Here is a 106,742-nt window from a genome sequence, read left to right as displayed (position 1 = left end):
CGGAACAGGTCGTAGACCCGGTCCCACGGCCCGTACCGCTCGGGCACATCCCGCCACGGCGTTCCAGCCCGCGTCCGCCACCGTATGCCGTCTATAAGCTGCCGCCTGGTCCAAACCGGCGGCCTCCCGGCCTTCTTGCCCATCGGCAGCAGCGGCTCCAGCCGCGACCGCTGTGCATCTGTCAGATCTCCACGCGCCACAACGCATGATCATCACCGATCAAGATCCACTTTCGCAACAGACCCTAGTTCGTCCCGAACACCCTCGAAGTCGACGGCTTCGCTGACCAGGAGTCCGTCCGATGTTGCCACACCGTCCTGCGACGTACGGTCGGTCTGTCCGCCGATGGCGGCGAAGTAGGCGCGCCGGGCGGCGAGGAAGTCGCGGTAAGCCTCTGCCGCCCGCCCCGTGAGTACGTCCTCCAGGTCCTGGTCCGTGTCGGTGGACATCTCGGCGGAGCCGTCGGGATGCAGGAGGATCCTGCGCAGCGAGGTGTCGCCCGGCCGGGCCAAAAGGTCCTGCTGAGCTTGTACGAGCAACGGCGAGAGCCGAACCTCGGCGCTGCCGACGGTCTGGATCCGCACGTTAAGGATCTTTTGCGGGCTGCGTGCGGTGACCGGCCGCCAGCGTGCGTCGAGGGGGGTGACCTGTTCCGGGTCCTCGGCGGCAGCCATGGCGTCGAGCTGCAGGGACCTCAGTGCCTGGGCAACTCCGGAGAATCGCCCCACACTGCGCTCCGGGGGCTCCTCAATCTCGCCTCCGGGGACGACGTAGAAGTGCTCGCTCTCACCACCGGGCAGGTCGTGCGCTCCGGGGAGGACGTCGAGCGGCTCGTCGTCCTTGTCTAGCGGAACGACCCTAACGTAGTGCCACCCTTCTTCCCAGTCGACCTTGTTGAGGCGGACAAGGGTGGCCTTGTACTCGGCTTTCGGACGCGTGCCCTTGCCGATGTGCCCGATCCGACCGATCGGGCCGCCGCTCTCCGAGACAATCTCCACACGGAATCTCGTCAGCCCCTCCACCTTGCGGGGCTCGGGCTGTACCGCGAAGGGCACAGCGAGGTCGCGTACGCCTTTCTCCCCGGCGAGCAAGTAGGGCTGGCCCACGATGGCGGAGAGGGCTGGGTGAACATGAGCGCTCTCCGCGCTGTCGCCGACGATGGGCAGGCCCAGTTCGCGCACCTCGATGGAGACGGCCGCGCGCTTCTTCTCGTCGATGCGCCAGTTACCGAAGGAAAGGGACCAGTTCTCCCGGTCGACCACGATCCGGCGGGTCCATACCTGCGGGTCCTCCAGGCCGCAGCGGGAGGCGAAGCCGGCGAGACGGGAGGCGAAGTCGCTGTCGCTCAGCCCCAGCTCGAGGACGCGCTGCCGCTCCGAGTGCGGTGAGGCGGTCAGCTTCTCCACCAGACGGTGGTTCTTCCCGACACGCTCGGAGACCAGCTCGAGGTCGGTGAACAGGTCGAAGTCCGGTACGAGCCCAAAGTGGTACGCCGCCGCCCCGGCGACCTGCTCGCGGTAGTCATTGGCCCGGAGAGTGAGGAGGTAGTGGGCGACTGCGCGGTCGCCGCCCCGGGCCCCCGGGAGGCTGCGGAGGGTGGCAAGCAGCGCGTCGATTCCGGGGCGCAGCCGCTCGGGCACCTGGTCGAGGAGGTGCTCCGCGAGGTGGGCATAGGCGTCGCCGAGCGGTACTTCTTCGAAGGTCGCGATACCGAACGAGTCCTCGGCGCTCACCTTCGTACCGGGCGGAACGAAGGCAAGGAGCGGTCCGGGCAGGATGCCCTCGCCCTCCGTTCTGTTGCGGAGTTCGACCAGCTTGGTACTGGAGACGCCGACGTCGTGGAATGGCCGGTCGGGAGCGAGCTCGGCCTCGGGAAGGAGCAGGCAGACGGTGGCGTCGGGGCCGACCGCTCCCCGCAGTCGGCGCACCAGTGCCGCCGCCAGTTCGGCTTCCACCTCGGTGATCCGCATGCAGTGCCCGGTGCTTCGCGTAGCGACGAGTGCGGCGAGCCGGGGCGCGAGGACGCTTTCGATGGCGTCGCGCAGGTCTTTGGCGGTGGGCTCGGTCATTCCCGTGGTGCCGCTGCTCATCGGGGGGCGGCTCCTGTCCGTGCCGCGGTGCCGATGGTGTACCGGGGGGTGATGGTCTGTGTCAGGTAGGCGTCAGACATGTCCTGGTAGTAGCCGATCTCCCTCAGCCGGTTGAGGAATGCTGTGGAGTTGGCGCGCAGCGCCGCCTGGTCGTCGAGGTGGGCTCCAGTGAATCCGTCGCTCTCGGGAAGCCGGTCGATGTGGAGCCCGTAGCGGTCGCGCAGCAGGGCCAGGAACTCGTCCACACGCATCGGAGCGGTGGCGAGGTTCCCCGACCCGCTCCTCCCCACCGACGGCTTCCTGCTGCTGGCCACCCGACAGCGCCGGGACTCCGGACGCCTCACCGACCCGCTCGGCTCACTGATCGCGTCCGCCCGCACCGCCGGCTTCCGCTACCTCCAGCACATCGTGATCGTCTACGGCCACCCGGTTGGCGACCGCCTCGTACCCGCCCTTCCCCCGGACGCGCCCCGCGGCGTCGCGCACTGCGACCTGATCGCCCTGTCCGCGATCACCCACGCGTAGGCCAAGGCAGAGGAGAACCGTCGTGCCCTCCCCCCTCTCGGTGTGGAACACCGCCCCCACCTCCGCTCCCGCCCAGCGCGCTGACCGCTACGTGCCTGGCTCCGCCGCCCACCCCGCCAAGATGCTCCCGCAGATCGCCGCCCACGCCATCACCGCCTACTCCCGCCCCGGGGACCTGGTCCTGGACCCCATGTGCGGCATCGGCACCACCCTCGTCGAGGCCATCCGCCTTGGCCGTCACGCCCTCGGTACCGAGTACGAGGCGCGCTGGGCCGACGTGGCCCGCGACAACGTCATCCACACCCTGCAGGCAACCGGACGCGGCAGCGGACACGTCGCGTGCGGCGACGCCCGCCGACTCACCGAGCTCATCGACGAACGCCACCACGGCAAGATCGCCCTCGTCGTCACCTCACCGCCGTACGGCAACTCGGTGCACGGACAGGTCCGCTCCACTCGCGAGACCGGCGAGCGCGGCGTGCTCAAGAAGGACTACCGCTACAGCCACGACCCCTCCAACCTGGCCCACGTCTCCACCGACCGGCTCCTGGACGCCTTCACCGAGATCCTCACCCAGTGCCGACGCGTCCTGCGCCCCGGCGGCACCGTGGTCGTCACCACCCGCCCCTGGCGCGAGCGCGGCGAACTCGTCGACCTGCCCTCCGCGGTCCTCGCCGCCGGCCAGGTGGCCGGACTCATCGCCGCCGAACGCTGCGTCGCCCTCCTCGCGGGCATCCGCGACAGTCAGCTCATCGCCCGCCCGTCGTTCTTCCAGATGAAGAACGTCCGCGACGCCCGCCGCCAGGGCATCCCCCTCGCGGTAGTCCAGCACGAGGACGTACTCGTCTTCACCCGACCCGGACAGCACACCGGTACGAGAGACGCGAGATGGACGACGGGCGAGCCGAGGTGCACGGCCAGGGCCGCCTGCAGGCCGGCAACCCCGGCTGCCGTCCACTCCCGCACCTGTGCCCGAAGGGGCCGCTGTGGCGGTCACTGACCTACCGATCGGCAGCCTGTTCTCCGGAGTCGGCGGCCTGGACCTGGGCGTCCAGGCCGCACTCGGCGGCCACATCGCCTGGCACGCCGAGACCGACCCACACGCCGCCCAAGTCCTCGCCCGCCACTGGCAGGTGCCCAACCTGGGCGATGTACAGGCCATCGACTGGCACCAGACCGAGCCCGTGTGCGTCCTCACCGCCGGCTTCCCCTGCCAGGACCTCTCGGTCGCCGGACCCCGCACCGGACTGGCCACCGGCACCCGATCCGGCCTGTGGCGCCATGTCGTCGACGCCATCGAAGCCCTCAACCCCTGCCTGGTGGTGATCGAGAATGTCCGCGTCCTGCTCTCCACCCGAGCCGGAACCCACGCCCTTCGCCACCTGGAACCCTGCCCGCGGTGTCTGGGAGACCTATCCGATCAACCCTGCATGCGGGCACTGGGCGTGCTACTCGCGGACCTGGCCGACCTCGGGTACGACGCGAGCTGGACATGCGTACGCGCCTGTGACGTCGGCGCCCCGCACCGTCGCGAGCGCGTCTTCCTCACCGCCTGGCCCACAACACCACGGCTGCGAGCTGCTGTTGAAGACGCCGACGTCGAATCTGGGCCGCAACGGCGGCTCTCAGCATCCCGACAAACGGAAGGCCGGAGGTCACGGCCCCACCCTGGCCGACGAGGTAGAGCACCTGTTGCCCACCCCGAAAGCCAGCGACGGTGCCAAGGGCTCACCGAACCAGCGACACGGCGACGGCAGCCTCACCCTTGCCTCCACAGCGGCAGCGCTCACCGCTCCGAACGTCACGATCACGGAGACCGAGCGCCTGTTGCCCACCCCGACCTCATCCGACGGAGTCGGCGGTGCGGGCACGACCCCGAAACGCCAGGGCGGCATGAACCTGCGAACAGCCGTCACTCACCTTCCCACTGGTGGGGCGCCTACCGGCCCGCCATCCACAGATGGGAGCGCGTGACCGGAAGGGCCGCACCCTGTCCCACTCAGCCCGGCACGCGGCGCCTGTCTGCCGCATTCGTCGAGTGGATGATGGGCCTCACCGGTCACGTCACCGGCACCCCGGAACTCTCCCGCGCTGCCCAGCTCCGTCTCCTCGGTAACAGCGTCGTCCCCCAGCAAGCTGACCACGCCCTCAATACCCTGCTGGCCAGGGCCGGCGATTGCGCTCCCGGCCGCCAGGAGATCGCGCGGGACCGCTGCCCGGGGGCCAGCCCATGAGTCCGCGTCACCACTGCGAGGAAGCAGCCGCTGGCTTTCAGGTCGTCCTCCCCGTGCAGGGCCCCGAGCTGACCCCGTCGGCTGCCGCATTGCTTCTTCGCATGGTGAGGCGTCATCTCGCACGAACTGGCTCTCTTCCAAGAGCTGAGCTATCCCTGGACGACCACATCGGCCACCAACAGGAAGAACACCACGGTGACGCCCCACGATGACCTCCCCTCCTGGCTGCTTGCCTGGAACCAGACCCCGCCCGTTCCACCTGCAGCCGTGGGCCGCGGCCTGAGATTCGCCTTCTACGGGCGGGTGTCCACCGAAGACCAGCAGGACCCCGAGGCGTCGCGTCTGTGGCAGCTCGGCCGGGCCCGCACCCTCATCGAGCCGATCGGGGGCATCATCACCGCCGAATACTTCGACATCGGCGAGACCCGCGCCCTGCCCTGGAAACGGCGGCCGGGGGCCTCGGCGCTCCTGGCCGCGCTGGCCGACCCTCAGCGCGGCTTCGACGCCGTCGTGATCGGTGAACCGCAACGTGCCTTCTGCGGAACGCAGTTCGGCAACACGTTCCCGCTCTTCACTCACTACGGCGTCCCGCTGTCGGTGCCGGAAGTCGGTGGAGCCATCGACCCGGACAACGAAGCACACGACCTGATCATGTCCGTCTTCGGCGGCATGTCGAAGGGCGAGCGCAACCGCATCAAGATCCGTGTGCATTCCGCCATGGCTTCGCAGACCCTCATCGAGGGCCGCTACCTCGGCGGACGCCCTCCTTACGGCTACCGGCTCGTTGACCTGGGCCCGCACCCCAACCCCGGCAAGGCCGCCACCGGCAGGCGTCTGCACGGCCTGGAACCCGACCCTGTGGCCGCTCCCGTCGTCGTACGGATCTTCACCGAGTACCTGCGCGGGCTCGGGATCTTCGCCATCGCCGAAGGCCTGACCCGCGACCAGATCCCCAGCCCCTCCGCACACGACCCAGCCCGCAACTCGCACCGCGACACACGGGCCTGGTCCAAGAGCGCCGTCCGCGCGATCCTCACCAACCCCCGCTACACCGGTCGACAGGTCTGGAACCGACAGCACAAACACGAAAGCCTGCTGGACATCGAGGACGTCACCCTCGGCTACACCACCACACTGCGCTGGAACAGCAAAGACAAATGGCTCGTCTCCCAGCGCATCGCGCACACCCCCCTCATCGACGACGAGACCTTCGCCCAGGCCCAGGACATCCTCGCCTCCCGCACCCGCACCGGACCCGCCCACGGAGTCAAACGAACCCAGAACCTCTACGTCCTGCGGGGTGCACTCACCCACGCCGTGTGCGGGCGCAAAATGCAAGGGCACTGGGCGCACGACGAGGCGTACTACCGATGCCGCTTCCCTGAGGAGTACGCCCTCGCCAACCACATCCAGCACCCCCGCAACGTCTACCTGCGGGAGACGTGGATCCTCCCACCGCTCGACGACTGGCTGAGCAAAGTGTTCCTGCCGCACCGCCTCGACGACACCATCGATCTGATGGCCGGTGCCGCGCCCCTCGCCAGCGATGAAAAAAGTACCGCTGAAGCCGCCCGGACAGTGATCGCCGACTGCGACGCCAAGCTCGCTACCCACCGCGCAGCGCTCGAAGCCGGCGCCGACCCCGCCCTCGTCACCCAATGGATCGCCGAGACACAGGCCCGCAAAGCCCGCGCCGTAGCCGAACTGCGCACCGCGACCCATGGCCCCGGCTCACGGATGCCCCGTGACGAGATCGCCCGGCTCGTACGCTCCATCAGCGACCTGGCCGCCGTCGTACGCCAAGCCGAAGCCGCGGACAAGGCGGAGATCTACCGGCAGCTCGGGCTCGCCCTCAACTACGACTCCGGGAAACAGAAAGTGCTGGTCGAGATGAATCTCAACCAGCACTCTGGGGCAACCCGTGGGCTACCAGTCGGTGTCCGAGGGGGGACTTGAACCCCCACGCCCGATAAAGGGCACTAGCACCTCAAGCTAGCGCGTCTGCCATTCCGCCACCCGGACTAGGTGGTCGGCCCCGGTTTCCCGCGGCGACATGGACAACAATACCAGGGCTTCGAGGTGCCTCTCACCTGTATATCCGGTGGTCAGTGGGGTGCCGCTCACTCGTTCGCGACGATCTCGACGACCACTCGGCGCCCAGCTCACGGTCTGTTGCGGCACGCATACGCACAGTGCAGGACATACCTTCGCGTGCGTGAGTGATCGCCGTTATCGACCGCCCCGCGCGCTCTCGCTGCTGCGCGAGCATCTGCGGGACACCTTCTGGTTCGCGCCCACCGCCGGGCTGCTGTGCGCCTTCGCACTGTGGTGGGGGGCCTCCGCGCTGGATGCGGAGATCATCGCGTATCTGCAGCGGGAGCAGGCATACAAAGCGATCAGCGATCTCATCGCGATCGCCAACGACACCAAGACCATCGTGACGACGGTCAGCGCCGCGATGATGACCTTCATCGGTGTCGTCTTCAGCATCTCGCTGGTCGCCGTGCAGATGGCGAGTGGCCAGCTCACCCCGCGGGTGGTGCGGATCTTCGTCAGGAGCCGGATCAGCAAGCTGACGCTGACGGTGTTCCTGGCGACCTTTCTCTTCTCGCTGCTGGTGCTGACCTCGTACGAGAGCGAGACCGATCCCAAGCAGGTCACCTCGGTGCCGCTGGTGCAGAGTCTGCTGACCATGGTGTTGGTCGGGCTGAGTCTGCTGCTGTTCATCGTCTACGTGAGCGCCATGCTGCGGCTGATGCAGGTCGGGCCGGTCGTCGACCACATCGCCCGGGAGTCCTTCCAGATGCTGGGCAGGCAGCCGGCAGGTGGCCAGGAGCCGGCGCCGCTCCCTGCCGAGACGGCGTGGGTCGCGCATCACGGGCGGGCCGGTGTGCTGCTGGATGTGAATGTCGCGCGGTTGGTACGGGCGGCCAGGCGGCACGGTGTCGTGCTGCGGCTGATTCCGCGGATCGGGGACTACGTGGTGCCCGGGACGCCGGTGCTGGCTGTGCACGGGGAGGGTCGGCCGTCGCGGCGGGCCTTGAGGTACACGGTGTCCGTGGGGGTGGAACGCTCCTTTCACCAGGATCTCGGGTTCGGGCTGCGGCAGCTGTCGGACATCGCGCTGCGCGCGCTGTCGCCCGCCGTGAACGATCCGACGACCGCCGTTCAGTGTCTGGACCGGATCGTGCAGTTTCTGGCGGCGGTGGTGAGGATGCCGCTCGGGGTGGTGCAGCACCGGGACCGGCAGGGCGAGGTGCGTCTGGTGCAGGACGTACCCGGGTGGACCGATCTGGTGGATCTGGGGCTGACGGAGGTGCGGCTGTACGCGCCGGGGCAACCGCAGGTGACCCGGCGGCTGGTGGCCGGGATCGACGATCTCCTGCTGCTCGCGCCGGAGGAGCGGAGAGAGCCGCTGCTCAGGCACCGCACACTCCTGGCTCAGGCCGTGGAGCGCACGGTGCCTGAGGCGGCCGAGCGCGCGTTCGCGCTGGAGCCCGACCGCCAGGGCATCGGCTAGGCGGTCACGCCATCAGGTGGTAGTCGGGGAAGTTGCCCGGCAGACGCTCACCCGCCGGGCCGTCGGTCACGGCCCGGATCAGGAGCGCGCCGCCGACGAAGGCGCCCCGCCAGGACGCCCCGAAGCCGCCGAACAGCTCGTCGCGGTCACCGCGTGAGCGCGGCTTTCCGTGGCCGACCTTGAACGCGCGGATCTGCGGGGCCAGTCGCTCGTACGTCGCCGGGTCGTCGGTCGACAGCGTCGCGACCAGCGCGCCGTTGGAGGCGTTCATCGCGGCGAGCAGCTCCGCCTCCGTGTCGACCAGGACGATCGTGTCGACCGGGCCGAACGGTTCCGCGTGGTGCAGTGGCGAGGACGGCGGCGGGCCCAGGAGCGTGACCGGCGGGAGGTAGGCGGATGTGTCCTGGCCGGGCAGGAAACGGCCTTCCGCCAGGGTGCCCCGGTGGAGCGGGACGGCCCCGCGGTCGATCGCCTCGGCGACCTGGTCACCCAGTTCCTTGGCCTTCGCCGCGTTGATCAGGGGGCCGAAGTCCAGGGTGGGCAGCGAGTCGTCCGGGTGCTCGACCGCCAGCGGATGGCCCGTACGGATGGAGCGTACGGCGGGCAGGTAGGCAGCCAGGAAGTCGGCGAACAGCTCGCGCTGGACCACGAAGCGCGGATACGCCGTGCACCGCTGTTTGCCGTAGTCGAAGAGCTTGGGGATCATCGCGGTGAGTGCGTCCCAGTCGCTGTGGTTCCAGATGCCCCAGGTGTTCAGGCCCTCCTGTTCCAGGATGTGGCGCTTGCCGAGGTCGGCCACGGCGGTGGCGATACGGGCTCCGGTGTCGCGGCCGCCGACGAAGGAGACGCAGCCGATCTCCGGGGAGCGGACCAGGGCCTCGGAGAGCTCCCCGCCGCTGCCGCTGACCAGGGTGATCGGGATGCCTTCACGGGCGGCGAGAGCGGAGGCCAGGGTGAGGCAGGCGACACCGCCGTCGGTCGGGGTCTTCGCGATCACCGCGTTCCCGGCCAGGGCCTGCGCGAGCATCGCGTGGACCAGGACGGACATCGGGTAGTTCCAGCTGGCGATGTTGGAGACCGGGCCGGGCAGAGGCGTACGGCCTTCGAGCATGGACTCGGCACCGTCGACGTACCAGCGGACTCCGTCGATCGCACGGTCGACGTCGGCCTGGGCGAGCCGCCACGGCTTGCCGATCTCCCAGACCAGGAGCAGGGCGAGCAGTTCGCGGTGTTCGGTGAGGGAGTCGAGGGCGGCGGCGACGCGGGCCCTGCGCTCGCTCAGAGGAACGTGGCGCCAGGCCCGGTGCTGGTCGAGCGAGGCGCGTACCGCCTGCCGTGCGGTTGCCGCGTCCAGGCGCGGCGGTCCCGCGATGGGGCTGCCGTCGACCGGGCTGGTGGCGGGCAGGGCGCGGCCGTCGGCCTGCCACTGGGCGGCCCAGAGGTTCAGTACGCGGTCGTCACGGAAGGACTCGGGGGCGACGGCCTGGCAGCGCTGCCAGGCGTCGGCCCATGCGGTGCCGGGCTTGAGGGTGAGGGTGGGTGCCATGAGAAGGTCTCCGCTCTCGGTGCACAGTCGGGGCGGGAGGTGCAATGGCTCATGTCTCGTACTGGACGGTAGTGAGCGTGGGCCGGCATGGCAGCGCACGCGGTGTCAATTGTGGGTGACGTCACGTGATGTCGCGTGACGTCGCGAGCCGGTCGTGGACGAGCCTCGCAGCCTCGGTGGGCGTCGAGCCGACCCGTACGCCTGCCGCTTCGAGGGCCAGTTTCTTGGCCTGTGCGGTGCCGGAGCCCGAGACGATGGCGCCGGTATGGCCCATCGTCTTGCCCTCCGGGGCGGTGAAGCCCGCGATGCAGCCGACGACGGGCTTGGTGATGTGGTCGGCGATGTACGCAGCGGCGCGCTTCTCGGCGTCACCTCCGATCTCCCCGCTGAGCACCGTGAGCTCGGTGTCCGGGTCCTGCTCGAAGGCGACGAGGCAGTCGATGTGGCTGGTGCCGATGACGGGGTCGCCTCCGATGCCGACCGCGGACGAGAAGCCTGTCTCTCGCAGCTCGTACATGAGTTGATACGTGAGCGTGCCGGACTTGGAGACGAGTCCGATGCGGCCGGACTTGGCGGCGATGTCGGCGGGGATGATGCCGGCGTTGGAGTGGCCCGGGCTGATCAGGCCGGGAGGCCGGGGCAGTTGGGGCCGGACCAGGGGTGGGCTCGGTCGTCGAGGATGGCGCGTCCGCGGGCGGCGTTGTTGCCGTCGAGCCGTAGACGAGGGGCATGGTCAGCCGGAGCGCCATTGGCGGACACCGGCTTCGCCAGCCTGGAACGCCTGCCCGTCGATGGTGAGCCGGGCCCCCCGAACGGTGCGGGTGAACAGCCGCACACCGAGGTCCCCCTCCAGAGCTGTGATGCGCTTGGAGACGGCCTGCTGGGTGATCGACAGGTCGGTGGCGGCTTGCTGGAGCTGACCCGCATCCGCAACGGCTACGAAGGTGCGTACGGTATCGAGATTCACGCCGACCAACTCCAACCGGGACTTGTCCGGGCGATCACCAGGCACACTGGCGGACATGCCTGTCTCGCTGCATCACATCGTCATCGACGCCCACGACCTGCCCGCCCTGGCCCGGTTCTGGGCCGAGGTGTTGGGCTGGCGGATCCTGTCCGAGCGGGAGCGGGAGGTCGTGATCGGGCCGGACGAGACCGCGCCGGTGGGCATCTGCTTCATGCCGGTGACGGACCGTAAGATCGTCAAGAACCGCCTGCACCTCGATCTGACGTGCGCCGCGGAGGTCCGGGAGGCCGAGATCGAGCGCATCCTCGCACTCGGCGCCCATCGGGCGGACGTCGGGCAGAGCGGCAACGAGTCGTGGACCGTGCTGGCCGATCCGGAGGGGAACGAGTTCTGCGTGGTCCGCCCGAAGGAGACCCTCATCGGCTAGGACTTGTCCAGGCAATCAAGTTCGGAGCCAGATGACTACGGATGCTGCTGTCGCGGTGCCGAGGAAGACGTAGCCGCGTTTGTCGTATCGGGTAGGTAGCCACGGCCCGGTGCTGCTTGAGCCGTTGATCGCCCGTTCGACGGTGTTGCGTTTCTTGTAGCGCTCTTCGTCAAAGCCGGGTGGCCGTCCGCCGCGTGAGTCCTTGCGCAGGCGGGCGGCCCGACTGTCGGTCTTCTCTGGGATCGTGTGCCGAATGCCCCGTTGTCGCAGGTAGTTACGACAGGGCCTGTTGCTGTATGCCTTGTCGGCCGCGAGGCTCACAGGCTTCCGGTCGACGGGAGCAGCCGACGGGCGCACGCGTGCGCACGGCGTGCAGGTACGTCCACCTCACGCCGCACGTCTCGTCAGAACCGGAACACGCCGAGATCTCGCACCGTGTCGGCCAGAGCGCGGATGAGGTCATTCTCGGCTTCGGTCCGCCAGACCAGGGCGAAGTTCATGGTGGCCATGTCGGGGACGGGAAGCCATCGGATGTTCGACATGCCCCAGTGCCTGGTGACATGGCCGGGGAAGGTGTGGATGATCTCGCCCATGCCGACGTGACTGATCAGCTCATCGGCGGTGTCCGAGGTCGCGGACATGATGCGCTCGATCGTACGGCCTCGTGGGGTGTGGAAGGGCAGGTAGCTGTCCTCCCAGTAGTCCGGCAGGCCGAGGGCAGTGCCGTGCGGGAAGTCAGCGAGCAGCTCCAGTGGCACGGAGTCCCGTCCCGCGAGCCGGTGGTCGGCGGCCACGGCAAGGATCCGGGAGTCGGTGCACAGGGTCGGCCCGACGGTGAAGTCCGGCTCTTCCACCGGCAGCCAGGCGACCAGGACGTCCATGGCACCGCTGCGGAGCTGGCCGAACACATCGGTGAAGGTTGCCTGACGGATCTGGAGTCCCCAGCGCGGGTACCGCGCGCGGAACGCCTTCCAGTAGGGGTGCAGATCGGCGACGTTGAAGGGCATCAGGCTGACGCGGAGCTGTGCGGTGATGCCGCGGGCCGCCAGCTGGGCCCGCTCCAGGGATTCGTGCAGGCCCGCGTAGACCGGTTGCAGGTCGTCGCGGAACTGTCGGCCGACCTCGGTCAGGCGCACACTGCGGCTGGTGCGGGTGAAGAGCTCGGCACCGATGCGCCGCTCCTGTTTCTTGATGGCCTGGCTGACGCGTGCCTGGGAGACGTGCAGCCGCTGTGCGGTCCGGCCGAAATGCAGCTCCTCGGCCAGTACCAGGAAGATCTCGATGTCCCGCAGCTCCACCGGCCCCCCGGCCCTTCGTCGATAACCCTGCGGTTATCGAACCCCGCACAAGTGTTCCTTGATCATACGCGCGAACCGCAAGATTGTTTGAGGCATGCAGTCACGCGTGCAAAACCCCCCACTCGTACGGTCGGAGGGGATGAGGTGCCCCGCCAACGCCTTCGTCCTGTTATCGGCGTGTCTCGCTTTCAGCCACGTCAACGCTGTGGTCGGTGAGCACACCCGAACGTCCTGGAACTGCCCATGAGCGACGCCATCGACCTGACCGTGATGTACGCGATGCATGATGCCCTGCGCCGGGAACTGGCCCATCTGGACCGGGTCACCACCGCCGCGGACCGTGACCCGCGGCAGGTGCTGGCCACCGCTGCCGGATGGACGCTGTTCAAGAAGGCTCTCCATGCCCACCACACGGCCGAGGACGACGCACTGTGGCCGTCGCTGCGGCAGAATCTGGCCGGCCGGCCGAAGGACCTGGCGCTGCTGGAGGTGATGGAGGCCGAACATGCCGCCATCACCCCGGTGATCCAGGCCATCGACGGCGCGCTGACCGACCCCGGTGCCGGCTCGCTGCGGTTGGGCCAGCTTGCCGACGCGCTGACCCGCGGCCTGGCCGGCCACCTCACGCACGAGGAGGAAGCGGCGCTCCCGCTGATCCAACGGGTGCTGACAGCCGAGCAGTGGGGCCACTTCAGCCGGGTCCATGCCCAGCACATCGACCAGGACGCACCGCTGCTGCTGCCGTGGCTGCTGGACGGCGCCGATGAACCGACAGCGGAGAGGCTCCTCGCCCGACTGCCCGCATCCGCGTACGCCGCCTGCACCGCCCGGTGGATCCCGGCGTACGCCGTTCTCGACCGCTGGAGTCCGGGCACTACGGCCTGACGCAGCCTCATTGGCCGCCGCCCTGGCGGTCTATCGGCCGACGCGAGCACGCCCTCCTGGCATCCCGAAGTACGACCGACCCGACTACGAAAGCCATCACCTTGTCCGAATCTGTACATGTCATTCCGCTCCAGCGCGTCTCGGTCGCCGAGGCCGCAGCGTGGCATCAGGTCGTCGCGACCTCGATGGCCCACGACCTGCCCGGAGTACCGACCCCCGACCCCGGACAGATCCACGCCCAGCTCACCCAGCCCGCTCTGGGCAGCCGCCGGCTGACCTGGCTGGCCATCGGGGCGGACGGCGTTCCCGTCGGAGTCGCCGGCCTGCGGGTGTTCACCTCCCCGGGCCAGGAGCACCTGTCCGAACTGGAACTGCACGTCGACCCCGCACACCGGCGTCTGGGAACCGGCTCCCTCCTGCTGTCGGCGGTCGTGGCGGCCTGCCTCACCGAGAACCGGCGTAGCCTCATCGCGGCAGCCGCGGCCGACAGCCCGGGCGAAGCCTTCAGTGAACGGTGTGGCTTCCGCCGGGCACTCACCCTGGATCACCTCATACTGCGCCTCGACGAGCTGCCCGAGGCCGACCTGCCGCAGATCGCCGATACCGCGTCCCCCGGCTACCGGCTGGCCCGCTGGACCGGCACGGTTCCCGACGAGCTCGCCGACGCCTTCGCCGCAGCCAAGAACGCGATGAACGACATGCCCGTCGGCGACCTCGACTACGGCAGCGTGGCGTGGGACGCCGACCGCGTCCGCGCCATGGCCAAGGTGATCGCCGACCGCGGCGACACACTGCTGACCATCGCGGCAGTCCACGACGACGGCACGATGGCCGGCTACACCGAGATCCTGCTCCCCCAGGGCTCCGGGCCGCGTGCCCAGCAGTACGACACGGCTGTCGTGCCCGCGCACCGCGGCCACGGCCTTGGGCTGTGGGTCAAGGCCGCCATGGTGCGGCGTCTGCGCGCCGAGCATCCCGGCGTCGTCGAGATCGAGACGGACAACGCCGACGACAACGTCCACATGCTGGCCGTCAACCACCGACTGGGATTCCGCTCCTACCGGCGCACCCGCGAGTTCCAGCTCGACGTGCCCGCGACCTGACCTCACCCACGGGCCCCTTACCTTCCCTTCCCTTCCCTCCCGTCCCGTCCCGGCCCGTCCCCGAACGCCACCGAGGAGCACCCCGTATGCGCGTCATCACCCCGTCGAACGACAACGTCACCGTCTCCCCGAACGCCACCATGACCGGCCTGGCGGCCCCCAGCCGCGGCAGCACCGAACTCAGCACCTGGACGGTCGGCATGGACGCCGGGGCAACCGGCCCCGAGCACTCCGTCACTCGTGAACAGGTCTGGACGGTCACCGCGGGCGCCCTGGAAGTGACCTGCGACGGCCACACCCAAAAGGTCCTGGCCGGCCAGACCTTCATCCTGCCCGCCGGACTCCTGCGCCGGATCCACGCCCCGGAGCGGGCCGAGGCCCACGTCGCGATGCACTGCGACGCCCTCGCCTCCGTACCCGGAACCGAAGGCACCCGCGAACTGCCCTGGGCCCGCTGATCACCACAGGCCGACACGAACCCGCCCCAAGGGGCCCGAGGCAGGACCCGGAAGACCCGGATCCTGCCGCACCATCGCCGGCCGAGGCCGGCATCCACAGGAATGAGAAACACGACATGCGTGTGCTGTTGATGGCGTACGGATCGCGCGGCGACATCGCGCCGCTGGCGGGACTGGCGGCGCAGTTGCGGAAACTCGGCGCGGAGGTACGCGTGTGCGCACCGCCGGACGAGGAGTTCGCCGAACTGCTGGCCGGTGTCGGCGCGGAACTGGTGCCCTTCGGGCGGGACGTGCGCGCGCTGCGGACGGGAGCGCCCCCGTCGGACGCGGCCGCGTTCGCGGCCGAGCTGGTCGCCGCGCACTTCGACACGGTCGGCAAGGCGGCCGAGGACTGTGACGTGCTGGTGGCGAGCGGTCTGATGCCGGCCGGCGCCCGCTCGGTGGCCGAGAAGCTGGGCATCCGCTACGTGTACGCGGGCTTCCACCCGTTCGAGATGCCCTCCGCGCACTACCGACCGTCGCCGCGGCCCGGCCCGTCGGCTCCGCCCGACATGACCGACAACCAGGCCCTGTGGGACCTGGACGTCCAGAAGGTCAACGCCCTTTACCTCCAGCCCCTCAACGCCCACCGCGCGGCGATCGGCCTTGCACCGGTGGACAACGTCCGCGACCACGTCTTCACCGAACGGCCGTGGCTGGCGGTGGACCCGGTCCTGGGCCCGTGGCAGCAACTGACGAACCTCGACCTCGTGCAGACCGGCGCGTGGATCCTGCCCGACGAACGCCCCCTGCCCGCCGATCTGGAGACGTTCCTGGACGCCGGCACCCCACCGGTGTACGTCGGCTTCGGCAGCATGCCCATGAGCACAGCCACCGACATCGCCCGGACAACCGTCGAGGCGGCCCGCGCGCAGGGCCGCCGCGTGCTCGTCTCCCGCGGCTGGGCAGACCTGGGCCTGGTGGACGAGTCGGACGACTGCTTCGCCGTCGGCGACGTCAACCACCAGTCCCTGTTCCGCCGGGTCGCGGCCGTCGTACACCACGGCGGCGCAGGCACCACGACCACCGCCGCCCGAGCCGGTGCACCCCAGGTGGTGGTGCCCCAGTTCGTGGACCAGCCGCACTGGGCCGCCCGCGTGGCCGACCTGGGCATCGGCGCGGCACACGACGGCCCGACCCCGACCTTCGAGTCCCTGTCAGCCGCACTGAGGACGGCCCTGACCCCCGAGACGGAAGCACGGGCGAAGGCCGTCGCCGGCACGATCCGCACCGACGGGACGGCGGTGGCCGCGAAGCTGCTCCTCGACACGGGGCACGCCGCGCCGGTGAGCCGCGAACAGATCTCCATGATCGCCCATGCCGACCACCCGATAAAATCTCCGCTCGACGACGACTCGGTCAGCCGGCTGCTCGAACGCGGCCTCCCGCGAGGCGACGAGCGAGTGCTCGACCTCGGATGCGGCACAGCGGAGTGGCTTCTGCGCGCCCTGGCGACACGCCCGCACCTGCACGCCGAGGGTGTCGACGTCTCCGAAGTCGCCCTGACGCAGGCCCGCCAGGCAGCGAGCAAACTCGGAGTCGACGAGCGCCTGGTCCTCCACCAGCAGGAGGCCGCGGACTTCGGCTCTCCACAGCCGTTCGACCTGGTGATCAGCGTCGGCGCCACGCATGCCTTCGGCGGTCTTCTCCCCACCCTCGCGGCGGCCCGCAAGCACCTGGCTCCCGGAGGCCGCGTTCTGATCGGCGAGTCGTTCTGGGACCGCGCCCCTTCGCCGGCGGCCGTCGAGATGTTCGGTGACCTCGCCGACCTGGCGACCACGGTGGACCGCGTCGTCGCCGACGGATGGACCCCTGTCCACGGCCATGTCAGCACCCGCAGTGAGCTGGACGCCTACGAGTGGGCTTGCTGGGGCTCGCTGGCCTCATGGGCTCTGGACCACCCTGCCGATCCGGCTGGCGCACAGGTACTGGAGACGGCCACCGCCCAGCGTTCGCAGTGGCTGCGCGGGTACCGGGACAGCTTCGGCTTTCTCTGCCTGGTCCTGCGTCAAACATCGGATTGATCACGTAGGGCCGCCGGCAAGCCCATTCGTCGAGCAGGGTGCGGTTGAGCAGAAGCCGTTGTCGGTCAGGACCCGTTCGACGGTGATGCCGTGGGGGTCGGTCGGGGAAGCCAGGCGGTTCAGGCCGTGGCGGACCGGAACCCGGAGCACGGTCGAGGCCGGCATGCCCAGGATCGACCCGATACGGGCCGGGTCGGGCTTTCGGTGGGTCGGCATCCGGTGGACCCATGTGTAGGCAGTAGTGCGGATGATCTTCCGCTGGACAATGTGAATCTTGGGACATCAAACGAATGTCCACCCATGCCCGCCAGGCGCAGCGGTTGACCGCACTTGGCCGAGTGACGCGTTCCACGCACGAAGACGTCCCCCGCAGCGGGGACGGTGTGCCGCGGACGTGGGCCCGTTCCTCGGCCCTGAGTCGGCTCGCCCGCGCCAGGGCCCGCCATGGCCGACGCCGAACCGCGGCGGCCGGAAAGTGAGTACACAGATGCAACCGACGTTCGTACTGGTGCACGGAGCCTTCGCGAACTCCTTCTCCTTCGCGCCCCTCCAGGCCGAACTCGGCCTCCTCGGGCACCGTTCGGTCGCCGTCGACCTGCCAGGCCACGGGTTCCAGGCGACCTTCACCCGTGCCTATCAGTCACCGCAGGACCCCGAGGGGCTCGCCACCGCGCCCGGCTCGATCAAGGGCGTCACACTCGCCGACAACGTCGCGCACCTCATCGGGATCCTCGAACGGGCCAAGCGGAACGGCCCCGTGATCCTCGTCGCCCACAGCCGGGGCGGTGTCACGGTCACGGCCACGGCCAACGCACGCCCGGATCTGATCGACCGCATCGTCTACGTCTCGGCCTGGTGCCCGGTCCACCTCGACATCAACGACTACTACACCGAGCCGGAGATGGCCACGGTCGACCCCGCCGCCTTCGCTTCGGCGCTGGCCGGGAACCCTGCCGACCTCGGCCTGCTCCGCGTCAACTTCCGCACCGCGAACCCGGACTCGCTCGCGGCGTTCAAGGCGGCCTTCTTCGCCGACGGCACCGACGAGCAGTTCCACACCTTCCTGAACACCTTCCAGCCCGACGAGAACCTGGACGTCGGCGGCTCCGCCGACCGGGCTCAGGCCGCGACCTGGGGCCGCATCCCCAAGACCTACATCCGCCTGGCCGACGACACGAGCCTGCCTCTCGCCATACAGGACCGCCTGATCCGCGAGGGCAACGAGCTGACGCCTGACAACCCGTACGACGTCCGCACACTGGAGGGCAGCCACCTGAAGTGGCTGGTCGACCCCGCGCCGGCGGCCCGCGTCCTGGGCGAACTCGCCACGCTCCCGGCTCCGTCCGCTCAAGCGTGATCGGAATGGCGTGAGCTGTTCGGTGGTGGTGGGACGAGGAACGAGAGTGCTCATGTGGGCGCACCCACGACCGCCCGGGCACTGAGATCGGACGCCGCTACCGGGTGACAGCCTTCGCCGAGGCCGTCACCCGGGCTCCGCGCCGGTCCACAGGTGGTCGGAGCCCGCTCGGGCAGCAGCGCACTGTGACCAGATCCGGGGACTGGGACGTCTCGGTCGACTCCACCATCGTGCGGGCCCATCAGCATGCGGGGCCGGCGGCACGGAAGATCGTGCCGAATCCCCGGCCGATCAGCCGGGACGTGGTCTGAGCCGCGGGCAGGGACAAGGCTTTACGGCGAGGGGGGCCGCCACGACCGGTAACGGTCGTGACGGCCCCCGCTGTTGTGCCCGGTTGTGCCGACGGCTACGACAGGTCGCCGTTGTAGTCGGGCAGCTTGAACGTCTTCTCGGCGTGGCCGCCCACGAGATCGGTCGTGTTGTTGCCGATGTTGGCGATGATCGTGTAGCCCTTTGCCTCGATCGCGGCCCGCTTGCCCGTCTTGTACGCGCTGACCTCGTCGAAGAGGTCAGGCAGATCCCGTACGTACAGGCCGTCGACCGGGTACCCGACCTTCTTCAGGTTGTACTCGGTGAGCGAGTGGATGATGCCGGGGCGGGCGGTGACGAAGAAGATGTCCACACCGCGGGACTTCGCGTAACGCGCCAGTTCGAGGACCGGCTTGACCGCAGGTGTCGGGTACTCCCAGAAGGGGTGGAAGTCGGTCTCGAGCGACGTGTTGTCGATGTCGAGGACGATCGCCTGCTTCGCACCGGAGGTGTTCGTGGTGCGCTGCTCGATGTAGGGGCGAGCAACGGCGACGACGGCGGCGACATCACGCTGCCAGGTCCCGTAGTCGACGTCGGCGAGCAGCGTACTGGCGTGGCCGGACTGCTGCGGCGCGGCGGCGGTGGCGGCCGGGGTCGCCGGGCGGTCCGACCCGGTCGAGTCCGCGGCCGCTGCGACCGGGACGGCCATGGTGAACGCCAGCGCGGCGGCGGCCACCGACCGGATTCTCCACTTGCCTGCATGCATGGGGGGTCTCCTGCGTCTCGGAACAGCTCAGGGGAAGCCCTCCGTCCCGTACGAACGGAGGGCATTTGGCATGTTCGCGTCCCATGATGGACGGAACCTTACGTTCCCTCTACTGGCCGGTAGCAGGATTCCCGCGCCGACGCGGGATCGGCGCCGCGCGGACCGGAAGCGGTACCGCGCGGACCCAATGCGGTTCGGCGTGGACCCGAATCGGTGCCGTACGAACCCGATGTGGTGCCGTACGAACCCGATGTGGTGCCGTACGAACCCGATGTGGTGCCGTACGAACCCTCAGCAGCCCTTCTCGCGCAGCGAGTGGAGGTGCTCACTCGACTTACGGGCGAACGCGAAGGACTCGACCGGGTTGTCGTGTTCGGTCTGCCAGTGGTGGTCGCGGTAGCCGCCGTGGGTCTTGTTCACCGCGGAGATGAAGCGCTTGTAGTCGATGTCTCCGTCCCCGACGTCCACCATGCGGTAGCCGTCGCGGGCGGACTCGTCGTGCGTGCCGTCCTTGACGTGGAAAAGCGGGTAGCGGTGGGGCTGCTTGAGGACATAGCGCAGAGGGTCGAAGGGGGCGGGGGTGCCGTCCACGCGCTTGCCGAAGCGGAACTGACCCACGAACGCCCAGTAGATGTCCATTTCGAGGTAGACCAGATCGGGGTCGGTCTCGGCGAGCAGCACGTCGTAGAGGCGGACGTTCGGCTGGTCGGTGGCGAAGGAGAACTCCTCGGCGTGGTTGTGCTGGTAGAACTTCAGACCGCGCTTCCTGGCAGCGGCTCCATAGGTGTTGAACTCCTCGGCGGCCCGCTTCCAGGCATCGACGGTGGAGCCGTAGCGGAAGGGGCCCGATGCGGTGCCGATGTGCGGCAGGCCGAGCGCCTGGGCGTCGTCGAGGACCTTGTCGAGGTTCTGGGCGAAGGTGTAGGCGTTCGGGTCGCTGGAGTAGTAGCCGACGTGACTGCCGATGCCGCGCAGCCCGTGGTCGCGGGCGAGCTGCTTCAGCTGGGCGAGAGTGATGGGGCCGGTGCCCTGGCTGTAGCCGGCGTACTCGATCTCGTCGTAGCCGTAGCGCTCCAGCTCGGCGAAGACCTTCGCGAAGCCGAGGCTGGAAACCTTGTCGCGCAGGGAGTAGAGCTGGGTGCCGAGGCGGCCGGGGGGCAGGACGGGGCGGCCCCTGCCGGGGGCGGCGGCACTCGTCACGGCTGCCGAGGCCGGGCCCGCAGCGGCGCCGACGATGGCGGCGGCGGTCGCGCCGGCAGCGACGCCGAGCATGCCGCGTCTGCTGAGCTTGTGGGCGAGTTCGGGGTCGTTGGCCTTGCTTGTGCGGCTCATGGGATCTCCCGGGATCGGATTGTCAGTGGTGTCTGCTTGAGTGGAGTCCAGCGAGTTGAAGCAGCAGGGACTTCACATCGGTGGCCGCGACGCGGCCGCAGACAGCGCGGGGGGTGGAGCAGAGGATGAGCGGACCTTCGTCGTCGCTCGTGGGCAGGCGGCCGTGGCTGCCGCGAATAGGTGCGGGGTCCAGGGGTACGACCGCGAGGCGGTAGCGCATGCCGAGTTTCTTGCGGGCGATCGCCTTGGCCGCCTTGAGGCGTACGTACGGGTCGAGAGGGTCCATGAAGAGCTCGACCGGGTCGTAGCCGGGTTTGCGGTGGATCTCGACGAGCTGGGCGAAGTCGGGGGCCCGGTCGTCGTCGAGCCAGTAGTAGTAGGTGAACCAGGCGTCGGCCTCCGCGATGGCGACGAGTTCGCCGGAACGCGGGTGGTCGAGGCCGTGGATCTTCTTGCCCTCGTCGTCGAGGAGTTGCTCGATGCCGGGCAGGTCGGTGAGTGCCGCGCGGGTGGCGTCGATGTCTTCGGGGCGGCGGATGTAGACGTGGGCGAGCTGGTGGTCGGCGACGGCGAAGGCGCGGGAGGCCATCGGGTCGAGGTACTCCATGCCGTCCTGGGTGTGGACTTCGAGAAGGCCGGCGCGGCGCAGGGCGCGGTTGATGTCGACGGGGCGGCTGACGCGGGTGATGCCGTACTCGGACAGGGCGACGACCGTGCGGCCTTCCTGTCTGGCGTCGCCCAGCAGCGGGGCGACGACGGCGTCGAGGTCGGCGGCTGCCTGGTACGAGCGGGGGTCGTCGGGGCCGTAGCGCTGCAGGTCGTAGTCGAGATGCGGGAGGTAGCACAGGGTCAGGTCGGGGTGTCGGGTGCGCATGATGTGGCGGGTCGCGTCGACGATCCACTGGCTGGAGACGATGTCGGCGCCCGGGCCCCAGAAGTGGAACAGGGGGAAGGTGCCGAACTTCTCGGTGAGTTCGTCGTGCAGGTCGGGGGGCCGGGTGTAGCAGTCGGGTTCCTTGCGGCCGTCGGCGTAGTAGACGGGACGGGGGGTGACGGTGAAGTCGGTGTCCGCGCCCATGGCGTACCACCAGCAGATGTTGGCGACGGTGTAGCCGGGGTGTGCGCGGCGGGCGGCGTCCCAGATCTTGTCGCCGGAGACGAGGCCGTTGTGCTGTCGCCAGAGCAGGACGTCGCCGAGGTCGCGGAAGTACCAGCCGTTGGCGACGATGCCGTGCTCGGCGGGGAGGGCGCCGGTGAGGAAGGTGGACTGGGCGGCGCAGGTCACGGCAGGGAGGACGGTGGTGAGGGGGGCCTGGGAGCCGGACTGGGCAAGGGACTTGAGGTGCGGCATGTGGTCGAGAAGCTGGGGGGTGAGGCCGACGACGTCCAGGACGAGGAGAGGGGTGGGAGTGGGGTGGGCGACGTCGGTCATGGCAGCTCCTTGAGGCCGAGGTCGACCAGCAGGTCGCGGGCGAGGGTGAGTTCGGCGGCGATGCCGTCGGCGAGCTGGGTGCGGTTGCGGGTGCGCAGCTCGGGCGGGAGGGCCTGCCAGGTGTAGGTCTCGACCTCGAGGTGTCGGGTGAGCGGGTCAGGGCCGCCGACGAGCCGGTTCAGCGTGTCCTGGAGTACGGAGAGGGTGGAGGTGAGGGGCGGGGCGGGCGGGGCGTGCAGGGGGACGTGGAAGTGGGCACGCCAGGGGGCGTCGTCGGGCAGCGCCGTGCCGGCGAGGGCTTCGTCGAGATCGTCGGTGCCGCGCAGACCGCCCGCGGATGAGGTCTCCCCTGCTCGGAGAGCTCGGGGAAGGGTGCGGGTCTGATGCAGAAAGCGGGGTTCGGCGAAGGCGGCCAACGCCGCCCGCACTTCGGGGAGATGTGGTGCTTCGGCGTGGAGCGCGGCGGACAGCTGCGCCTTGGGGATGGTGATGCCCGCCGCGGTGAGTGCCGCCAGGGCAGCCTGCGGATCTTCGAAGGAGGTGGCGAGATGGCAGGTGTCGATGCAGATGCCGATGCGGTGCGATGCGATCGCGCTGAGGGGACGTATGGCGTCCGCGGTGGTCTCGACGATGCAGCCGGGCTCGGGCTCCAGGCCGATGCGAATCGACTTGCCGGTGAGTTCCTCGAGGGCGTCGAGGCGTTCGGCGAGAGTGGTCAGGGCGGTGTGCGCGGCCCCGGCTGCCGTGTCGTCGAAAGGGGTGCGCCAGGCGAGCGGGAGGGTGGAGATGGTGCCCTCGGTGATGTCGTCGGGAAGCAGGGCGGCGAGGAGACGGGCCAGGTCGGTGGTGTGGGCGAGACGTTCGGGGTCGGTCCAGTCCGGCTTGTAGACGCGGTACTTGACCTCTTCGGCGCCGAATCCCTCGTACGGGAAGCCGTTGAGGGTGACGACCTCGAGGCCGCGGCGTTCGAGTTCGGCGCGCAGGCCGCGCAGCGCGGCCGGGTCGGTGATCAGGGCATGGGCGGCCTCCCTGGCGAGCCAGAGGCCGATGCCGAGGCGGTCGCGGCCGAGGCGTTTGCGTACCGGCTCGCAGTGGTCGCGGAGCTGGGCGAGTACGCCGTCGACGGTCTCGGCGGGGTGGACGTTGGTGCAGTAGGAGAGGTGGACGGTGGCGCCGTCGGGATGGCGGAAGCGCATACCTCTGTCTCCTCATTCCCCGCCGCGGAGTATGGAGTTGCCCTCGTGGAGGGACTCCGGATCCGGAATGTCGAGCTGGAGGCGGCCGCTGAGGCCGTAGAAGGCGACGGGGTTGCGCCACAGAACCTGGTCGACGTCGTCCTCGGTGAAACCGGCGGCGAGCATCGCGTCGCCGACCTTGCGGGTCTTGAGCGGATCGCTCTTGCCCCAGTCCGCGGCCGAGTTGACCAGGACCTTCTCGGTTCCGTACGCCTTGAGGACCGCGACCATCCGGTCCTCGTCCATCTTGGTGTCGGGGTAGATGGAGAAGCCGAGCCAGCAGCCGCTGTCAGTGGCGTGCTTTACGGTCGTCTCATTGAGGTGGTCGAGCAGCACGCGTTCCGCGGGCAGGTTCGATTCGCGGATGACGTCGACGGTGCGGTGCAGTCCGGCGAGCTTGTCCCGGTGCGGGGTGTGGACGAGGGCGGGCAGTCCGTGATCGGCGGCGAGCTGGAGCTGGGCGGCCAGCGCGGTGTCCTCGGCCGGCGTCATGGAGTCGTAGCCGATCTCACCGACGGCGACGACGGAGTCCTTGACGAGATAGCGGGGCAGCGCGTCGAGTACAGGTGTGCAGCGGGGGTCGTTGGCCTCTTTGGGGTTGAGGGCGAGCGTGCAGTGGTGGGCTATGCCGTACTGGGCGGCGCGGAAGGGCTCCCAGCCGAGCAGGGCGTCGAAGTAGTCGAAGAAGCTGGCGGGCGAAGTGCGGGGCTGGCCGAGCCAGAAGGACGGTTCGACGAGGGCGCGGACACCGGCGGCGTACATCGCCTGGTAGTCGTCGGTGGTGCGGGAGGTCATATGGATGTGGGGGTCGAAGATGCGCATCAGGACTCCTCGGACTGCTCGCCGGTCAGGGTCAGCACGCGATTGAGGTCGGGGGGCACGTCGCGGCCGGCGGCGGTGCGCTCGGCGGCGTAGTCGGCGAGCATCCTGGCCAGCTCGCCGTCGCCTGCGGCGCGTCTGTGCAGGCCTGCGACGTTGGCGACGGGCACGCCGGTGAACAGGCACTTGAGGACGGCGTGCCGCCAGGAGTGCGGATCGAGGTGAGCGGCGGCGTACGGGCCGACGGCCGCGGCCACGAGCCGGGTGTCGTTGGTGCGCAGGGCGTCCTCGACGAGCGGCAGGACTTCGGGGCCCACGACCAGATGGTGCAGGGCGAGGAGCACAGCGCGGCGCTCGGCGGCGGTGCCCTGCCGGTAGAGGCGGGTGAGGGTGTCCAGGTCCGCGCGGGCCTCGATGAGGAGCAGGGTGCGTACGGAGTCGGCCCGGTTCTGGCCGCAGTGCCGGCCGGCGGCGGCGAACCGGAGCTCCCAGGTGTGTGCGGCATACGGGGAGGGGGCGACCGGTGGCGTCCGGGCGGCGCGGGCGGCCTCGGCGAGTGCGTCGGCGAGCCAGGTGCGGGCGGCTCCGTCGAGCTGTGCGTCGAGCTGTGCCTCGAGTTCCTTGCGGGACGGCGTCACCATGCCGGTACTCCCTTCGGCGGAACCGGTGAGCGGAGGAACTCAATTGATTCGCGGGCGAGTTCGGGGCCCGCGTGGGAGTGGCGGGGCAGTTCGACGACGGTGAGGCCTTGGTAGCCGGTGGCGGCGAGGGCTTCCAGGACAGGCGGGAAGTCGATCTCCCCGTCTCCGAAGGGAAGGTGTTCATGGACGCCGCGGCGCATGTCCTCGATCTGGACATGCCGCAGCCAGGGCGCGGCATTGCGGACGCAGTCGGCCGGCGTGTCGGGTTCCAGGCACTGGCAGTGGCCGATGTCGAGGGTGAGCCCGAGGGTCTCCGGGTCGCCGAGGAGGCCGCGGAGGTGGTGGAAGTCGGCGAGCGTGGCGAGGAGGTGACCGGGCTCGGGCTCGACTGCGAGGGGGATGCCGGCGTCGGTGGCGGCGTCGAGGACGGGGGTGAGAGCCCCTTCGAGCCGCTTCCATGCGGTGTCGGTGAGGGTGTCCGCAGGGGTGATGCCGCTGAAGCAGTGCACGGCGTGGGCGCCGAGGTCGGCGGCGACCCGCACGGCGGTGATCAGCAGGTCGGTGCGGGCGGCGCGGCCGTCGGGGTCCGGGTCGAGGAGCGAAGGCCCGTGTTTGCGGCGGGGGTCGAGGACATAGCGGGCGCCGGTCTCGATGGTGACGCCGAGGCCCAGCTCGCCCAGTCTCTTGGCTACGTGGCGGGTGCGGGCGGCGAGGGCGGGGGCGAGCGGGTCGAGGTGCATATGGTCGAGGGTCAGTCCGACGCCGTCGTAGCCGAGGTCGGCGAGGAGCGCGAGGGCGTCGTCGAGGCGGAGGTCGGTGAGACCGTTGGTGCCGTAGCCGAGGCGCAGGTTGGTGTGGCTGGTGTCGGGGCTCATGTCGGGCTCACCTTCCGTGCGAGCTTGCGGGCGAGCGGTACGAGTCCCATGACCGCGAGGGCGGTGGCCCCGGCGCCGGTGCGGGCGGCGAGGGCGGCCTGGAGCGGGATCATGGCCCGGATGCCACCGCCGACGGCACGCTGGGTGAGCGGCGGGGAGGGGTTGAGGGCGGCGTGGAGGAGGGGTTTTGCGGCGGTGCGGATGTATGTGGCGGCGAGAGCGGTGGCCAGCAGGCGGGCGGGGGTGAGGTGGTCCATAGGTGCGGGGGGCCGGGGTGACTGCGAGGTGTTTTCCCCGGACCCGCCCCTGCCCGGCTGTATCGATGTGCGGCTCCGCCGCGTGGGGGGCAAGCGCCCAGGCCCCGGGGCCGGGATGGGCAGCGGGGGCAGGCCCCGCTGCGCGGCGCGCGCGCTGCGCGGCGCGAGTACTGAGACTCGCTGGACGCGGGACACGAGGGAGCCGAGCCCCAGGTTCGCAGCGAGTGCGGCGAGGGGGACGGCCGTTGAGCCGCCCTGCGCCTCGTGGCGCGATACGGCGGTGACGGCGTAGGTGTGCGCCGCGAGTACGGCGGCGGACGGCAACGCTACGAGCGCCGCACCACGCGCGCCACGCGCTTCGGCGCCGACTCGGGTCCGGCGCGATACAGCACGGTCGGGCAACCGCTCTGGTCCTGCGGCAATCACCCGGCCCTGGCCTGTGGGTCCTGTGCCAAGCAGCCGGGCCAGGGCTGCCGTTCCGGCACCCGGCGGGCCTGAGGCCGCACTCCATGCGGCCGGCACGCCGGGCCGGCGCGCCTCCCCGGGCGGTGGCCAACCCGCGCTCACGCCGGGCGAGCCGGCTGCTCCTGCGCCCCTGCCCAGCCTGCGCTTCGCAAGCAACGACAAACGCCCGCCCAGCAGGGCGCTCCCCACCCCGCCGGAGACACTGTGCCCGCCCGCGCCCCGCGGCACCGTACCCGTCGCTACCGCCCCCAGCACCAGGTCCAGCCCCCGCGCCGCAGCCATCGCCGCCGGTCCGCCGGCTGTGTGCTTGAAGTGCAGGTCGTACGACCACACCGTCGCTGACAACGCTGTCGCCACCGCCAAGGCAGGGCGGCCCGCGCGGGATGCCAGCGCCAGGCCCGCCGCCGTCAGCGCGCCGGCCGCCGTGAGCGCGGCCGCCGGGGTGATGCGGCCCGAGGGGATGGGGCGGTGCGGGCGGTCCACCGCGTCCTCTTCTCGGTCCGCCCAGTCGTTGAGGGCCATGCCCGCCTCGTAGAGGCACAGCGAGGCTCCCACCGCGAGCGCCGTACCGCGGTTGGGGCGGATGCCGAGGGTGGCCGCGCCGGCCAGCGCGTCGCCCGGGACTGTGAACAGCGCGGAGACGCGCAGCAGTTCCGCCCAGGCCCGCATGGCGCCGGACCCGCCGTGCGAGAGGCGCCTCCCGCGCGGGAGGCGCATCGAGAGGAACCCCGTCACCGGGCCTCCCGCAGCCGGTCGGCGAAGGTCAGCAGGGCCCCGAACTGTTCGGAAAGGCCCGCCGGGCCGCCGTCCGGGTCCTTGAAGTAGAAGCCCAGTTCGGGGAGCGGACCCGAGATGCCCGCCTCATGGGCGCGGGCCACCAGCCTCGCCAGATCCAGGACCAACGGGGCCGCGAGCGCCGAGTCGCAGCCCTGCCAGATGGTCTGGAGGATCATCCGCGAGCCCAGGAACCCGTCGAAGGCGACGTGGTCCCACGCGGTCTTCCAGTCGCCGAGCGCCGGTACGTCGTCGATATGGACCTCGCCCTCCGGGGTGTGGCCCAGCGTGTCGGAGAGGACGCGCTCCTTGCCGGCGTTCTTCGCGGCCGCCGCGCCCGGGTCGGCCAGCGCCGCTCCGTCCCCGCCGCCCAGCAGATTCGTACCCGACCATGCCCGTACGGACAGAGCGCGTTGCACAAACATGGGGGCGAGCACGGAGCGGAGCAGCGTCTGGCCTGTCTTGCCGTCGCGGCCCGCGTGGGGAAGTCCACTTGCCGCGACGGCGTCGGTGAGGGCCACGGTGCGCAGCCCGGTGGAGGGGGTGAAGTTGACGTAGGGGCAGCCGGCCCGGAGCGCCGCGGCCGCGTACAGGGAGCTGGGCGGCAGCCGTACCGCGTCCGGGGCTGGCTGCGGTTCGGTGGAGGAGACATTGACGACGACGACCCGGGCCATCCGCTGCCGCTCCCGGAAGTCGGACAGGTCCGCGGTGAAGGCGTCGATGAGTTCCTCGTCGGTCCTGGTGTCGCCGGACGACTGCGGCCCGCCCGCTCGTATCTCCTCGTCGGCTGCGGTCAGCTCACCGCGCACCGCCGCCGCGAGACCGTGCGGCAGCACGCCCGCCGCGGCCAGTTCCTCGGCCCGCTTGGGCAGCGGACAGTGGGCGGTGTCGTGTCCGCCGAAGACGAGCGACGACAGGGCGGGCAGCCCGGAGCCGGCGAAGGGCGGGGTTTCGGTCACCATCCCGGTCGGCGGGTGCAGCCCGGCGGTGACCGCCGCGCATCCTGCCACCGCGGTGGTGGCGACGGAACCTCGTGCTCCGACGAACCAGACTCCGACACGGCCACTTCTTTCAGCGGACACGGGCTGCCTCCCTGCCATTCGGTGTGGTGGACGGCGGGCGGGGGGTACGGCGCCTCCCCGCCCGCCGCCGTCTGACGGGACGCGCCTAGGAGGGCAGCTCCCTGAGTTGGATGTCGCGGAAGGACACCTGATCGTCGGCTCCGTGGTTCTGGATGCCGATGTAGCCGTCCTTCAGGCTGCGCACCGGGTCGGTGTTGGTGAAGTCGTTGATCTTCACGCCGTTGAGGAAGATCTGCAGGCGTTCACCCTGAACCCGGATCTCGTAGCTGTTCCACTGGCCGGGTGGCCGCAGGACCCGGTCGCGGGCCTTGAGGTCGGCGGACTTGAAGCCGTAGACGGCGCCGGTGGTCCGATCAGCCGCGTCGGTGGCGTCGATCTGCACTTCGTACCCGTTGTTCACCGCCGACCAGGGATCGTCGGAGGCCGGGAAGCCCACGAAGACACCGGAGTTGTCGTCGCCCGCCATCTTCCAGTCGAGCTTCAGCGAGTACGACTTCAGCTCCTTGGCCTGGTACCAGAGCATGCCCATGCCGCCCTCGGAGCGCAGTTCGCCGTCGACGACATTGAACTTCCCGGGCCCGGCCTGCTTCCAGCCGTCCAGCGTCCTGCCGTTGAAGATCGGCCGGTATCCCGTCTTCGGCTTGCAGTCGGCCTTGACCTGTCCTGCGGCGTAGCGCAGTCCGCCGAGCAGGTGCGTGCGGAAGGCCGGTTCGGCGTACGACTCCTTGGTGTGGCCGCCGCCGGTGTAGAAGGCGCGGCCGCCCTGGTAGCTCTGGCACCAGGCGATCGGGTGGTCGCCCTTCATGGTGCCGCCCTGGTAGCTGGTCTCGTCCAGGGTTGCCAGCACACGGGCCTGCGTACGCGGATTGGTGCGGTAGTTGTACCACTCGTCGGTGCGCTCCCAGGCGTCGTCCAGGTGCGCGGTCGACGGATGGGTGTGGTCCTCGACGCGTACGGTGGCGGGCTGGATCTGCGGGTGGGAGGCGAAGTAGGCGCCGACGAGCCCGCCGTAGAAGGCCCAGTCGTACTCGGTGTCGGCAGCGGCGTGGACGCCCATGTAGCCGCCGCCGGTGGAGACGTAGTTCTCGAACGCCTTCTGCTGGTCGGCGCCCAGTACGTCACCGGTGGTGGAGAGGAATACGACGGCGTCGTAGCGGGCGAGGTTGCTGGTGGTGAACTGGGCCGCCTCCTCGGTGGCGTCGACCGCTATGTTGCTCGACTTGCCGAGCTCCTTCAGCGCGGCGATACCGGCCGGGATGGAGTCGTGGCGGAAGCCGGCGGTCCTGGAGAAGACCAGGACGCGCTTGGCGGTCCGGTCCGGTGCGCTGTTGGAGAGCTCGAAATCGTCCACGTCGTAGAGGGCTCCGTCGCCGCCCTTGAAGACCAGGAACAGCTCGGTGGTCGTCTTCGGTACGGCCCGCAGGGGTATGTCGATGTCCTGGAAGGTGTCCCAGCTGCCGGTGACGGGGACGGGCGCGGAGCCGAGGATCTGACCGTTCGCCGATCCGGTGCGCACCTCGAGGAAGCCGCCGGTGCCGCCGGAGGAGATCCGGGCGGTGAGCTTGGTGGACCCGGTCAGGTTGTACGGCTTGAAGGAGATCCAGTCGTTGTTGTTGATGTCGCCGACCGTCTTGCCTCCGTGGGCGCTCGTCTTGTCGTAGATCTTGATGCCCAAGGAGTTGTTGTAGTGCTCGGCCTGCCGGTGGCGCGGCTGCAGCTGCGCCTGGTCGTGGCTGGTGAGCGCGGCCTGGCCGCCGCCACCGCCGTCGGTGTACTCGGCGTCGAAGACTCCGAAGATATTGGCGTCTGCGTCGTGCCCGCCGTCGGCGGAGGTCTTGATGGTGCCGGTGCAGCCGTTGGCCGAGGTGATGGGGTGGCCGTGGCTGTCATGGCCGAGGATGTAGGTCACCTTCACCTTGGCGCAGTCGATCGTCCCGTCCTCCGGGTCGGTGACCGTCACCTTGAACGGGATCTCGTCGCCGAAGCTGAACAGGGCCCCTTCTGCCGGGAGTTCCAGGGTCACCTTGGGTGCCGTGTTGCCGACGACCACATGGACACTGGCGGAGCCGGTGCGGCCGCTGGGGTCCTTGGCGGTGACGGTCGCCGTGTAGGTGCCGTTCTTCTTGTACGTGTACGCGGGGTTGGCCTCGGTGGATGTGCCGCCGTCGCCGAAGTCCCAGGCGTAGGTGAGGGTGTCGCCGTCACCGTCGCTGGTGCCGGCCGAGGAGAAGGCGACCTTGAGCGGCGCCTTGCCGGAGGTCTTGTTCGCGGCGGCCTCGGCGACCGGTGAGCGTCCGCCGGTGGCGTTCTCGATCCGGTAGAGCCCGGAGTTCTCGTCGCCGCCGAACCAGGCGGTGCCGTAGTCGAGTACGTACAGCGCGCCGTCCGGGCCGAAGGCCATGTCCATGATCTGGGTGCCGGTCCACGGGACGGGGTTGATGGACTGGACCGCGCCGTCCTCGCCCTGTTCGATGCGCTTGATCCAGCGCCGGCCGAACTCACCGGCGAAGAAGTCGCCGTCGTACGCCTCCGGGAACTTCACCGGGGAGGTCGAGGCGGCGTCGTAACGGTAGACGGGTCCGCCCATCGGGGACTCCGAGCCGGTGCCGAACTCGGGCACGGAACCGCCGTCGTACGGAATCCAGGCCGGCTGCGCGGGCGGCAGATCGACGAGGCCGGTGTTGTACGGCGACTCGTTCTTGGGAGCCGCGCAGTTGAAGGTCGCTCCGGATGTCTTGGTAGCGAAGTCGTAGTCGACGTACGGGTCGTTCTTGCCGGTGCAGAACGGCCAGCCGAAGTTGCCCGGCTTCGTGACCCGCGCGAACTCGACCTGTCCGGCCGGGCCGCGCTTGGGGTCGGCCGCTCCCGCGTCGGGGCCGTAGTCACCGATGTAGACGATGCCGGTCTTCTTGTCGACGCTGAACCGGAAGGGGTTGCGGAAACCCATGGCGTAGATCTCGGGCCGGGTCTTGTCGGTCCCTGGCGCGAAGAGGTTGCCGTCGGGGATGGAGTACGACGCGTCGTCGTTGACCTTGATCCGCAGAAGCTTGCCGCGCAGGTCGTTGGTGTTGCCGGAGGTGCGGCGGGCGTCGTAGGCGGGGTTGCGGCCGGGCGTCTCGTCGATCGGTGTGTATCCGTCGGAGGCGAAGGGGTTGGAGTCGTCACCGGTCGACAGATACAGATTTCCCTGCGCGTCGAAGTCGATGTCGCCGCCGACGTGGCAGCAGATGCCGCGGGTCGCCGGGATGTCGATGACCTTCTTCTCGCTGGCGTTGTCGAGGGTGCCGTCGGCCTTCAGGACGAAGCGCGAGAGACGGTTGACGCCGTCGAACTTCGCGAAGTCCGCAGGTGTGCCCGTGTTGGGGGCGTCGCCCGCGGGGGTGTTCAGTGGCGGCGCGTAGTAGAGATAGATGAAGCGGTTCTCGCTGAACTTGGGGTCCAGGCCGACGCCCTGGAGACCTTCCTCGTCGTGCGAGTAGACGGGGATGGTGCCGACGACGCGGGTGTTGCCGGCGCTGTCGGTCATCCGCAGCTCGCCGTTGCGTGAGGTGTGCAGCACGCTGCGGTCGGGCAGTACGGCCAGGGACATCGGCTCACCGGTCTCCTCACCGCCCTTGGCGAGAGTGACCTGCTGGAATTCCTCTGCGGCAGCGGCCGGTTCGGGGTCGGCTGCGGCCGCGATCTGCGGCGCGGTGAGGGCGAGCGAGGTGGCGGCGAGAAGACTGCCGGTGAGGAGTGCGAGCGCCTTGCGGGCTCTGAGCCTTTTCCTGTGCACGAATGTCCTCCGGGAGTGGCCGGTCGAACGGGCGGGGCGGTGTTCTGCCCTCAATCGCCGTGCGGGCTGGGGGTGGAGCGCATGGTTCCGTGCTCTCGGGGCGGTGCTCGTCCTGCACCGCGCACCGGGCTGACTGCCGTGGAATCCGGAGTGCGCCGCCACACCGGGGACCACCTATGTCCTGTACACCTCATGGACGGTATCCGGGTTCGTCCGGGACGGAAAGCCCTTGTGCAGAAGGGAAGTTCAACTTTTTCCTACCGCAGGACAAAGACGGATCCGGGCAGGCCGGACCGGCCCGGCGGCGTGTCAGCCACCGGGCCGGGACCTGGCCCGATGAGCTAGTCGCTGCCTCCGAATGCCGCGTCGAAGGAGGCCGTGGGCGGATCGAAATCGAAGCGCTTCAGGTCGGCAAGCGCTTCCGGAGCGCCTGCCAGTCGGTCCATGCCCGCGTCCTCCCACTCCACCGAGATAGGCCCGGCGTAGCCGATCGAGCGCAGCATCCGGAAGACGTCCTCCCACGGGACGTCGCCGTGGCCCGCCGACACGAAGTCCCAGCCGCGCCGCGGATCGCCCCACGGCAGATGGGAGCCGAGCCGGCCGTTGCGGCCGTCGAGACGCATACGGGCTTCCTTGCAGTCCACGTGGTAGATCCGGTCCCGGAAGTCGTAGAGGAAGCCGACCGGGTCCAGGTCCTGCCAGACGAAGTGGCTCGGATCGAAGTTGAGTCCGAAGGCCGGCCGGTTGCCGACGGCCTCCAGTGCCCGCTTCGTCGTCCAGTAGTCGTACGCGATCTCGCTGGGGTGCACTTCGTGGGCGAAGCGCACGCCCTCCGCGTCGAAGACGTCGAGGATCGGATTCCAGCGCTCGGCGAAGTCCTCGTAGCCGCGCTCGATCATCCGTTCCGGCACCGGCGGGAACATCGCCACCAGATGCCAGATCGACGAGCCGGTGAAGCCGATGACGGTACGGACCCCGAAGGCTGCCGCGGCCCGTGCGGTGTCCTTGATCTCGGCCGCGGCCCGCTGGCGTACACCCTCGGGTTCGCCGTCGCCCCAGATCCGGGCGGGCAGGATCGCCTGGTGGCGTTCGTCGATGATGCTGTCGCAGACCGCCTGGCCGACCAGATGGTTGGAGATCGCCCAGCACTTGAGTCCGTACTTGTCGAGCAATGCGTGCCGCCCGTCGAGATACGAAGGGTCCGCGAGCGCCTTGTCGACCTCGAAGTGGTCGCCCCAGCAGGCCAGTTCAAGGCCGTCGTAGCCGAAGTCGCGGGCGAGTCTGCAGACCTCCTCCAGCGGCAGATCGGCCCACTGGCCGGTGAAGAGTGTGAACGGACGTGGCATCGGACCTCCTAAGCCTGTGCCTGTACGGGCGTCTCCACGGGTGCCTTCGCGGCTGTCCTCGCGGCTGTCCTCGCGAGCGTCTGTACGGACGTCTCCACCGGTGTGTAGACCGCGTTCCTCTCCGCGCTCTCCTCCACCGCCGCGAGCACCCGCTGCACCTGCAGCCCGTCGGCGAACGACGGCGCGGGGTCGCTGCCCGTCGCGATCGCCTCGACCAGATCGCGCGCCTGGTGGGCGAAGGTGTGCTCGTAGCCGAGGGCGTGGCCGGGCGGCCACCACGCCTCCAGATACGGATGCTCCGGCTCGGTGACCAGGATCCGCCGGAAGCCGGACGAGGGGGCGGGCTCGGTGTGGTCGTGGAAGGACAGCTCGTTGAGCCGCTCCAGGTCGAACGCCAACGAGCCCAGCTCACCGTTGATTTCGAGGCGCAGGGCGTTCTTGCGGCCCGAGGCCATCCTGGTGGCCTCGAAGGAGGCGAGCGCGCCCGACGCCAGCCGCCCGGTGAACAGCGCCGCGTCGTCGACGGTGACCGGCCCCCTTTCGATACCGCCGGAGGCGGAGAGTCCGGCCGCCGCCCCGGCGAGCAGGGGCCGCTCCCGTACGAAGGTCTCCGACAACGCCGAGACCCCGACCAGCGGCTCCCCCGCCAGGTACTGCGCGAGGTCCACGATGTGCGCGCCCAGGTCACCGAGCGCCCCTGAACCGGCGTGCTCGCGCTCGAGCCGCCACGTGAGCGGGAAGTCCGGGTCGACCAGCCAGTCCTGCAGATAGGTGAAGCGCACATGCCGCAGCGTCCCGAGCCTGCCGTCGGCGATCAGCCGCCGGGCGTACGCGATGGCCGGCACCCGCCGGTAGTTGAAGCCGACCATGGCCAACTGTCCGCGTTCCCGGGCCTGTTCGGCTGCCGTGACCATCGACTCCGCCTCGGCGACGGAGTTGGCGAGCGGCTTCTCGCACAGGACGTGCTTGCCCGCCTCCAGCGCCGCGACGGCTATCTCCGCATGGCTGTCACCCGGTGTGCAGATGTCGACGAGCTGCACGTCGTCGCGGGTCACGAGGTCGCGCCAGTCGGTCTCCGCCGCGGCCCAGCCGTGCTTGGCGGCGGCGGATCGCACGGCTGTCGCGTCACGGCCGCCGATCGCGGCGAGGACCGGCCGCATCGGCAGGTCGAAGACGCGTCCCGCGGTGCGCCACCCCTGTGAGTGGGCGGCGCCCATGAACGCGTAGCCGACCATGCCGACGCCCAGCGTCGGCGGAGCGGCCTCACTGTCCCTCTGTTCCATACGGGTTCCTCCTCATCGGTTGCTCGGTGGGGGCGGGCAGGCCGGTCAGCTGAAGCCGGTGGGCAGGTACTCGTCGACGTTCTCCTTGGTCACGACGGCCGAGTAGAGGGTGATCGAGGCGGGGATCTCCAGTTCGGACATCCCGCTGACGCCCTTCGACTGGCCCAGCGCGCGGGCGAGGTCGACGGCGGAGGCGGCCATCGTGGGCGGATACAGAACGGTGGCCTTCAGCACGCTGCTGTCGGCCTTGATGGCATCCATCGCGGACTTGGCGCCGGCGCCGCCGACCATCAGGAAGTCCTTGCGGCCGGCCTGCGCGATGGCACGCAGCGCGCCCACGCCCTGGTCGTCGTCGTGGTTCCACAGCGCGTCGAACTGCTTCTGGGCCTGGAGCAGTTGGGCCATCTTCGCCTGACCGGACTCGACGGTGAAATCGGCCGCCTGGCGGGCCACCTTCTTGATGTTGGGGTAGTTCTTCAGCGCGTCGTCGAAGCCCTGGGTGCGCTGCTTGGTGAGTTCCAGGTTGTCGAGCCCGGCAAGCTCGATGACCTTGGCGTTGGGCTTGTCCTTGAGCTGCTCGCCGATGTAGTTGCCGGCGTTGAGTCCCATGCCGTAGTTGTCGCCGCCGATCCAGCAGCGGTACGCCTGCGGCGAGGCGAAGATCCGGTCCAGGTTGATGACGGGAATCCCGGCCTTCATGGCCTGCAGACCGACCTGGGTGAGGGCCTTGCCGTCGGCCGGCAGGATCACCAGGACGTCGACCTTCTTGTTGATCAGGGTCTGGACCTGGCCGATCTGGGCCGCGGTGTCGTTGGACCCTTCGGTGATCTCGAGGGTCACCTCGGAGTACTTCTTCGCCCGGGATTTGGCGTTCTCGTTGATGGCGTTCAGCCAGCCGTGGTCGGCCTGCGGTCCGGCGAAGCCGATGGTGACGGCCTTGCCCGGCTTGTCGTCGGCGGCCGGCGCATTGTTGGTCGCCGCTTCCGATGTCTTGGGCTCGTTGCTGGTGCAGGCGGTCAGCAGCGCGCCGGCGGAGACCGCGGCGGTCCCGAAGAGCAGACCTCTGCGGCTGGTGGCTGGGATTTCTGGCATGACGGATCAACCCTTCGGCTGGACGGTACGAGGGACGGGGGTGCGACAGATGGGGGAAGCGGGAGGGGGCGGCCGGCCGGGTCAGGCCTCCCCGCCTCGCAGCGTGCGGTGCTGGACCAGAACCGCGGCGACGATGATCGCGCCCTTGGCGATCTGCTGGACGGCGCTCTCCAGGTTGTTGAGGGCGAAGATGTTGGTGATGGTGGTGAAGACGAGGACGCCGAGGACCGAGCCGACGATGGTGCCGCGGCCGCCGCTGAGCAGCGTGCCGCCGATGATCGCCGCGGCGATGGCGTCGAGCTCGTAGAGATTGCCGTTGGTGTTCTGTCCGGATCCGGCGAGGACGATCAGCATGAATGCGGCGATTCCGCAGCACAGTCCGGAGAGCAGATACAGATAGAGCCGCTGCCGCCGTACATCGATGCCGGCGAGGCGGGCCGCTTCGGCGTTGCCGCCGACGGCGACGGTGCGCCGTCCGAAGGTCGTACGGTTCAGCAGCAGCCAGCCGACACCCGTCACCGCCGCGAAGACCAGCACCAGCGGAGGGATGCCGAGGATGTAGGCGTCCTTGATACCGAGGTCGAGTACGGAGTTGACGGTGACCATCTGCGTCTTGCCGCCCGTGATCTGGAGGGCGAGTCCGCGGGCGGAGGCGAGCATGGCGAGGGTCGCGATGAACGGCACCATCCCGCCGTACGCGATGAGCAGACCGTTCACCAGACCGCAGCCCAGCCCGACGACGACCGCGGTGAAGAGGATGCCCGCGAAGCCGTACTCCTGAGTTGCCAACGTTGTCGCCCATACCGAGGCGAGCGCGACGATCGCGCCGACCGACAGGTCGATGCCGCCGCTGGTGATCACAAAGGTCATACCGACGGTGACCACGCCGATGATCGAGGCCTGGGTCAGCACGAGTTGAAGGTTGCTCGTATCGAGGAATTCATCCGGCTTGGTGATGCCGCCGACGGCGATCAGGACGCCGAGCACACCGAGCAGCGAGAGATTGCGGACATCGGCGCGCAGTCCCAGCGGTCGACGCCAACCCCGGTTTTCCGGTGCGGACTTGGCGGTGGGTATCGGCGCGTCCCGCTGCGCCGGTGAAACTGGCTGCGTCATGCCGTCGGGCTCCCTTCCATCACAAGGTCGAGTACGCGGTGCTCATCGAGCTCCCGGGCGTCGGCCGTGTGCACCACGCTGCCCTCGCGGAGCACCAGCACCCGGTCGGCGAGGCCCAGCACTTCGGGCACTTCGCTGGATACGAGGAGTACGGCGAGGCCTTCGTCGGCCAGCCGGCGGATCACGGCGTAGAGCTCGGCGCGTGCGCCGACGTCGACACCGCGGGTGGGCTCGTCGAGCAGCAGCACCCGGCAGCCGCGCAGCAGCCAGCGGGCGAGCACGGCCTTCTGCTGGTTGCCGCCGGAGAGCGTACGGATACGGGCGTCGGGGTTGTCGGGTCGCAGGGAGAGTTCCCTGGTCGCCTGCTGCGCCGCCCTGCGCTCCTCCTTGCGGTCGAGCCAGCCGACCCGGGAGAAGCGGGAGAGCGTGGAGACCGAGACATTGCGGGTGACGGACTCCAGCATCAGCAGTCCCTGCGCCTTGCGCTCCTCCGGGGCGAGTCCGACTCCGGCGCGGACGGCCGCCCGGACGCTGCCGGGGCGCAACGGGCTGCCGTCGACGAGAACGCGGCCCGCGCTGGGCCTGCGGGCGCCGTAAATCGTCTCCAGGATCTCGGAGCGTCCCGAGCCGACGAGTCCGGCGAGCCCGACGATCTCGCCGGGCCGCAGTTCCAGGTCGACGGGCGCGAACTCCCCGTCCCTGGCGAGCCCTTCGACCCGCAGGACCGGTTCGCGGATCCCCGCGCGGTCGCCTGCGGGCCGCTCGGGGAAGACGTATTCGACGTTCCGTCCGGTCATCAGCGCGACGACCTCGCGGGTCGGCGTGGACTTGGCGGGCAGTCCGACGGCGACCGCCCGGCCGTCCTTGAGTACGGTCACGCGGTCGCCGATGCGCCGGATCTCCTCGAGTCGGTGGGAGATGTAGACGACGGCGACCCCGTCGGCGGTCAGGTCGCCGACGATACGGAAGAGGTTGTCGACCTCGTCGGGGTCGAGGGCTGCCGAGGGCTCGTCCATCACGATGAGGCGTACCTCGTGGGAGAGGGCGCGGGCCATGGAGACGATCTGCCGCTGCGCGGCGGAGAGGTCGCCGACGCGGCGGGCGGGTTCGATCTCGGAGTGGCCAAGTCGCTTCAACAGCTTGGCCGTTGTCGAGCGGGCCTCCCTGCCCCGTACGACGAAACCGGCCGCTGTCGGTTCGTGTCCGAGGAAGACGTTCTCGGCGACCGAGAGCCCTTCCACCAGGTCGAGCTCCTGGTAGATGGTGGCGATGCCGAGCCGCATGGCAGCGATGGGCGACTTGAGGGCGACCGCTCCGCCGCGCCAGGTGATCTGTCCGCCGTCCGGCTGATGGGCTCCGGCGAGCACTTTGATCAGGGTGGATTTGCCGGCGCCGTTCTGGCCGAGGAGGCAGTGGACCTCGCCGGCCTGGACCTCCAGGTCCACGCCGTCGAGGGCGCGGACGCCCGGGAACGACTTGGTGATACCGGACATGGTGAGCAGGGGTGGTTCTGGTGCCATGACAAATCCCCTCGGCGGGTGCGGCCGGTGAGCGGGCAGGGCGTGGTGGTCGTGCTGTGCGGTGGCACTCGTGGTGCCGGCGGCGCTGGTGGTGCTCGTTAGTGCTCACGGCGCTGGTGGTGCTCGCGCCTTGCGGTGCTGGAGGTGCTGGAGGCGCTGGTGGTGCTCGCGCCTGCGGCGCGTCTGGCGTCGTGCGATCGACCGGTCCGGTCAGGCCGGCGAGAACAGGTGGTCGCTGATGAGCCGGGCCGCGCCGATCACTCCGGCGGTCGGCCCCAACTCGCCCAGCACGATGGGCAGGTTGCCGGTGGCCAGCGGCAGCGACTGCCGGTAGACCTGGGTACGTACGCTGGCCAGCAGCGTGTGGCCGAGGCCGGTCACTCCGCCGCCGATCACCACGAGACCCGGGTTGAAGAAGCTGACGAGTCCGGCGATGACCTGGCCTACGCGGTTGCCACCCTCACGGATGAGATCGAGCGAGGTGGCGTCGCCGGCGGCCGCGGCGGCGGCCACATCGACGGCGGTGAGCCTCCCGGCGGTCTCCAGCCGGGCGGCGAGCTCCTCCGACCGGCCGGTGCGCGCCGCGTCCTCGGCGTCGCGGGCCAGCGCGGCACCGCTGAAGTGGGCCTCCAGGCACCCCTTGTTGCCGCAGGCGCAGGCGCGGCCGTCCGGTTCGACCTGGATATGACCGATGTCGCCGGCGCTGCCGGTCGTACCGCGGTAGACCTCGCCGCCGACGACAATGCCGCAGCCGATGCCCGTACCGATCTTGACGCAGAGGAAGTCGCCCACGGAGCGCGCGACGCCCGCGTGCTGCTCCCCCATCGCCATCAGGTTCACGTCGTTGTCGACCATGACCGGGCAGCCGAGGTCCTGGCTGAGTGCCTCGCGTACCGGGAAACCGTCCCAGCCCGGCATGATCGGGGGCGCGACCGGCACACCTTCGGGGAAGCGGACCGGTCCGGGAACGCCGATGCCCGCGCCGTCGAAGCCTTCGGCGAGTCCGGAGGCCCTGAGCTTGGCCGCCATCGACAGCACCTGCTCGAAGACGGCGACCGGGCCCTCGCGTACATCCATCGGGTGGTTGAGATGGCCGAGCACCTCGAGCTCGGCGTTGGTGACGGCCACATCGATCGAGGTGGCGCCGATGTCGACGCCGAGGAAACGGAGCGCGGGCGCGAGCCGGATGTTGTGCGAGCGGCGCCCGCCGCGCGAGGCGGCCAGACCGTCCGCGACCACGAGCCCGGTCTCCAGGAGACGGTCGACCTCCACGGCGAGCTTGGAGCGCGACAGATCGACCTGATCACCGAGCTGGGCACGGGAGTTGGGACCGCCGTCGCGCAGCAGCCTGAGCAGTCGCGCCTGGTGCGCGTTCGCGGGTCGAGCGGTCATACGTCTCACGTGCCCTCCCCGTCTGATCGGCCTCCGTCGGTCTTTCGAGGGGAACGTAGCAGCGCTTTGCCCAACTGGGAAGAACTTGCGCAGAGTTCCGGTACGACTTTCTCCACACCCGGGACAAAGGTCTGATCGCCCGTGGAGACCTCGGCGGCGAACCTCAGCCCCTCCGGCGTTTGAGGAGCGGGGCTTGGGGCGGAGCCCCAACAGGAGAGCCCCGTCGGCGATTGAGGCGTGGGGTCCGGGGTGGAGCCCCGGTCAGGGCTGCTCGCGCCGTCGGTACGTCGCGCGCGTGTGCTCCGTGTGCGCCCGCATGACCTCCGTCGCACGCTGCTCGTCGCGGGCCGAGATCGCCGCGATCAGCTCCCGGTGCTCGATCCAGGACTGCCGCCCGCGCTGCCGCGCGACGGGCGTGTAGAACCAGCGGACCCGCCGGTCCACCTGTCCGGCCAGCTCGGCCAGGACGAGATTGCCGGCGAGCTCCATCACCTTGGCGTGGAAGCGGGCGTTGGTGGCCACCGCCAGGTCCACGTCGTCGTCCGCGACGGCCTGTTCGCCCTGCGCGCAGAGCTCTTCGAGCGCGGCGATGCCCGCGGCACCGGAGTTCGCGGCGGCCAGCCGGGCGGCCTCCGCCTCCAGAAGCGTACGGACCGAAAGCAGTTGGTCCGCCTCCGCTTCGGTCGGCTCATGGACGAACGCGCCCTGCGCCGGGCGCAGATCGACCCAGCCCTCGGAGTTGAGGCGTTGCAGTGCCTCGCGCACGGGCTGGCGGGACACGCCGAGATGGCCGGCGAGTTCGCTCTCGACCAGGTGCTGGCCGGGGCGCAGTGCGCGGGTCGTGATCAGTTCGAGCAGTGCCTCGTAGACGCGCTCGCGCAGTGGACCGGGTCGTTCCAGCTTGGGCACGGTTCCCTGCGGCAGTCCTGCGGACAACATCGCGGTCCCCCTCCTGGCAAACAGCGGCGAGCGGCAATTGTCTACAGTTTACCGAGCGCAATCCTTCCGGTGCCGGGATCCGGATCACCTCCGGCCGGAGTCGAGGAGCTCGGTCAGCCGGTCGAGGAAGACCCGCTGACCGGCGACCAGCTTCTCCCTCGCCGCTTCGACGCCCAACCACTCGGCTCGGTCGATCTCCGGGAACTCCTGCATACGGCCCGATCCCGGCGGCCACTCCGTGGTGAAGGTGCCCGGCACGACGAGGTCCGTGTCGAGGTCGCCCTCGAGCGCCCAGACGGTGACGATCTTTCCATTGGGCTGGCGGGCTTCACCGAGCGGCAGCCATCCGCCGTCGGGCGGCGCCAGACCGAGCTCCTCCTCGAACTCCCGCCGCGCGGCGGCCATCGGCTCCTCCTCCGGGGTGTACTCACCCTTCGGTACCGACCAGGCGGCCTCGTCACGTGCCTGCCAGAACGGCCCTCCCATATGGCCGATGAGGACCTCGATGTCCGTACCCCGCCTGCGGAACAGCAGCAGACCCGCGCTTCGCTTCGCCGTCATGCGGGTTAGTTTGCCCCGCTTCAGCGACAGTCAGCCCGAGCAGCACGTCTCCATTGCCGCGGGTAATGCGCGCCGCCATCCGATACGCGCGCCGCCATCCGGTCGTCAGCACCCCGAGGGCTCAGGGGCAGCGGATGACCTGACCCGCGTACGAGAGATTGCCGCCGAAACCGAAGAGCAGCACTGGATCGCCCGACTCGATCTCGCCGCGCTCGACGAGCTTGGAGAGCGCCATCGGGATCGAACCGGCCGAGGTGTTGCCGGACTCCACCACATCGCGGGCGATCACGGCGTTGACGGCGCCGATCTTCTGGGCGACGGGCTCGATGATCCGCAGATTCGCCTGGTGCAGGACGACCGCGGCGAGCTCCTCCGGGGTGACGCCCGCCCGCTCGCAGACCTTCCGGGCGATGGGCGGAAGCTGGGTGGTGGCCCAGCGGTAGACGGACTGCCCCTCCTGCGCGAACCGGGGCGGGGTGCCTTCGATACGTACGGCATGGCCCATCTCCGGGACCGAGCCCCACAGGACGGGGCCGATCCCGGGCTCCTCGCCCGGCCTGGTCGCCTCGATGACCGCGGCGCCCGCGCCGTCGCCGACGAGCACACAGGTGGTGCGGTCGGTCCAGTCGGTGATGTCGGCCATTTTGTCGGCGCCGATCACCAGGGCGCGTCTCGCGGCCCCGGCCCGTACGGTGTGGTCGGCCGTGGCGAGCGCGTGCGTGAAGCCCGCGCAGACGACATTGAGGTCCATGACGGCGGGCGAGCCCATGCCGAGACGGGCCGCGACCCGGGCCGCCGTGTTCGGGGAGCGGTCGATCGCCGTGGAGGTGGCCACCAGCACGAGATCGATGTCGGCGGGCGTCAGACCGGCGGAGGCCAGCGCCTTGGCGCCGGCGTGCGCGGCCAGCTCGTCGACCGGCTCATCAGGTCCCGCCACATGCCGGGTCTCGATCCCGACGCGGCTGCGGATCCACTCGTCGCTGGTGTCGACCATGGCCGCCAGGTCCGCGTTGGTGAGCACCTTGGCGGGCTGGTAGTGCCCGAGCGCGACGATCCGTGAACCGGTCATGGATGGCGTTCTCCTCGTACAGAAGTCAGGAACCACCCAGTCTTGGCTGCTACCACCCGGTACGGGGGCATGTGATCCCACAGCTTCGGGGCCCAGACTTTGGAGCTTCCCCAAGAGTACGACGACCCTTGACACCCCAGAAGGGATACTGTCGACAATATTCTGTCGACGCTTCCCCTCGGCCGAGGGCGCCCGCACACTCGCGCCGGCCTGCTCGCGCCGCGCCGAGGCCGGTATGACGGCCGGTCTGCCCGACCGGCGCGCTCACCTTCAAGACCGAATTCGATAGGCGCGTGGCCGGGACCTGGGACGAGTCCGCTCAGAGGGAGTCGACCACCATCTGTGCCTGCTGCGGCGTCGGCTGCAACCTCACTCTCCATCTGAAGGAGAATGAGATCGTCAAGGTCACCTCACCGCACGACAACCCGGTGACCCACGGCAACCTCTGCATCAAGGGCCGCTTCGGCTTCCAGCACGTACAGAATCGGATGTGATCGCCATGGGCCGGGTCACCGAGCGCCGCCGCACGATCCGCATCAGGGACGGCGTGGTATCGACCCGTCCCGACACTCTCGTGGCCGAGGAACCGCTGGAGATCCGGCTCAACGGCAAGCCGCTCGCCATCACCATGCGCACGCCGGGCGACGACTTCGCGCTCGCGGCGGGCTTCCTGGTGAGCGAGGGTGTGCTCGGTTCCGCGGACGAGCTGCAGTCGATCGTGTACTGCGCCGGGGCCACCGCCGACGGATCCAACACCTACAACGTGGTGGACGTCCAGCTCGCGCCGGGCGTGCCGGTCCCGGACATCACCCTCGAGCGCAACGTCTACACCACCTCGTCCTGCGGACTGTGCGGAAAGGCCAGCCTCGACGCCGTACGCACCATCGCCCGCTTCCCGATCGCCGACACTCCCCCGGTCCGCGTCGAGCCCGCTCTGCTCGCCGCCCTCCCCGACCGGCTGCGTGCGGCCCAGCGGGTCTTCGACCGGACCGGGGGTCTGCACGCCGCCGCGCTCTTCTCGGAGGACGGCGAACTGCTCGACATACGGGAGGACGTCGGCCGGCACAACGCGGTCGACAAGCTCGTCGGCCGGGCGCTCCAGGACGGCAGACTGCCGCTGTCGCGGGTGATCCTGCTGGTGTCGGGACGGGCGTCGTTCGAGCTGGCGCAGAAGGCGGTGATGGCCGGCATCCCCGTCCTTGCCGCGGTCTCCGCGCCCTCCTCGCTCGCCGTGGATCTGGCTGCCGAGACGGGTCTGACCCTGGTCGGTTTTCTGCGCGGCGCCAATATGAACGTGTACGCGGGCGAAGAGCGCATCGCCCTGAGCACCGGGGTCTGAAGCGCCCCCGCTGCACGGGATACGGACCCGGCCGACGGGGAGCGCCCCCCTGCGCCGGCCGGGTCCCCTCGTGACAGCTCAGAGCACGAGGTCCCCTCAGTGCACGACCTCCACTCAGTGCACGACGTCCACGAAGACCGGGTTGGTGTAGACCAGGTGTCCAGCCACGGGTCGCCGTTGCCGGGCTCGTGCGGGATCGGCCCGTGCGGGTCGGTCGCCGCGCCCGGGTAGCCGGGGCCGTTGCGCTTGCCGTCGCTGCCGCGCAGCCTCAGACAGAACGACTCCTCGGCCTTCCCGACCGGGACGCGCAGCGTGTAGCGGCCGGTGCGGCCCTCGACATCGGCGGTGTGGACGACGCGGGTGTCGGGTGCACGCCATTCGTCGCGGTCGGTGACCGGCCCGTGTACGGCGCCACGGATCACGTCGAGGTGGGCGAGGCGTGGCACCTCACCGTGGTGGTTGGGGCGGGATGCGGTGGTGACGGTGACATTCAGGACGATCTTCTCTCCGCCGCGTACGCGCAGCCGCCCGCCGAGAGTGACGCCGCGTCCTATGCCGTGCTCCCTGTTGACCCGTACGTCGATGCCGTCGATGAGCTGACCGTGGTCGACCCAGACGCGGCCGGCCCTGAGGCCCGCCGTCACGTCCCGGTAGCCGTAGCGGGTCACGCCGACATGCGTACGGCTGAACTGGCCGGGCCAGAAGTCGCCGCCGAGCTGCGGCTCCGCGGTGTTGACCGGGTCGGGCAGCCTGCCGGTGTTGTCGAAGTTCTGGCCGGGCAGCCAGTCGCCGTTCTTCCAGCAGGGCGCGTTCGACGATCCGGATGTCCCGAGCCAACCGTGCATCAGCTGGTCGAGGGTGCCGCCGTACTCATAGGCGCCCAGCAGCCAGGGCAGGCCGAGTGCGGCGATTCCTGTGGTGCGGGTGGCGGGGTTGCGGGCGACCTGACAGCCGTCGACGTACATCGTGGTGTGCTTTCCGTCGTTGACGACATGCCACCATCTGTCGCGCTCCAGCTCATGGCTCCAGTTGGTGATCAGGCCGGGCTGGTTGAGCGGGGCGGCGGCCCACTGGATGGGCTCCCGCGTCAGGTCGTTGCGGTGCCCGGACAGATCAGGGACGCGCCGCTCGGGTCCGGTCGGGTCCTGTTCCGGGCAGCGCGTGGCCGTCAGGCGGTGCTCCTGCAGGCCGACCTCATTCCGCGGTGGCGGAAGCCGGCCCGGCGCCGGCGTGGACCGCAGGAATGCGGACGGCAATGAGTGCTACATCGTCGCTGCCGGCCTGTGCGAGGCCGGTGAGCAGCTCGTCGCAGAAAGACCCCAGGGGTTCCTGAGCGAGGGCGGCGGCGTGCTGGCGCAGCCGTGCGGCACCGCGGTCGAGGTTTTCGGTGCGCCGTTCGATGAGGCCGTCGGTATAGAACAGGATGGTGGAGTTCGACGGCAGGACCTCGGTGGCGTCAGGACGTAGTTGGGCGGGATCCACTCCCAGCAGCATGCTGCGGCCGTCGGTCAGGAATCGCGTGTCACCTTTCGCGGTGATCAACAGCGGAGCGGGATGGCCGGCGGCGGCGTATTGCAGCCTCCACGGCTGATGCGCGTCAGACTTCTCGAGCAGTGCGTAGATGCAGGTCAGGGTCTGGTGGGGATAGAGAATGCTGATGGCCGCGTCCAGTCGGCCCAGGATCTTGCCCGGTGGCTCTTTGCGGTCGCTGGCGATGCCGCGCAGCATGTTGCGCATATGGCTCATGGTCACGGTGGCCTGCAGGTCGTGGCCCGCGACGTCTCCGATGATGAGGGTCATGGCACCGCCGGGCAGCACGAACGAGTCGTACCAGTCTCCGCCGACCTGGGAGGTGGCCAGGGCGGGCTGGTAGCGGGCGGCCAGCTCAAGGGGACCGCGCGTGGGCAGATCGGGCAGCAGGGAACGTTGAATGCGCTCGCCCGTGTGCTGGAACTCGGCGTGCAGACGTGCGTTCTCGACGGCGAGGGCGACGCGGTGTGCCAGGTCCTCCGCCAGCGGAAGACTGTCCTCCTCCAGCGCACCGGTTGTCGCTGTGCGTGCCAGGGTCAGGGCGCCCAGTACCTGGCGGCGGGCCCGTAGCGGCGCGATCACCACCGTGTCGGCGCCCAGGTGGTGGAATAGTTCAAGCTCCCTGGCGTGCAGTGGATCGGCCGCGTTGGCGGGTGCGGTGAAAGTCGTGACGAGTAGTGGTCCGGCGCCCCGCAGCGCGCGGGCCACCGCGGCGGCCGAATTCTCGGACACGGGTGGCAGCTCACCCTCGTACAGGCCGGGTGACAGCAGATCCGACTCACGGTGCTCGATCACCTGCCGGCGCAGGCCGCCGTGCTCGTCGAACAGATCCACCGCACACCAGTCCGCGAGGCCCGGCACCAGCGTGCGGCACAGGCGTCGCAGACCCTCATCGATGTCGAGAGTGCTGGCCAGCGCCTCTGAGGCGTTGGTCAGCAGCGTCAGCCGGTCCAGAGCATGCTGCACCGCCCGGTCCACCTCACGGACGGCCTCGGTCGGCTCATCGTGGCCGTGCGACTTCGCACCCATGCACATGCACCTCTTCCGCGTCTGCCGGTCCGCCGCAGCGAACGCAACCCCGCCGGGCGGCCGGGAGCGGCCGGGGGCCCGACTCCATGCTGCAGCCCGGGCGGGCCCGCGGCCGGTGGTGACATCCCGCCCCGCCGAGACTGCTGAGCGGCAGCACATCGGTTACCCGGCACAAGCGCGTCGAGCCACTACGCACGGCGCGACGTGCGAGCGCGGCGGCGGGCTTCCGCCGGGGCCGGGATCGTCTGGAGTTCGAGCGTGGCCGGGAGTTCCGCGAGGCCGGGGCCGCCCGCCCGCACCCAGGCCAGGATGTCGTCCGTGCAGTCGTCGTCCAGCACCCAGCCGATCCAGGCCGCGCGAGCTCCTCGGCGACGGCCCTCCGTGGAGGGCTGGACCACGATCACATTTGCCTGACCGCAGGGGCCGAGACAGTCGCTCGTACGGACCGCGAGCCGGCCGTCGGAGGCCGCGGCCGCCTCCCGCAGCCTGGCCAACTGGCCCTCGTGGTCGGTGCCGGGGTTCTTCCGGGCGTCACCGCAGCAGCACCCACGGCAGACGACCAGGGTGCAAGGGCGGGCGCCGAAAGGGCGTATCGCGTACGTCGTCGTCACTCGGCGATCTTGTCAGTCGCAGGGTGCGGCGGGGTCCGCGATCCGCCTCAGCAGCGCGAGGAATTGGTCACGTTCGGCAGGCGTCAGCGCCGCGAGCAGCTCGTCGTTGGCGCGGTCGGCGACGGTTTCGCAGCGCCGGAGCTTGCGGCGGCCCGCGGTGGTGGCGGTGATGGCGTTCTTGCGCCGGTCGGCGGGGTCGGGGGCGCGGCTGACCAGCCCGTCCTCCTGGAGGTCGTTGAGGATGCCGACCATGTCCTTGGGGTCGACGGACAGCACGCGGCCGAGCTCGGCCTGGGCGACCGGACCGAGTTCGACGACGGCGGAGAGCACCGCATGGTGCCACATCTTCATGCCCTCGTCGGCGAGAGCCTTGGCGACGAGACCGCGGCCCCGGGTGGCCGCGCGGCCGAGGAGCCAGCTGGGGAGGGCACGGAGGCGGGCGGGTGCGGGCGGGGTGTCGGCCATGGGGGCAGCGTACGCCGAAACCGTTGGTGGCTCCAATGAATCCCTTGTACCGTTGGGATCACCAACGATCCCTGGGAGGGTGCTCATGCGTCGCGTTCGCTATGAAGTCAACGGCGGCCCCGAAGTCCTGTTCACCGAGGACGTCGCGGCGCCGGTCGCGGGCCCCGGCGAACTGCTGATCCGGTCCGAGGCGATCGGCGTGACGCTGCCGACGGTACGCAAGGTGCGCGAGGCCGCGGAGCCGGCGCAGCTGGGCGGCGAGCTGGCGGGCACGGTCGAGGCGGTCGGCGAGGGCGTGACCGCCTTCGCACCGGGCGACCGGGTGACCGGGCTCTGTTTCGCGCACGGATACGCCGAACTTGCCGTGATCCACGAGTCGATGGCCTCCCGCATCCCGGACCACGCCACGGCGGTGGACGCGGTCGCGCTGGTCCGCAGCGGTCTGGTCGCCCGCGGCGCGTACGAGGCTTCGCGGCCACAGCCGGGTGAGTCGGTACTGGTCACGGCGGCGGCGAGCGGGGTGGGCCAACTGGCTGTCCAGCTCGCGAAACTGTCGGGAGCGGCCCGGGTCGTCGCGGCGTCGGGGTCGCCGGAGAAGGCGGAGTTCCTGTACGGCCTGGGGGCGGACGAGGTGGTGACGTACGCGGACGCGTCGTGGGGCGAGCCGGTGGACGTCGTGCTGGACGGCGTCGGCGGGGAGTTGCTGGCACCGGCCCTGGCGGCTCTCGCCCCGGGCGGCCGACTGGTCGCCTACAGTTCGGGCGGCGGGACGGTACAGGCGTACGACCTGCTGGTCGGCGCGAAATCGGTGATCGGCTTCCAGATGGCGCACATCGCGAGAACGCGACCGGATCTGTACGCGGTGTGGCTGGACGAGTTGTGGGAGCTGCACGCGTCGGGCCGCGTGCGGACGAGGGTTGCGGCGGAACTCCCGCTGGACCGGGCGCCGGAGGCCCATGCGCTGATCGAGTCCCGGGGGAACCTGGGCAAGGTGGTCCTGGTTCCGGCGTGAGCCTGCGGGACGGGGGCGCTCGGGGTGCCGGGTCTCGCGTCGGTGGTCGCGGGCTCGGGGACCTCGCCCCGGGCCCTCTCAGCCCCGCGCCCCCGCATTCTCCGGCCGCGCCACCCGCGCCTCGCCCGCCACCGCCGCGCCCGCCGGCACATCCCGCGCCCGCCGCTTCGCCAGCACCGCGCAGACCATCAGCTGCATCTGGTGGAACAGCATCAACGGCAGCACGGCCAGGCTCGCATGGGCCCCGAACAGCACACTCGCCATCGGCAGTCCCGCCGCCAGGCTCTTCTTCGACCCCGCGAACTGGATCGCGATCCGGTCCTCGCGGCCGAAGCCGAGCCGCTTCGACCCGTACCACGTCAGCGCCAGCATCGCCGCCAGCAGCAGCGCCTCGACGAGCAGCAGCGCGCCGAGGCGGACGGGTGTCACCTGGTGCCAGACACCCGCGACCATGCCTTCGCTGAAGGCCGTGTAGACCACCAGCAGGATCGCCCCACGGTCGACGTACCCGAGCGCCTTCTTGTGACGCGTCAGGGAGCCGCCGACCCACCTCCGCAGCAACTGCCCCGCGAGGAACGGCACCAGCAGCTGCAGCACGATCTTCAGCAGCGAGTCCGCCGAGAAGCCGCCCGCGCTGCCGCCCAGCAGCAGCGCCGCCAGCAGCGGCGTCATGAAGATGCCGGCGAGGCTGGAGAAGGACCCCGCGCAGATCGCCGCCGGCACATTGCCGCGGGCTATGGAGGTGAAGGCGATCGACGACTGGATCGTCGACGGCACCAGGCACAGGAACAACAGGCCGCTGTAGAGCTGCGGCGTCAGCACCAGCGGCTCGAGACCCTTCGCCGCGAGGCCCAGCAGCGGGAAGAGAAGGAACGTCGAGGCCAGCACCGTCAGATGGAGCCGCCAGTGCTTGAGTCCGTCGAGCGCCTCGCGCGTCGACAGCCGCGCGCCGTACAGGAAGAAGAGCAGGGCCACGGCCCCGGTCGACGCCCCGCCGGCCACGTCGGCCGCCGCCCCCGACGCCGGAAGCAGTGCTGCAAGGACCACCGTCCCGAGCAGCGCCATGATGTACGGATCCGGCAGCCAGGACGGCAACTGCAGCGTGCGGCGGCTCATGTGCTCCACGTGCTCTCGGTTCAGGGCGTGCCGGTGGCTCCCGGTTCAGGGTGTGCCGGTGGCTCCCGGTTCAGGGCGTGCCCGCTCCATGGTGCTCCTGATCCGCGCGATCGGGAATCCCGTACACCACACTGACTGTCATCACGGATCGCGATAGCGCGCTAGCCTCGAGGTATGTACGACCCGGCCCAGCTCCGTACCTTCCTGGCGGTCGCCCAGACCCTGAGCTTCACCCAGGCCGCCCACCGTCTCGGCCTGCGCCAGTCGACGGTCAGCCAGCATGTGCGCCGCCTGGAGGACGCGACCGGGCGCCAGCTGTTCAGCCGGGACACCCACAGCGTGGAGCTCACCGAGGACGGCGAGGCGATGCTCGGCTTCGCGCGCACAATCCTTCAGGCGCACGAGCGCGCGTCCGCGTTCTTCGCGGGCACCCGGCTGCGCGGACGGCTCCGCTTCGGCGCATCCGAGGACTTCGTACTGACCCGGCTCCCCGAGATCCTGGAGTCCTTCCGCCGCGACCACCCCGAGGTCGATCTGGAGCTCACGGTCGAGCTGTCGGGCACCCTGCACGAGCGACTGGAGGCGGGCCGGCTCGATCTGGTGCTCGCCAAGCGCCGGGCGGGCGACACCCACGGCGAGCTGGTCTGGCAGGACACCCTGACCTGGATCGGCGCACCTCGGCTGCGGCTGGACCCGGACCGCCCGGTGCCGCTGATCGTCTTCCCGCCTCCGGGCATCACACGCGCCCGCGCCCTGGAGGTCCTGGAACTCCACGGCCGCGCCTGGCACATCGCGTGTACGAGTACCAGCCTGAGCGGTCTGATCGCGGCGGCGCAGGCCGGGCTCGGCGTGATGGCCCACACCCGCGGGCTCATCCCGCCCGGCCTGGTCCCGGTCCCGGCCCGCGCGGGACTGCCCGAGCTGGGCGATGTGGACTTCGTCCTGCTGCACGGCCACCGCCACGATGCCGCCCAGGAGGCCGCGGACGCCCTGGCATCGACCATCCTGGCGGCCGGCGACCGGCTGCACCGTCCGGCCGGACCGCGGCGCCCGGTCAGTCGCCCGGTGAGTCGCCCGACCGGCCGCCGAGGCGGTCCGTGAGCACGAAGCCCGCCACGATCCTTCGGTGAACTCGGCGGCAGCCGCTCAGCGGCGCTCCTCGTACCGCAGCTGCTTCACCGTTCGCAGCACCGGCGCGCACTCCACATGCTGCACGCCCTCCAGACGGCCCAGATCCTCGTTCAAGTAGCGGTAGACGGAGGCCGTGTCGCGGCAGACGATGACCGCCACCAGATTGCAGTGGCCGGCCGTCGCGGCGGCGAAGGCCACTTCCGGATGGGTGGCGAGCGCTCGGCCGACGGCATCCATCGCCGAAGGGGCCGCGGTGATCCACAGCAGGGCCCTGGTGCCGAAGCCGAAGGCGCCCGAGTCGAACTGCACGTCGATGAAGAGCGCGCCCGAGCGCAGGAGTTGGTCGAGCCTGCGGCGTACGGCGGACTCCGAGCGACCGGTGGCCGCCTGCAGTTCGGCGAAGCTCGCCCGGCCGTCGACTTCGAGCGCGGCGACCAGCGGTTCGTCGGCGGCGGTGATGCGCGTCCCCCCGTCCGGGGGCGGCGCCTCGCCGAACACCGGGCGCAGGGCGTCGACCTGGTCGGGGGTGAGCGCGCGTCTTTTGCCCAGCCACCCCGAGGGGCCGCCGTAGAAACCGTGCAGCAGCTGGTGGGCGCGGATCTCGACGATGCTCGGGGTGCGCGGGAGCTTGCCGAGGAGCAGGTCGTCGTGTTCGCCGCGGGTACGCATCCGGGTCATGCCGACCACCTCCGTACCGCCCGAAGTGAGGCCGATCCAGGCGGTGTCGGGGCGGCGCGCCAGGGCGCGGGCGATGGAGTCGGCGGCGTCGGGGGTGCAGCGCAGCCGCAGCATCCACTGCTCCTGGCCGAGGCGTTCGACGTCGCGGACGGCGACGACACGTACTCCGAACTCGGCACGCAGCCGCCGGAATCGGCGGGCGACCGTCTGGTCGGAGACGCCCAGCACGGCGGCGACGCGGCTGAAGGAGGCCCGTCCGTCGGTGTCCAGGGCATGCAGCAACTGCAGGTCAAGCACGTCCGGGAGGTGCGATTCCACCGCTGCACACACTCCTCATGTCGGATTCCGGCGGCGAACGCGCGCTGGCTGCCGGATCAGGGGCGCTTCCTTGATCGTACGACGCGTAGCGAACCGATACCGACGGAGGACATCAATGCACAAGTGGGGACCGTTGACCGCGGTCTGTCTGGGGACATTCATGCTGCTGCTCGATGTGACGGTGGTGATCGTCGCGCTGCCCGACATGGCGGGCGCGCTGGATGCCTCGCTCACCGATCTCCAGTGGGTGATCGACATCTATGCGCTGGTGCTGGCGGCGCTGCTGCTCGGCGCCGGGGCGGCGGCCGATGTGATCGGTCGACGCCGGATGTATGTGGCGGGCACGGCGCTGTTCGCCGCGGCGTCGCTGGGCTGCGGGCTGGCCTCGGGACCGGTCGCGCTGATCACGATGCGCGGCGTCCAGGGGCTCGGCGCGGCCGCGATGTTCGCCACCACCCTGTCGCTGCTCAGCGCGGCGTACGAGGGCCGGGACCGGTCCCTGGCCCTCGGGGTGTGGGGCGCGGTCAGCGGGGCGGCCGCCGCGCTCGGGCCCGTGCTCGGCGGAGTGCTCACGCAGAGCCTGGGCTGGCGGTGGATCTTCTTCATCAATCTGCCGGTGAGCGTGGCGGCGATCTGGCTGACGCTCCGCGCGATACGGCCCTCCGAGCGGGGCGCGCGACGGGTCGACTGGGCCGGTACGGCGGCCTTCGCGCTGTTCGCCGGGGCCACGACGTACGCGGTGGTGCGGGCCGGCGAGGAGGGCTGGGCGTCGGCGCGGACCGGCGCGACGTTTGCCGTGGCGGCTGTCGCGCTTGTCGCCTTCGTCGCGGTGGAGCGCCGCGTCGCCGATCCGCTGATCGATCTGTCGCTGTTCGGGCGGCCGTCGTTCATGGCCGTGATGGCGGCGGGTCTGGCGTACAACGCGGCCGCCTTCGGCGTCATGCCGTACATCTCGATCTGGCTGCAGACGGTGCTCGGCATGAGCCCGGTCCGGGCCGGTCTCGCGCTGCTGCCGCTCGCCGCCACGGCGTTCGTGGTGGCCGCGGCGTCCGGCCGGTTGCTGCACGGCGCCCCGCACCGGTGGGTGATCGGCGGCGGGCTGCTGCTCATCGGCGGCGGCACGCTGGCGCAGGCCGTGCTGGACGCGGATTCGGGCTGGGCAGCCCTGACGGCCGGGCTCGCCGTGTCGGGGGTCGGCGTGGGCCTGGTCTCGCCCGGACTCGCGGGCGCGGCGCTGGCTTCCGTACCGCAGCGGAACGCCGGCATGGCGGGCGGCGCGGTCAATACCTTCCGCCAGCTCGGCTTCGCGCTCGGCGTCGCGATCTTCGGTACGATCGCCGCCGCCCGGATGACCCGGTCGCTGGATGCCGCCGGCGTCGATGGAGCCGCGGACGCGGCGCACACGCTCGCGGGCGGTGGTGCCGGTGCGCTGCACGGTACGGCGACGGATGAGGTGCTGCGCGCGGCCTTCGCCTCCGGGCTGAACACCGCCGTGGTCACGGCGGGGATCGCCGGGCTGCTGGCCGGCCTCGCGGTGCTGGTGTGGGTGCGGGCCTCCACCGCTCCGGCGGGACTGGTCCAGACCAACACCCCGGTACCCGTAGAGCGCAGGTGAGCGCACCGTACAGATTCGGTGGAGATTCGGGCGCGGCATTCTGACTCTGAGGTCAGAACCGCGCCCGAGCGCTCCTTGTTGTGGCTGGATATCTATGGCTGACCTGTGGTGATGCCATTCGTCCACACTTCCACAAGCCCCTCCCGCCCGGCGGCGGCGTGGGGTAGCGTCACGGCGCTGTGCGGAGCGCCACAAGGAGCAGGCCATTGCGCGAGTTCACTGTCCCACCCATGGCCGCGGCGCCTCAGGTCGGCGGACTGGCGGATGCGGTCTTCGACCATGCCCTGGACGACCCTGACCGGATCGCGCTCGGCCGCAAGGACGATGCCGGACAATGGCAGGACGTCACCTCCGCCCAGTTCCGTGACGAGGTGCTGGCGCTGGCCAAGGGGCTGCTCGCGCACGGGGTGCGGTTCGGGGACCGCGTCGCGCTGATGTGCCCTACGCGCTACGAGTGGACGCTGTTCGACTTCGCGCTGTGGACGGTCGGCGCCCAGTCCGTGCCGGTCTACCCCACTTCCTCCGCCGAGCAGGTCTTCTGGATGCTGCACGACTCCGGGGTCACGGCCTGCATGGTGGAGCACGAGGACCACGCCATGACCATCGGCTCGGTGATCGACCGGCTGCCGCAGCTGAAGCGGCTCTGGCAGCTGAACGCCGGCGCGGTGGCCGAACTGGTCCAGGCGGGCGCGCACATCGACGACGAGGTGGTGCACCGGCACCGGCGGGCGGTGACCCCCGACTCCATCGCCACCATCATCTACACCTCGGGCACCACTGGCCGTCCCAAGGGCTGTGTGCTCACCCACGCCAACTTCATGTTCGAGAGCGACACCATGATCGACCGGTGGGAGCCCGTCTTCCACTCGCGGCCGGGCGACGAGGCCTCCACACTGCTCTTCCTCCCCCTCTCACACGTCTTCGGGCGGATGGTCGAGGTCGCGGCCGTACGCGGCCGGGTCAAACTCGGCCATCAGCCGGTGATGCAGGCGAGCGCGCTCATCCCCGACCTGGCCGCCTTCCGGCCGACCTTCATCCTGGCCGTGCCGTACATCTTCGAGAAGGTCTTCAACGCCGCGCGCCGCAAGGCAGAGGCCGACGGCAAGTCGGGCCCCTTCGCCAAGGCCGTCGAAGTGGCGGTGAAGTACGCGGAAGCCGTCGAGCAACGGGCCTTCGGACTCGGCCCCGGGCCCTCCGCCGGGCTTCGGCTGCAGCACCAGTTCTTCGAGAAGGTCGTGTACGGGAAGGTCCGCGACGCGATGGGCGGCCGCGTACGGCACGCGATGTCCGGCGGCTCGGGCATGGACCGGCGGCTCGGCCTCTTCTTCGAAGGCGCGGGCGTCACTGTCTTCGAGGGGTACGGACTCACCGAGACGACCGCCGCGGCGACGGCCAACCCGCCCGAGCGCACCCGGTACGGCACGGTCGGTCAGCCCATCCCCGGCACCACGGTGCACATCGCGGAGGACGGCGAGGTGTGGCTGCACGGCGCCCACGTCTTCTCCGGGTATCTCGGCGACCCGAAGTCCACCGACGCCGTTCTGCACGACGGCTGGCTGGCCACCGGGGACCTCGGAGCGCTCGACGAGGACGGCTATCTGACGATCACCGGGCGGAAGAAGGAGATCCTGGTGACCTCGGGTGGCAAGAGCGTCTCGCCCGCGGGCCTGGAGGAGCGGGTACGCAACCATCCGCTCGTGGCGCAGTGCATCGTCGTCGGCAACGACCGGCCGTATATCGCGGCACTGGTCACCGTCGACCAGGAGGCCGTCGACCACTGGCTGGCGATGCAGGGCAAGCCGCCGCTCCCGGCGGCCGAGCTGGTGCGCAACCCGGAGCTGGAGACGGAGGTCCGGCGGGCGGTGGTGGCCGCCAACACCCTGGTGTCGAAGGCCGAGTCGATCCGTACGTTCCGGATCCTGGCGCATCCCTTCAGCGAGGAGCACGGGCTGCTCACCCCTTCGCTCAAGCTCAAGCGGAAGGCGATCGAGGCGGCCTACGCGGTCGAGGTGGACGCGCTCTACCACTGACGTGATCTCTTTGGACCTCTCGCGCTGCCCGGCGCGGAGTGTGCGCCCCGCGCCGGGCAGCGGTCTTGACGACGACCGTCACCGAGACCGGTCAGCCGATCGTCACCCGGAAGATCTTGTCGGAGCCGGCCGGCTCACCCCCGTTCCCGTCCGCGTTCGTCGTCGAGAGCCAGAGCTGGTTCGCCCCGGGCACCTTGGTGACCGCGCGCAGCCGCCCGTATGTGCCGACGTAGAACGCCTTCGCCGTGCCGACGTTCTCGTTGCCCGCGTTGATCGGGATCTGCCAGAGCCGCTCGCCCTTCAGCGCCGCCATGTACACCGCGCCGTCGACGATCGCGACGCCGCTGGGCGAGGCCTCGGAGACGCTCCAGGTCTTCTTCGGGTTGGTCATCCCGGAGACGGAGCAGTTGCCCTCACAGGTCGGCCAGCCGTAGTTCATGCCCGCCTTGATGAGGTTGAGCTCGTCCTTGGAGCTCTGGCCGAGCTCGGCCTCCCACAGCCGGCCCTGCGGGTCGAAGGCGATGCCCTGCGGGTTGCGGTGGCCCATGCTGAAGACACGGTTGTTGAACGGGTTGCCCGGCGCGGGCTTGCCGTCCTTCGTCATCCGCAGGATCTTGCCGTTGAGGGAGTTCTTGTCCTGGGCGTTGGAGCCGGTCTGGGCGTCGCCCGTCGTGGCGTACAGACAGCCGTCGGGGCCGAAGGCCAGCCGTCCGCCGTTGTGGTACTTGTTCTTCTTGATCCCTTGGAGCAGGGCCTTGTAGTCCTTGAGCGTGGAACCGTCGTACGTCATGCGGGCGATGCGGTTGCCGTCGGACGAGGTGTGCATGAAGTACACGTAGTGGTTCGACGCCCAGTCCGGATCCACGGCGACGCCCATCAGTCCGCCTTCGCCGCCCGTGGTCTGGGAGTTGGGGACGGCTCCGACCTGCGTCCTGGCACCGGCGGGTGTCACCTTGAAGACCTTGAACGAGTTGCGCTCGGTGACCAGGGCCGTGGAGCCGTCGGGCATCCAGGAGGTGCCCCACGGGATCGTCCAGCCTGTGGAGATGGTGGTGATGCCGGTCGGGGCGCCCTTCGCTCCGGCGGCCGCCGGTTCGCCGGCGTTCGCCGACTGTACGAGCCCTGCGACGAGCGCTGCCGCGCCCGCCACAGCCGCCGTGCCGACTGAGTTCCTGCGTCGCATGTGTTCCTCCGTGGGGGGTGTGGGGGGTGGGGTGTCAGCCCGCGTACTGCGCGACGATCTTGGTGTAGGCGTAGGGGGACTGGGACACGCCGCTGCAGGCGTCCGCGTCGCCGCCGGAGCCGCAGCTGCGGTCGCGGTTGACCGACCAGAAGGCGTAGCGCGCGATGTGGTGCTGCTGGGCGTAGGCGAGGATCGTTTTGAAGTCGCCCTGGGTGACGGTCTCTCCGGCCTCGTCGGTCTTGCCGTTCATCGACGAGACGCCGATGTGCTGGTAGGCGACGGAGTCGCTGTATGCGTACGCGCTCTTGACCGCACCCTTGAGGCCTTCGAGGGCGCTGACCGAGGCCTGGCCCATGCTGCCGCTGTGTCCGCCGAAGTCGAAGGGCATGATCACCCAGGCGTCGGCGGCCAGTCCCGCCTTGGCGCCGCGCTTGATCAGGTCCTTGCCGGTGGCGTCCGGGCCGCTCGGGGTGGTGCCCATGGTGATGTAGGTGACGATGCCGGGGTTCTTCTGCTCGACGATCTTCAGCGCGTCGACGACCCGCTGACGCACCGTCGCGTTGCCGAACTCGGTGTTCTCGATGTCGATGTCGATTGCCTTGAGCTTGTACGCGTCGATCACTTTCTGGTACGCCCCGGCGAGCGCGGTGGCGCTGGAGCACTTCTCGCCGAGCTTCGCGCCGCTCCAACCGCCGACGGAGACGACGATGTCGCCGCCCGCCGCCCGTATGGACTTGATGGCGTTCTCGTCGGAGCCGCCCTTGAGCGCGCGGCTGCCGTCCCACTTCGGGTTGCAGCCGCCGTCGGAGAGGATGAAGGCGAGCGTGAACCACTTCACGCCGGTCGCCGCCATGACGTCGGTCGGCTTCTGGGGGCTGCCCCAGCCGAGATATTCGTACGGTGCTGCGGCCATCGCGCCCGAGGCCGCGGGAGCCACAGCCTGCGGGGCCTCCGGGACCGCGCCGGCGGCAGGGAAAGCCGTCAGAGCCAGTGAGCCCAGCAGCCCGAGGGCCGCCGCGCCGATCGCGGACTTACGGAGCGTTGAGGTGGCGGGTCGCACGTCTGTTATCCCCTGTCGAGGTAGTCGAGGTTGGGTGCGCCGTTCGCTGTGGTGGCGGTGACGCGTACGGTGTTGGAACCTGCCTTGAGCGGGACGTTCAGGGTGGAATCGGCCCAGGTGGTCCAGGCGCCCGTGCCGTTGAAGGCCCGGTTCGCGGAGACGACCGCGCCATTGACGGACACGTCCATGGGGCGTCCCGCGGTGGTGCCGTTGGCGTAGCGGATGCTCAGTGCGGCATCCCGGGCGGTCGCCGATTCGACAGTCCACTCCACATACGCGCCCGCGGCGTTGGGCGTGTTGACGAAGCCCGTGCCGCTGAAGCCGCCGTGGTCGGTGTCGACGGTCGATCCCGCGCTGTACGAAGCGTTCTCGGCCTCGTGGCGCACGGTGGTGCCCGACTGCGGGGTGGCCCGGATCAGCCGGGTCTCCCCCGGCCGCAGCGTGACGCTGTAGGAGCCGCTGACCGTGCCGCCGCTCTGGCCGGACCAGAGGTCGGTCACGGCCGCGGCGCCGGAGAAGCCGACCTGGGACCAGTTCACGCTGACGGTCTGGTTGCCTGAGGTGCCGGTGTTGAAGAGCGCGACGATGTAGTCGCCATTGGACTCGCGCTTGCTCCAGACCTGCTTGGGACTGGAGTTGACGATCCGTTTGGCGGCGATACCGTCCTGGTTGACCGCGATCAGCCGGTCGTTCGTCAGCATCGCCTTGTCGGTGGCGTTGAGTGCGGTGAGGTCGGTGCCGAGCAGCAGCGGGGACGCGGCCATCGCCCACAGCGTCATGTGGGAGCGCCGCTGGTCGGCGTTGAGGCCGACCTGGTCGCCGTTGCCGATCTCCAGCGAGTCCAGGTCGTTCCAGCCGCCGGGTCCCGCGTACTGCTGCCAGTTCGCCGCCGAGGTGAAGCGGGAGGTCACATGGTTCCAGTCGGTGAGCGGGAAGCCGCTGCCGTTGGGGCCTGGACCGCAGTAGCACTCGACATCGCCCTGGGTGCGCCAGCTGTTGGCGAGCTGTCGCCAGGTGGGGGCGTCAGCGATGGCGAGGTTGTTGGAGAGGGCGTAGTTGATGGGACGGCCGGAGGCGCGCAGTGCCTTGTCCCAGGCGCGGACGTCGGGGATGTCATGGCTGCCGACGCCGTCGATCTTGAGGTAGTCGACTCCCCAGGAAGCGAACTGGCGGGCCCAGGAGTTCACGAACTCCTGGGAGCCCGGCTTGCTGTAGTCGATGTAGTACATGTTTTTGCAGTTGTAGTTCTTCTCCTGCTTGGTCGTGTCTGCGATGTCCTTGGCGTGGTACGCGGTCCCTTCGACGGGGGTGTTCCTGGTGACGGCGTTCTTGGCGATGCCGGGAGTGACGTAGAAGCCGAACTTCAGCCCCTTGGAGTGGATGTGGTCCGCCAGTGCCTTGATGCCGGACGGGAACTTCGCCTCGTCGACGGCCCAGCGCCCGTACTGGTCGACGACAAAGCCGTTGGAGTCACACTTCTGGTAGAAGTCGTCGAGGTTGATGTAGACGTAGCCGTGGTCCTTGAGACCACTGCTGACCAGGGCGTCGGCCTGGGCCTTCAGCTTGGCCTCGGTGGGCTGGCGGCGTACGAAGCTCCAGCTGGACCAGCCCATGGCGGGACGGACGGACAGTCCGTTGTCCGAGGCGGCGGCCGGTGGCGGGGCTGCCGTCAGTCCGGCGGCGAGCGGTAGCGCGAGCGCCGCGACCAGCACTGCTCTCAGCGATCTCGGCGATCTCATGGCGCCTCCACATCGAGGTGGTCGAGGTTGGGTGCGCCGTTCGCGGTGGTGGCGGTGACGCGTACGGAGTTGGCTCCGGTGGTGAGCGGGACGGTGAGGGTCGAGTCGGCCCAGGTGGTCCAGGCGCCGGTGCCGTTGAAGGCCCGGTTCGTGGAGACGACCGCGCCGTTGACGGCGATGTCCAGCGGGCGGCCCGCCGTGGAGCCGTTGGCGTAGCGGATCGCGATCGAGGCGGTGCGGGCGGTCGCCGATTCGACCGTCCACTCCACGGAGGCGCCGACCGCGTTCGGTGTGTTGACGAAGCCGGTTCCGGTGTAGCCGGTGTGGTCCGAGTCGACCGTCGAGCCCGCCGAGTAGACGGCGTTCTCGGCCTCGTAGCGGTTCGGCGTCGGAGTCGTACTCCCGCCGGCCGCGTACGCGCTGCCGATCCACGCCTCGTCGATCCGCAGCCGCTTGTAACGGGTCGAATCGCTCGATGCCGCATGGGTGTTGACGACTTCGATCCGGACATGACGGGTGGTTGTCGCGGGGAGGTCGATGACGGCGACGCCGCGCCGGCTGGGCAGGGTGCCGGTCTTCACCGGGCTCCCCCAGTTGGTGCCGTCGCTGCTCACGTACACCCGGTAGTCCCTGATCCGCGCGGACTGTTCGGTACCGGAACGTGCGTAACTCACCGAGTCCTCACGCTGGTTGACGCCGAGGTACTGCACCCGCTCGGCCGAGCCGAGGTCAAAGTTCAGCGACACCGGTGTGGTCTTGTTGCTGTCCCAGTAGGTGCGGTAGTCGCCGTCCGCCGCGGCTGCGGCGCCGTGCCCGCTCGCCGACGCGCCGGCGCTCATCGTGTACGAGGAGGCGGGAATGATCCCTTCGCGGCCGCCGGTGGTGACCTTGTAGACGGTGTCGTACATGTCCCAGCCGCCGAGCCCGCTGAGGCTGAGCGTGCCGCCGCTCTGGCTGTACGCGACGGGCGTGCCGGTACGGAGGTTGGTCACCCCGGTCACCCGGTAGCCGTTGTCCCGCAGCCGCAGGGTCGAAGTGGACGGCGGGGTCAGCACATGGATGTAGTGCTTGTCGGGGTCGGTCCTGCTGACGGTGGTGACACCGTGCGCGCCGTCGTTCCAGAACCCGGGAGCGAGGCCGCCGTACATATAGCCGCCGCCCTCGGTGCCGTGCAGCGATTCGCCGATGGCATCGAGATAGCCCTTGGCGAAGTTGTTGAACGCGACCTGGTTGCCCGGGAGTTTGCCGTTGACCATGGCGGTCTCGGCCATCAGCGCCTTCACCGACGATCCGGCGTTGGTGATGAGCCGGCCGAGGGTGAGCTTGCGGTCGACCGCGGGATCGGAGCCGGTGTACCACCAGGACCCCGTGGAGGGGAGCTTGAAGTCGGCCTCCGTGAGGCGGGGCTGGGCCGTGTAGACCGCCTGCGGGTAGTCGTAGGACGGGCTCATCCCGGTCTTCTGCTCATTGCTGATCATGTCCATGATCGGCGTGTCTTCGTTGTTGTTGCTGATCGTGTAGTGGGGGCGCTTCTGGTACACCTGCGCGTAGAGGTTGTGGCTCTCCCAGTACGCGTTGTCGTTGTCGATCCAGAAGCCGCCGAGGTCCGGATAGCGGTCCATGACCTCGAAGAAGTTGTCGTAACTGAACTCCCCGAAGCCCTCGCGGCCGGTGAGATCGACCGTGCGGCCCTTGTACTTCGAGTACGCCGCCGAGTCGAGCCACTCGTGGCCGCCCTCGGCGTGCCACTGGGGGTCGTCGGTCATGTAGAGGATCGTCTTGAGGCCCTTGGCCTTGGCTGCGGTGATCAGCTCACCGAGGAAGTCGCGCTTCGTGCTGCAGCTGCCGGGGATCTTGGACGGCCAGGGGCGGGCGTAGCCGAGGCGGCTGTGGAAGGTGGCGAGCACCAGGTACTGGGTGTGCAGCTTCTGCGCTTCCTGGACCCAGTAGTCGGGGGTCCAGCCGCCACCCGTGACATCGGCCTCCCACTCGCTGCAGCTGTTGTGCGAGGGGGCGGTCCGCTGGCCCCAGTGCAGGAAGAGACCGCCGACGGAGGAGCGCAGGAAGTCCTGGCGCGGGTGCTGCAGATCGGCGCGGGCGGGTCCCGGCAGGGTGAGCGCGCCGAGCAGCAGCGCGCCCACCAGCGCCAGACGCGCCCAGAGGCGTCTGGTCATGCGGGGCCGTCCAGATAGTCGATGTTGGGTGCGCCGTTGGCGCTGGTGGCGGTGGCGCGGACGGTGTTGGCACCCGCCTTGAGCGCGACGGGCAGGGTGAGGGTGCGCCAGGTGGTCCAGGCGCCCGTGCCTCCGAAGGGCGATGCGGCCGCGACGGTGACGCCGTTGACGGCGATGTCCATCGGACGGGCGATGGTGGTGCCGTTGGCGTAGGCGAGGGCGAGTTCGGCGCTGCCTGCGGCGGTGGCGTTCACCGTCCACTCCACGTATGCGCCTGCCGCGTTGGGGGTGTTGACGAAGCCCGTGCCGCTGAAGCCGGCGTGGTCGGAGTCGACGGTCGATCCCGCGGAGTATGTGGCGTTCTCGGCCTCGTTGCGGGCGGTGGGCGCGGGGCCGCCGCCGTCGCAGTTCTGGCTGGAGCCGGTCTGGCTGACTCGCAGCGCGCCGCCGCCGGTGTTGGTGCTGTTGGCGACGCAATAGCCGTTGACCGTCTGGAACAGCAGGTCGGATGGGCTGCTGCTGCCGCGCTGGGCGGTGAAGCGGTCGAAGCGGATGCCGGTGCTGTTGTTGGCGATGACGGCGGGCCTGCCGTCGTTGGAGGCGAACCGCACCTCGCTGTCGGTGAAACGGATGTTGTCGGCGTTACGGATGTACCAGCCGTAGGCGGGGCGGGTACCGATGGCCTTGGGGTTGTAGTCCTTCGGGTCGTTGCTCGGCGGGTTGGTGGGCATGGTGCCGTTGCCGCCGGGCACGGTGATGTCGACGTTGTTGAAGGTGATGTCGTGGATACGGCCGCTGCCGGACTCGCCCCACAGGGTCGGCGAGAAGGACGGTGTGGTGCCGGTCGCCTTGATGTTGGTGTACGTGATGTTGCTGATGGAACCGACGCCGGGGTTGTTCCCGCACCGCTTTCTCGTACCGACCTTCTGCATGATCGGCGAGCGGACATCGGTCATGGTGATGTCCTTGTAGTGGACGTCGGAGATCTTCGCGCCGTCCATGGAGACCAGGCCGAGGCCGGACTTGTCGGAGCCCTTGATGGTGATCCGCTCGAAGGTGTAGTCGGTGAAGTCGCCGCAGGTCTCGGAGCCGAACATCAGCGCGTTGCAGCAGCCGGCGGAGAGATAGGAGTCCGTGACGGTGACATGCCCGTTGTTGAGCTTGGCGCCGAGCGCGAAGTCGCTCTTGAAGGCGAGCGCGTCGTCGTTGGCCTCGAGATGGGCGCCTGTGATCCTGACGTTGGTGGTGGAGATGATGTTCCAGCCGTCGCGGTCCATCGCCGTGTCGATGGTGAGGCGGTCGGAGACGACGTTGTCGCAGTTGTTGAGGAGCGCCGCGAAGTGGCCGCCCTCGCGCAGGGTGATCCCGCTGAGGGTGAGGTTCTTGCAGCGGGTCAGCGAGATGATCTTGTCGGCCTCGCCCGACTTCGGGTTGCCGGTGATCAGCGCGCCGTCGCCGTCGATGACGCCGGAGCCGGTGAAGCCGATGTTGGTGAGGTTGTCGCCGTAGATCATGGCGTTGTGGAAGTGACTGTGACCGTAGTCCTGGTAGTCGTCCCACTGGTTCGACTCGGGCGGGTCATAGGTGTCCGCGGCGTTGCCGCTGATCGTCGACCCGGCGTCCAACTGCAGGGTGACATTGCTCTTCATCCTGATCGTGTTCTTCGACTCGTACGTCCCCGAGGGGAAGCGGACGATGCCGCCGCCTGCCGTATTGGCGGCCGTGATGGCCTTGTTGATGGCGGCGGTGTCGTTGGTGGAGCCGTTGCCGACCGCGCCGTAGTCACGGACGTTGAACTCGGCGGCAGCGGCAGCGGGTGCCGCTGCCGCCGCGGGGGCGGCGAGTGGGGGTGATGCGGACGGTTCGGCCCCGGCCGGCGGCTCGGCGATACCCAGCGCGACCGCGAAGCCCAGTAGGGCGATGGCAGCGGTTCTCCGTAAGCTCTTCATGTCGTCGTCCTCCTCAGACGAGCTGGTAGCCGCGCATATTGGTGAGGAGCATGTGGCAGTTCTGCAGCGAGCCCGAACTGTCGCCAAGGGAGCGGTAGATGCCCCACTTGGGACGCACCCGGTCCGCGAGGAAGGTGTCGACGCCGGACTTCGACTTGTCGATCACCGTGGCGCCACCGCTCTTGAGGATCCAGCGGACGGAGCCGGACGTACCGTTGCCGATCTTGATCTGGAAGTCGACGTCGGTCCACTCGTTGTGCAGTGGCTCGAGGTTCGTACGGCCGACCAGGACGTCGCCCTCGATGACCTTGAGCTCGATGGTCTGCACACCGTTCACGCGACGCAGCGACTGCACGACGATCGGCGAGGAGCCCGCGCCCGGCTGCTTCATCTGCATGATGTGCGTGAAGCTGGTGGTCGCCTTCAGCGTGCTCGGGAGGTACATCGAGTACGTGACCCGCCAGGTCTGGCCGGACTTCCACTGGAGGGAGGAACTGCCGTTGCGCAGGCCGGTCACCTCGTGGCGCTGCCGGTCGGTGCTGGTGTCCCGGTCCACCGTGTGCATGTTGAACCGGAAGTTGTCGCCCTCGGCGAAGATATGCGGCGCGCCGGCCGGATGGGAGTGCGCCCGGTCGTCCTCGATCGTCTCGAAGGCCTTGAGCTTGTCGCTGCTCGCGGAAGGCGACCAGCGCAGCTGCCAGCTTGCGGCGCCGGCCGGGGTCGCGGGCAGTCCCGCGGCTGCGGCACCGCCGAGTGCCGCGCCGAGTATCGCTCTTCGGGATGCGGTCATTTCCCTCACCTCGCCCGGAGTTGTTCGTTCATGATGAGAAAGGCGCCGAGACCGTGGAAGTCATTGGTCTTCCGGTCGCGGTTGATGTAGTAGCTGTAGTTCCCGACATTCGTCCCGATGGAAATGTCGGTGAGATTGGTGCGGCCGTCGCCGCCGAGTGCGACCTTCGCCAGCACGCCCTGGTAGCCGCGCTGCGCCACCTGTGCGTAGTGCGCATCGACATATCCCTGCTGCACGGAGCGGGAAAGGGCGAAAGTGAACATGCTGGAGCAGGAGGTCTCGGTCCAGTTGTCGCTCTGCGAGCCCTTGTCGACAACCTGGAACCAGCGGCCGGTGGCCGGGTCCTGGTATTTCTCGATACCGGCGGCGAGCTTCTGCAGCAGGCCGAGGAGTTCGGCGCGGCGCGGATGGCCGGCCGGTACGGCGTCCAGGACATTGACGATCGCCATGGAGTACCAGCCGATCGCACGGCACCAGTGCTCGGGCGCGAGACCGGTCTTCGGATCGGACCAGCTCGCGTCGCGCGACTCGTCGAAGGCGTGCTTCAGCAGTCCGTTCGCGACCTGCAGATGGCCGCCGTAGACGGCGAGTTGTCCGGTCGCCTCATTGCTCGTGTACGCCGAGTCGCCGAATTCCTTTCCGTACTCGACAAGGAACGGATTCACCATGTAGACGCCGTCGGCCCACAGTTGGCTGCGCCGCGAGTCCGATGTCGAATGCCAGAATCCTCCGTCCGCGGTGCGCGGATAGCTGTTCAGGCGGTTCCGGATCTTCTGCGCCGCTTTCTGGTAGCGCGCCTGGCCTGTTTCGTGGTGGAGGATGTTCAGCAGTCTCCCGGCCTGCATGCTGTCGAGATTGTTGAAGCTCTGCCCGATATTCCCGCTGCCGTCGACGAAACGGTCGGCATAGCTCTTGATGTAGGTGAGATAGCGGGCGTCGTGGGTGCGCTGATAGACGAGGTACTGGCCGTAGAGATACAGCCCGACCGGGTAGGACCAGCCTCCGATGGCGCTCGGGGAGTAGCGCGCCATCGTGGACTCGACCATCGCGACCGACCAGTCCGTGGCGGCGGAGCCGTCGCCGGTGACGGTGAGCGAATCGAGATTCGGGCCGCCGGACGCGGTGGCTGAGGACACTCGTACGGTGTTGGTCCCCGCCTTCAGCTCGGCCATGAGGTTCTTGGTCTGCCAGCCGGTCCAGCTGCCGGTGGTGGGAAAGGCCAGGTCGTCGGCGACCAGCCGGCCGTTGACCCTGATGTCGAGGGGCCGGTTGGCGGAGGTCCCGTTGGCGAATCTCAGGCCCAGCGTGGCGTTTCCGGCCTGTGCGGAGTCCACCGTGAATTCGACCTGAGAGCCGGCCGCATTGTCGTAATTGACGAAGCCGGAGCCGGTGAATCCGGCGTGGTTGCTCTCGACGACGCCGAGGCTGATGGCGGCGTCCTCGGCCTCGTACCGTACGGGCGCCGCCGGCGCGGCGGGGTTCGCAGCCGCGGGCACGGCGGAGAGTGTGCTGCCCGCGAGTGCGGCCGCCAGCAGCAGAGTCGTTAATCGCTTCATGATCCTTCCTTGCGGTAGGCGTACGCGGGGGCCGCGACGGGTTCGGGGATACGCGGACGGTCGACGAGGTCGCGTACGAACGCGTGGTCGGGCGAGAGATGGCAGGCCGGATCGGTGCGGGTGGCGTCGCCGGTGAGGGCGTACGCCTGGCAGCGGCAGCCGCCGAAGTCCTTGGTGCGCAGCTCGCAGCTGCGGCACGGGTCCTGCATCCACTCCTCGCCGCGGTAGATGTTGAAGGCCTTGGATTCGCGCCAGATCCACTCCAGGGAGTGGTCCTTGACGCTGGGTGCGTCCAGGTGGGGCAGTGCGGCGGCGGCCGGGCACGGATAGACCCTGCCGTCCGGCTGGACGGTGAGCGAGACCGCTCCCCAGCCGCCCATGCAGGGCTTGGCCGTACCGTCGACGTAGTCCGGCACGACCCAGACCAGGTCCATCCGGCCGGCCAGCCGTGTGCGCCACCGCTCGACGGACTCGCGGGCCGCGGCGATCTGTTCGCGGTCCGGCAGCAGGGCGTCGCGGTTGCGCAGGGCCCAGCCGTAGAACTGGGTGTTGGCCAGCTCGATCCGCTCCGCGCCCCAGGCGAGCCCGAGTTCGACGAGGTCGTCGAGGGCCGCGAGGTTGGCCCGGTGCAGTACGACGTTGAGGCCGAGCGGCAGGTCCGCCTCCCCCACGAGCCGGGCGGCGCGCTCCTTCGCCGCGAAGGAGCGGGCTCCCGCGATGAGTTCCGAGGCGACGGGTTCGGCGTGCTGGACGGAGAGCTGCACGCTGCGCAGCCCGGCCGACATCAGGGCCGCCAGTCGCTTCTCGTGCAGCCCGACGCCGCTGGTGACCAGCTGCGTATGGATGCCCGCGCCGTCGGCCGCGGCGACGATCTCGGTGAGATCGCGGCGCAGCAGCGGTTCGCCTCCCGAGAGATGGCTCTGGACGACGCCCAGGTCAGCAGCCTGCTGGAACACCTCGGCCCACTGAGCGGTGGTCAACTCATCTGACCGACTGACCAGTTCGACGGGGTTGGAGCAGTACGCGCAGTGCAGCGGACAGCCGTGGCTGAGCTCGGCGAGCAGTGCCCACGGCGGATCGGCCTCCGCCGATTTCCGGCCTGTTGCTTCGGGGGTTGCGTCAGCGGTCGTTTCAGGGGTTCCTTCGGCGGTTGTTTCAGCCGTCACTTCAGCCAGCCCTCCTTGCGCAACCGCCCCAGAAAAGCGGGCACTTCATCGGCCAGGGGCGCGTCCGGGTGCCGCTCGGCCAGCTCCGCGACGATCGCGTCGACGTCACGTACGCCGTCGCAGAGCCGCACGATGGATCCGGCATTGCCCTGGAGCACGACCACGCGCTCGGGCAGTACGAGCAGATCGGCGCCGCGCACCCGGTCGTGCCGGAAGACGACCGACCGCGAGAGCACCGGTTTCCAGGTTTCGCTCATGCCCGCTCCCCCGCGTGGTCCACGGCGTCCAGCAGCGACCAGAGGACCTCGCACTTGAAGGAGAGCGCCGCCACGGCCGCCTCCTGCTCGCGCCGGGTCACGGCCCACTCGAGGACGAGCTCGAGTGCTTCCGCACTGTCGCGGCTGCCCTGCCCGATGCGGTTGCGGAAGTAGATCAGCCCGTCGGCATCGATCCACCGGTAGTGGCGTTCGAAGGCCGCGATGCGCGTGCTCATGATGCCGGGCGCGGCAAGTTCGGTCAGCGAGGCGGCGACGGCTTCGAGCGGCGAGCGCAGCCGGCAGAAGTTGACGTATCCGTCGACCGCGAGCCGTACGCCCGGAAGTACTTCCGCGCCCGACCGTAGCCGCGACCGGTCGATCCCGGCGGCCTCGCCGAGCCGGAGCCAGCGCTCGATGCCGCCTTCGCCCTCCACCGCCCCGTCGTGGTCCTGGATCCGGCGCAGCCAGGAGCGCCGCAGCGCGGAGTCGTCGAACTTGGCGAGGATCAGGGCGTCCTTGACCGGGATGTGGCGCTGGTAGTGGAAGCGGTTGAGGATCCAGCGCCGCAGCTCGTCGGGGGTGAGGGCGCCTTGGTGCATGCGTACGTTGAACGGGTGGCGGTCGTGGTAGCGCTCGGCGGGTACGGCACGCAGCCGCGAAGTGAAGTCCTCCGGGCTCCACGGTTCACCGGCCTCCGCTGCTCCCGTTGCGCCCGTTGCGCCCGTTGCGCCCGTCGCTCCCTTCGATCCCTTTGCTTCCGTCGCGGGCAGAGCGAATGTGCTCACAGCTCGATCACCATCCGGTCGGCGGCAACCTCGAGTCCCCATTCGCCGAGCAGCGCGTGCTGCGGGGCGTCCGGGTCCACGAGTGGGTTCGTGTTGTTGAGGTGCGTATAGAGGCAGCGGGCGCGCAGCCCGGCGAGCCTCCGTGCGGTGCCGTTCGGCCCGGCGATCGGCAGATGCCCCATCCCGGTTGCCGTCTTGGCCGAGATTCCGGCCCGTACCGGCTCGTCGTCGTCCCAGAATGTGCCGTCGAGAATGACGCAGTCGGCCTGCTCGACCGCGTCCTGGAAGTCGTCGGTCCAGCGGGCGAGCGCGGGCGCGTAGAGCAGGCTGCGGCCGGTGGTGGTCTCGCGCAGCCGCAGCGCGACCACCCAGGTGCGCTCTTCGGTACCGGTGCCGACGGCGTAGCGCGGCTTTTTGGCCGAGACGGGTACGGCATCCATTTCTACGGTGCTGCCCTTGACGAGCGGTTCCGTTTCGCGGCTCAACTCGCGCCATTCGATACGGGTGTACGGGGCGAGTACCTCGCCCAGACGCAGCCGGCCGAGCAGCGCCTCCCGCACCGGCCGGGTGGCGAGGATGTCGAGTCCGTCGGCCTCGCGCAGCCGGGCGATGCCGAGCGTGTGGTCGAGTTCGGCGTCGGTGAGGATCACTCCGGCCACGGGGGATTCGCGCGGCCCCGGCCCGGGCCGCAGCGCGTGGCTGTCCTCGATCTGGTCACCGATGTCGGGGGTGGCGTTGACGAGATACCAGCGGCCCTCGTCCGCGCACAGGGCGAGTGAGGCGTGACGACGGCGCCGGTGCGGGTGTGCGCGTGCCCCGGCGCAGCCGGGACACGCGCAGTTCCACTGGGGCAGTCCGCCGCCCGCCGCGGTGCCGAGCACCTGCAGCAGCATGGCGGCGGGGTCTACCGGTCGGTGAGGGCGTAGGCGGTGACTTCGAGCGCGGTCTCGACGACCACGAACTCGGGAGTCTGCCAGTTGACCGTCTCCTCCGATGTTTCCTTGGTGTCCTTCATGTGCAGTACCTGCCTTCCTGAGATGTGGGGGTCAGGAGTGATTCAGGAGTGGTTGCTCCATGACGCATGGTTGAGCAGGACTGAACATCCGTTCACATGAGTGTCCGGCGTTCAGTTATGTGCCATAGAGTTGCGTCTTGATGAGACGCGGTCAATGGTCCGGACCGATAAGGTCGGAGCTGTATCAGGCCAACTTCGAGGTCGGGAATGCGTCCAGGGGGACGGTCGTTGAGCATGAAAGAACCAACCGACGACGTAAGGATCGACCGCTCGTGAGCAAGGTCCCCTCCATCCCCCTCAACAATGGCGTCGCGATGCCGCAGCTCGGTTTCGGCGTCTGGCAGGTGCCCGACGACGAGGCGGCGAAGGCGGTCGGCACGGCTCTGGAGGCCGGCTACCGCAGCATCGACACCGCGGCGATCTACGAGAACGAAGAGGGCACCGGCCGGGCAATCGCCGCCTCCGGCATCGCCCGCGAGGACCTCTTCATCACCACGAAGCTGTGGAACAGCGAGCAGGGATACGACTCGACGCTGCGCGCCTTCGACACTTCGCTGGACAAGCTGGGCCTCGACCACATCGACCTGTATCTGATCCACTGGCCGGTGCCGTCCAAGGACGCCTATGTGGAGACGTACAAGGCCTTCGAGAAGATCTACGCGGACGGCCGCGCCAAGGCCATCGGCGTCTCGAACTTCCTCCCGGAGCACCTCGAGCGCCTCATCGGCGAAACCTCGGTGGTCCCGGCCGTGAACCAGATCGAGCTCCACCCGCAGCTGCAGCAGGCCGAGTTGCGCGCCTTCCACGCGGAGTACGGCATCCGGACCGAGGCCTGGTCGCCGCTGGGCCAGGGCAAGGGCCTCCTCGAGGTCCCGACGGTCGTCGCGATCGCACAGAAGCACGGCAGGACGCCGGCCCAGGTGGTGCTGCGCTGGCATCTGCAGATCGGCAATGTCGCGATCCCCAAGTCCGTTACCCCGTCACGGATCCGGGAGAACTTCGACATATTCGGCTTCGAACTGGACGCCGACGATCTGGCGGCGTTCGCGGCGCTGGACGAGGGCAAGCGGCTCGGCCCCGACCCGGCGACGTTCGACTACGGCGCCTGACTCCTGCGCATCAACGGCCACATCGCCGCCCGGTTCACGCCGGGCGGCGATGCTGTTCCCGCAGCCGGAGGCACGCGTGCCCGGTGGCGAAATCCAGCCGGTACGAGGCGACCACCGCCGCCAGGCAGCAACACGATCGCCGCCGCCGCGTACAACCCGGCTGCAGCAGCGCTGCCTGCGCAGCTCGCGCCTTTGATACGCAATGCGGCTCAAGGTTGATTCATGCCGAGCGTGTCGATTCATCATATTTGCTGCAAATATGCCTAGGGTCGGCGCTCGGAAGTTCCCTCACCCTGGAGAGTCTCAATGGAGCGTTTCAAGCTCGCATCGGTTGCGGCTGTCGCGACGGCCGCCGCGCTTGCCGTGTCGGTCGGTGTGGCCATGGCCGTCGTCACCCCGACACACCCCACGCCGAAGACGGTCACAAAGCCGGCCATGGCACAGCCGGCGCTGACGGCGAGAGCCACGGTCAGCAGCGTCGGAGCATGGGAGCAGTTCCGCGTGTACGGCGCCACCCGGCTGCTGGCACCGGGCACGGAGGTGACGCTGCAGCAGTGGCAGGGCGACGGCTGGGTGACCCTGCCCGCGTCGATGAACACCACGCACAGGTCCACCTACAATATGCGGGTCCTCCTCGGCCTCATGGGTCGGAACGATCTCCGGATGGTCGGCGGCGGCGTCGTCTCGGACCCCTTCACCGTCACGGTGTACTGACTGCCGCGGGGCAGGAGTCCGGGAGCGGGCGCCCACGGCTTCGCTGCCCTCGCCGCACCAGCCGGCGCAGTACGCCGATGAGCACGCTGCTCACCGGACGGTCCACAATCGGCCCATGTCTACGAAGATGACGCCCGGTCTCTACCTGGTGCGCAATGTCGGCAGCGGACTGCTGCTCGAGGTGTACGGCGGAGCCAGGGGCAGCGGCGCCAATGTCCAGCAGGGCAAGGCGACCGGGGCTCCGGCCCAGCAGTGGCAGATCGCCCCGGTGCCCAATGGCAGCGGGCTCTACCACTTCGTGAACGCGGCCAGCGGCAAACGGCTCGACGTCGCGAACGCCTCGACGGAGAACGGCGCCAACATCCAGCAGTGGAAGGCCAACAACTTCGGCGCCCAGGAGTGGATCATCGAGCAGCATCTGGACGCGCCGGGCACGGTCACCATCGTCAGCTTCATCAGCGCGCTGCTGCTCGAAGTCGCCGACGGCAGTACGGACGACGGCGCGAATGTGCAGCAGTGGGAGGACACCGACTCACCGGGGCAGTGGTGGCAGTTGGAGCGTGTCATTTCCTGAGCAGCAGCACGGCCGCCCCGACGGCACATGCGGCCAATCCGACCCCGCCGGCGCCGATCGCGCCCGCGGCCAGGAAGCCGCGGGAGGAGCGCCAGGAGAGCACCGACGACTTCGACTGCGCGGACAGCAGCGACCCTGTGCTCAGCCACGAACCCGCCGAGAGCAGCGACTGGGCGGACCCGATCGAGCCGACCGACAGGGTGCTGCCGACCGAGCCGACTGAAAGTACCGACCCGACGGAACCGATGGAGAGCACCGACCCCACCGAGCCGATCGACAGCACGGAGTCCTTCGACCAGAGGGACAGCGTTGATGTGGACCTCGTGGACTGACTTGACTGCACGGTCTGCTTGGGCTGCTTGGCCATGAGGCCATCCTGCCGCTGATTCAGCCCCGGCGAGCGGTGTGCACCGTGCGCGCCGCGAGCAGTACGCGTCCGGGCGGTGCCGCAGCCCCTGTGGGTCGTCCGGGCTCTCTCCAGGCCCGGTCGGCCGGTGCCGTCATGGCGAGCGTTGTTTCCGTTCCGGCAGAACGGTTCCCGTACGGTGCTCCTGCGGGCTGATGCCGCGTACCCGTTTGAAGGCCGCGCTCAGTGCGAACGAACCGCTGTAGCCGACCTTCCTGGCCACCGCCTCCACCGTGGCGTCCGTCTCCCGCAGCAGATCGGCAGCGAGCGCGAGCCGCCAGTCCGTGAGGTACGCCATCGGGGGCTCCCCCACCAACTCGTGGAAACGGCGGGCCAGTCCGGCCCTGGAGACCCCGCACTTGGCGGCCAGTGAGGCGACGGTCCAGGGGTGCGCGGGATCGTCCTGCAGCAGCCGCAGCGCGCGGCCGACCACCGGGTCGCCCATGGCCAGGTACCAGGCCGGAGCCTCGGCGTCCGGGCGTGAGAACCAGGAGCGCACCACAGCGATCAGCACCAGATCCAGGATCCGGTCGAGTACCACGCTCTGGCCCGGCTCGTCCCGGGAGATCTCGTCGTCGAGCACCGGCATCAGCGGGCAGTTCCAGACCTCGGCAGGCAGATGAAGCAGCATGGGCAGCGCGTCCAGCAGCCGCCCACTGACCTCGCCCTTCATCTGGTACGTCCCGACCAGCATGGTGGCCGATCCTTCGGGGTCGTTGCCCCAGCTCCGTACGCCCAAGTGCATGGACTGCGCGAGCGGTTCGCCCTGCAGGGTGTGGCAGGTGCCGCCGGGCCCGATCAACGCCGTTGGCTCGCGGGTGAGTTGATCCGCCGTGGTGTACGCATCCGGGCCGCGGGCGATCGCGACGTCGCCGGGGCGCAGCAGCACCGGGTCACCGGTGTCCGGAATGATCCAGGCCTCGCCCGCGGTCATGCAGAGCAGGCTGAGCGGCGCGTGGTCCTCGATCCGTACGGACCATGGCGGCTCCATCACCATACGGAGCAGAAATGCTCCCCTGGCGCGCGGTCCGTCCAGAAGTCCGGCAAGAGCGTCCATGGCTCACAGCGTAGACGCACACATATGGCATTGAGCCTCTGGAGCATGGAGAGTCCAAACGGGGACCGCGAACCTTGACGCATGGCAGAGAACCTGAAGCAGGAGACGGTGTTGGTGACGGCGGCCTCGGGCAAGACGGGCCGCCGGGTGGCGGAGCGGCTCGCGGCGCGCGGAGTCGATGTGCGGGCGGGCTCGCGCAAGGGGGAGGTGCGGTTCGACTGGGAGGACGAGTCCAGCTGGGCGCCTGCGCTGGACGGCGCGGACGCGGCGTATGTCGCGTACTACCCGGATCTGGCGGCTCCTGGCGCGCCCGAGGTGATGCGGGCCTTCGGACGGGTGGCGGCGGAGAGCGGAGTGCGGCGGCTGGTGCTGCTCTCCGGCCGCGGCGAGCCGGACGCGGTGGTCGCCGAGGGCGCGCTGCGGGAGTCCGGCGTGGAGCTGACCGTGGTGCGGTCCAGTTTCTTCGCGCAGAACTTCAGCGAGGGCGCGATGTACGAGGGGGTGCTGGCGGGTGAGATCCCCTTCCCCGCGGGTGAGACGGCCGAGCCGTTCATCGACGCGGACGACCTGGCGGACGTGGTGGTCACGGTGCTCACCGAGGAGGGCCATGCCGGGCGCGTGCACGAAGTGACGGGTCCGCGGCTGGTCACCTTCGAGGAGGTGGCGGCGGAGATCGGCCGGGCCACGGGCCGGGAGGTGCGGTACGTGCCGGTGTCCGGCGCACAGTACGCGGAGATGCTGCAGCAGTTCGGGTTCCCGGACCCGGAGTCGCAGTGGCTGGCGGACCTTTTCACGATGCTGCTCGACGGGCACAACGCGTCGCTGACGAACGATGTGCGGCAGCTGCTCGGCCGCGAGCCGAAGGCCTTCGCGGCGTTCGCGCGGGACGCGGCACGGGCGGGTGCCTGGAGTGCGTGACCAGCGGCGGCACGGTCCGGATCGATGACGGTCTGCTCCCGGCGACCGCCGGCTGTCGGCTGTCGGCTGTCGGCTGTCGGCTGTCGGCTGTCGGCTGTCGGCTGTCGGCGAGTGTCTGCCGAGGATCAGCCGGAGGCGTACGTCGCCGCCAGCGCGTCGGCCGTCGCGGCCATACGGGCGCGGAGTTCGGGTGGTCCAAGGACCTCGATCTCCGCGCCCATGGCGAGAAAATCGCCGTGCGCGTGGTCGGTGGACTCGATCGGGAGCAGCACGCGGGTCCAGCCGTCCGGTTCCACCGTGCCGCTGTCGGCGAGGGCACGGGCGGCCGGTCCCTTCAGGCGGGCCGCGGCGCCCGGCGAGAGCCGGACGAGCGCCTCGCCCCCGTAGAGGCGGGCGTGGAAGTCCGCCTGGTAGCGCTGCCAGTACGCGGCCAGGTCGAAGTCCTCGAGCGGCCCGAACTCCTCCGCCAACTCCCCCTCCTTCGAGACGACTTCAAGGATCTGGTCGACCCGGTACGTCCGTGGTCCCGGTCCCGCGACGACGTACCAGCGGCCCGCCTTGAGCACCAGTCCGTACGGCTCGAGACGCCGGTCCACATCGGTCGGCTCCTTCCATCGGCGGTAGCGGATGTGGAGCACCCTGCTGTGCCACACCGCGTCCGCGACGGCCGTCAGATACGGAACCTCCTCGTCCGGCGCATACCAGCCGGGCGCGTCCAGGTGGAACCGCGAGCGCATCCGGTCGGCCTGGTCACGCAGCTCGGCGGGGACCGCCGCACGCAGCTTGAGCTGGGCGGCGGCGAGGGCCGAGCCGAGCCCGAGTTCGGCGGCGGGCCCGGGGATCCCGGAGAGGAACAGCGCCTCCGCCTCCCCGGCGGAGAGCCCGGTCAGCCGGGTGCGGTAGCCGGCGAGCAACTGGTAGCCGCCCGCGTGGCCCGCGTCCCCGTACAGCGGCACACCGGCCGCGTGCAGCGCCTCGACGTCCCGGTAGACGGTGCGTACCGATACCTCGAGCTCCTGCGCGAGCTGGGCGGCTGTCAGCCGGCCCCGGGTCTGGAGCAGCAGCAGGATCGACACAAGACGGCTGGACTTCACTGACACAGGATGTCAGTGAAGCGGGCTTAGCGTCCTGGCATGACCTTCGCAGAGAAACAGCTGTGGTCGCCGCCGCCGATCGAGGTCGGCGGCCGTCACATCAAGCGCTACCACGTCACCGGCGACCCGGACGGCATCGATCCCGCGGTGGAGAAGGCCGCGTACGCGATCCTTCCCGAGCTGCTGCCGGATCCGGACGGCACCCCGCTGGCCACATTCGTCGTCCTCCACAGGGGAGGGGACGACGGCGCGTACCTCAACGCGTACAGCTGGGTGTGGGACAACGTCCTGCACTTCGGTGCCGCGGCCGCGGGCCAGCCGGTCCTGGACTGCCCGGACAGCGATCCGACGCATTTCGTCAGGCTCGACAGATCCTGGATCGGCTGTGTCTGGGAGCTGCCGCCGATCCGGCACGAACGGGACGCCTGGGTACGCCACATGCTCGCCCCGGACCGTCCCGACCTGGACGCCTATCTCACCGACTCCCTTCCCGACGGCACCACAGGAGACCGCTCATGAGCACCACCCACGACTTCGACCTCCTGCACGGCGAGTGGGCGGTCGCCAACCGTCGCCGTGCGGACTTCCTCGACGAGGCGAGCGCGTGGGAGGAGTTCCCGGCCGTGAGCCGCGCGTCGCGCCACTTCGGCGGCCGGGCGAACTTCGACGAGATCGAGTTCCCGACGAAGGGCTTCAGCGGCCTGACGCTGCGGCTGTACGACGCCGAGCGCGAGGAGTGGTCCCTGTACTGGTCGAACGACCGCACCGGCGTACTCTTCCCGCCCGTGGTCGGCCGGTTCGGCACGGACGGGCGAGGCGAGTTCTACGGGGACGACACCCACGACGGCAAGGACGTCAGGGTCCGCTTCATCTGGTCGGGCATCAGCGAATCGGCGGCTCGCTGGGAGCAGGCGTTCTCGGTCGACGGCGAGCGGACGTGGGTGACGAACTGGGTGATGGAGCTGTCGCGCCCCGCGTCCTGGGCCGCGTGACGGCCGTCAGCTCGCGCCGTGCCCCGCGGCGATCTCCTCCACCCGCTGGGCGAGCTCGAAGTCCTTCTCAGTGACCGCGCCGCCCGCGTCGTGGCTGTTCACCGACAGGGCCAGCGTGTTGTAGCCCAGGGTGAGATCCGAGTGATGGTTCAGCTCATCCTGGATCTGTGCGATGTGCACGACCATCGCGGTCGCCGCGAAGTGCGTGGAGAGACGGTAGGCGCGGGCGATCCGGTCGCCCTCCAAGGTCCAGCCGGGGAGCTCCCTCAGGCGGTCCTCGATCTCCTTCTGTGACAGCGGCTCTGTGGGCATGACCCAGATCCCTTCAGGAGGCGGCTCAGGAAGCGGCAGCGGTTTCGGCCACCATAAATGGGATGCCCGCTCAGACGCGCTATGTGTACGTTCCACCGGTGGAACCACTGACCGAAAAGCAGATACGCGGATCCTTCGTCAACTGCACGAAGGGCGAGGCCGCGCGTATGAAGCTGCCCGCCGACTTCGGTGAACTCCCCTGGGACGACCTCGACTTCCTCGGCTGGACCGATCCGGGTGCGCCGCTGCGCGCACATTTCGTGCTGCCGCGGGAGGGCCGCCCGGTGGGCGTCACCCTACGGGTGCCTTCCACCAGACGGACCAGTGCCGTCAAGTCCAGCATGTGCCAGGCCTGCTTCACGGGGCATGCCTCGTCCGGGGTGACCCTGTTCGCCGCCCCGCTGGCCGGGGCCGCGGGACGGGAGGGGAACACCCTGGGTACGTATCTCTGTGCCGATCTCGCCTGCTCGCTGTACATCCGCGGCAGGAAGCAGCCCAAGCTGCGCGGCGGACTGCACGAGGAGACGCTCACGCTCGAGGAGCGGATCACCCGTACGGTCGACAGTCTGACGGCCTTTGCCGAAAAGGTGATGGGGCTGCGCTGACTGGGTTCAGCCGCGCGAATCCAGGACCTGGTCGATGGTGTCGGCCTGCTCGGCCGGCTTGTCGGGGCGGTGACGCAGGACACGCGCGAAGCGCAGGGTGACACCGGCCGGGTAGCGCGGGGAGCGCTGCACTCCGTCGTAGGCGATCTCGACGACGAGTTCCGGACGGACCGTCACCGTGAACCCGTCGTCTCCGGTTGCCAGTTCGCGCAGCCGCTCCGTCTGCCAGCGCAGCATCTCGTCGGTGAGGCCCTTGAAGGTCTTGCCGAGCATCACATACGTACCGTCGGCGGCGCGTGCGCCGAGGTGGAGGTTGGAGAGCAGCCCGGTGCGTCTGCCGTGGCCCCATTCGGCGGCCAGGACGACGAGGTCGAGCGTGTGGACGGGTTTGACCTTGAGCCAGGAGCGGCCGCGGCGGCCGGCGACGTACGGCGCGTCGAGGGCTTTGACCAGGACGCCCTCGTGGCCGCGGCGCAGGGTGTCGGCGAAGAACTCCTCGGCGGCGGCGACCTGTTGGGCGGATGCGGGATCTTCGACGACGGCACGGCGGACCCGCATCGGTTCGGGGACGAGGCGGGCGAGGACGGCGTGCCGGTCACTGCCCGGGAGGTCGAGGGTCGGCTCGCCGTCGGCGGCGAGGACGTCGAAGAAGACGGGTGACAGGGGCAGCGTGGCGCGGGCCGCGTCCACGTCGACGCGGGAGCCGACGCGGGAGGCGATGTCCTGGAAGGGGACGGGCCTTCCGGCGCCGTCCAGGGCGATCACCTCGCCGTCGAGGATGAAGTGATCACCCGTCATTTCCCTTGCCGCGGCGGTGACTTCGGGGAGACGGTCGGTGATGTCGTCGAGGGACCTTGTGTAGATGCGGATGTCCTCGCCGCTGCGGTGCACCTGGACGCGGATGCCGTCGAGCTTCTCCTCGACGGCGCACGCGACTTCCAGTGCCTGGACCGCTTCGGTCACCGATTTCGCGGTGTGGGCGAGCATCGGCTGCACGGGACTGCCCACGTGCAGCCGGAACTGTTCGAGCGCGACCGGCCCGTCGGCGAGCAGCGCGCGGGCGACGCGCGGCAGGGAACCGTCCAGCATCACGGCACGGCGTACGTCACCGGCCGGCGCGTCCGCGGCCTTGGCGACGGCCTCCAGGGCGATCGCGTCCAGCGCGCCCTGGCGTACTTCGCCCAAGAGCAGCCGCATCAGGAACTGCTGCTCCTCGGCGGTGGCGGCGGCCATGAGCTCGCGCACAAGGCGTTTGCGCTCGGCCTGGGTGCCGGGGCCGGCGACGCCGGCGAGGTGGGTGAGGGCGGCGTCGGTGTCGGAGACGGTGAGGCTCGGGGTGCCGACGGGCGGTGGGGGGTCCTTGAGGACGCTCCAGCCGATGCCGATGCGGCCTTGGGGGACGCGTCCGGCGAGATACGAGATGACGAGGGCGACGTCGGCGGGGCGGGTATCGGCGAACAGCTCGGCGAGCGCGCCGATCTTGCGCGAGCGCGCGGAGGTGGCGGCGACCTGTTGAGACACATCGGCGAGTCGGGCCAGCAGCATGGTGCCCATGGTGCCGTGCGACGCGACGGGGCGCGCGCTCTTGTTGCCCGGGCCCGGGGTCGTCCGGTCCTGTCGGGTGCGGGTTGCCTCCGGCGGGGTGCGGGTTGCCTCCGGCGGGGTGCGGGTTGCCTCCGGCGGGGTGCGGGTGCTTGTCCGGTGCAGGATCCGGTGCCCCTCCGGGCTCGACTCCTCGGGGTCGGCGGCGTACAGGCTCCTGGTGCGTGACCCCGGTTTTGCCGCCAATCCCCTGTGGGGACGACCCTGCACGGCACCTCCCCACCCGAACGAGACAAGACCGCTCGCCGGGGGCTCAGGCGGTCCGCCGCAGGACGACACGGGTGCGGCCCGCCGTGGGGGGTTCAGCGGCTCGCCGGAGGAAACCACCCACCGAAGAGCAACCACCAACGCCCCCGGCCCACCGTGACCACATGACCGAGCAACTGGCGGGGCCGACCCTGCACGGCCCCTCCCCACCCCGACGACACGGGTGCGCCCCGCCGCGGGGGTACAGCGGTCCGCCGCAGGACGACACGGGTGCGGCCCGCCGCAGGACGACACGGGTGCGGCCCGCCGCAGGACGACACGGGTGCGGCCCGCCGCAGGACGACACGGGTGCGGCCCGCCGCGGGGGTTCAGCGGTTCGCTGGTGGAAACCACCCACGAAGAGCAACCACCAACGCCCCCGGCCCACGCTCACCGCATGACCGGGAAACTCCCCTATCTCCCGAACAGCCGAGCCATGTGCAGGTCCAGCAGACTCAGCGCCCGCTCCGGCGTGTGCACCTCCAGCAGTGTGTACGCCGTCAGCCCGTCCACCAGGCTGATCAGCAGCATCGCCTCGTCGTCCGGGTCACGGTCCGCCGACACCTCGCCCCGTTCCATCGCCCGCCGCAGCAGGCCTGCGAAGAACTCCGCCAGCTTGGGGATGCCCTCCCGCGCCTCCGCCCGCAGGCGCTCGTCATGCACGGCGCGAGCAAAATACGCCGCTCCCACCAGCGTCCCCACCCGGCTCTTGTCGTCCAGCGGCAGCATCCCCGCCAGGCACTCGCGCAGCACCGTCCGCGGCGGAGGCTCCTCGTCCAGGTCCGACACGACCGCGTCGATGCGCTCCCGGATCCGCCGGTCGGCAAGCACATTGATGTGCCGCAGCGCGAAGACCAGCATCTCGTCCTTGGTACGGAAGTAGTGCTGCAGCCTGCCGAGCGAGATGTCCGCCTCCGCCGCCACATCCCGCAGGCTCACCCCGTCCAGCCCCCGCGTGCTCGCGATGCGCCAGAGCGCCTCGGCGATCTCCAGACGTCTGGCCTCATGGTCCACCTTCTTCGGCACCGGCAGCCTCACTCCCTTTTACAAGTCACTTGTACCGTTGTAACGTATCGCCATCCAATACAGTTGACTTGAAAAGCGGTGACGCCCCCCATGTCCCTCCACGCCGCCCCGCACCTGCGGCCGCCCCGCCACCGGGTCGACCCCCGAGCCCGGCGCTGGTGGACCGTCCAGGCGCTCCTCTCCGTGAGCGGGCCGATGCTGCTGATGGCCCTCACGCTCGCTCTGCTCTCCGCTCTCTTCTTCTCCGGCGCGCTCCCCTGGCTCGCCCCCCTCCTGCTGGTCACACTCGTCGCGCCGGCACTCGGCTATCTGGTCCTCATGCCGCGCCGCCGGTACGCGGTGCACGCCTGGGAGCTCGGCACCCACTCCGTCTACGCGGCCGGCGGCTGGTTCTGGCAGCAGCGCAGGATCGCTCCGCTCTCCCGGGTGCAGACCGTGGACACGCTCCGCGGCCCGGTCCAGCGGCGGTACGGGCTCGCGACGCTCACCGTCACCACCGCCTCCACCGCGGGCAACATCAAGATCGCGGGGCTGTCCGACGCCGATGCCGAGGAGCTGGCCCGGCGTATCGGGGAGGCCGCCCAGGCCGTGCCGGGAGACGCGGCATGACCACTCCCACCAGGGTTGCCGCCGCCTGGCACCGGCCCGCGCCGCGCACCCTTCTTGTGCACTGCGGCTGGCTGGCCCCGCCGCTCGGCTCGCTCGCGCTGACCGCGCTCGCCACCGGCGGCCGGATCCCGGCGAGCGGCTGGATCACCCTCGCCGCTGTCGCCGTCTCGTTCACCGTCATCACCGTCGTCGGCCTGATCCGCTGGTCCCGTACGCACTATCAGGTCACCGCCGACTCCTTCGCGCTACGGAGCGGGGTACTGAACAGGCGGCTGCGCACCCTACCGTTGCACCGCATCCGCAGCGTTGATCTGACCGCCACGCCGCTCCACCGGCTGCTCGGTCTCACGGTCGTCCGGGCAGGCGCCACCACCTCGGGCGACGGCCGCGGCGAGATCGCGCTCGACGCGTTGACGGTCCGCGACGCGCACCGGCTGCGTACCGCCCTGCTCGCACGCGCCGACGTTCACGCGCTCGCCGATGACCCGTTGCTCGCCCGGATCGACCGGCGCTGGCTGCGCTATGCGCCGTTCACCTTCTGGGTGATCGGCGGTGTGGGCATCGCCTTCGGCACCGTCTACCGCGTCTTCGACGGCATCGGCATCGAGCTGTGGCGGGTGGGCTTCGTCCGGGACGCGTTCACGGAGTTCGGCAACAGCGCACTGTGGCTGACGGTCCCGGCCGCCCTGTTCGCCGTGATCGCCCTCGGTTCGATCGGCGCGCTCGCGCTCTATGTCGAGAACTGGTGGGGGTTCTCCGCCGTATGGACCGATGCGCGCACCCTGACCGTACGGCGCGGACTGCTGACCACCCGGGCGGTGACCGTCGAACGGGCCCGGCTCCACGGCGTACTGCTCCGTGAGCCGCTGCTGCTGCGGGCCGCCGGCGGGGCGACCGCCATGGTGGTCGCCGGCGGGCTCGGCGACCGGGAGGAGGCCCGAAGGCGCAGCGCCCTCCTCCCGCCCGCACCGCGCGACGAGGCACTGCGCGTCACCGCGGGCGCGCTCCGTGCGGCCCGACACCCCTTCGAATCCGTGCCGTTGACCGCGCACCCACGGGTGGCTCTACGACGCCGGATGATGCGCGGCCTCCTCTTCTTCGTACTCCCGGTGACGGCCACGCTGCTCGTTCTCGGGGCACTGCTGACGACTGTCCTGCTGCACTGCGCATGGATCTTCGCGCTGGTCGCGACGCCGGTGGTGTGGCTGCTCGCCCGGGACGCGTACCGCAGTCTCGGCCATGCACTGAACGGCCCTCATCTCCTCGTCCGGGCGGGTACGTTCAGCCGCGACACGCTCGCTTTGGAACGTGACGCGATCGCGGCATGGACCTTCTCCAGCTCGCCCTTCGCCCGGCGGGCCGGGCTCGTCACGCTCACCGCGGCGGTGGCCGCGGGCGAACACGGTTACCGGGTGCGGGACTTCGCCGCAGTCGAGGCGCCCGCCTTCGCGGCGACGGCGGCACCGGGGATTCTGGATGAGTTTCTGCAAAAGCGGTAACGGCCGAGTCCAGTCTCCCCACGGTTAACTCAACTCCCATAGCCTTCCGTCGATTTGATCGAACCGATGCAATCGACCTGAAGGCAGGGAACCCATGGGGAAGCTCTCACGCGCGGCCGCGACGACCACAGTCGCGGCCGGGCTGCTCGCCGTCGCACTCGCCCCGGCGGAGGCGTCCACGCCCCGGTCGGCGGACCCGGGGCAGCTGCCCTACTCCTCCGCCACCTGGGTCGGCGTGCACAACGCGTACGAGAAGGCGAAGTACCCGTACTTCGCGGATGCGCTCGACTCCGGCGCCGGGATGCTCGAACTCGATGTGTGGACCAATGTGTTCGGCAGATCGTGGCGGGTTTCGCACAGCAACCCCATAGGCAACAACAACAACTGCGTGAACGCGGCGACCGCGGCGGAGCTGCGCACCAAGGCCAGGAACCAGGACCTCGGCGGCTGTCTAGCGGACATGAAGGCGTGGCACAACGCCCACCCCGGCCATCGTCCGATTCTGATCAAGATCGAGATGAAGGACGGCTTCCAGAACAACGACGGCCGCGGCCCCGCGGCGCTCGACGCGCTGCTCTCCGCGCGGCTCGGTGACGCCCTGTTCCGCCCGGCCGACCTGGCGGGCGGCCACCCGGAGCTCGACACGGCGGTGCGGACGGACGGCTGGCCCGCGCGCTCGGCGCTCGCCGGCAAGTTCGTCATCGAGCTCATCCCGGGCACGGTCGAGGAGGGCAACCCCGCCGACTCGCTGTGGACCGACCGCGAGTACGCCACCCATCTGCGGGATCTCGCGGCTGCGGGCCGGCTGCGCGAGGCGGCCGCGTTCCCGGCGGTCCACGGCGCGGCCGCCGGCGACCCCCGCACCCGGTACGCCGACGCCGGCATCCGCCCCTGGTTCGTCCTCTTCGACGGGGACGCCGGTACGTATGCGGGCGGCTCGGTCGACACCGCCTGGTACGACCGGAACCACTACCTGGTCGTCATGACGTCCGCACACAGTGTGGCGCCCGCGATCGACGACACGAATCCGACCGAGACGCAGGCCAGGGAGCGCGTCGGCCTGCTGGCGGGCCGCCATGCGAGCGTGGTCTCGGCCGACTGGTATCCGCTGCCGTCGGTGCTCGCCACGGTGGTTCCGCGGGGCGGCGACCAGTAACCAGGGGTTACCCACATCACAGCAGATGGGGGCGGTGCGACGGAACGGCCCGTGATGGTTTACCGTTCATCTACATGTGGGTGTGGATGGGACAGTGTCCCCGGGCCTCACCTTTTGCTCGCAGGGACGATCGTTCGGCTGAAGCCCTGTGAAGCGTTTCGCCGAGAGGCGACCGCCATGCACACCCACCCCTGGGCTGCCCCGGCCGGAGACCCCCGCTCCGGCTGGGGCTTCTCCTTGCGCGACCGGGCCCGCCGACCGCGAGGCGCATGGCCGAGGCCGCGCCACGCGGACAGGCCGTATTACGGTCTGGGTATGACAACTGTCGCGTCCGGCTCGGGAGTAGGGCCGCTGCTGCGCGGCTGGCGCGAGCGGCGCCGGGTCAGCCAGCTGGAGCTGGCCCTGCGCGCCGACTCCTCGGCCCGCCACATCAGCTTCATCGAGACGGGCCGCTCCCGCCCGAGCGAGGACATAATCCTGCGCCTCGCGGAGCACCTCGAGGTCCCCGTACGGGAGCGCAATGCGCTGCTGCTGGCGGCCGGTTACGCGCCGCGGTACGCCGAGACTCCCCTCGACGATCCGGCGATGGGGTCGCTGCGCGAGGGCATGGAGCGGCTGCTGCACGGCTACGAGCCATATCCGGCGGTCATCGTCGACGGCACGTACACCGTGGTCGCCGCGAACCGCGGTATCGCGATGCTGCTGGAGGGCCTGCCTGAGCACCTGCTGACGCCGCCTCTCAACGCCATGCGGATCACGCTGCACCCCGAGGGACTGGCCCCGCGGATCCGCAATCTGCGGGAGTGGCGCGGTCATCTGCTGGCCCAGATGGAACGCCAGATCGCCCTGGCCCGCTCCGAGCCGTTGCGCACGCTGTACGACGAGGTCGCCGCGTATCCGCTCCCGGAGACCGGCGGCGGCCTCGGCGACGTGGCGGAGCCGGCGCCGCACCCGCACTTCGCACTTCCGCTGCAGATCGAGCACGAGGGCCGGGTGCTGTCCTTCGTGTCGTCCATCTCCACCTTCAACACGCCGATGGATGTGACCGTCGCCGAGCTCGCCATCGAGACGTTCCTCCCGGCCGACCCGGCGACGGTCAAGTACCTGCAGTCGCTCACGCCGTAGTGGTGGCGCGCAGCGCGGACCACTGGAGCGCGGCGAAACCGGCGACGGTGATCGCCTGCATGGGGATCCAGACGGCACCGGCGGTGGTCGGCTCGAACCAGAGCGCGAGGGCGGCGACGCTGAGTACGGCCCACAGCAGATTGGCGTCGATGACGAACGTCACGGGCAAGCGCGGCGGCTGTCGGCGCGAAGCGAGAAAGGCGACGCCCGCGGCGAACAGAGTGAGGAAGACGCCCAGTTCGAGGAGGAGGGCGGATTCGACGCCGAGCAGTCGGCCGAGGTGCCCGGAGGCCGCGACGTAGGCCAGTCCGTTGACACCGGTGACGACGGCGTCGAGAGCGAGAACCCGGCGCAGCATCGCCTGCGGCTCGGTGGTGCGGGAGATACCGGCGAGCAGAGTGGCGGACATGGCGGATCAGCCTCCATCGAGGTCGTACGGGCCGGTCGGGGGCCCGGAACTCGGACGGAGTGCGCCGCCCGAGGTCCGGTACCGCAAGACTGCCGGGCAGCGCGGGGGCGGTCGATTACGTGCGAGGTAATGCCCCGGTGCGGGCGGCGCCCTCGGGAGGCGTGCTCAGGCGTTGTTTCAAGCCATGCGCCGGTGGTCAGGAAACCACCTCTTGGCGTATTCGACGGCGTCGACGAACTGCACGAGTCTGCATGTGGCCGCGCCCACGCTGCTGCTGCGCACGGCACCGGGGATCTCCGCGCGTTCGAACTGTTCTCCCAGTGCGCCAAAGTCGCTGTCGTCCAAGGCGACATCGTCGTACGCCCACCACTGACGTTGGCCGTCCACGCGGATCACACACCGGTAGGTGCGGTGCGGGGGGGAACTGACGCGATACTCACCGAGATGGAAGGCGGTGCACCGGTCGAATCCAACGCCCATCAGCAGGATTTCCGCCCGCATTTCGTACAGCCGGGCGAGTGGCGAATCCTCTCCCAGATGGCAGTCGGGGCGATGATCGGCGATGACGTCCTCAGCCTTGGGCCCCAGCGCGGCGAATGAGGTTTGTGGGTGTGCACTGCGCAAGGAGTCCGGGTGCCGTCGGACTGTCTCGGCAAGGATCCCCATTCCTGTTGACGGTGTACTCGCCGGATCAAAGGGCGGCAGGCTGTCCCGCACGGCCGCCCGGGCTTCTTCGCTGAGTCCACGGACGCGTTCCAAGTGAGCACTCGACGAATCCGAGTTGTCGGATGTGAACGTCGGAACCACAACCGTGCCGTCAGGCCCGAGCACGCGGCGCAGCGCGCGAAGAACCGTTGCCGGACCACCGTTCACTCTTCCGACGGCGCTCAGGGCTGCGTGGACCATCAGGGTGCCGCCACGCTGGATCCCCAGTTCGTTCAGCTGATGTGCGAGCTGGGACTCAGAGACTTGGGTGCTGGTAGAGGTTGTGGGCAACGCTCCTCATTCCCGCCGCTCCGGTACCGCGTGGGGCGGCTGCTGGTCGATGCTGACACGCAGTGTACGGAGGGAAACAGCCCGGAGCCGCCCACTGCGGGCGTCGGCACCTTACGTTGGGTATGCTCTTTCGCCCTCCCCGTCACCCGGGGCCATGAACCTATCCACTTGCGGACGCGCTGCGTAGCTCCGTCTCCGCACCGCGCAGGCAGTGCAGCGTGCGCTCATGACGGTCCCCAACGGCGTCGGTGACCCTCACTCGGAGCTCGACGTCCCCTATCTCCCTGGTGGCCTTCTCCGAGAAGCGTCCGATGTACACGGAACCCAGCACAGCGCCTTGCCCAATGGTGTTGAGATCGAAGTCCGTGCCGATCTGGAGGCCATGGTTCTCAAGAAGCTGAACAGCTGTGTAGTGGCCCACCCATTGACTCTGTGTTGCGTTTCGGTAGCCCAACCGGTAGTGAACTTCATTGACCGCGACGTTGTGTGTACCGCCATTGGCCATCTCGACGTACCAGATATGACGGCTGGTCATCCCGTAGTCGTTCTCCCTGGGTGTCGCACTCCATCCGATCAATGGGCGTACTGCACGGGCGTATTGAGCACGGGCGAAAGTGAGGCCCATTGCCACAGCCAATAAGTTCGCGGCAGATTGGCGATCCAGGATGGTGAAGTCCCAGACCCCCGATCCCCTCGAGCTCGTCAAATTTGTACGGACGATCTCCCATATCATGATCACGGAGAGCGCGCACACGAGAATCATTGGATACCAGAACGTCACCAGACTTGTACCGATCTTGCGAGTTTGATCCTGTGGCTGCACAGTGAGGCCCCTCCCCCAGCCAACCGCCGCTGCCGCTGCCGCTGCCGCTGCCGCTGCCGCTCCAGCATGCGACCGGCCGCATCCGCTGCCAAGGGCGCGCGCTGGTGCGGCGGGGCTCAGATCGGGCGCGCGCTCCTGGTTTCCTGACCGGGTGCGTTGCCGGCGAGCGGGGGTCAGGCCGACGGAGGCCGGGCGCCGTCCAGTTCGGCGTTGGCCCGGGCGGTGACCGCGGTCAGTACGCGGCTCGCCGCCGCCAGGTCTTCGGCCGGGAGGCCGCCGTACAGCCGCTCGGTGATCCCGGCGGTGGCGGTGCTGATCCGGTCCTGCAGTGCCCGGCCCGCGTCCGTGAGCCGGATACGGGACGCGTCGCCCGGCAGGGTCTCCACCAGCTTCGAGGCCGTCAGGTCGGCGATCGCCGCCAGCGCCGTCGATGCGTCGATCTTCAAGGTGCTTGTCATGCGGAGGACGAGCCGGTCGCGGTCCATGGCCGCGCCGCTGTCCGCGGTGGCGTTGAGCGCCACCACCTGGTGGAACGTGGCGCCGGTGCCGGCCACCAGGCGTTCCAGGACGGCCCGGGTGGCGTAGTGGGCCTGGCCTATGACCTGGCCGTTGAGAGTCGGGGCGGTGGACATGGCTACTCCTCGGTCGGGAAGTCGAGTGGTGTGTCGAGCAGGATCGCGAGTTCACGGGAGAAGACTTCGGCCCGTCGGCCGTCCAGCCCGCCCAGGGGCGCCATGAGTTGGTCGAGGAGCTGGTGGACGACGGTGATGGCGCGTCGGGTGACCTCGCGCCCATGGGTGGTGAGCGACAGCCGGACCGCCCGAGTGTCGGCGGGGTCCGGGGCGCGCTCGATGAGGCCGGCGGCCTCCAGGGTGCGGGCCAGTTTGGAGACATAGAGCGCTTCGAGGCCGGTGTGGTCGGCGAGTTGGCGCTGACTGGGCCGCAGCCCGGACCGCTGCATGCCGAGCAGTGACGCCAGCAGTGAGTACTGCGCGTGCGTCAGACCCAGCGGCGCGACGGCCCGGTCGACGGCCACCCGCCATTTCATCGACAGGCGCCAGACCAGGAAGCCGGGCGTCGGGCTTTCGGATGCAGCATCACTCATGAGTAATACAGTACATAGATACTATGTACATGGCTACTATTTTTCACGCCTCCAGAGCCAACGGTCGGCCGCCGATCCCACTCGGCAGCCGACCTGTTGACGTGTGGGCTCGTGGGCAGAGGCGTCAGACAGCGCCGTCAGCGTCGGCCGAGGGGCGGCCGGCATCGAACGGAGCCTCGGGATCGTCGGGCTCGGTCTTGGCGGAGCGTCCGTGCTCCTCCGGTTCGGTGGAGCGGGCGGCTTCGGCGCGGAGCATGGCGTTGAGTGCTGCGAAGGGGTCGATGGGCATGGCTGCGCACCTCACGGTGTGTTGTGGCTGATGGGGGCTCGGCGAAGACCGGGCTCTCAGCAGCGCAGGACCACACAGCGCTCGGTGCGCGGAGGAAGCGGCGGTCTTGTCGACCGGTGTGTGCGGGGACGGTAGGGGGCGGGGCCGACGGTCCCACGCTGCCGGAGCCGGGTCTCCGGCGCGGCCGGCGCCGCCGGGCGGAAGGCCCGGCGGCCCGGCGCCGACTGTTCCGTGTCGGCCTCGTCCTGGTGGCTCTCTCCCACGGGCTCGGCAGGCGCCGAGGCCACGGTCTCCATGGCCCCGGCCGGAGCGGCGGAGGACTGGATCACGCTCAGCAGGGCCAGGAACAGCATCAGCAGCAGGGCGGCACGGTGGGACGCGGCAACGGGCGTGGGCTGCTGCATGAGGCACGACCTCCTGGACATGCCTCCACTTCCCAGGAACCGCCCCGTTCTTCCCCGGCAGGCGCGAGATCCGCTCTACCGGGGTACGCGTATTACGCCGAATTCACGGAGGCGTGCGGCGTGATCACCGTGACGCCCGTTCCGGACGCGCCGCCCAGGGCAACGAGCGCCGCCGGTACGTCGTCGAGGCCGATCTCCGTTGTCACCAGCAGATCCGGTCGCAGTGCGCCGGAGGCAACCATCGCCATCATCTCCGGGTAGGCATGCGCGGCCATGCCATGGCTGCCGAGGATCTCCAGCTCCAGCGGAACGACCCGGTCCATCGGCAGGTGTACACCGTCGGGCAGCAGTCCGACCTGCACATGCCGGCCCTGGCGGCGCAGGCTCTGTACAGAGTTCACGCAGGTCACCGGCGCGCCCAGGGCGTCGAGCGAGAGATGGGCGCCGCCGCCGGTCGCCTCGTGGACCGCATCGGCGACGCTACCGGTCAGCGTGGAGGCGTCCACGCACACGGTCGCGCCGAACGTCCTGGCCAGCTCCAGCGCGCCGGGCGAGACATCGACGGCGACGACTCCGGCCCCGCACGCCGCGGCGATCATCACCGCGGACAGGCCCACTCCGCCGCAGCCGTGCACCGCCACCCACTCCCCCGGCCGCACCCTGCCCTGTCCGACCACGGCGCGGAAGGCGGTGGCGAACCGGCAGCCCAGGCTCGCGGCCGTGACGAACGACATCGTCTCGGGAAGGGCCACCAGGTTGGTGTCGGCGTGGTGCACCGGGACGTACTCGGCGAAGGAACCCCAGTGGGTGAATCCGGGCTGCTCCTGGCGCTCGCACACCTGCTGGGCGCCGCGCGCGCAGGCGGCGCATCGGCCGCAGGCGCAGATGAAGGGCATCGTGACCCGGTCGCCGGGCCGCCAGTTGACGACGTCCGCGCCGACCGACTCGATCACACCGGCCAGTTCATGACCGGGTACGTGCGGGAGGGTGACGTCGGAGTCGTGGCCCATCCAGCCGTGCCAGTCGCTGCGGCAGAGACCCGTCGCCTCGACCCGGATGACCGCGCCGTCGTGGGGCGGTACGGGGTCGGGAACCTCCCGTACCTCGAGCGGCTTGCCGAACTCTTCGAACACCACAGCACGCAACAGGCACTCCCTGGTCCGCCGGATCTTCCGTCGCCTCAACGTATCCGCGATACCTGGCCCCACGGAAGGAAAACCCCTGGTCCTCCTGGCCCCGGGTCCTCCTGCTCCCCGGACCTCCTGGCTCCTGGTCCTCCCGCCCCCGGCTCAGGCTGCTCGGTCCGGCGGGGAAGCCTCAGCAGGACCGACCGGCACCTGCGGTCCCGCGCACTCGCGCAGCCAGCGCCTCAGCACCCGGTGCACCCGTTCCGCGCCGACCAGTTCCGCGCCGACCGCGACGGGCGCCGACAGATCGACCGGCGACAGCAGGAAGGGCTGGGACTGTTCACCGCCGAGCCCGCCGTGCGAGCCGATCTGCTCCTCGAAGGCGTGCACCGTGCCCGCCTCCGGGTCGTGCATCGAGTTGACCATGATGTCGGCGACATGCGGGAAGGAGTCGCTGCGGCGTACGGCGTCGGCCGCGCCCCTGCCGAAGACGGCCAGCGGACCGCTGTCCGCCAGCTCGGTGACCGCCACCTCCACACCGCCGGGGCCGAGCACCACCGAGCCGTGCTCCTCGCTGCGTACCAGCAGGAAACCGATGCCGGGATGGTTGGCGAGCGTACTGAGCAGTGCGGGATGGCGGTGCTCGATCTGCTCGCGGCTGAGGCGTTCCGCCGTATCGGGGAAGGAAATCAGCGCGAGATTCCCGGAGGCCAGCACGATCGGATCGGGGCCGGGCGCCGGATGTTCGTCGGCTTCCTCCGCCACCCGCCGGTGGAGCGCGCTGCGCAGGGCGTCGCCGGCGGCGTCGCGCGCCTCAGCGCCGCGCTTGGAGCGTTCCGCCCGACGCGAGACCGGCAGTCCGCACCCGGCACGCACCAGGTCCTTGAGGGAGAGTCCGTACGCGCCCTCGAAGGTCTCCCCCGGGCTCTGGCCGTGGTCGGACAGCAGCACGATCCGGTAGCCGCGCGGCGTGTGCTCGGCGACCTTGGCGATCATCGCGAGCGAACGGTCGAGGCGCTCGAGCACCATCGAAGCGTCCCGGCTGTGCGGTCCGGAGTGGTGTGCCACTTCGTCGTAGGCGACGAGGTCGGCGTAGACGGCGTTACGTCCGGCGAGCATGTCCCCTATCACCGCGGCCACCACCACATCCCGCTCGACAACGGTCGCGAACGCCCGGATGAGGGGGTAGAGCCCGCCCCGTTTGATCCGCGGCCGGTCGCCGCGCAGCCGCGCCCGCGTCGACTGGCCGATCTCGCGGGCGACTTCGGCGACGAAGGACATGGCAGTACGGACGGCGTTGGCGGGATCGGAGAAGTATGCGAAGTAGCCGGCCCGGGAGCGGGTGGCCCGGCCGCGCCTGGCGGCCACCGACAGAACGAGGGCGACCTGTTCGGCTCCGCCGCTGAAGAGATTGCCGCGGCTGGCGCCGTCGACGGTGAGCAGCCCCCGTTCGCCGGTGCGCTGGATGGCGCGGCGCTGCAGTTCGGCGGCGCTCGCGGGCCGGTTGCTGACCAGGACCCGGCCGCTGTCCTTCTCGTACCAGCGGAAGGCGGGCACATCGTGGTTGGAGCCGTGCAGGATGCCGAGCTGGCTGGCGCCGGTCTGGCTGGACCAGTCGGTGCGCCAGGGCGTGAGCCGGTGGCTCTCGTCCATCCAGGCGGCGACGGTCGGCATCACACCGTCCTTGGCCGCACGTCGCAGTACCTCGTGCCCGACGCCGTCGAGCTGCAGGAAAACCGTGCCGGGGGTACCCGCGCGGCCACCGTCGTCGCCGCGCCGTCGCCGACGGCGGTCGGCGAGCCGGGAGAGCCTGCGGCGGTAGGCGTCGTCGTCCCGGACGGCGAGCGCGGTGGAGGTCGCCGATGCGACGGCGGACATCACCGCGGCGACGACCACGGCGGTATCCAGGTCGGCCGCGCCGCGTCCGTCGGGGATCAGCCAGAGGGCGATCAGCAGCAGTGAACCGTTGAGGAAGAAGACCAACAGGCCGAGCACCAGGGCGGATACGAGCAGCAGCGCCCGTACGACGACCGGCCAGACCAGCGCGGTCAGCAGACCGAAGGCCCCCGCGCCCCAGGCGGCGGTGACCGCGGTCCTGGTGATGCTGTCACCGTCGTCGGACTGGAGCTGGAAGTCGGGCAGCAGCCCGGCGAGCGCGAGCATCGTCAGCGTGGACACCGCCCACACCACGATCACGCGCAGCAGGGCTCTGCCCGCCGTACGCCATCGCCCTTCGACCACGCCGTCTTCACCTCACCCGTGGTGCAGATCTCCAGCGTGGCACAGCGGCGCGCGGCGATCCGGTGGAGCCGCCGCCGGGCCGTGGGCAGGGCGGGCGGGAGTCGCGGTCAGCAGCCGTCGTAACCGGCCGTCGGCATCGAGAGCCTGCGGTGGACATTGGCCTTCATCGCCGCGTCGTAGGCGGGCTCGTCCAGGCCCCCGGTCTCCAGCCGTACGCCTCTGCGCCCGCATTCGGCGAAGAAGTCGGGCACCGACGTCAACGCCCGCGACAGCACGCGCTCGTTGGGGGCGACGAAGAGGTCCACCTGGCCCGCCTCGACGTCGGACCAGAGTCCACTGTGGTCGGGCCGCAGACCGTAGAAGAGCAGGTGACGGGTGACGACATAGCCTTTGTCGGCCGCCCAGCGGGCGCACATCGCGTGCTGACTGCGGGTGTCGACCAGGAAAGGGTCACGGTCCAGCTCCTCGAGAGGGGTCAGGCTGGCGATCGCCGCCACTCGTACGCCGTCCATGGCCGTCCCCCCGCGCTCGCTGTCCCGCCGACCCTACTCCGATCGTCCCGCCCGAGGAGGCGCGCACCGGCGCGCTCAGCCCGCGGGACATCTAGGCTCGTACGGGAGCGGGGAGAGGGAGCAGGGAGCGGGAACGAGGAGGTGCTGCGTGCCGGTGGAGGTCACCTGGTGGGGTCATGCCACCTGCACGATCGAGGACTCCGGGGTCCGGGTGCTGACCGACCCGCTGTTCGTGCGACGGCTCGCGCATCTGCGCCGAAGGCGCGGTGAACTGCCGCCGGCCGAGGCCGCGGTCGCCGAGGCGGTCCTCGTCTCCCATCTGCACGCCGACCATCTCCATCTGCCGTCGCTCGCCCGGCTCGCGCCCGGTACCCGGCTGCTGCTGCCGAGCGGTGCGGGCCGCTCCGTGCCCGGGCTGAAGCGGCTGGCGAGCGCGGCCGGGCTACGGGTCACGGAGGTGGCGCCGGGCGACGAGGTGAGCGTCGACGAGCTGCGGGTGCGGGCCGTGCCCGCGCTGCACGACGGGCGGCGGCTGCCGCTGGGGCCGCACCGTTCGCCCGCGCTCGGCTATGTGATCAGCGGTGAGACGCGTACATACTTCGCCGGGGACACCGGGCTCTTCGACTCGATGGCCGAGGAGGTCGGCCCGGTCGATGTGGCGCTGCTGCCGGTCGGCGGCTGGGGGCCGTATCTCGGGCGTGGGCATCTGGACGCGGTCCGGGCCGCGCAGGCGCTCGCCGCACTCGCACCGCGCGCGGCCGTGCCGGTGCACTTCGGCACCTACTGGCCGATCGGGATGGACGGGATCCGGCCTCATGAGTTCTACGCGCCGGGCGAGGAGTTCGTACGGAGGGCGGCGCGGCTGGCTCCGCAGGTGGCGGTGCATCTGCTGGGGCACGGCGAGCGGGTCAGACCGGAGGCCGCCCGGTGAGTTCGGAGTGGTCGCGGACCCTCGGGCAGCTATCGAAGGTGGTGGGGAGGCTGCCGCCGGAGTCGACACAGCAGGCAGTCGGCTATCCGTCCCTGTTTCTGCTGGTGGCGCTGGGTGCGCTGGTGCCGGTGGTGCCGACGGGAGCGGTGGTGAGTTCGGCCGCGGTGGTGGCCTTCCATCAGACGACTCCGTTTTCGCTGCTGTTCGTCTTCCTGGTGGCGTCGTCCGCCGCGTTCCTCGGGGATGTCGGGCTGTACTGGCTCGGGCAGCGCGGGACCCGGTCCAGGAACGGTTCGCGCTGGCTGGCGGCGCTGCGCGACCGCGCCGCGCCCGACCGTATCGAGCAGGCGCAGCGCAAGCTGGACGAGCACGGGGTGATGGTGCTGGTGCTCTCCCGGCTGGTGCCCGCAGGGCGGATACCGGTGATGCTGGCGTGTCTGCTCAGCGGGATGCCGCTGCGCCGGTTCGTGCGCGGGGACATCCCTGCGTGTCTCGCCTGGGCGGCGACGTATCAGCTGATCGGGATCCTGGGCGGTTCGCTCTTCGACGAGCCGTGGAAGGGCGTGGTCGTCGCGGTGGCGCTGACGGTGGCGATCAGCGGGGCGCCGGCGCTCTGGCGCCGGGTGCGGCGGGCGCCGCGGTCCGGCTCGTCCGGCTCGTCCGATTCACCGGGCCCATCCGATTCAGCCGGCCAGAATTCACCCGGCCCATCCGATTCACCCGGCTCATCCGGTCAGCACGCGTGAGCCGCCGACCGGCAGGTCCCACAGCTGTCCGCGCGGGCGGCCGGTGCGTTCCCAGGCGGCACGCACTCGGGTGAGCGGCTCAAGAACCGGCTCCGCGGAGAGCACGAACGTCGCCCAGTGCATCGGCGCCATGTTCCGCGCGCCGAGGTCCTCGAACGCGCGCACGGCCTCCTCCGGATCGGTGTGTACGTCACTGAGCCACCAGCGCGGGTCGTAGGCGCCGATCGGCAGCAGCGCCAGATCGAGGTCCGGGTGACGGAGGCCGATCTCCTTGAACCAGTGGCCGTAGCCGGTGTCGCCCGCGAAGTACACCGACTGGCCGTGCTGGTCCGCCAGCACCCAGCCGCCCCACAGGGAGCGGCAGGTGTCGGTGAGGGTGCGCTTGGACCAGTGGTGGGCCGGTACGAAGTCGAAGCGGACACCCTTGAACTCCGCGCCCTCCCACCAGTCGAGTTCCGTCACCCGGGTGAAGCGGCGGCGCCGGAACCAGCGCCCGAGGCCCGCCGGGACGAAGAGCGGGGTGCGGCGCGGAAGTCTTTTCAGGGTGGGGGCGTCCAGATGGTCGAAGTGGTTGTGGCTGATGACCACGGCGTCGACGGGCGGCACATCCTCCCAGCGCACCCCGATGGGGGTGATCCGGACCGGAGTGCCGAGGATCCGGCGCGACCAGACGGGGTCGGTGAGCACGGTGAGCCCGCCGATGCTCAGCACCCAACTGGCGTGTCCCGCCCAGGTGACGGCGACGGTCGCGGTGTCCACTGCGGGCAGCGGTTCCGGCGCGAACGGCAGCAGCGGAATGTCCTGGAGCCCGTCGGGGCCGGGGCGTACGGCGCCCTCCCTGGCCAAGCGGGCCATGGCGCGTACGCCGGGGAGCGGAGCGGTGAGGCGGTCGGCGAAGGATCGGGGCCAGTGGCGGATCTCGCCGAGGGGGCGGGTGAGGGGGCGGGGCCGTACACCTCCGGCGGTGCCATGGGAGGGGCGCGCGGCTGCGGTGCGTCCCGCCGCACCCGGCGCTCCCGCCACACCCGCCGCTTCTTCCGTACCCGCAGCTCCTTCTGTACCTGCCGTACCTGTCGTACCCGCCGTACCCGCTTGCCCTGCGTGCCCTGTCTGGCCTGCCTGTCCCGAGTGCTCCGCCTGCTCCGTCTGTTCCGTCATCCGGGGCTCCGTTCAACGCAGTTCGTCGAAGGCCGTTCCAAAAATCCTCAACGCCTCGGCCATATGCGGCAATTCCAGAGGTGCCGGAGAGGTGAGAGATTCCAGGCGCTGCTCGGGAGTCGCTCCCAGCAACGGCCCGGTGGCCAGCCGTACGCGCAGCGCGCCCAGCTCGTCGCCGAACCGGTGGCCGCCGGGCACGGGGGTCCCGAGGCGGTCGGTCAGATACTCCTCGAGCTCCATGGAGTCGCTCACGCCCCGTTCGGCGAGACGGGCGCGCAGCGGTCCGAGGTCGGCATACAGATGGCGGCCCGCCTGCGGCGGTCGGGCCAGCGCGCCGGCGGCGAGCACCGCGTGGTGCGCCGCGGCCGCCACGCGCGCGTGCAGCTCGGCGGCCTGATCCGTCCTGGCCGTGACCGGTCGGGGCTCGCCGAGTGCATGGGCGGCGGCAGCCGCGACAGGTGCCGACACCACCGCGCCGAGGGCGGTGAGGATGTCGAGCGTCCTCGCGCGGCGGACGGTCCCTCGCTCGGTGGACGGGAATCGGGCGACGGCGACCGGCCAGGAGGCGGGAGTGAGCGCGCCGGCCAGATCGCTGATGACGGTCACGTCCTCGGGGAACATCTCGGCCGGGCTGAGCAGCACCGTCTCCTGCGGCCGGTGCAGCGTGTCCCGCCAGGTCTCGTCGCTGATGATGTGCAGCCCCTCGCCGACCGCGGCCTCACAGGCCTCGCTCACGGTCTCGGGCGGCGCGACGGTCGCGGTGGGGTCGTCGACGACGGAGAGCAGCAGCAGCCGGGGCACACCGCCCTCGGCGCGCACTCTGCGTACGGTCTCGAGGAGCGCGAACGGATCCGGCACACCACCGCACTCCGCCGGGGTCGGCACATGGTAGGCGGGCCGCCCCAACAGCCGCGCCTGCGGAGTCCACCAGGCGGGGCACGGGCGGGGCATCAGCACATCTCCGCCGTACGCACCGATCAGTGCGAACAGCAGCGGCTGCGGGCCGGACGCGGCGGCCACCTCGTCGGGCCGACTGCGCAGACCACGCCGCCACCAGTAGCCGCAGGCCGCCTCGCGCAGCTCGAAACCGCCGCCGGGCGGCTCACCGTGGGCACGGTCCGCGGCGGACGCGAGCACGGTGGCGAGCTCGGGCAGCACGGGCAGTCCCGGCTCGGGCGCGGGCGGACCGTAACGGACGGGGCCGCGGCCTTCCGGAGCGGTCCGCTGCATGCCGTCACCTCCGCTGCTCGGATCCCGGAACCTCCGCCCGGCCCACGAGCCCTTTATACGGAGGTTTGGGTGAGCCCGCCGCGCGGGATCGGCGGGGTTCGCGACCGGCGGGCGGAGACTGCCCCTTCTCCTCCCGGCCCGGGCACTGCCGCGGCCGAAGCTCCCCGTTTGGTCCCCGCCCCGAGTGGCGGCCGGGTGCACGGGGTACCCGCGATGCATGTCAGACGCTTACGCACACGGAAATCCGCAGGTCCGCGCACGGGTCTCGGCGCTGCTCAGTGGCTGGGACCAACAGATCCTGCACACCGTCGCCGCCCGGCGATGGCCCGGCGCGGAGCCGGTGCTGCCACGGCTGAGCCGCAGCGCCAACCACGGGCTGCTGTGGTTCGGCATGGCCGCCGGAATGGTGGCGCTGGGGCGCGGGGTGCGCTCGCGCCGGGCCGCCGCACGCGGTGTCGCGTCCCTCGCACTCGCCTCCGCCACCATCAACACCATTGGCAAGCGCTCGGTGCGCAGGGCGCGGCCGCTGCTCGACACGGTGCCGGTGATACGGCGGCTGAAGCGGCAGCCGTTCACATCGTCCTTCCCTTCCGGGCACGCCGCGTCGGCGGCGGCTTTCGCGACCGGTGTCGCGCTGGAGTCGAAGACCTGGGGTGCGATCGTCGCACCGGTGGCCGCCTCGGTCGCCTTCTCGCGCGTCTACACGGGCGTGCACTATCCGAGCGATGTGCTGGTGGGCGCGGCGCTGGGCGTGGGCGCGGCGTTCGCGGTACGCGGGGTCGTGCCGACCAGGTCGCAGCTGCCCGCGCCGGGCCGGCCGCATACCTCAGCGCCCGCCCTGCCCGGCGGCCAGGATCTCGTGGTCGTGGTCAACCGGCAGGCGGGCACGGCGGACTCCGCCGCTCTGGTGCGTCGGGCGCTGCCGCTCGCGGAGGTGGTGGAGTGCGCTCCGGACGAGCTGTCGGCGGAGCTGGAGAAGGCGGCGGCCCGCGGCCGGGCGCTGGGCATCCTCGGCGGTGACGGAACGATCAACCGGGCGGCTGCCGTCGCCGTCGCGCACGGCATCCCGCTCGCCGTCTTCCCCGGCGGCACGTTCAATCACTTCGCGTACGACCTGGGCATCGAGTCGGTCGATGACACCTGCCGGGCCCTCGTCGGCGGCGAGGCCGTCCGGGTCGATCTGGGGCGCTTCACACCGGGACCGGCAGGCGACAAGGAGCCGGGCTTCTTCCTCAACACCTTCAGCCTGGGCGTCTATCCGGAGCTGGTGCGGATCCGCGAGCGCTGGTCGCCGCGCATCGGCGGCTGGCCGGCCGGTGTACTGGCGGCGGCGCTGGTGCTGCGCGGCGAACACCCGCTGGAGGCCGAGGTCCAGGGCCGACGCCGCCCCATGTGGCTGCTCTTCGCCGGGAACGGCATCTACCAGCGGGTGGGGCCGACGCCCGGCCATCGCCAGGATCTGGCGGACGGCCTGCTGGATGTCCGGGTCGTGCACGGCGGCAGGTGGCCGGGGCTGCGGCTGTTGGCCGCGGCTCTCGCAGGGCCGCTGAGCCGCTCGCCGGTGCACGCGGCGCAGCAGTTGCGGCAGCTGCGGATCGGCGGGCTGGCACCGGGGACCCCGATGGCGTACGACGGTGAAGTGGCCGAAGCGCCAAGGGAGTTGCTGGTGGACAAGGCCGTTCAAGTGCTCACGGTCTACCGTCCGCAGGCCCTGCTCTGACGGGGAGGTCCCGCGCCGGCACGCCCCGAGAACTGCTGCCGCCCCCGCAGCGTTCGCGCTGGGCAGCGTCAGACAGGCGTCGCCGAGCAGCGGGATGCGTGCGCCGCCGGGGAAGAGCACGGCGATGTCGACGGGGCCGAAGCGGTCCTTGATGGCTCCGGCTGTTGCCAGTCTGTCCATATAGCAAGATACGGGTCTTGCCATGCGGAACGACGGCGTACCGTGGCCGTACTCGCCTCAGGAGAAGGAGTTCGGCCATGTCGAAGGAGACCGCCGTCTACACCCATGGGCACCACGAGTCGGTGCTGCGCTCGCACCGCTGGCGGACCGCCGCCAACTCCGCGGCGTATCTCATCGGTGAACTCCGCCCGGGCCTGGATCTGTTGGACGTGGGCTGCGGACCCGGCACCATCACCGCCGATCTGGCCGAGCTGGTCGCGCCGGGGCGGGTGACTGCGGTCGACGCCGCCGAGGACGTACTGCACCAGGCACGTGAGACCGCTGTCGGACGCGGCCTCGACCAGATCCGCTTCGCGGTCGCCGATGTCCACGCACTGAACTTCCCCGACAACTCCTTCGATGTCGTCCACGCCCACCAGGTGCTGCAGCACGTCGGCGATCCGGTGCGGGCGCTGCGGGAGATGCGGCGGGTCTGCCGGCCCGGCGGCATCGTCGCAGCACGCGACAGCGACTACGGCGCCTTCACCTGGTTCCCCGAAGTCCCGGCCCTGGACGGGTGGCAGAGCCTGTACCAGCGGGTGGCGCGCGCCAACGGCGGTGAGCCGGACGCCGGTCGCAGACTGCTGTCCTGGGCACGCGCCGCGGGCTTCACCGACATCACCGCAACGGCCGCCACGTGGTGTTTCGCCACACCCGAGGAGCGCGCCTGGTGGAGCGGACTGTGGGCGGACCGTACGACCGCGTCGGTGTACGCGAAGCTCGCGGTCGACGGCGGCCATGCCACTGCGGAGCAGCTGGCCGCGATCGCCGACGCGTGGCGGGAGTGGGGCGGCGAGGACGACGCCTGGTTCATGGTCCCGCACGGCGAAGTACTCTGCCGGGCCTGACGTCGGGCGCGGAGGAAGTGCCGCCGGCCGGAAGGCCGATCGGGCCCGAGCGCGGCTCGGAGTTGGCGCGGCAGCACCGGTCGGCAGGGGCGCGCATGCCTGGGCCTGGACCTGCGCATCCCGCCCACAATCGGGCAATCGATTTCGCGTCCCGTCACCGCGAACTACGCTCGCCCGTATGGAGATCCTCGGAACCACGCTCCGTATCTGCGTCGACGACCTGGAGGCCGCGGTCGCCTTCTACCAACGCCTCACCGGTGCCACGCCGCTGCGCTTCGAGCGCGCCGGGGTCTCGGTCGCCGCGGTCGGCTGCTTCCTGCTGATGAGCGGCCCGGAGTCGGAGCTGGAGGTGCTGCGCAAGGTGACGGCGACCATCGCGGTGAAGGACGTGGACGACGCGTACGCCACGCTCACCGAGGTGGGCGCACGGATCATCGCGGGCCCCGTGCCGACGCCGGTGGGCCGCAATCTGATCGCCGTCCACCCCGACGGATCGGTCTTCGAATACGTCGACAGGAAGCCGGCCGAATGAGCGGCCGAAGAACCGGGCGCGCAACCTCGCTCCGAGAGGGCCGGCCGCCACCTCAGCTCCGAGAGACCGCCGATCCGTTGCCGGTTGCCGGAGTGCCGGTGCCCGCGAGCTCTTCCGGGCGCAGCAGAGCGGCGAGCCGGTCGGCCGGGAGCAGCCCTCGCTCCAGCACCAGTTCGGCGACGCCGCGCCCGGTGGCGAGGGCCTCCTTGGCGATAACGGTGGCCGCGGTGTAGCCGATGTGCGGGTTGAGGGCGGTGACGAGCCCGATGGAGTTCTCCACGGTCGCGCGCAGCGTCTCGGTATTGGCGGTGATGCCGGATACACAGCGTTCGGCGAGGGTGAGGCAGGCCGCCCGCAGGTGGGTGATGCTCTCCGACAGCGAATGCAGGATGATCGGCTCGAAGGCGTTGAGCTGCAGCTGCCCCGCCTCTGCGGCCATGGTGATGGTGACGTCGTTGCCGATCACTTCGAAGGCGACCTGATTGACGACCTCGGGGATCACCGGGTTGACCTTGCCGGGCATGATGCTGGAACCCGCCTGGACCGGCGGCAGGTTGATCTCCCCGAGGCCCGCGCGCGGGCCGGAGGAGAGCAGACGCAGATCGTTGCAGCTCTTGGAGAGCTTGACGGCGATGCGCTTGAGCACGCCGGACAGATGGACGAAGGCGCCGCAGTCCTGGGTGGCCTCGACGAGGTTGGCGGCGGTGACCAACGGCAGGCCGGTGTTGGCCGCGAGGTGTCGGCGGGCGGCTTCGGCGTAGCCCGCGGGGGCGTTGAGGCCGGTGCCGATGGCGGTCGCGCCGAGGTTGATCTCATGGATGAGGAGGACGGCCTCGGCCAGGCGGCTCTGGTCCTCCTCCAGCATCACCGCGTACGCGGAGAACTCCTGGCCCAGGGTCATCGGCACCGCGTCCTGGAGCTGGGTGCGCCCCATCTTGAGGATGTCGCGGAACTCCTCGGACTTGGCGGCGAAAGCCTCGCGCAGGATCGCCATCGCATCGAGCAGCTCATGTACGGCGATGATCGTGGCGACCTTGACGGCGGTCGGGTAGACGTCGTTCGTCGACTGGCTGAGGTTGACGTCCTCGTTCGGATGCAGCCGGCCGTAGTCGCCCTTGCCATGGCCCAGGATCTCCAACGCCCGGTTGGCGATCACCTCGTTGGCGTTCATATTGGTCGACGTACCGGCGCCGCCCTGGATCACGTCGACGACGAACTGATCGTGCAGCCGGCCGTCGTCCCGGATCTCCCGGCAGGCGGCGGCGATGGCGTCGGCCTTCTCCGAGGTGAGCAGCCCGAGGTCCTCGTTGGCGCGGGCCGCGGCTTCCTTGACGGCGGCGAGTGCGTTGATCAGGTGCGGGTACGCCGCTATCGCCGTACCGGTGATGGGGAAGTTCTCCGTGGCGCGCAGGGTGTGGACTCCCCAGTACGCATCGGCGGGGATGTCGCGGTCGCCGAGCAGGTCGTGTTCGCGGCGGTGGCCGGCAGTCATGGTGACGGTGTTCCTTCGTGAGGTGGTGAGAGTGCTGTGCCGCGGGCCCCAGGGCGGGTTTGAGAAGTCCCGCCCTAGGCGACGGAGGAGGCAGCCGGAGTGGAGAGGCCGGCCAGCGCGCCCGCCGCCCGCAGGCTCCCGACCGCCACGCCGCCCCCGATGACCGGCGTTTCGGCGAATCCGGCAAGGATCTGCGGGTCGACTCCGCACAGCGCGAGGGCCGCCGCCGTCACAGGCATCCGGGCGCGGTCGGCGCCGTCGGATATCTTCACGCCGACGGCCCGCCCGTCCGGGAGCGCCGCGATCTGCACACCCTCGAACCCGTCCTTGGCGAGCAGGCCCGGCACCGCGCGCATCAGGCGCGCGACGTCCCGCCCGCTGCCGGAGACCATCTCCGGGTACTCACGCATGGCCTGCGCGACCTGGCCCTCCTGGGTGTCGGGCGCGGCAGTCGCCAGCCGGGCAGCGGCCCGGGTGAGGCCGTGCAGCGACACGGAGAACAGCGGCGCGCCGCATCCGTCGACCGTCACCCGGGCGATGCCCTGCCCGGTGAGCTCCTCCACGGTCGCGGCGATCGACCACTGCAGCGGATGTCCGGGATCGAGGTAGTTCTCCAGACGCCAGCCACGAGCCCGGGCCGTCATCAGCATCGCGGCATGCTTGCCCGAGCAGTTCTGGGCGAGCCGGGTGGGTCCGAGGCCACGGCTGATCCACTCCTCGCGCACCGCAGTGCCGTACGGCAGATCGGGGACATTGCGCAGGTCGTCCTCGGTCAGCCCGGCGGTGCGCAGGATGCGCAGGGCCGTGGCCAGATGGCGTTCCTCACCGGAGTGGCTGGCAGCGGTGAGAGCCATCGCCTCGGCGTCCAGCGGCGGCAGTCCCGCGCGCAGCAGGCCGACCGCCTGGAGCGGCTTGAGCGCCGAGCGCGGGTAGAAGGCGGCCTCGATGTCGCCCGCACTGAACTCGACACTCCCGTCCGCGGCCAGCACGACGACGGAGCCGTGGTGGACGCCCTCGACGACGCCTCCGCGCACTACGTGGGCGAGTGGGACGTGGGCCGGGGTGCGGACGGCGGGCGGCTCTGCCGGGGTGCGGCGGAACGGGGTGGTGTGGCTCATGCTCAGCTTTCGGTGTTCTCGTTGCTGTTGCGCTCGGTGTTCTTGGGCTCAAGGTTTTTGGGCCCAAGACGCTCGTACGCGCCGCTCTGGTGTGGCGGCCGCACGATGGTCGTCAGCGTCGACTCGACGCGCGCGAGATGGTGCGTCATGGCTTCCACGGCGTCGTGCTCGGAACTGTCGAGCAGCGCCTCGACGATCGCCCGGTGCTCCCGGTTCGACTGCTCGCGCCGGCCGCCGAGCTCGTTGAGGAATGCCGACTGGCGGGCCAGCGCGTCGCGGATCTCCTCGATGACTCTGCGGAAAACCGGGTTCTGGGCCGCCTGGGCGACCGCGAGGTGGAAGAGCGTGTCCATCGCCACCCAGGCGGTGGTGTCGGTCTCCTGCTCCATCCGCTCCAGCAGATGAGAGAGGTGGTCGAGGTCTTCGGGGGTACGTCGCAGGGCTGCATACCCGGCCACCGGGATTTCCACGTGCCGGCGGACCTCGAGGAGGTCGCTGGCCGAGTAGTCGCCGAAGGTGGGGTCCTCCACCGGGCCGTTGGAGAGGACGAAGGTGCCCTTGCCGGTACGCGAGACCGTGAGCCCCATCGTCTGCAGAGCGCGCAGAGCCTCACGCAGTACGGGCCTGCTCACTTCCAGGCGCCGGCAGAGTTCCGCCTCCGAGGGCAGCTTCTCCCCGACCGCGTAGTCTCCCCGCTCGATGGCGCCGCGCAAGTGCGTCAGCACCGCTTCGAGCGCGCTGATCCGCCTGGGCACATCGCCAGCTGTCTGGCTGTCTGACAGGTTCACCTTGCGATCGTCGACCGCGCAGGGGTGAACTGTCAAGCGGTGTGACGAACCCGTGCCGGTCGGATCGGCGCACAGCGTCGCCGGGGCCGGGCAGGCCGGCCTGACACCGCCCGCCCGTCGCCGGCGGACAGAGACTCGGAAGCCGCTGCTCGCCCGACGCTCCCGGCACCCCAGGCGTCCCCCGACCCACCCGACTCACCCCACGCACCCGACACACCCGGGCTAGCTCAGCCGCGGCCGCTGAGGACGCATCCGGTAGTCGTACGCGTCCGGCAGCGGCTCGTCGGTGAGCGCCGACCACACCTCCTCCAGGATCTCCGTGCCCTCGCGCAGGTCCGCCACCTCGAAACCCGCCTCGAAGACGGCGCGAGCCTCGTCCGTACGGCCCTCGGCGATCAGCAGCTGGGCGTCGATCAGGCGGAAGCGGCCGCGCTGCTGCACCGCCGGACGCAGCCGGGACCACACCGCGCGGGCCTCGGCGGTACGGCGGACGGCGAGCAGTGCGGCGATCGCCTCCCGGCCGAGGGCCGCCGTCGCCGCCGTCCAGGACTCGCCGTCGTCGCGGCGCTCCTCGCAGAGGTCGTCGAAGGCCTCGGCGTAGCGCTCGGCGGCCCGTACGGCATTGCCGCCCTCCAAGTCGGCGACGGCCAGGCAGCGCAGCAACGGCCAGCGGGACGGCGCGAGTCCGAGGCCGCGTTCCCAGCTGCGGACGGCCTGGGCGAGGTCGCCCGCGTGCCACTGGGCAATGCCGAGGTGGTACTCGGTCAGCGGGTCGGCCGGGGCGGTCTCCAACATGTCGCGCCAGTGCGGTGCGACGAGCGAGGGTCCTGGCGGGGTGACCCTGCGCGGCTCGGGGAAGACGCCGGTCCTCAGCAACTCCTGCCAGGGCGCCTGCTCTTCGCCGAGTGTCGACTCCTCGAAGGGCGTGCCGGGCAGCTTGTGCCGTTCCCGCAGCACCTCGAGCGCGCCCCAGCCGGAGCCGGTGGCGAGCGACTCGGTCGGCCGGGCGTCCGCGTAGGGCCGCCATGCCTCGTACGCGGCGTCCACGGCCGCCCGGGGCAGCGCCTCGGACAGCCGGGCCTCCACCTCGGCGCGCGCCGCGCCCCAGTCCTCGCCGTGCACCGTCTCCGGGTCGGTGTCGAGCGGTCCGTACGACTCCAGCCAGCTGAACTCTCCGCCCCCGTCCAGGCGTACGTGCTCCAGCTGGGTGCGGGCGAGCCCGGCCTGGATCTCGGCGTAACCGGTTGTGCCCGGCTCCGTCAGCCACTGCTGCCAGCGGCGTCCGCCGCGCCCCGAGCCCCAGAGGAAGAGCTTGCGGCCGCACAGCGCATCGGTCGATGTCTGTACGAGCCCCTTCCCGGCAGCGTCGAGCGAGGCGATCCACTTACGTGCCTCGGCCGGCACCTCGTAGAAGTAGTCGGCGGGATACTCGCTGCGCAGCGGATACGTACGGTCCTCACCCTCGAATTCCGGCACCGGAACCCGGCGCAGGCTGCGCTCGTATCCGAAGTGCCAGGCTTCCTCGGCGGGTGCGAGCACGCGCGTCGTCCCGTGCTCGACGACGGCGATGTTGGACCACCAGTAGACGGGCGCGGGCCGTTCGTGCGGATTCCGGATCCGTACGCCGACATGGAGGAACTCGGAGTCGGCAGGCAGCCACAGATCGACCTGGAAGGGCAGATCGCGCAGCCGCTCCCACTCCCAGAGCCGGACCATCTCACCGCCGTCGGCGGCCGGGACGAGTGCGGCGTGCAGCGGGGCGCAGGAGAGCGTGGTGTGGCCGGTGGCGCCGATGTTCCACTCGATGCCGCCGGAGAACCAGGCGCCGTTGAGCGCGAAATCCGCGGGCTGGAACACCGGGTTGCGGTAAAGGAGTTCACGCCCGGTCGGCTTGTGGTGCAGCGAGTGGATACGGCCACCGAGGCCCGGCAGCACCGTGGCCCGCAGCCGTTCGTTCTCGATCACGATCGCGTCGAGGTCCGTCTGCGTGCGCTCACGGCCGTACCCGTCGAGCACCCGCACCGGCAGCAGGGTACGCAGCGGCTCGTATCCGATCTGCCGTGCCATCTCGCGCGGCAGCTCCTGCCCGGCGCGCTCGTCGAGAGAGTGCATCTCGTCCAGCGGCCGCAGGGCGGGCAGCGGGTTCGGCGCCCCGACCGGCGCTGCGGGCAGAGTCAGTACGGTACGCCGCACAGTGGTGGCCAAGGCAACCTCGCTTCGCTCGCGCGGGATGCCGGCAGCTCCTGACGGCCGGCACTCCCGACGACCATGGAACACGGTGGGCTCTGCACTGACCAGGGGCTCTGTGGGTCAGTCTTCGGCAAAGGCGCCCACGATCAGGTCGGCGAACAACTCGCCCGCCGTGCCCTCCGGGTCGAGGTCGGGGTCGTAGACGGTCACGTTCAGCCCCACGCAGCGCGGAGAGCGCACCAACACCTTGAGCAGCAGGGCAAGTTCGGGCGGCAGCAGCCCTTCCGGATCAGGGCTGTCGACGGCGGGCATCACGCTCGGATCCAGTACGTCCGCGTCCAGATGCACCCAGAATCCGTCGAGCACCGGCACTTCGAGGGTCTGCACCACGGCCCCCGCGAGCTCCGCCGGGCCCCATTCGCGCAGTCCCCCCACGGTCACCGTCGGGATCTTCAACTCGGCGAGCTCGGCCCGGTCTTCGTCGAAGGCGTCCCGGATCCCGAACAGCCGCACATCCTCGTCGCGCAGATAGGGCCTGAGCCCCTCCAGATTCGTCAGGTCCTCCTGTCCACGCCCGGTCGCGAGCGCCAGCTCCTCCCCGGCGGCGGCCCCGACCCGTGGGGAGTTGCCGGGGTGCCTGAAGTCGGCGGACGCGTCGACCGCGGCCAGCCCGTATCTGCCGAGACGGCGCAGCGCGAGCGAGGCGCCGAGCTGGATCGAGCAGTCGCCGCCGAGGACCAACGGGAAGTCACCGGCCCGCACATGATGCTCGATCCGGTCGGCGAGACGCCGGGTGTACGAGGCGATGGCGGCGGCGTTGAATACTCCGTCGCCCTCCTTCCAGTCGCCGCGGTCGTAGCGCGGCGGTACGACGACCCCGCCTTCGAACGCCCCGAGCCGCTGCACGATCCGCTGCTCACGCAGAGCGCCGGCGAGCTTTTGACTTCCGCTCCCCGCCCTGGGGGGCGGGGATTCCTACCACGGTCGTCTGACCGTCTCGGTGGGTTCCTGCTTCACCGCGCTGCGCCGGTACGAGTACCGGACTTACCTGCGCTCCACAGGCTGACACCGCCAGTCCGGCGGCCTTGGCGACGTTGACCGCCGCGTTGATGTCCCGGTCAAGGACGGCTCCGCATGCCCCGCACTCCCAGACGCGGATGTGCAGGGGCTTGGGGCCGTCCTTGACGCCGCACTGCGAGCAGACCTGAGAGGTCGGCTCGAACCGGCCGATGCGTACGAAGGTGCGCCCGTACCGGGCGGCCTTGTACTCCAGCATCCCTACGAACGCCGACCATCCGGCGTCGTGGACGGACTTGGCCAGGCGCGTACGGGCGAGTCCCTTGACCGCCAGGTCCTCAACGGCAACCGCTTGGTTCTCACGGATGATCCTCGTTGAGAGCTGATGGTGGAACTCGCGCCGTGCGTCGGCCACCCGTGTGTGCGCGCGGGCCACCTTGATGCGGGCCTTCGTCCTGTTGTTGCTGCCCTTGGTCTTGCGGGACAGGCGTCGCTGTACCTTCTTGAGTTTCTTCTCGGCGCGGCGCAGGAAGCGCGGGGCGTCGATCTTCGTGCCGTCCGAGAGGATCGCGAAGTGGGACAGGCCAAGGTCGATACCGACCTGAGTATCCGTTCCGGGCAGGGCCTGGTCAGGGTCGGTCTCCACGACGAAGCTCGCGAAATACCTACCGGCAGCGTCCTTGACCACGGTGACCGTGGACG

At 70.1% G+C, this 106,742-nt stretch carries 98 protein-coding genes, 1 tRNA gene and 7 pseudogenes; 34 read left to right on the top strand and 72 right to left on the bottom strand.

Translation table 11 applies throughout. The features are described 5' to 3' along the window. The 3 genes from ACFWDI_RS31200 to ACFWDI_RS31190 form a co-directional block, all read right to left on the bottom strand. On the bottom strand, positions 1–200 hold a 200-nt coding region (locus ACFWDI_RS31200; RefSeq protein WP_385309120.1), incomplete at its 3' end, for a transposase. Between the two features lie 12 nt (positions 201–212). Continuing rightward, entirely contained in the window at positions 213–2,090 is a 1,878-nt protein-coding gene (locus ACFWDI_RS31195) for a hypothetical protein (protein WP_385309118.1), read from the bottom strand. Then, positions 2,087–2,341 (bottom strand): hypothetical protein, encoded by a 255-nt coding sequence (locus tag ACFWDI_RS31190; protein ID WP_385309116.1) that lies wholly within the window; start codon positions 2,339–2,341, stop codon positions 2,087–2,089. The genes ACFWDI_RS31195 and ACFWDI_RS31190 overlap by 4 nt, the downstream gene beginning before the upstream one ends. Positions 2,342–2,348: 7 nt before the next feature. Between ACFWDI_RS31190 and ACFWDI_RS31185 the strand changes: the two genes are divergently transcribed. The 4 genes from ACFWDI_RS31185 (at position 2,349) to ACFWDI_RS31170 (ending at position 6,805) form a co-directional block, all read left to right on the top strand. After that, positions 2,349–2,615 carry a hypothetical protein gene (locus tag ACFWDI_RS31185; RefSeq protein ID WP_385309114.1) on the top strand — a complete coding sequence of 89 codons (267 nt, stop codon included), beginning with the start codon at positions 2,349–2,351 and terminating at the stop codon, positions 2,613–2,615. Between the two features lie 22 nt (positions 2,616–2,637). Beyond that, positions 2,638–3,615 (top strand): DNA methyltransferase, encoded by a 978-nt coding sequence (locus tag ACFWDI_RS31180; RefSeq protein WP_326653777.1) that lies wholly within the window; start codon positions 2,638–2,640, stop codon positions 3,613–3,615. Beyond that, positions 3,584–4,849 (top strand): DNA cytosine methyltransferase, encoded by a 1,266-nt coding sequence (locus tag ACFWDI_RS31175; protein WP_385309112.1) that lies wholly within the window; start codon positions 3,584–3,586, stop codon positions 4,847–4,849. Before ACFWDI_RS31180 ends, ACFWDI_RS31175 begins: the two co-directional genes overlap by 32 nt. A gap of 195 nt (positions 4,850–5,044) precedes the next feature. Beyond that, entirely contained in the window at positions 5,045–6,805 is a 1,761-nt protein-coding gene (locus ACFWDI_RS31170; protein ID WP_385309111.1) for a recombinase family protein, read from the top strand. On the opposite strand, the gene ACFWDI_RS31165 is transcribed toward ACFWDI_RS31170, so the two are convergent. After that, a tRNA-Leu gene (locus tag ACFWDI_RS31165) sits at positions 6,787–6,871 on the bottom strand. The genes ACFWDI_RS31170 and ACFWDI_RS31165 overlap by 19 nt on opposite strands. Before the next feature lie 193 nt (positions 6,872–7,064). On the opposite strand from ACFWDI_RS31165, the gene ACFWDI_RS31160 reads away from it, so the two are divergent. Continuing rightward, positions 7,065–8,369, top strand: a complete 1,305-nt coding sequence (locus ACFWDI_RS31160; RefSeq protein ID WP_385309109.1) for a DUF2254 domain-containing protein — start codon at positions 7,065–7,067, stop codon at positions 8,367–8,369. Between the two features lie 4 nt (positions 8,370–8,373). On the opposite strand, the gene ACFWDI_RS31155 is transcribed toward ACFWDI_RS31160, so the two are convergent. From ACFWDI_RS31155 to ACFWDI_RS31145, 3 genes and pseudogenes are all read right to left on the bottom strand, one after another. Further along, positions 8,374–9,915: an aldehyde dehydrogenase family protein gene (locus ACFWDI_RS31155; protein ID WP_385309107.1), complete on the bottom strand. Its 1,542-nt coding sequence runs from the start codon at positions 9,913–9,915 to the stop codon at positions 8,374–8,376. A 121-nt stretch (positions 9,916–10,036) separates the two neighbouring features. Further along, positions 10,037–10,555 (bottom strand): annotated as a pseudogene (locus tag ACFWDI_RS31150) (succinate--CoA ligase subunit alpha); the annotation flags it as partial. Positions 10,556–10,690: 135 nt separating this feature from the next. After that, a pseudogene (locus ACFWDI_RS31145) lies at positions 10,691–10,882 on the bottom strand (LysR family transcriptional regulator); the annotation flags it as partial. 55 nt (positions 10,883–10,937) lie between these two features. Between ACFWDI_RS31145 and ACFWDI_RS31140 the strand changes: the two are divergent. Then, positions 10,938–11,309 carry a VOC family protein gene (locus ACFWDI_RS31140; protein ID WP_385309105.1) on the top strand — a complete coding sequence of 124 codons (372 nt, stop codon included), beginning with the start codon at positions 10,938–10,940 and terminating at the stop codon, positions 11,307–11,309. Positions 11,310–11,324: 15 nt separating this feature from the next. Here ACFWDI_RS31140 and ACFWDI_RS31135 read toward each other — a convergent pair whose 3' ends face one another. Continuing rightward, the gene (locus ACFWDI_RS31135) at positions 11,325–11,630 is read right to left on the bottom strand and encodes a hypothetical protein (protein WP_385309103.1); all 306 of its coding nucleotides are present in this window, start codon (positions 11,628–11,630) and stop codon (positions 11,325–11,327) included. 83 nt (positions 11,631–11,713) lie between these two features. Beyond that, positions 11,714–12,607, bottom strand: a complete 894-nt coding sequence (locus ACFWDI_RS31130; RefSeq protein ID WP_385309101.1) for a LysR substrate-binding domain-containing protein — start codon at positions 12,605–12,607, stop codon at positions 11,714–11,716. A 243-nt stretch (positions 12,608–12,850) separates the two neighbouring features. Between ACFWDI_RS31130 and ACFWDI_RS31125 the strand changes: the two genes are divergently transcribed. From ACFWDI_RS31125 to ACFWDI_RS31105, 5 genes and pseudogenes are all read left to right on the top strand, one after another. After that, positions 12,851–13,492: a hemerythrin domain-containing protein gene (locus ACFWDI_RS31125; RefSeq protein ID WP_385309100.1), complete on the top strand. Its 642-nt coding sequence runs from the start codon at positions 12,851–12,853 to the stop codon at positions 13,490–13,492. Between the two features lie 101 nt (positions 13,493–13,593). Beyond that, positions 13,594–14,595 carry a GNAT family N-acetyltransferase gene (locus ACFWDI_RS31120; RefSeq protein WP_385309098.1) on the top strand — a complete coding sequence of 334 codons (1,002 nt, stop codon included), beginning with the start codon at positions 13,594–13,596 and terminating at the stop codon, positions 14,593–14,595. Between the two features lie 86 nt (positions 14,596–14,681). Further along, positions 14,682–15,053, top strand: coding sequence for a cupin domain-containing protein (locus ACFWDI_RS31115; protein WP_385309096.1), 372 nt, complete (start codon positions 14,682–14,684; stop codon positions 15,051–15,053). 116 nt (positions 15,054–15,169) lie between these two features. After that, positions 15,170–16,360: pseudogene (locus ACFWDI_RS31110) on the top strand (glycosyltransferase); the annotation flags it as partial. An 18-nt stretch (positions 16,361–16,378) separates the two neighbouring features. Next, on the top strand, positions 16,379–17,116 hold the full coding sequence (locus ACFWDI_RS31105; protein WP_385309132.1) for an SAM-dependent methyltransferase: 738 nt from the start codon (positions 16,379–16,381) through the stop codon (positions 17,114–17,116). On the opposite strand, the gene ACFWDI_RS31100 is transcribed toward ACFWDI_RS31105, so the two are convergent. Continuing rightward, on the bottom strand, positions 17,117–17,332 hold the full coding sequence (locus ACFWDI_RS31100; RefSeq protein WP_385309094.1) for a hypothetical protein: 216 nt from the start codon (positions 17,330–17,332) through the stop codon (positions 17,117–17,119). Between the two features lie 271 nt (positions 17,333–17,603). Between ACFWDI_RS31100 and ACFWDI_RS31095 the strand changes: the two genes are divergently transcribed. Continuing rightward, positions 17,604–18,473: an alpha/beta fold hydrolase gene (locus ACFWDI_RS31095; protein ID WP_385309092.1), complete on the top strand. Its 870-nt coding sequence runs from the start codon at positions 17,604–17,606 to the stop codon at positions 18,471–18,473. 406 nt (positions 18,474–18,879) lie between these two features. Here the strand turns inward: ACFWDI_RS31095 and ACFWDI_RS31090 are convergent, their stop codons facing one another. From ACFWDI_RS31090 to ACFWDI_RS31000, 19 genes are all read right to left on the bottom strand, one after another. Continuing rightward, complete coding sequence (locus ACFWDI_RS31090) at positions 18,880–19,548, bottom strand: HAD family acid phosphatase (protein WP_385309090.1); 669 nt, start codon at positions 19,546–19,548, stop codon at positions 18,880–18,882. A gap of 291 nt (positions 19,549–19,839) precedes the next feature. Then, positions 19,840–20,880 carry a sugar phosphate isomerase/epimerase family protein gene (locus tag ACFWDI_RS31085; RefSeq protein WP_385309088.1) on the bottom strand — a complete coding sequence of 347 codons (1,041 nt, stop codon included), beginning with the start codon at positions 20,878–20,880 and terminating at the stop codon, positions 19,840–19,842. Between the two features lie 22 nt (positions 20,881–20,902). Then, positions 20,903–22,312, bottom strand: a complete 1,410-nt coding sequence (locus tag ACFWDI_RS31080) for an alkaline phosphatase family protein (RefSeq protein WP_385309087.1) — start codon at positions 22,310–22,312, stop codon at positions 20,903–20,905. Further along, on the bottom strand, positions 22,309–23,508 hold the full coding sequence (eboE, locus tag ACFWDI_RS31075) for a metabolite traffic protein EboE (protein ID WP_385309085.1): 1,200 nt from the start codon (positions 23,506–23,508) through the stop codon (positions 22,309–22,311). Before eboE ends, ACFWDI_RS31080 begins: the two co-directional genes overlap by 4 nt. Positions 23,509–23,520: 12 nt before the next feature. Continuing rightward, on the bottom strand, positions 23,521–24,369 hold the full coding sequence (locus ACFWDI_RS31070; protein ID WP_385309083.1) for a TatD family hydrolase: 849 nt from the start codon (positions 24,367–24,369) through the stop codon (positions 23,521–23,523). Further along, positions 24,369–25,007 (bottom strand): EboA domain-containing protein, encoded by a 639-nt coding sequence (locus tag ACFWDI_RS31065; RefSeq protein ID WP_385309081.1) that lies wholly within the window; start codon positions 25,005–25,007, stop codon positions 24,369–24,371. Before ACFWDI_RS31065 ends, ACFWDI_RS31070 begins: the two co-directional genes overlap by 1 nt. Next, entirely contained in the window at positions 25,001–25,882 is an 882-nt protein-coding gene (locus tag ACFWDI_RS31060) for a sugar phosphate isomerase/epimerase family protein (RefSeq protein ID WP_385309079.1), read from the bottom strand. The genes ACFWDI_RS31065 and ACFWDI_RS31060 overlap by 7 nt, the downstream gene beginning before the upstream one ends. Next, the gene (locus tag ACFWDI_RS31055) at positions 25,879–27,273 is read right to left on the bottom strand and encodes a UbiA family prenyltransferase (protein ID WP_385309131.1); all 1,395 of its coding nucleotides are present in this window, start codon (positions 27,271–27,273) and stop codon (positions 25,879–25,881) included. Before ACFWDI_RS31055 ends, ACFWDI_RS31060 begins: the two co-directional genes overlap by 4 nt. Positions 27,274–27,335: 62 nt before the next feature. After that, positions 27,336–28,478 (bottom strand): inositol-3-phosphate synthase, encoded by a 1,143-nt coding sequence (locus tag ACFWDI_RS31050; protein WP_385309077.1) that lies wholly within the window; start codon positions 28,476–28,478, stop codon positions 27,336–27,338. A 67-nt stretch (positions 28,479–28,545) separates the two neighbouring features. Then, positions 28,546–32,235: a ThuA domain-containing protein gene (locus ACFWDI_RS31045; RefSeq protein WP_385309075.1), complete on the bottom strand. Its 3,690-nt coding sequence runs from the start codon at positions 32,233–32,235 to the stop codon at positions 28,546–28,548. Positions 32,236–32,576: 341 nt separating this feature from the next. Next, the gene (locus ACFWDI_RS31040) at positions 32,577–33,581 is read right to left on the bottom strand and encodes a sugar phosphate isomerase/epimerase family protein (protein ID WP_385309073.1); all 1,005 of its coding nucleotides are present in this window, start codon (positions 33,579–33,581) and stop codon (positions 32,577–32,579) included. An 8-nt stretch (positions 33,582–33,589) separates the two neighbouring features. After that, the gene (locus tag ACFWDI_RS31035; protein WP_385309071.1) at positions 33,590–34,864 is read right to left on the bottom strand and encodes a Gfo/Idh/MocA family protein; all 1,275 of its coding nucleotides are present in this window, start codon (positions 34,862–34,864) and stop codon (positions 33,590–33,592) included. A gap of 45 nt (positions 34,865–34,909) precedes the next feature. Beyond that, positions 34,910–35,956 carry a substrate-binding domain-containing protein gene (locus tag ACFWDI_RS31030; protein ID WP_385309069.1) on the bottom strand — a complete coding sequence of 349 codons (1,047 nt, stop codon included), beginning with the start codon at positions 35,954–35,956 and terminating at the stop codon, positions 34,910–34,912. Between the two features lie 81 nt (positions 35,957–36,037). Beyond that, positions 36,038–37,072, bottom strand: coding sequence for an ABC transporter permease (locus tag ACFWDI_RS31025; protein WP_385309068.1), 1,035 nt, complete (start codon positions 37,070–37,072; stop codon positions 36,038–36,040). Further along, the gene (locus tag ACFWDI_RS31020) at positions 37,069–38,592 is read right to left on the bottom strand and encodes a sugar ABC transporter ATP-binding protein (protein ID WP_385309066.1); all 1,524 of its coding nucleotides are present in this window, start codon (positions 38,590–38,592) and stop codon (positions 37,069–37,071) included. The genes ACFWDI_RS31025 and ACFWDI_RS31020 overlap by 4 nt, the downstream gene beginning before the upstream one ends. Before the next feature lie 210 nt (positions 38,593–38,802). Continuing rightward, complete coding sequence (locus tag ACFWDI_RS31015) at positions 38,803–39,984, bottom strand: ROK family protein (RefSeq protein ID WP_385309065.1); 1,182 nt, start codon at positions 39,982–39,984, stop codon at positions 38,803–38,805. A 261-nt stretch (positions 39,985–40,245) separates the two neighbouring features. Continuing rightward, a complete protein-coding gene (locus ACFWDI_RS31010) occupies positions 40,246–40,923 on the bottom strand; it encodes a GntR family transcriptional regulator (RefSeq protein ID WP_385309063.1) in 678 nt (225 codons plus the stop codon). Positions 40,924–41,007: 84 nt separating this feature from the next. Then, positions 41,008–41,484, bottom strand: a complete 477-nt coding sequence (locus ACFWDI_RS31005) for an NUDIX domain-containing protein (protein ID WP_385309061.1) — start codon at positions 41,482–41,484, stop codon at positions 41,008–41,010. Between the two features lie 121 nt (positions 41,485–41,605). Next, positions 41,606–42,553: a beta-ketoacyl-ACP synthase III gene (locus ACFWDI_RS31000; protein ID WP_385309059.1), complete on the bottom strand. Its 948-nt coding sequence runs from the start codon at positions 42,551–42,553 to the stop codon at positions 41,606–41,608. A 245-nt stretch (positions 42,554–42,798) separates the two neighbouring features. On the opposite strand from ACFWDI_RS31000, the pseudogene ACFWDI_RS30995 reads away from it, so the two are divergent. Beyond that, positions 42,799–43,047 (top strand): annotated as a pseudogene (locus ACFWDI_RS30995) (Fe-S-binding domain-containing protein); the annotation flags it as partial. A 5-nt stretch (positions 43,048–43,052) separates the two neighbouring features. Further along, positions 43,053–43,892 carry a formate dehydrogenase accessory sulfurtransferase FdhD gene (gene fdhD, locus ACFWDI_RS30990; protein WP_385309129.1) on the top strand — a complete coding sequence of 280 codons (840 nt, stop codon included), beginning with the start codon at positions 43,053–43,055 and terminating at the stop codon, positions 43,890–43,892. 114 nt (positions 43,893–44,006) lie between these two features. Here the strand turns inward: fdhD and ACFWDI_RS30985 are convergent. The 5 genes and pseudogenes from ACFWDI_RS30985 to ACFWDI_RS30965 form a co-directional block, all read right to left on the bottom strand. Beyond that, a pseudogene (locus ACFWDI_RS30985) lies at positions 44,007–44,692 on the bottom strand (histidinol-phosphatase); the annotation flags it as partial. Between the two features lies 1 nt (position 44,693). After that, a pseudogene (locus ACFWDI_RS30980) lies at positions 44,694–44,977 on the bottom strand (Tat pathway signal sequence domain protein); the annotation flags it as partial. A 109-nt stretch (positions 44,978–45,086) separates the two neighbouring features. Next, entirely contained in the window at positions 45,087–46,451 is a 1,365-nt protein-coding gene (locus ACFWDI_RS30975; RefSeq protein ID WP_385309057.1) for a PP2C family protein-serine/threonine phosphatase, read from the bottom strand. 188 nt (positions 46,452–46,639) lie between these two features. Continuing rightward, a complete protein-coding gene (locus ACFWDI_RS30970; protein ID WP_385309055.1) occupies positions 46,640–47,062 on the bottom strand; it encodes a (2Fe-2S) ferredoxin domain-containing protein in 423 nt (140 codons plus the stop codon). A 12-nt stretch (positions 47,063–47,074) separates the two neighbouring features. Further along, entirely contained in the window at positions 47,075–47,527 is a 453-nt protein-coding gene (locus ACFWDI_RS30965; RefSeq protein WP_385309053.1) for a MarR family winged helix-turn-helix transcriptional regulator, read from the bottom strand. Positions 47,528–47,612: 85 nt separating this feature from the next. On the opposite strand from ACFWDI_RS30965, the gene ACFWDI_RS30960 reads away from it, so the two are divergent. Continuing rightward, the gene (locus ACFWDI_RS30960) at positions 47,613–48,539 is read left to right on the top strand and encodes a zinc-binding alcohol dehydrogenase family protein (RefSeq protein WP_385309052.1); all 927 of its coding nucleotides are present in this window, start codon (positions 47,613–47,615) and stop codon (positions 48,537–48,539) included. Positions 48,540–48,617: 78 nt separating this feature from the next. Here ACFWDI_RS30960 and ACFWDI_RS30955 read toward each other — a convergent pair whose 3' ends face one another. Continuing rightward, positions 48,618–49,655 (bottom strand): bile acid:sodium symporter family protein, encoded by a 1,038-nt coding sequence (locus ACFWDI_RS30955; protein WP_385309050.1) that lies wholly within the window; start codon positions 49,653–49,655, stop codon positions 48,618–48,620. A 174-nt stretch (positions 49,656–49,829) separates the two neighbouring features. Between ACFWDI_RS30955 and ACFWDI_RS30950 the strand changes: the two genes are divergently transcribed. Continuing rightward, positions 49,830–50,756: a LysR substrate-binding domain-containing protein gene (locus ACFWDI_RS30950; protein ID WP_385309049.1), complete on the top strand. Its 927-nt coding sequence runs from the start codon at positions 49,830–49,832 to the stop codon at positions 50,754–50,756. Between the two features lie 45 nt (positions 50,757–50,801). On the opposite strand, the gene ACFWDI_RS30945 is transcribed toward ACFWDI_RS30950, so the two are convergent. Beyond that, complete coding sequence (locus ACFWDI_RS30945; protein ID WP_385309047.1) at positions 50,802–51,782, bottom strand: Lrp/AsnC family transcriptional regulator; 981 nt, start codon at positions 51,780–51,782, stop codon at positions 50,802–50,804. A gap of 115 nt (positions 51,783–51,897) precedes the next feature. On the opposite strand from ACFWDI_RS30945, the gene ACFWDI_RS30940 reads away from it, so the two are divergent. Together ACFWDI_RS30940 and ACFWDI_RS30935 are read left to right on the top strand one after the other, a co-directional pair. Continuing rightward, a complete protein-coding gene (locus ACFWDI_RS30940; protein ID WP_385309045.1) occupies positions 51,898–53,397 on the top strand; it encodes an MFS transporter in 1,500 nt (499 codons plus the stop codon). A 230-nt stretch (positions 53,398–53,627) separates the two neighbouring features. Further along, on the top strand, positions 53,628–55,427 hold the full coding sequence (locus tag ACFWDI_RS30935; RefSeq protein WP_385309043.1) for an AMP-dependent synthetase/ligase: 1,800 nt from the start codon (positions 53,628–53,630) through the stop codon (positions 55,425–55,427). 91 nt (positions 55,428–55,518) lie between these two features. On the opposite strand, the gene ACFWDI_RS30930 is transcribed toward ACFWDI_RS30935, so the two are convergent. The 12 genes from ACFWDI_RS30930 to pqqA all read right to left on the bottom strand — a co-directional run bounded on the left by ACFWDI_RS30930 (position 55,519) and on the right by pqqA (position 69,101). Then, the gene (locus ACFWDI_RS30930) at positions 55,519–56,610 is read right to left on the bottom strand and encodes a PQQ-dependent sugar dehydrogenase (RefSeq protein WP_385309041.1); all 1,092 of its coding nucleotides are present in this window, start codon (positions 56,608–56,610) and stop codon (positions 55,519–55,521) included. A 34-nt stretch (positions 56,611–56,644) separates the two neighbouring features. Continuing rightward, a complete protein-coding gene (locus tag ACFWDI_RS30925; RefSeq protein WP_385309039.1) occupies positions 56,645–57,670 on the bottom strand; it encodes a chitinase in 1,026 nt (341 codons plus the stop codon). Positions 57,671–57,675: 5 nt separating this feature from the next. Beyond that, positions 57,676–59,409, bottom strand: coding sequence for a carbohydrate-binding protein (locus ACFWDI_RS30920; protein WP_385309038.1), 1,734 nt, complete (start codon positions 59,407–59,409; stop codon positions 57,676–57,678). Next, the gene (locus ACFWDI_RS30915; protein ID WP_385309036.1) at positions 59,406–61,583 is read right to left on the bottom strand and encodes a discoidin domain-containing protein; all 2,178 of its coding nucleotides are present in this window, start codon (positions 61,581–61,583) and stop codon (positions 59,406–59,408) included. Before ACFWDI_RS30915 ends, ACFWDI_RS30920 begins: the two co-directional genes overlap by 4 nt. After that, positions 61,580–63,532 (bottom strand): glycosyl hydrolase family 28 protein, encoded by a 1,953-nt coding sequence (locus ACFWDI_RS30910; protein WP_385309034.1) that lies wholly within the window; start codon positions 63,530–63,532, stop codon positions 61,580–61,582. The genes ACFWDI_RS30915 and ACFWDI_RS30910 overlap by 4 nt, the downstream gene beginning before the upstream one ends. A 13-nt stretch (positions 63,533–63,545) precedes the next feature. Beyond that, the gene (locus ACFWDI_RS30905) at positions 63,546–64,322 is read right to left on the bottom strand and encodes a heparin lyase I family protein (RefSeq protein WP_385309032.1); all 777 of its coding nucleotides are present in this window, start codon (positions 64,320–64,322) and stop codon (positions 63,546–63,548) included. A 5-nt stretch (positions 64,323–64,327) separates the two neighbouring features. After that, a complete protein-coding gene (locus tag ACFWDI_RS30900; protein WP_385309031.1) occupies positions 64,328–65,878 on the bottom strand; it encodes a glycoside hydrolase family 88 protein in 1,551 nt (516 codons plus the stop codon). After that, positions 65,875–67,053: a pyrroloquinoline quinone biosynthesis protein PqqE gene (gene pqqE / locus ACFWDI_RS30895; protein ID WP_385309128.1), complete on the bottom strand. Its 1,179-nt coding sequence runs from the start codon at positions 67,051–67,053 to the stop codon at positions 65,875–65,877. The genes ACFWDI_RS30900 and pqqE overlap by 4 nt, the downstream gene beginning before the upstream one ends. Next, entirely contained in the window at positions 67,041–67,301 is a 261-nt protein-coding gene (pqqD, locus tag ACFWDI_RS30890; protein ID WP_385309029.1) for a pyrroloquinoline quinone biosynthesis peptide chaperone PqqD, read from the bottom strand. Before pqqD ends, pqqE begins: the two co-directional genes overlap by 13 nt. Further along, positions 67,298–67,954 (bottom strand): pyrroloquinoline-quinone synthase PqqC, encoded by a 657-nt coding sequence (pqqC, locus tag ACFWDI_RS30885; RefSeq protein WP_385309126.1) that lies wholly within the window; start codon positions 67,952–67,954, stop codon positions 67,298–67,300. The genes pqqD and pqqC overlap by 4 nt, the downstream gene beginning before the upstream one ends. A 128-nt stretch (positions 67,955–68,082) precedes the next feature. Next, positions 68,083–68,979, bottom strand: a complete 897-nt coding sequence (gene pqqB / locus ACFWDI_RS30880) for a pyrroloquinoline quinone biosynthesis protein PqqB (RefSeq protein WP_385309027.1) — start codon at positions 68,977–68,979, stop codon at positions 68,083–68,085. A gap of 11 nt (positions 68,980–68,990) precedes the next feature. Then, positions 68,991–69,101 (bottom strand): pyrroloquinoline quinone precursor peptide PqqA, encoded by a 111-nt coding sequence (gene pqqA, locus ACFWDI_RS30875; RefSeq protein WP_327327021.1) that lies wholly within the window; start codon positions 69,099–69,101, stop codon positions 68,991–68,993. Between the two features lie 272 nt (positions 69,102–69,373). Between pqqA and ACFWDI_RS30870 the strand changes: the two genes are divergently transcribed. The 3 genes from ACFWDI_RS30870 to ACFWDI_RS30860 all read left to right on the top strand — a co-directional run bounded on the left by ACFWDI_RS30870 (position 69,374) and on the right by ACFWDI_RS30860 (position 71,498). After that, the gene (locus tag ACFWDI_RS30870) at positions 69,374–70,210 is read left to right on the top strand and encodes an aldo/keto reductase (protein WP_385309025.1); all 837 of its coding nucleotides are present in this window, start codon (positions 69,374–69,376) and stop codon (positions 70,208–70,210) included. 306 nt (positions 70,211–70,516) lie between these two features. Then, complete coding sequence (locus tag ACFWDI_RS30865; RefSeq protein ID WP_385309023.1) at positions 70,517–70,924, top strand: hypothetical protein; 408 nt, start codon at positions 70,517–70,519, stop codon at positions 70,922–70,924. A gap of 115 nt (positions 70,925–71,039) precedes the next feature. Then, positions 71,040–71,498 carry an RICIN domain-containing protein gene (locus ACFWDI_RS30860; protein ID WP_385309021.1) on the top strand — a complete coding sequence of 153 codons (459 nt, stop codon included), beginning with the start codon at positions 71,040–71,042 and terminating at the stop codon, positions 71,496–71,498. Here ACFWDI_RS30860 and ACFWDI_RS30855 read toward each other — a convergent pair. Next, positions 71,488–71,865: a hypothetical protein gene (locus ACFWDI_RS30855; protein ID WP_385309019.1), complete on the bottom strand. Its 378-nt coding sequence runs from the start codon at positions 71,863–71,865 to the stop codon at positions 71,488–71,490. The two genes, ACFWDI_RS30860 and ACFWDI_RS30855, sit on opposite strands and share 11 nt — an antisense overlap. A gap of 133 nt (positions 71,866–71,998) precedes the next feature. Next, positions 71,999–72,961, bottom strand: a complete 963-nt coding sequence (locus ACFWDI_RS30850; protein WP_385309018.1) for an AraC family transcriptional regulator — start codon at positions 72,959–72,961, stop codon at positions 71,999–72,001. Positions 72,962–73,042: 81 nt separating this feature from the next. Here ACFWDI_RS30850 and ACFWDI_RS30845 point away from each other — a divergent pair, with 81 nt between their 5' ends. Further along, positions 73,043–73,879: an NAD(P)H-binding protein gene (locus ACFWDI_RS30845; RefSeq protein WP_385309016.1), complete on the top strand. Its 837-nt coding sequence runs from the start codon at positions 73,043–73,045 to the stop codon at positions 73,877–73,879. Positions 73,880–74,004: 125 nt separating this feature from the next. Here the strand turns inward: ACFWDI_RS30845 and ACFWDI_RS30840 are convergent, their stop codons facing one another. Next, positions 74,005–74,973: a helix-turn-helix transcriptional regulator gene (locus tag ACFWDI_RS30840; RefSeq protein WP_385309015.1), complete on the bottom strand. Its 969-nt coding sequence runs from the start codon at positions 74,971–74,973 to the stop codon at positions 74,005–74,007. A 39-nt stretch (positions 74,974–75,012) separates the two neighbouring features. Between ACFWDI_RS30840 and ACFWDI_RS30835 the strand changes: the two genes are divergently transcribed. Beyond that, positions 75,013–75,492, top strand: a complete 480-nt coding sequence (locus ACFWDI_RS30835) for a hypothetical protein (protein ID WP_385309013.1) — start codon at positions 75,013–75,015, stop codon at positions 75,490–75,492. Continuing rightward, positions 75,489–75,965 (top strand): hypothetical protein, encoded by a 477-nt coding sequence (locus ACFWDI_RS30830; protein ID WP_385309011.1) that lies wholly within the window; start codon positions 75,489–75,491, stop codon positions 75,963–75,965. The genes ACFWDI_RS30835 and ACFWDI_RS30830 overlap by 4 nt, the downstream gene beginning before the upstream one ends. Positions 75,966–75,971: 6 nt before the next feature. On the opposite strand, the gene ACFWDI_RS30825 is transcribed toward ACFWDI_RS30830, so the two are convergent. Beyond that, positions 75,972–76,277, bottom strand: a complete 306-nt coding sequence (locus tag ACFWDI_RS30825; protein WP_385309009.1) for a 4a-hydroxytetrahydrobiopterin dehydratase — start codon at positions 76,275–76,277, stop codon at positions 75,972–75,974. Positions 76,278–76,375: 98 nt separating this feature from the next. Here ACFWDI_RS30825 and ACFWDI_RS30820 point away from each other — a divergent pair, with 98 nt between their 5' ends. Next, positions 76,376–76,882: an FBP domain-containing protein gene (locus ACFWDI_RS30820; protein ID WP_385309124.1), complete on the top strand. Its 507-nt coding sequence runs from the start codon at positions 76,376–76,378 to the stop codon at positions 76,880–76,882. Between the two features lie 6 nt (positions 76,883–76,888). On the opposite strand, the gene ACFWDI_RS30815 is transcribed toward ACFWDI_RS30820, so the two are convergent. Further along, positions 76,889–78,427: an ATP-dependent DNA ligase gene (locus tag ACFWDI_RS30815; protein ID WP_385309122.1), complete on the bottom strand. Its 1,539-nt coding sequence runs from the start codon at positions 78,425–78,427 to the stop codon at positions 76,889–76,891. A 717-nt stretch (positions 78,428–79,144) separates the two neighbouring features. Next, positions 79,145–79,756, bottom strand: a complete 612-nt coding sequence (locus ACFWDI_RS30810) for a TetR/AcrR family transcriptional regulator (RefSeq protein WP_385309008.1) — start codon at positions 79,754–79,756, stop codon at positions 79,145–79,147. A 90-nt stretch (positions 79,757–79,846) separates the two neighbouring features. On the opposite strand from ACFWDI_RS30810, the gene ACFWDI_RS30805 reads away from it, so the two are divergent. The 4 genes from ACFWDI_RS30805 to ACFWDI_RS30790 all read left to right on the top strand — a co-directional run bounded on the left by ACFWDI_RS30805 (position 79,847) and on the right by ACFWDI_RS30790 (position 84,145). After that, positions 79,847–80,365 carry a PH domain-containing protein gene (locus ACFWDI_RS30805; RefSeq protein ID WP_385309006.1) on the top strand — a complete coding sequence of 173 codons (519 nt, stop codon included), beginning with the start codon at positions 79,847–79,849 and terminating at the stop codon, positions 80,363–80,365. Then, on the top strand, positions 80,362–81,864 hold the full coding sequence (locus tag ACFWDI_RS30800; protein WP_385309004.1) for a PH domain-containing protein: 1,503 nt from the start codon (positions 80,362–80,364) through the stop codon (positions 81,862–81,864). The genes ACFWDI_RS30805 and ACFWDI_RS30800 overlap by 4 nt, the downstream gene beginning before the upstream one ends. A 94-nt stretch (positions 81,865–81,958) precedes the next feature. After that, entirely contained in the window at positions 81,959–83,020 is a 1,062-nt protein-coding gene (locus ACFWDI_RS30795) for a phosphatidylinositol-specific phospholipase C domain-containing protein (RefSeq protein ID WP_385309002.1), read from the top strand. Between the two features lie 315 nt (positions 83,021–83,335). Further along, entirely contained in the window at positions 83,336–84,145 is an 810-nt protein-coding gene (locus ACFWDI_RS30790) for a helix-turn-helix domain-containing protein (RefSeq protein WP_385309000.1), read from the top strand. Here the strand turns inward: ACFWDI_RS30790 and ACFWDI_RS30785 are convergent. The 10 genes from ACFWDI_RS30785 to ACFWDI_RS30740 form a co-directional block, all read right to left on the bottom strand. Next, the gene (locus ACFWDI_RS30785) at positions 84,135–84,554 is read right to left on the bottom strand and encodes a hypothetical protein (RefSeq protein ID WP_385308998.1); all 420 of its coding nucleotides are present in this window, start codon (positions 84,552–84,554) and stop codon (positions 84,135–84,137) included. The genes ACFWDI_RS30790 and ACFWDI_RS30785 overlap by 11 nt on opposite strands. Before the next feature lie 177 nt (positions 84,555–84,731). Beyond that, positions 84,732–85,550 carry an aminoglycoside N(3)-acetyltransferase gene (locus ACFWDI_RS30780; protein WP_385308996.1) on the bottom strand — a complete coding sequence of 273 codons (819 nt, stop codon included), beginning with the start codon at positions 85,548–85,550 and terminating at the stop codon, positions 84,732–84,734. Positions 85,551–85,710: 160 nt separating this feature from the next. Then, on the bottom strand, positions 85,711–86,373 hold the full coding sequence (locus ACFWDI_RS30775; protein WP_362676735.1) for a hypothetical protein: 663 nt from the start codon (positions 86,371–86,373) through the stop codon (positions 85,711–85,713). A gap of 173 nt (positions 86,374–86,546) precedes the next feature. Continuing rightward, positions 86,547–87,005, bottom strand: a complete 459-nt coding sequence (locus ACFWDI_RS30770) for a hypothetical protein (protein ID WP_385308994.1) — start codon at positions 87,003–87,005, stop codon at positions 86,547–86,549. A 2-nt stretch (positions 87,006–87,007) separates the two neighbouring features. After that, entirely contained in the window at positions 87,008–87,478 is a 471-nt protein-coding gene (locus tag ACFWDI_RS30765; RefSeq protein ID WP_385308992.1) for a MarR family winged helix-turn-helix transcriptional regulator, read from the bottom strand. Between the two features lie 124 nt (positions 87,479–87,602). Continuing rightward, entirely contained in the window at positions 87,603–87,767 is a 165-nt protein-coding gene (locus ACFWDI_RS30760) for a hypothetical protein (RefSeq protein WP_385308990.1), read from the bottom strand. A 56-nt stretch (positions 87,768–87,823) separates the two neighbouring features. Further along, a complete protein-coding gene (locus ACFWDI_RS30755) occupies positions 87,824–88,171 on the bottom strand; it encodes a hypothetical protein (RefSeq protein WP_385308989.1) in 348 nt (115 codons plus the stop codon). A gap of 92 nt (positions 88,172–88,263) precedes the next feature. Next, a complete protein-coding gene (locus tag ACFWDI_RS30750; protein WP_385308987.1) occupies positions 88,264–89,316 on the bottom strand; it encodes a zinc-dependent alcohol dehydrogenase family protein in 1,053 nt (350 codons plus the stop codon). 144 nt (positions 89,317–89,460) lie between these two features. Then, complete coding sequence (locus ACFWDI_RS30745; RefSeq protein ID WP_385308986.1) at positions 89,461–91,539, bottom strand: alkaline phosphatase family protein; 2,079 nt, start codon at positions 91,537–91,539, stop codon at positions 89,461–89,463. A 107-nt stretch (positions 91,540–91,646) separates the two neighbouring features. Then, complete coding sequence (locus ACFWDI_RS30740) at positions 91,647–92,051, bottom strand: hypothetical protein (RefSeq protein ID WP_385308985.1); 405 nt, start codon at positions 92,049–92,051, stop codon at positions 91,647–91,649. A 148-nt stretch (positions 92,052–92,199) separates the two neighbouring features. Between ACFWDI_RS30740 and ACFWDI_RS30735 the strand changes: the two genes are divergently transcribed. Together ACFWDI_RS30735 and ACFWDI_RS30730 are read left to right on the top strand one after the other, a co-directional pair. Beyond that, positions 92,200–92,982 carry an MBL fold metallo-hydrolase gene (locus tag ACFWDI_RS30735; protein ID WP_385308984.1) on the top strand — a complete coding sequence of 261 codons (783 nt, stop codon included), beginning with the start codon at positions 92,200–92,202 and terminating at the stop codon, positions 92,980–92,982. 41 nt (positions 92,983–93,023) lie between these two features. Beyond that, the gene (locus ACFWDI_RS30730; RefSeq protein WP_385308983.1) at positions 93,024–93,728 is read left to right on the top strand and encodes a DedA family protein; all 705 of its coding nucleotides are present in this window, start codon (positions 93,024–93,026) and stop codon (positions 93,726–93,728) included. Here ACFWDI_RS30730 and ACFWDI_RS30725 read toward each other — a convergent pair. Further along, a complete protein-coding gene (locus tag ACFWDI_RS30725; RefSeq protein ID WP_385308981.1) occupies positions 93,708–94,886 on the bottom strand; it encodes an MBL fold metallo-hydrolase in 1,179 nt (392 codons plus the stop codon). The two genes, ACFWDI_RS30730 and ACFWDI_RS30725, sit on opposite strands and share 21 nt — an antisense overlap. Before the next feature lie 12 nt (positions 94,887–94,898). Then, the gene (locus tag ACFWDI_RS30720; RefSeq protein ID WP_385308980.1) at positions 94,899–96,116 is read right to left on the bottom strand and encodes an aminotransferase class I/II-fold pyridoxal phosphate-dependent enzyme; all 1,218 of its coding nucleotides are present in this window, start codon (positions 96,114–96,116) and stop codon (positions 94,899–94,901) included. Positions 96,117–96,333: 217 nt separating this feature from the next. Between ACFWDI_RS30720 and ACFWDI_RS30715 the strand changes: the two genes are divergently transcribed. The 3 genes from ACFWDI_RS30715 to ACFWDI_RS30705 all read left to right on the top strand — a co-directional run bounded on the left by ACFWDI_RS30715 (position 96,334) and on the right by ACFWDI_RS30705 (position 99,435). Then, complete coding sequence (locus ACFWDI_RS30715) at positions 96,334–97,836, top strand: bifunctional phosphatase PAP2/diacylglycerol kinase family protein (RefSeq protein WP_385308978.1); 1,503 nt, start codon at positions 96,334–96,336, stop codon at positions 97,834–97,836. Positions 97,837–98,093: 257 nt separating this feature from the next. Continuing rightward, positions 98,094–98,903: a class I SAM-dependent methyltransferase gene (locus tag ACFWDI_RS30710; protein WP_385308976.1), complete on the top strand. Its 810-nt coding sequence runs from the start codon at positions 98,094–98,096 to the stop codon at positions 98,901–98,903. A 178-nt stretch (positions 98,904–99,081) separates the two neighbouring features. Continuing rightward, a complete protein-coding gene (locus ACFWDI_RS30705) occupies positions 99,082–99,435 on the top strand; it encodes a VOC family protein (protein WP_385308974.1) in 354 nt (117 codons plus the stop codon). A gap of 52 nt (positions 99,436–99,487) precedes the next feature. Here the strand turns inward: ACFWDI_RS30705 and aspA are convergent, their stop codons facing one another. The 6 genes and pseudogenes from aspA to ACFWDI_RS30675 all read right to left on the bottom strand — a co-directional run. Beyond that, on the bottom strand, positions 99,488–100,927 hold the full coding sequence (aspA, locus tag ACFWDI_RS30700) for an aspartate ammonia-lyase (protein WP_385308972.1): 1,440 nt from the start codon (positions 100,925–100,927) through the stop codon (positions 99,488–99,490). 74 nt (positions 100,928–101,001) lie between these two features. Then, entirely contained in the window at positions 101,002–102,045 is a 1,044-nt protein-coding gene (locus ACFWDI_RS30695) for an asparaginase (RefSeq protein ID WP_385308970.1), read from the bottom strand. 2 nt (positions 102,046–102,047) lie between these two features. Then, on the bottom strand, positions 102,048–102,833 hold the full coding sequence (locus ACFWDI_RS30690) for a FadR/GntR family transcriptional regulator (RefSeq protein WP_385308968.1): 786 nt from the start codon (positions 102,831–102,833) through the stop codon (positions 102,048–102,050). A gap of 222 nt (positions 102,834–103,055) precedes the next feature. Next, positions 103,056–105,038, bottom strand: coding sequence for a DUF5107 domain-containing protein (locus ACFWDI_RS30685; protein WP_385308967.1), 1,983 nt, complete (start codon positions 105,036–105,038; stop codon positions 103,056–103,058). Positions 105,039–105,143: 105 nt separating this feature from the next. Further along, a pseudogene (locus ACFWDI_RS30680) lies at positions 105,144–105,971 on the bottom strand (arginase family protein); the annotation flags it as partial. Beyond that, positions 105,940–106,742: RNA-guided endonuclease TnpB family protein (locus ACFWDI_RS30675; protein WP_385308966.1), on the bottom strand; the 803-nt coding region annotated here is incomplete at its 5' end. The gene ACFWDI_RS30675 and the pseudogene ACFWDI_RS30680, both read right to left, overlap by 32 nt.

The sequence above is a fragment of the Streptomyces sp. NPDC060064 genome (assembly GCF_042736455.1).
Lineage (GTDB): Bacteria > Actinomycetota > Actinomycetes > Streptomycetales > Streptomycetaceae > Streptomyces.
The sequence above is the reverse complement of the archived record's forward strand: the minus strand, read 5'-3'. Positions and strand labels throughout refer to the sequence as shown.

What these genes read in the sequence shown, in the direction of transcription:
- ACFWDI_RS31155 (WP_385309107.1), bottom strand. Translation starts at nt 9,915, where the DNA reads ATGGCACCCACCCTCACCCTCAAGCCCGGCACCGCATGGGCCGACGCC.
- ACFWDI_RS31065 (WP_385309081.1), bottom strand. Translation starts at nt 25,007, where the DNA reads ATGGTGACGCCGTCCCGCAAGGAACTCGAGGCACAGCTCGACGCACAG.
- ACFWDI_RS31035 (WP_385309071.1), bottom strand. Translation starts at nt 34,864, where the DNA reads ATGGAACAGAGGGACAGTGAGGCCGCTCCGCCGACGCTGGGCGTCGGC.
- ACFWDI_RS30825 (WP_385309009.1), bottom strand. Translation starts at nt 76,277, where the DNA reads ATGCCCACAGAGCCGCTGTCACAGAAGGAGATCGAGGACCGCCTGAGG.
- ACFWDI_RS30960 (WP_385309052.1), top strand. Translation starts at nt 47,613, where the DNA reads ATGCGTCGCGTTCGCTATGAAGTCAACGGCGGCCCCGAAGTCCTGTTC.
- ACFWDI_RS30715 (WP_385308978.1), top strand. Translation starts at nt 96,334, where the DNA reads ATGTCAGACGCTTACGCACACGGAAATCCGCAGGTCCGCGCACGGGTC.
- ACFWDI_RS31095 (WP_385309092.1), top strand. Translation starts at nt 17,604, where the DNA reads ATGCAACCGACGTTCGTACTGGTGCACGGAGCCTTCGCGAACTCCTTC.
- ACFWDI_RS30845 (WP_385309016.1), top strand. Translation starts at nt 73,043, where the DNA reads ATGGCAGAGAACCTGAAGCAGGAGACGGTGTTGGTGACGGCGGCCTCG.
- ACFWDI_RS31090 (WP_385309090.1), bottom strand. Translation starts at nt 19,548, where the DNA reads ATGCATGCAGGCAAGTGGAGAATCCGGTCGGTGGCCGCCGCCGCGCTG.
- ACFWDI_RS31025 (WP_385309068.1), bottom strand. Translation starts at nt 37,072, where the DNA reads ATGACGCAGCCAGTTTCACCGGCGCAGCGGGACGCGCCGATACCCACC.
- ACFWDI_RS30905 (WP_385309032.1), bottom strand. Translation starts at nt 64,322, where the DNA reads ATGACCGCATCCCGAAGAGCGATACTCGGCGCGGCACTCGGCGGTGCC.
- ACFWDI_RS30940 (WP_385309045.1), top strand. Translation starts at nt 51,898, where the DNA reads ATGCACAAGTGGGGACCGTTGACCGCGGTCTGTCTGGGGACATTCATG.
- ACFWDI_RS30910 (WP_385309034.1), bottom strand. Translation starts at nt 63,532, where the DNA reads ATGAAGAGCTTACGGAGAACCGCTGCCATCGCCCTACTGGGCTTCGCG.
- aspA (WP_385308972.1), bottom strand. Translation starts at nt 100,927, where the DNA reads ATGACTGCCGGCCACCGCCGCGAACACGACCTGCTCGGCGACCGCGAC.
- ACFWDI_RS30900 (WP_385309031.1), bottom strand. Translation starts at nt 65,878, where the DNA reads ATGAAGCGATTAACGACTCTGCTGCTGGCGGCCGCACTCGCGGGCAGC.
- ACFWDI_RS30920 (WP_385309038.1), bottom strand. Translation starts at nt 59,409, where the DNA reads ATGAGATCGCCGAGATCGCTGAGAGCAGTGCTGGTCGCGGCGCTCGCG.
- ACFWDI_RS31020 (WP_385309066.1), bottom strand. Translation starts at nt 38,592, where the DNA reads ATGGCACCAGAACCACCCCTGCTCACCATGTCCGGTATCACCAAGTCG.
- ACFWDI_RS31030 (WP_385309069.1), bottom strand. Translation starts at nt 35,956, where the DNA reads ATGCCAGAAATCCCAGCCACCAGCCGCAGAGGTCTGCTCTTCGGGACC.
- pqqD (WP_385309029.1), bottom strand. Translation starts at nt 67,301, where the DNA reads ATGAGCGAAACCTGGAAACCGGTGCTCTCGCGGTCGGTCGTCTTCCGG.
- ACFWDI_RS31190 (WP_385309116.1), bottom strand. Translation starts at nt 2,341, where the DNA reads ATGCGTGTGGACGAGTTCCTGGCCCTGCTGCGCGACCGCTACGGGCTC.
- ACFWDI_RS30935 (WP_385309043.1), top strand. Translation starts at nt 53,628, where the DNA reads ATGGCCGCGGCGCCTCAGGTCGGCGGACTGGCGGATGCGGTCTTCGAC.
- fdhD (WP_385309129.1), top strand. Translation starts at nt 43,053, where the DNA reads ATGGGCCGGGTCACCGAGCGCCGCCGCACGATCCGCATCAGGGACGGC.
- ACFWDI_RS30790 (WP_385309000.1), top strand. Translation starts at nt 83,336, where the DNA reads ATGACAACTGTCGCGTCCGGCTCGGGAGTAGGGCCGCTGCTGCGCGGC.
- ACFWDI_RS30695 (WP_385308970.1), bottom strand. Translation starts at nt 102,045, where the DNA reads ATGAGCCACACCACCCCGTTCCGCCGCACCCCGGCAGAGCCGCCCGCC.
- ACFWDI_RS30755 (WP_385308989.1), bottom strand. Translation starts at nt 88,171, where the DNA reads ATGCAGCAGCCCACGCCCGTTGCCGCGTCCCACCGTGCCGCCCTGCTG.
- ACFWDI_RS31060 (WP_385309079.1), bottom strand. Translation starts at nt 25,882, where the DNA reads ATGAGCCCCGACACCAGCCACACCAACCTGCGCCTCGGCTACGGCACC.
- ACFWDI_RS30835 (WP_385309013.1), top strand. Translation starts at nt 75,013, where the DNA reads ATGACCTTCGCAGAGAAACAGCTGTGGTCGCCGCCGCCGATCGAGGTC.
- eboE (WP_385309085.1), bottom strand. Translation starts at nt 23,508, where the DNA reads ATGCGCTTCCGCCATCCCGACGGCGCCACCGTCCACCTCTCCTACTGC.
- ACFWDI_RS30975 (WP_385309057.1), bottom strand. Translation starts at nt 46,451, where the DNA reads ATGGGTGCGAAGTCGCACGGCCACGATGAGCCGACCGAGGCCGTCCGT.
- ACFWDI_RS30930 (WP_385309041.1), bottom strand. Translation starts at nt 56,610, where the DNA reads ATGCGACGCAGGAACTCAGTCGGCACGGCGGCTGTGGCGGGCGCGGCA.
- ACFWDI_RS31055 (WP_385309131.1), bottom strand. Translation starts at nt 27,273, where the DNA reads ATGCGGGCCTGGGCGGAACTGCTGCGCGTCTCCGCGCTGTTCACAGTC.
- ACFWDI_RS31195 (WP_385309118.1), bottom strand. Translation starts at nt 2,090, where the DNA reads ATGAGCAGCGGCACCACGGGAATGACCGAGCCCACCGCCAAAGACCTG.
- ACFWDI_RS30725 (WP_385308981.1), bottom strand. Translation starts at nt 94,886, where the DNA reads ATGACGGAACAGACGGAGCAGGCGGAGCACTCGGGACAGGCAGGCCAG.
- ACFWDI_RS30850 (WP_385309018.1), bottom strand. Translation starts at nt 72,961, where the DNA reads ATGGACGCTCTTGCCGGACTTCTGGACGGACCGCGCGCCAGGGGAGCA.
- ACFWDI_RS30955 (WP_385309050.1), bottom strand. Translation starts at nt 49,655, where the DNA reads ATGAGCCGCCGCACGCTGCAGTTGCCGTCCTGGCTGCCGGATCCGTAC.
- ACFWDI_RS31080 (WP_385309087.1), bottom strand. Translation starts at nt 22,312, where the DNA reads ATGACCGACGTCGCCCACCCCACTCCCACCCCTCTCCTCGTCCTGGAC.
- pqqA (WP_327327021.1), bottom strand. Translation starts at nt 69,101, where the DNA reads ATGAAGGACACCAAGGAAACATCGGAGGAGACGGTCAACTGGCAGACT.
- ACFWDI_RS30805 (WP_385309006.1), top strand. Translation starts at nt 79,847, where the DNA reads ATGTCCCTCCACGCCGCCCCGCACCTGCGGCCGCCCCGCCACCGGGTC.
- ACFWDI_RS31070 (WP_385309083.1), bottom strand. Translation starts at nt 24,369, where the DNA reads ATGCGCATCTTCGACCCCCACATCCATATGACCTCCCGCACCACCGAC.
- ACFWDI_RS31100 (WP_385309094.1), bottom strand. Translation starts at nt 17,332, where the DNA reads ATGCCGACCCACCGAAAGCCCGACCCGGCCCGTATCGGGTCGATCCTG.
- ACFWDI_RS31050 (WP_385309077.1), bottom strand. Translation starts at nt 28,478, where the DNA reads ATGGCAGGGAGGCAGCCCGTGTCCGCTGAAAGAAGTGGCCGTGTCGGA.
- ACFWDI_RS31015 (WP_385309065.1), bottom strand. Translation starts at nt 39,984, where the DNA reads ATGACCGCTCGACCCGCGAACGCGCACCAGGCGCGACTGCTCAGGCTG.
- ACFWDI_RS30795 (WP_385309002.1), top strand. Translation starts at nt 81,959, where the DNA reads ATGGGGAAGCTCTCACGCGCGGCCGCGACGACCACAGTCGCGGCCGGG.
- ACFWDI_RS30915 (WP_385309036.1), bottom strand. Translation starts at nt 61,583, where the DNA reads ATGACCAGACGCCTCTGGGCGCGTCTGGCGCTGGTGGGCGCGCTGCTG.
- ACFWDI_RS30800 (WP_385309004.1), top strand. Translation starts at nt 80,362, where the DNA reads ATGACCACTCCCACCAGGGTTGCCGCCGCCTGGCACCGGCCCGCGCCG.
- ACFWDI_RS31085 (WP_385309088.1), bottom strand. Translation starts at nt 20,880, where the DNA reads ATGAGCCGCACAAGCAAGGCCAACGACCCCGAACTCGCCCACAAGCTC.
- ACFWDI_RS30830 (WP_385309011.1), top strand. Translation starts at nt 75,489, where the DNA reads ATGAGCACCACCCACGACTTCGACCTCCTGCACGGCGAGTGGGCGGTC.
- pqqB (WP_385309027.1), bottom strand. Translation starts at nt 68,979, where the DNA reads ATGCTGCTGCAGGTGCTCGGCACCGCGGCGGGCGGCGGACTGCCCCAG.
- ACFWDI_RS30950 (WP_385309049.1), top strand. Translation starts at nt 49,830, where the DNA reads ATGTACGACCCGGCCCAGCTCCGTACCTTCCTGGCGGTCGCCCAGACC.
- ACFWDI_RS31010 (WP_385309063.1), bottom strand. Translation starts at nt 40,923, where the DNA reads ATGTTGTCCGCAGGACTGCCGCAGGGAACCGTGCCCAAGCTGGAACGA.
- ACFWDI_RS30860 (WP_385309021.1), top strand. Translation starts at nt 71,040, where the DNA reads ATGTCTACGAAGATGACGCCCGGTCTCTACCTGGTGCGCAATGTCGGC.
- ACFWDI_RS31140 (WP_385309105.1), top strand. Translation starts at nt 10,938, where the DNA reads ATGCCTGTCTCGCTGCATCACATCGTCATCGACGCCCACGACCTGCCC.
- ACFWDI_RS30785 (WP_385308998.1), bottom strand. Translation starts at nt 84,554, where the DNA reads ATGTCCGCCACTCTGCTCGCCGGTATCTCCCGCACCACCGAGCCGCAG.
- ACFWDI_RS31115 (WP_385309096.1), top strand. Translation starts at nt 14,682, where the DNA reads ATGCGCGTCATCACCCCGTCGAACGACAACGTCACCGTCTCCCCGAAC.
- ACFWDI_RS30855 (WP_385309019.1), bottom strand. Translation starts at nt 71,865, where the DNA reads ATGGCCAAGCAGCCCAAGCAGACCGTGCAGTCAAGTCAGTCCACGAGG.
- ACFWDI_RS30710 (WP_385308976.1), top strand. Translation starts at nt 98,094, where the DNA reads ATGTCGAAGGAGACCGCCGTCTACACCCATGGGCACCACGAGTCGGTG.
- ACFWDI_RS30705 (WP_385308974.1), top strand. Translation starts at nt 99,082, where the DNA reads ATGGAGATCCTCGGAACCACGCTCCGTATCTGCGTCGACGACCTGGAG.
- ACFWDI_RS31125 (WP_385309100.1), top strand. Translation starts at nt 12,851, where the DNA reads ATGAGCGACGCCATCGACCTGACCGTGATGTACGCGATGCATGATGCC.
- ACFWDI_RS30815 (WP_385309122.1), bottom strand. Translation starts at nt 78,427, where the DNA reads ATGCTGCTGGCCCGACTCGCCGATGTGTCTCAACAGGTCGCCGCCACC.
- ACFWDI_RS31000 (WP_385309059.1), bottom strand. Translation starts at nt 42,553, where the DNA reads ATGACCGGTTCACGGATCGTCGCGCTCGGGCACTACCAGCCCGCCAAG.
- ACFWDI_RS30965 (WP_385309053.1), bottom strand. Translation starts at nt 47,527, where the DNA reads ATGGCCGACACCCCGCCCGCACCCGCCCGCCTCCGTGCCCTCCCCAGC.
- ACFWDI_RS30765 (WP_385308992.1), bottom strand. Translation starts at nt 87,478, where the DNA reads ATGAGTGATGCTGCATCCGAAAGCCCGACGCCCGGCTTCCTGGTCTGG.
- ACFWDI_RS30740 (WP_385308985.1), bottom strand. Translation starts at nt 92,051, where the DNA reads ATGGACGGCGTACGAGTGGCGGCGATCGCCAGCCTGACCCCTCTCGAG.
- ACFWDI_RS30865 (WP_385309023.1), top strand. Translation starts at nt 70,517, where the DNA reads ATGGAGCGTTTCAAGCTCGCATCGGTTGCGGCTGTCGCGACGGCCGCC.
- ACFWDI_RS30720 (WP_385308980.1), bottom strand. Translation starts at nt 96,116, where the DNA reads ATGCAGCGGACCGCTCCGGAAGGCCGCGGCCCCGTCCGTTACGGTCCG.
- ACFWDI_RS31005 (WP_385309061.1), bottom strand. Translation starts at nt 41,484, where the DNA reads ATGACGGCGAAGCGAAGCGCGGGTCTGCTGCTGTTCCGCAGGCGGGGT.
- ACFWDI_RS30770 (WP_385308994.1), bottom strand. Translation starts at nt 87,005, where the DNA reads ATGTCCACCGCCCCGACTCTCAACGGCCAGGTCATAGGCCAGGCCCAC.
- ACFWDI_RS31040 (WP_385309073.1), bottom strand. Translation starts at nt 33,581, where the DNA reads ATGCCACGTCCGTTCACACTCTTCACCGGCCAGTGGGCCGATCTGCCG.
- ACFWDI_RS30760 (WP_385308990.1), bottom strand. Translation starts at nt 87,767, where the DNA reads ATGCCCATCGACCCCTTCGCAGCACTCAACGCCATGCTCCGCGCCGAA.